The following is a 115,343-nucleotide window of genomic DNA, read 5'->3' on the forward strand; positions in this document are numbered from 1 at the left end:
GATTGATCCCGCTCCCGAGCCCTGCGGAACTCCCGCTCGTTATGGGAGTGGTGGGCCTGCGCCGTACGGGACGTGGGCTGCGGCACGGAGTGAGGAGTGGATGTGGGGGATTTGGCGGTCGGCGCACGGTCCGGACACGACGGCCCGGAGGACCAGCCAGGGCGTCCCGGCCGGCCGGGTGCGGCAGACGGCGTGATCCCCGGGCATGAGACCGGAAGCGGCGGCACTGGTGACGGTGATGGCGGAGACGGTGGCGCCGGCGGGGGCGGCGGTCGTCCCGGCGGCTCGGGCAGGCACGGTGGGCAGCCGAAGAAGCCGCGTTCCTTCTGGAAGGAGCTCCCGCTCCTCATCGGTATCGCGCTGCTCCTCGCGCTGCTGATCAAGACCTTCCTGGTGCAGGCGTTCTCGATCCCCTCGGACTCCATGCAGGACACGCTGCAGCGGGGCGACCGGGTGCTGGTCGACAAGCTGACCCCATGGTTCGGTTCGGAGCCGGAGCGCGGTGAGGTCGTCGTCTTCCATGACCCGGACAACTGGCTGGCGGGCGAGCCGACCCCCACGCCGAACCCGGTGCAGAAGTTCCTCGGCTGGATCGGTCTGATGCCGTCCGCGGAGGAGAAGGACCTCATCAAGCGGGTCGTCGCGGTGGGCGGCGACACCGTCGAGTGCAAGGGCACGGGCCCGCTCAGGGTCAACGGCAAGGTGCTGAACGAGCCCTACATCTACCCCACGAACACCCCGTGCAGCATGGACGACCAGGGCGGCCAGTTCAAGATCACGGTACCCAAGGGCAAAATCTGGGTCATGGGTGACCACCGGCAGAACTCGCTGGATTCCCGGTACCACCAGAACGACTCCAACGGCGGAGCCGTCCCCGTGGACAACGTCGTGGGCCGCGCCGTCGTGGTCGCCTGGCCGCCCACCCGCTGGGCCACGCTGCCGGTTCCCGACACCTTCGACCAGCCGGGTATCAACGCTGCCCTGGGTGCGGCTCCCGGGGCTCTGGGGCTGGCGGGCGCCGTGCCGGTCGTGATGTGGCGGCGGAGGCGGGTTGCCTCCGGTAACTCCGGGGTTTCTGGAGTGGGTACCGCCGGGTAGGGTGCCGTCCCAGATCACCGATCTTCCGCGGCCCGGACGACATGCCGCGAGGTCGAGTCTCCGACGTGGGAGAGCACTGGGATGAGCAGGACAAGTCGTACAGGCGAGGGGCCCGGCCGGCTCGGCAGCGTGCTGTCAGGGCTGGCCGTGGCCCTCGGCTGTGTGCTCTTCCTCGGAGGGTTCGTCTGGGGCGCCATCGTGTACCAGCCGTACACCGTGCCGACCGACTCGATGTCCCCCACGATCAGCGCGGGCGACCGCGTGCTGGCGCAGCGCATCGACGGCAGCCAGGTGCAGCGGGGCGACGTCGTCGTCTTCAGCCAGGCCTCCTGGGGCGACCTGCCCATGGTCAAGCGTGTGGTGGCCGTGGGCGGCGACAAGATCGCCTGCTGCACCGACGGGAAGCTGACGGTCAACGGCAAGGAGATCGACGAGCCGTATCTCGCCAAGGGCACGGAGGCGGAAGCAACCGGCATCCCGGCCACCACGGTGCCCAAGGGGCGGCTCTTCCTGCTGGGCGACGAGCGCAGCGGCTCGCTGGACTCGACCGCCCACCTCCAGGAGGTGGGCAATGGCTCCGTGCCGCGCAGCGCGGTGGCGGCCCGCGTCGACGCTGTGGCCTGGCCGCTCGACGGCATGCTCATCCGGCCCACGGGCTTCGAGGCGCTGCCCGGCGGCATCTCACAGCCGGGACCGCTGCGGCTCATGCTCGCCGCCGTGGCAGCGGGGGCCGTGCTCGTCCTTGGCGGGGCCGCGTACGGTCCGGTGGCCGCCCGCCTGGGGCGCAGCCGTGGCCGCAGTGGCGCCGGGCGGAGGGAGCCTGTGCGTGTCCGCTGAGGTGAGGGCCGGGTCGGGCGGCACTGGGCCAGACGGCAGCGGGGCGTTCGAGCCGGGGCAAGTGAACGGCGTGTTCGAGCCCGGTGCGGTGGCTGGTGGCGGTGTCAGCGAGCCGGGTGCCGAAAGAGGAGCGCCGGGGGAGCCCATGTCGTGGCGGAAAGTGGCGCGCGTCGTGCTGCTCGACCCGCAGGGGCGGATCCTTCTGCTGCACGGTCACGAGCCGGGTGATCCGGCGGACGACTGGTGGTTCACACCCGGCGGCGGGGTGGAGGGCGACGAGACCCGCGAGCAGGCGGCACTGCGCGAGCTCGCGGAGGAGACTGGCATCACGGAGGTCGCGCTGGGGCCGGTGCTGTGGCAGCGGACCTGCTCCTTCCCCTTCGCCGGGCAGCGCTGGAACCAGGACGAGTGGTACTACCTGGGTCGTACGACGCAGACGGCGACCGCGGCGACCGGGCTCACTGAGCTGGAGCGGCGCAGTGTTGCCGGAGCCCGTTGGTGGACGTGCCAGGAACTGACCGAGGCACATGAGACGGTGTATCCGACCAAACTCGCCGAGCTGTTCCGCAGACTGCTCGACGAGGGTCCTCCTGACCGGCCCGAGGTTCTGGACACCGAAATCGTCTAGGGGCCCGCGGGGCTGGTGGACAATAGGGGGACGCACGGCTGAAGGGGAACATGCCATGAGCGCCGAGGACCTCGAGAAGTACGAGACCGAGATGGAGCTGAAGCTCTACCGGGAGTACCGCGATGTCGTCGGTCTGTTCAAATACGTGATCGAGACCGAACGGCGCTTCTACCTCACCAACGACTACGAGATGCAGGTGCACTCGGTCCAGGGCGAGGTGTTCTTCGAGGTGTCCATGGCGGACGCCTGGGTGTGGGACATGTACCGTCCTGCCCGCTTCGTCAAGCAGGTACGGGTACTCACGTTCAAGGACGTGAACATCGAGGAGCTGAACAAGAGCGACCTGGAGCTCCCGGGCGGGTGACGGAGTTATCCACAACCGCCGGGTTGTCCACCAAGATCCAATAGGTGGCGGCGGATGCGTGACGGTTGGCGCCGGAGGTGGTGCCGACATGAACGCACGGAGCGCACTCGGCAAGTACGGCGAGAATCTGGCAGCACGGCGGTTGTCCGAGGCCGGGATGACGGTCCTGGAGCGCAACTGGCGCTGCGGCAGGACGGGCGAGATCGACATCGTGGCCAGGGACGGTGACGTCCTGGTCGTCTGCGAGGTGAAAACCCGCCGAGCAGGGTGTTTCGAGCATCCGATGGCCGCCGTCACACCGGTGAAGGCAGAGCGGCTGCGCGGGCTCGCGGAGCGATGGATCCAGGCGCACGGGGGTGCGCCGCCCGGAGGCGTGCGCATCGATCTCGTGGGCGTGGTGCTGCCCGGCCGCGGTGCGGCCGTGGTCGAGCATGTGCGGGGGGCGGCCTGATGGGATTCGCGCGTACGTGCTCGGTGGCGCTGGTGGGCGTCGAGGGCGTGGTCGTCGAGGTGCAGGCCGATCTGGAACCGGGCGTCGCCGCGTTCACGTTGGTGGGCCTTCCCGACAAGAGTCTCTCGGAGAGCCGGGACAGGGTCAGGGCCGCGGTGGTCAATTCGGGCGCGGAGTGGCCGCAGAAGAAGCTCACGGTCGGCCTGAGCCCGGCGTCGGTCCCCAAGGGCGGCAGCGGCTTCGATCTGGCCGTCGCATGCGCTGTCCTGGGGGCGGCCGAGCGGATCGACCCACGAGTGCTGTCCGACGTCGTCATGATCGGGGAGCTGGGTCTTGACGGACGGGTCCGGCCGGTTCGGGGAGTCCTGCCGGCCGTGCTGGCGGCGGCCGACGCGGGCTACGAACAGGTGGTGGTCCCGGAGTGCACGGCGGCGGAGGCCACGCTGGTCCCCGGCGTGTCCGTGCTGGGCGTCCGGAGCCTGCGGCAGCTGATCGCGGTACTGACGGACGAGCCGGTGCCGGAGGAGGAGCCGGAGGAGGAGGGGCGCCCCGATCCGCTGCTCGCCGGCCTCTGCATGCCCGGGGCGGGCCTGGGCACGGGCCTGAGCAGCATCGGCACCGTTGATCAGGAGCACGGTCACGATCTCGCCGATGTCGTCGGACAGTCGGCGGCGCGTACGGCGATGGAAGTCGCCGCCGCTGGCGGGCACCACGTATTCCTGCAAGGGCCCCCGGGAGCCGGAAAGACGATGCTGGCCGAACGCATGCCGGCCATCCTGCCTCGGCTGACCAGGGAGGAGTCCCTGGAGGTGACGGCGGTCCACTCGGTGGCCGGCATGCTGCCTCCCGGCAAGCCGCTGGTGGACAGCCCGCCTTACTGCTCCCCGCACCACTCGGCGACCATGCAGTCACTCGTCGGCGGCGGCCAGGGAGTGGCGCGGCCGGGGGCCGTGTCGCTCGCTCATCGCGGAGTGCTGTTCCTGGACGAAGCCCCCGAATTCAGCAGCCACGCCCTGGACGCCCTGCGCCAGCCGCTCGAATCGGGCCACGTGGTGATCGCGCGCAGCGCGGGCGTGGTGCGGCTGCCCGCCAGGTTCCTGATGGTGCTGGCCGCCAACCCCTGCCCCTGCGGCAGATACACGGTGGCGGGTGAGGGGTGCGACTGCCCGCCCTCGGTCATCCGCCGCTATCAGGCCAGGCTCTCCGGCCCGCTGCTCGACCGGGTCGATCTCCGGGTGGAGGTCGAGCGCGTCACCCGCTCCGAGCTGACGGCAAGCGGTGCAGGGGGCGAATCGACCCGCACCGTCGCCGAGCGGGTGCGCGTGGCGCGAGAGCGCTCGGCCGCGAGACTGGCGGGCACTCCCTGGCGAACGAACGGCGAGGTGCCCGGGCACGAGTTGCGCAGCAAGTGGCGGGCCCTACCGGGCGCGATGGCCGGGGCCGAGCGCGATCTCGAGCGCGGGCTGCTGACAGCACGCGGCCTGGACCGCGTCCTGCGCGTCGCCTGGACCGTCGCTGACCTGGCTGGGCACGACCGTCCCGATGCCGGCGACGTGGCCCTGGCACTGCAGCTGCGCACAGGGATTCAGCGCGGGGTACCGATGGCGATCGGCACCCCGCGATGAGCGGCGGCGGCGCGACGGACGAGGAGCGGCTGGCGAGAGTCACCCTGAGCCGGATCATCGAGCCGGGGGACGAGGCCGGGGGCAGATGGCTGCGGGAGTTCGGGGCCGTGCACGTGGCGCGGCGCATCGTCGAGGGCGAAGAGCCGTTGCCCGGTGTGTCCCCGAGGCGCTGGGCAGGGCTGCGGGCGAGGGCCGCCCATGCACGGCCCGAGCAGGACCTGGCCGTGGCGCGGGACGTGGGCGCACGGTTCGTATGCCCGGGGGACGTGGAGTGGCCGGCGCAACTGGAGGACCTGGGGGACACGCGACCGGTCGGGCTCTGGGTGCGCGGGCGGCCCTCGCTGCGGATATGGGCACTGCGCTCGGTCGCGGTCGTCGGAGCGCGAGCCTGCACCGAGTACGGCGCGCACATGGCCGCCGCCCTGAGCGCGGGTCTCGCCGAGCGCGGCTGGGTCGTAGTGTCCGGTGGTGCCTACGGGGTGGACGGCGCTGCCCACCGCGGGGCGCTCGGGGCCGGCGGTGCGACCGTCGCGGTGCTGGCGTGCGGCGTTGACCGGCCCTATCCACGGGGGCACACCCAGTTGATCGGGCGCATCGTGGAACAGGGACTGGTCGTGGGCGAGTTGCCACCAGGCGACCATCCGACGCCCAGCAGATTCATCCTCCGCAACAGGGTGATCGCCGCGCTCACCACGGGCACCGTCGTCGTCGAGGCGGCGTATCGCAGCGGTGCGCTCGTCACGGCGCGCAGTGCGCAGCGCATGGGGCGCCCGACGATGGGGGTGCCGGGTCCCGCCACCAGCGGGCTCTCCTCCGGGGTGCATGAACTGCTCCGCGGGGAGGCGGTCCTCGTCACGGACGCCGCGGAAGTGATCGAGCTGGTCGGGGACATCGGTGAGCTCGCTCCGGAGCGGCGTGGACCGGTGTTGCCGCGCGACCTGCTCGACCCTGGCGCCGCGCGGGTGCTGTCCGCGCTCCCTGCCGGTCAGGCCGCCGCAGTGGGCGACGTCGCCCGTGGCGCGGGTACGAGCGTGGATGACGCAGTCGCCAGGTTGTACGAACTCAGGTCACTGGGGTTCGTCGAACGACACGGCGATGGCTGGCAGTTGACACGCCAGGCGCTCGTGTCGGTCCCTCCGAATCACGGTTCCTTGTGACGGAGCGTGCCCTGCTCGCCTGGTGTCGGCCCGACGCCCTTGGCAGTTACCGCAGTTGGAGCTCCCCCACGGTCACGCACGGCGACGGGCGTGACCCGGCGGGGCGTCCGGCGGAACGTATCTTCACACGGGTGATCTGTCGGCCTTCGCGCACCGCGACACCCCAGTCACGCTACGCTCACGAGGATTCCGGCTCAGGACTCCGATTCACGCGGTCACTTGAGAATCGGGCCGGCACAGCCCGGCCCCACCCAGTTCACGGCAGAACGGCACAAGGCGACGAATGCCCCAGCACACCTCCGGGTCTGACCGGGCGGCAGTTCCCACCGCTGCCCGCGGCAGCGTGCGGCCTCCCGCCCCCTCGTCGCTCGACGAGTTGTGGAGGTCGTACAAGGCGACGGGTGACGAGCGGCTGCGTGAGCAGCTGATCCTGCACTACTCGCCGCTGGTCAAGTACGTCGCGGGCCGGGTGAGCGTCGGCCTGCCGCCCAATGTGGAGCAGGCGGACTTCGTCTCGTCCGGGGTCTTCGGCCTGATCGACGCGATCGAGAAGTTCGACATCGACCGCGAGATCAAGTTCGAGACGTATGCGATCACGCGCATCCGCGGCGCCATGATCGACGAGCTGCGGGCGCTGGACTGGATTCCGCGGTCAGTCCGTCAGAAGGCGCGCAATGTCGAGCGGGCCTACGCAACCCTCGAGGCGCAGCTGCGGCGGACGCCGACGGAGAACGAGGTGGCCGCGGAGATGGGCATCGCGGTGGAGGAACTGCACGCGGTTTTCAGTCAATTGTCGCTGGCCAACGTGGTGGCACTGGAGGAATTGCTGCACGTGGGGGGCGAGGGCGGGGACCGTCTGAGCCTCATGGACACGCTCGAGGACACCGCGGCCGACAACCCGGTGGAGGTGGCCGAGGACCGTGAGCTGCGGAGATTCCTCGCGCGGGCCATCAACACACTGCCGGAGCGTGAGAAGACCGTGGTGACCCTCTACTACTACGAGGGCCTCACGCTGGCCGAGATCGGCAACGTGCTCGGCGTGACGGAGAGCCGGGTGAGCCAGATCCACACGAAGTCCGTGCTCCAGCTGAGAGCGAAGCTGGCGAGCTTCGGGCGCTGACGGCACGTCCGAAACGCCGGATCATTCCCGGGTTTGCCGTAGGTGTGTGCGTACCGTTGTCTCCCTCGGCCCGCGCTGCGTCCGTACAGTGGATGCGTGCCAAGGATTCGAGCGGCCTCTGTGGCCGAGCACCGGTCGATGCAGCGCAGCGCCCTGCTGGACGCTGCGCGGTCCCTCCTGTCCGAGGGCGGTACAGAGGCGCTGACCTTCCCTGCTCTGGCCGAGCGCACAGGGTTGGCGAGGTCATCCGTCTACGAGTACTTCCGCTCCCGCGCCGCGGTCGTCGAAGAGCTCTGCGAGGTCGACTTCCCCGTGTGGGCGGCCGAGGTGGAGTCGGCCATGAAGCAGGCCGACGCGCCCGAGGGCAAGGTTGAGGCGTATGTGCGGACGCAGCTCGCACTCGTCGGGGACCGGCGGCACCGGGCCGTCGTCGCCATCTCCGCGAGCGAGCTCGACGCAGGTGCCCGGGAGAAGATCCGTGCCGCACACGGGGGCCTCGTCGCCATGATCGTCGAGGCGCTCGGACACATGGGTCACGCGGAGCCGCGGCTGGCCGCGATGCTGCTTCAGGGCATCGTCGATGCCGCGGTGCGCCGGATCGAGCTCGGCGTGGCCGAGAGCCCCGCTGCGATCACCGAGGCCGCGGTGACGATGGCTCTGCGCGGTGTCCAGGGATGACCTCGACCGGGTGATCCAGCGTCCACGGCCCGCGCTTCCCGTAGATGGCTGGGCCGCTCGGGTGTCGTGGGCGGCTCATTCAGGGCGGCTCACTCACTGCGTCCCTGCGGGCAGCGGAACCCCGGCCACCGGCAGCAGCCGCGAGGGGCCCCTGTTCAGCAGCCACGGCGGCAGGAGCGACAGCGGGTTCAGGTAGGTGTCGCCTCTCCGCAGCCCCCAGTGGAGGCACGCCGTGTCCGGGCAGTGGGAGCCGCCCGCTTCCACGGTGCCGATGATCTGGCCGGCCACCACCTCGTCGCCCTTCTCCACCTCCGCCCGTACGGGTTCGTAGGTGGTCCGCAGGGGCGGGTCGCCGGTGCCGTCCAGTTCCACGGCGATCACCCCGCGGCCCGCCACCCGGCCCGCGAAGGACACCCGGCCAGGCGCTCCAGCCCGCACCGGCGCCCCGGCGGCAGCGGCGAGGTCCACGCCACGGTGACCCGGGCCGTACTCCGTCGCCGGGGGCTCCCAGCCACGCACGACCACGGGCCGCACGCCCACCGGCCACACTTCCGCCACAGCGGGCACCGGCTCGGCGGGCCCAGCCCGCCCACGAACGCCCGGAACACCCCGAACACCCCGAACACCCCGAACGCCCTGAGTACTCTGGACCCGGCGCACCGCTCGGGCCGCCTCCACGGTCCCGCCCGCGGCGGTCGCAGTCGCTGCCTCCGCGAAGCCCGTCCCGGACCCCGTCCCGGACCCCGTCCCGGACCCCGCCCTGGGCGCCGCAACCGCGCCCAGCAGACCCACCACCGCAGTCGCAACCGCCACCGCCATGGCCATCCACAACCTGCTCATCCATCGCATGCGAGAACCGTGTCGCACCCCTGCTGATCCCGGGGATCATGGCCGGGATCTGTGGAGTACCGGCCGGTTGTGGACAGCTGCGTCACCCGGTGCCTCCAGGGTCCCGTACACTTCTGGTGGCGATCCGGGTCACCGGGTCGACTTCGCACGCCCCGATATCAGGCCCCTCCGTCAAAAGAGGAAAGCCGGTGTCAGCGCCTCTCGGTCCTTCGCGGCACGGCGTACAGCGGGCGTCAGGCGCGAGTGCCGTCCGGCACACGCGGCACAACCGAGAAACTCAAGGAGTACGGCCATGGCCGTCGTCACGATGCGGGAGCTGCTGGAGAGCGGCGTCCACTTCGGTCACCAGACCCGCCGTTGGAACCCGAAGATGAAGCGCTTCATCTTCACCGAGCGCAACGGCATCTACATCATCGACCTGCTCCAGTCGCTGTCGTACATCGACCGCGCCTACGAGTTCGTCAAGGAGACCGTCGCCCACGGCGGCACGGTCATGTTCGTCGGCACGAAGAAGCAGGCGCAGGAGGCCATCGCCGAGCAGGCCACCCGCGTCGGCATGCCCTACGTCAACCAGCGCTGGCTGGGCGGCATGCTCACCAACTTCTCGACCGTCTACAAGCGTCTGCAGCGCCTCAAGGAGCTCGAGCAGATCGACTTCGAGGACGTCGCGGCCTCCGGTCTGACGAAGAAGGAGCTCCTGGTCCTCTCCCGCGAGAAGGCCAAGCTGGAGAAGACCCTCGGCGGTATCCGCGAGATGCAGAAGGTGCCCAGCGCCGTCTGGATCGTGGACACCAAGAAGGAGCACATCGCGGTCGGTGAGGCCCGAAAGCTCAACATCCCGGTCGTCGCCATCCTCGACACCAACTGCGACCCCGACGAGGTCGACTACAAGATCCCGGGCAACGACGACGCGATCCGCTCCGTCACCCTGCTCACCCGTGTGATCGCCGACGCCGTCGCCGAGGGCCTCATCGCCCGTTCCGGTGCCGCCGCCGAGGCCAAGGGCGAGAAGGCCGCGGGCGAGCCGCTCGCCGAGTGGGAGCGCGACCTGCTCGAGGGCGAGAAGAAGGCCGACGAGGCTCCGGCCGCTGAGGCTCCTGCCGCCGAGGCTCCGGCCGCTGAGGCTCCGGCCGCCGAGGCCGAGAAGCCGGCCGAGGCCGCTGCCGAGGCTCCGGCCGCGGACGCCGAGCAGGCCTGACCCCAGGTTCGGTTGCTGACGGTGGGAGCGGCGTTACACAGCCCGCTCCCGCCGTTCACCCGTAGATCAGCGGCGAGTCACGGATCTGCACACGCGTGGAGACCGCGGCACCGTAGAAACCCGTAGAACCCGCAGATCTTCGATCTTCCAGACTTCGAGAAAGATTCACAGACTCATGGCGAACTACACCGCCGCCGACGTCAAGAAGCTCCGTGAGCTCACCGGCGCCGGCATGATGGACTGCAAGAAGGCGCTGGACGAGGCCGAGGGCAACGTCGACAAGGCCGTCGAGCTCCTCCGCGTCAAGGGCCAGAAGGGCGTCGCCAAGCGCGAGGGCCGCTCCGCTGAGAACGGCGCCGTCGTCTCCCTCATCGCCGACGACAACACCTCTGGTGTCATCGTCGAGCTGAAGTGCGAGACCGACTTCGTCGCCAAGGGCGAGAAGTTCCAGGCCGCCGCGAACGCCCTGGCCGCCCACGTCGCCAAGACCTCCCCGGCCGACATCGAGGCGCTGCTCGCGTCCGAGATCGAGCCCGGCAAGACCGTTCAGGCGTTCGTCGACGAGGCCAACGCCAACCTGGGCGAGAAGATCGTCCTGGACCGCTTCGCGCAGTTCTCGGGCGGCTACGTCACGGCGTACATGCACCGCACGATGCCGGACCTCCCGCCGCAGATCGGTGTCCTCGTCGAGCTCGACAAGGAGAACGCCGAGGTCGCCAAGGGCGTCGCGCAGCACATCGCCGCCTTCGCGCCGAAGTACCTCTCCCGCGAGGACGTCCCGGCCGAGGTCGTCGAGACCGAGCGCCGCGTCGCCGAGGAGACGACCCGCGCCGAGGGCAAGCCCGAGGCCGCCCTGCCGAAGATCGTCGAGGGTCGTGTGAACGGCTTCTTCAAGGAGGCCACCCTCCTGGGACAGCCGTACGCGCTCGACAACAAGAAGTCGGTCCAGCAGATCCTGAACGAGGCCGGTGTCACCCTGAAGCGCTTCTCGCGCATCAAGGTCGGCATCTGAGTCCGTACCGCGATCGACGGAAGACCCCGCTAGGGTCGACAGCAGTCGTCCGCGTACGCCACGCGCGCGTGCGCGACGGGCGACGGCAGAGCTGACGAGGAGGCCATTGCCGAGCATGGGTTGCGAACCACACCCCACCGGCAATGGCCTTCTTGGTATGTGCACCACGAGGAGATCTCCATGACCACCAGGGCCGACAAGGGCGAGAAGAGCGACGACGGCAAAGTGCCCGGCCGATTTCTGCTGAAGCTTTCCGGTGAGGCGTTCGCCGGCGGCGGGGGACTGGGCGTCGACCCCGACGTGGTGCACAAAATGGCCCGGGAGATCGCGGCCGTCGTCCGTGAGGGCGCGCAGATCGCCGTCGTCATCGGCGGTGGCAACTTCTTCCGTGGCGCCGAACTGCAGCAGCGCGGCATGGACCGGGCCCGTTCGGACTACATGGGCATGCTCGGCACGGTCATGAACTGCCTCGCCCTGCAGGACTTCCTGGAGAAGGAAGGCATCCAGTCCCGCGTCCAGACGGCCATCACCATGGGCCAGGTCGCGGAGCCGTACATCCCCCTGCGGGCCGTGCGCCACCTGGAGAAGGGCCGCGTGGTCATCTTCGGCGCCGGTATGGGCATGCCGTACTTCTCCACCGACACCACCGCAGCCCAGCGCGCCCTCGAGATCGACGCGGAAGCGCTGCTGATGGGTAAGAACGGTGTGGACGGGGTCTACGACTCGGACCCCAAGACCAACCCGGACGCGGTGAAGTTCGACGCCCTCGGCTACGGCGAGGTCATCACCCGCGACCTGAAGGTCGCCGATGCCACCGCCATCACCCTGTGCCGGGACAACAAGCTGCCCATCCTCGTCTTCGAACTCCTCACGGAGGGCAATATCGCGAGGGCCGTCAAGGGTGAGAAGATCGGCACGCTCGTGGGCGACCAGGGTGCCCGGGCCTGATCCACGGGACGCGACCGGGCCTTGATCCCGGGACGACCCCGTGAGGGGATGGACAAAGCCCTGCCGGTCGGACACCGTGCAGGAAAGAGACGCGACGCAGCCGGCCGCCCACTGGATGCCGGGCCCACTCAAGACACGCAGGAGCAAGTGGTGATCGAAGAGACCCTCCTCGAGGCCGAGGAGAAGATGGAGAAGGCCGTCGTGGTCGCCAAGGAGGACTTCGCCGCGATCCGCACGGGCCGTGCGCACCCGGCGATGTTCAACAAGATCGTGGCCGACTACTACGGCGCGATGACGCCGATCAACCAGCTGGCCTCGTTCTCTGTGCCCGAGCCGCGGATGGCCGTGGTGACCCCGTTCGACAAGAGCGCGCTGCGCAACATCGAGCAGGCCATCCGCGACTCCGACCTGGGCGTCAACCCGAGCAACGACGGCAGCATCATCCGAGTGGTCTTCCCGGAGCTCACCGAGGAGCGCCGCAAGGAGTTCATCAAGGTCGCCAAGACCAAGGGCGAGGACGCCAAGGTGTCGATCCGCTCGGTCCGCCGTAAGGCCAAGGACGCCATCGACAAGCTGATCAAGGACGGCGAGGTCGGCGAGGACGAGGGCCGCCGTGCGGAGAAGGAGCTCGACGACACCACCGCGAAGTACGTCGCTCAGGTGGACGAGCTGCTCAAGCACAAGGAATCAGAGCTGCTCGAGGTCTGATGAACGACTCTTCCTGGGGCGCGCCACCACAAGCCGGGTACTGGGGGCCTCCCGGCCAGGGGCCTGTCGCGGGAGCCGCCCCGGCGGGTCCCGCGTACGATGCGTATGGCGCCCAGCCTCCGCTGGAAACCCGCCCCATGCCCATCGTGTCCGACGTACCCGCGAGTGGCGGAGACCAGGATGACGACCGGGGGGCCGCGCGGCTGAGCGGCCCCCTGTTCCGCGACGAGGTGCCGACGCCGACGCCGCAGACGAACACGCAGCAGCCGCAGAAGCCGCAGGAGCCCATGCCCAGCGCCCCACAGCCCGTCCCCGCACCGCAGAAGAAGAGCGCGGGTCGCGATCTGAGTGCGGCCATAGGCGTCGGTGTCGGTCTCGGCGCGGTGATCCTCGCGTCCCTGTTCATCGTCAAGGCCGTCTTCGTCGGCGTCATAGCGATCGCTGTCGTCGTAGGCCTGTGGGAGCTCACCAAGCGGCTCAAGGAGCGCAAGGGCATCAAGGCGCCCCTGGTCCCGCTCGCAGTCGGCGGCGCGGCGATGGTCGTCGCCGGGTATCTCCGTGGTGCCGAGGGCGCCTGGGTCGCGATGGCGCTCACGGCGCTCGCCATCCTGGTCTGGCGGATGACGGAACCGCCCGACGGCTATCTCAGGGATGTCACGGCGGGTGCCTTCGCCGCCTTCTACGTGCCGTTCCTCGCGACCTTCGTCTCGCTGATGCTCACCGCGGACGACGGGCCGTGGCGCGTGCTGACGTTCCTGCTGCTGACGGTGGTCAGCGACACCGGGGCGTACGCGATCGGCTGGCGCTTCGGCAGCCATAAGCTCGCACCGCGCATCAGCCCTGGCAAGACGCGCGAGGGCCTGGTCGGCGCGGTGACGTTCGCGATGGCGGCCGGCGCGCTGTGCATGGAGTTCCTGATCGACGGCGGCACCTGGTGGCAGGGGCTGCTGCTCGGCCTCGCGGTCGCGGCGAGCGCCACGCTCGGCGACCTCGGCGAGTCGATGATCAAGCGGGACCTCGGCATCAAGGACATGGGCACGCTCCTCCCGGGCCACGGGGGGATCATGGACCGGCTGGACTCGCTGCTGCCGACGGCTCCGGTGGTGTGGTTGCTGTTGGTGCTGTTCGTGGGCGCCGGCTGACGTAGACCGCCTCATGGGCGGGCCTATAAGGTCCAGCTCATGGGGAGGGCACGTTTGGGGGACGACGGCAGGTACCACGGCGACCTGCCGTGCCGGTGGTGCGACACGCTCATCGACCAGGCCGGGCGGCGGAAGCCGCGCCTGTACTGCCGCGTTTCCCACCGCTGGAAGAGCTACGGGGCGTGGGTCGTCGGGGTGGTCGGCGGCATCTTCTGAGCGGATGGCCGACGTGGTGCCGGGGCCGGAACCGGGCGGCCCGGGCCACACCATTCGATCTGCGACACTGGTACGGCCATGCCTAAGCCCGGAGAACTCACTTTTGTCGCCCCCCGCGGAGCCAAGAAGCCCCCGCGGCACCTCGCCGACCTCACGCCCGCCGAGCGCAAGGAGGCCGTCGCCGCGATCGGCGAGAAGCCGTTCCGCGCCAAGCAGCTCTCGCAGCACTACTTCGCGCGGTATGCGCACGACCCGGCGGAGTGGACCGACATCCCCGCCGGTTCGCGCGGCAAGCTGCAGGACGCGCTGCTGCCCGAGCTGATGTCGGTTGTGCGGCACATCAGCTGTGACGACGACACGACGCGCAAGACGCTGTGGCGCCTGTTCGACGGCACGCTCGTCGAGTCGGTGCTGATGCGCTACCCGGACCGGGTGACCATGTGTATCTCGTCGCAGGCCGGGTGCGGCATGAACTGCCCGTTCTGCGCCACGGGACAGGCCGGCCTCGACCGGAACCTGTCGACGGCCGAGATCGTGCACCAGATCGTGGACGGCATGCGGGCGCTCAGGGACGGCGAGATACCGGGCGGTCCGGCACGGCTGTCCAACATCGTCTTCATGGGCATGGGCGAGCCCCTCGCCAACTACAACCGCGTGGTCGGCGCCATCCGGCGGCTCACCGATCCCGAGCCGGACGGCCTGGGTCTGTCCCAGCGTGGCATCACCGTCTCGACGGTCGGCCTGGTCCCCGCGATCCACCGCTTCGCGGACGAAGGCTTCAAGTGCCGCCTCGCCGTGTCGCTGCACGCGCCCGACGACGAGCTGCGCGACACCCTCGTACCGGTCAACACGCGCTGGAAGGTGCGCGAGGTCCTGGATGCCGCCTGGGAGTACGCGGCGAAGTCCGGCCGTCGTATCTCGATCGAGTACGCGCTGATCCGGGACATCAACGACCAGGCGTGGCGCGGTGATCTGCTCGGTCGGCTGCTCAAGGGCAAGCGGGTGCATGTGAACCTGATCCCGCTGAACCCGACGCCCGGGTCGAAGTGGACCGCGTCGCGGCCCGAGGACGAGAAGGCCTTCGTGGCCGCCATCGAGGCGCACGGTGTGCCGGTCACCATCCGGGACACCCGCGGTCAGGAGATCGACGGAGCCTGCGGACAGCTGGCTGCGTCCGAACGCTAGACCGGTACTCTGGGCTCCGGCATCCGCATACGGATCCGTTGCCTGGCGAATCCAAGGCCGATGTCTCCACATCGACATCTTCATATTCCGACAGGGGAGCGCCACAGCGCTGAGAGTGCGGCAGCCGGGGAACCGGTGGGCCGCAGACCCTCTGAACCTCGCCCGGGTCATTCCGGGTAGGAAGTTCGGTCTCTACTCAAGCTGTTGCGCCCTGCCCGCGGACCCTGAGGGGCCGTGGGCAGGGCCGCGTCTCTTCCTGGTCATCCCAGGAGGAAAAACTCAGTGAGCTCAGTGAGCACCGGCAAGGTGAGCACCAGCAAGGTCACCGGCAAGGTCACCCGTAAGAAGATCACGGCCGTCAGCCTGGCCACAGGACTCGGCCTCCTCACGCTCTCCGCGTGCGGCGGCTCCGACGGGCAGTCCGCCAAGGCGGAGTCGAAAACCGTGACGCTCGTCAGCCACGACTCCTTCGCCGCGTCCAAGGACGTACTGAAGGAGTTCGAGAAGCAGTCCGGCTACAAGGTCAAGGTGCTGAAGGACGGCGACGCCGGGCAGGCCGTCAACAAGGCGATCCTGACCAAGGACAATCCGCAGGGCGACGTGTTCTTCGGGGTCGACAACACGCTGCTTTCCCGCGCGCTCGACAACGGGCTCTTCCAGCCGTACGAGGCCAAGGGGCTCGAATCCGTCGCCGAGGACGTGCAGCTCGACAAGGACAAGCACCGCGTCACGCCGATCGACTCGGGCGAGATCTGCGTCAACTACGACAAGAAGTACTTCGCCGACCACAAGCTGGACCCGCCGGAGTCCTTCGACGACCTGACCAAGCCCGCGTACAAGAACCTCCTGGTCACCGAGAACGCCTCGACGTCCTCGCCCGGCCTCGGCTTCCTGCTCGGCACCGCCGCGCACTACGGCGACGACGGCTGGCAGGACTACTGGAAGAAGCTCAAGGCCAACGGCGTCAAGGTCGTCGACGGTTGGGAGCAGGCGTACAACGAGGAGTTCTCCGGCTCGGCCGGCGGCAAGCAGGCCGGAGGCGACCGGCCGCTGGTCGTCTCGTACGCCTCGTCGCCGCCCGTCGAGGCCATCTACTCCGACCCGCAGCCGAAGACCGCGCCGACGGGTGTTGCGACCGGCACCTGCTTCCGGCAGATCGAGTTCGCCGGGCTGCTCGGCAACGCGGCCAACGAGGAGGGCGGCAAGGCGCTGCTGGACTTCCTGATCAGCAAGAGGTTCCAGGAGGACATGCCGCTGAACATGTTCGTGGACCCTGTGCGGGAGGACGCCCAGGCGCCCGCGGACTTCGTCAAGTACGCCGTCAAGGTCGACGATCCGGAGACGATGGCGCCGGACACGATCGCCGACAACCGTGACCAGTGGGTCAAGTCGTGGACGTCGCTCGTACTGAAGTAAGGGCCGGTAAGGGCCGACGTCTCGGCCTGAGCCCGGTCCGCGGGAGCCTCGCGCGGCTCGGCCTCATGGCCCTGCCCGTCGCGTTCTTCGCGGCCTTCTTCGCCTACCCGGTGGCGGCGATCGTGGCGCGCGGCCTCAAGGTCGACGGTGCCTGGCAGTTCGGCCGTATCGCCGAGGTCGTGAGCCAGCCGGACATCCGGCACGTGCTGTGGTTCACGACCTGGCAGGCCCTCGCATCGACCGCGCTCACCCTGCTGATCGCGCTCCCGGCGGCGTATGTCTTCGCGCGGTTCGACTTCCCCGGCAAGCAGGTGCTGCGGGCGGTCGTCACCGTGCCGTTCGTGCTGCCCACCGTCGTGGCCGGCACGGCGTTCCTGGCGCTGCTGGGGAGGGGCGGGCTGCTCGACGAGATGTGGGGGGTGCGCCTGGACACGACGGTCTGGGCGATTCTCCTCGCGCACGTGTTCTTCAACTACGCGGTGGTCGTCCGCACAGTCGGCGGGCTGTGGAGCCAGCTGGATCCGCGCCAGGAGGAGGCCGCTCGGGTCCTCGGCGCCTCGCGGTTCGCGGCCTGGCGGAAGGTGACGCTGCCCGCGCTCGCGCCCGCCGTCGCCGCCGCCTCGCTGATGGTCTTCCTCTTCACCTTCACGTCCTTCGGCATCGTCCAGATCCTGGGCGGCCCTGCGTACTCGACCCTGGAGGTGGAGATCTACCGGCAGACGTCGCAGATCTTCGACCTCTCCACGGCCGCGGTGCTGACGCTTGTGCAGTTCGCCGCGGTCGGCGCGATTCTCGCGATCCATGCCTGGGCGGTGCGCCGCCGGGAGGCCGCGCTGCGGTTGGTGGACGCCTCCAGTACCACGCACAGGCCGCGCGGCGCCGGACAGCGAGCACTCCTGGGCGGAGTCCTGCTCACGATCGCCGCGCTGATCCTGCTGCCGCTCGGAGTGCTGGTCCAACGGTCGTTCAAGGGACCCGACGGCTACGGCTTCACGTACTTCCGGGCGCTGACCTCGGCAGACGGCGGCGCCTTCCTCGTGCCGCCCGTCGACGCGGTCGGGAACTCCCTGCAGTACGCGCTCGCGGCGACGGCCATCGCCGTGCTGATCGGCGGTTTGGCCGCGGCCGCCCTCACCCGACGCGCGGGCCGTTTCGTACGCGGGTTCGATGCGCTGCTGATGCTGCCGCTCGGCGTCTCGGCCGTCACCGTCGGCTTCGGTTTCCTCATCGCGTTGGACGAACCACCGCTGGATCTGCGCGCTTCTTGGATCCTGGTGCCGCTCGCCCAGGCGCTGGTCGGCGTGCCCTTCGTCGTACGCACCATGCTGCCCGTCCTACGAGCGGTGGACGAACGGCTGCGGGAGGCGGCGGCCGTGCTCGGGGCCTCGCCCTGGCGGGTGTGGCGCGAGGTCGACCTGCCGATGGTGCGGCGGGCGCTGCTCGTCGCGGCCGGCTTCGCCTTCGCCGTGTCCCTGGGCGAGTTCGGCGCCACGGTCTTCATCGCGCGGCCCGACAACCCGACGCTGCCGGTCGCCGTGGCCCGGCTCCTGGGACGCGCGGGGGAGCTCAACTACGGCCAGGCGATGGCCCTTTCGACGATCCTGATGGTGGTGTGCGCTGTGTCGCTGCTGCTCCTCGAACGTGTCCGGACCGTTTCCACGGCTTCCACGGGGGAGTTCTGATGCCGCCGGTGTCCAAATCCACTGAAACCACTGCCGTGTCATCCGGCGCTGCTCAGGCCCTGCTGCGGCTCGAGGGGGCGACCGTTCGATTCGGCGCGCGCGCCGCGCTCGACTCCGTCGATCTCGATGTCGCCGAGCACGAGATCGTGTGCGTGCTAGGGCCGAGCGGCAGCGGCAAGTCGACGCTGCTGAGGGTGGTCGCCGGGCTGCAGGACCTGGACTCGGGCCGGGTGTTCCTGGACGGCCGCGACCAGTCCGGGGTGGCCGCACACCGGCGGGGCGTCGGACTGATGTTCCAGGACCACCAGCTGTTCCCGCAGCGGGACGTCGGCGGCAACGTAGCCTTCGGGCTCCGGATGCACGGCGCCTCGCGGGCCGAACAGGACGTACGGGTCAAGGAGTTGCTGGAGCTCGTGGGCCTGCCCGGGGCGTCCCCGCGCACTGTGGCCGCGCTGTCCGGAGGCGAACAGCAGCGGGTCGCGCTGGCTCGCGCACTGGCGCCCCGCCCCCGCCTGCTCATGCTCGACGAGCCGCTCGGCCAGCTCGACCGGTCCCTGCGCGAACGCCTCGTCGTCGAACTCCGCGAGCTCTTCACAGAGCTGGGCACCACCGTGCTGGCCGTCACTCACGACCAGGGTGAGGCCTTCGCGCTCTCCGACCGGGTCGTGGTGATGCGCGACGGGCGGATCGCCCAGTCAGGTACGCCGCTCGAGGTGTGGCAGAACCCGGTGGACGAGTTCGTCGCGCGCTTCCTCGGCTTCGACAACGTGGTGGAGGCGACGGTCGGCACCGGGTCCGCGGACACCCCCTGGGGCAAGGTGCCCGTACCCGAAGGGACCCCGCAGGGCGACTGCAAGCTGCTCGTGCGCCCCGCGGGGGTCCGGCTCGTGCCCCCGCGCGAAGGGCTCGTCTGCACGGTGGCAGCACGCACCTTCCGCGGCACCCATGTCGCCGTACATCTCCAGCCGCGGGACGCGCCGCGACTGGAGGCGGCGTGCGCGCTGCGGGACGCGCCGGAGCCCGGAGCCGAGGTCGGCGTCGCGTTCGACGCGCAGGAGATCGTCGTGCTGCGGTGATCCTGCGGTACGTGCGGACGCGAAGCCTCCCCCGAAGCCTGCCGGGCTCCTGCCGCGGCAGGACCACCCTGTGAGCCCTGTCAGCCTTGTCAGCCCTGGACCTGCGACGGATCCATCCACATGACCTCCCACGTGTGACCGTCGAGGTCGTCGAACGCCCGGCCGTACATGGTGCCGTAGTCCTGTGTCTCGCCCGACACCGAACCGCCGGCCGCCACCGCCGTCTCGACCAGCTCGTCGACCTTCTCGCGGCTCTCGGCGCTCAGACAGAGCAGCACCTCGCTGGTCTTCGTCGAGTCGGCGATCTCCTTCTTCGTGAAGTCCTGGTAGCGCGGCTTGCTCAGGAGCATCGCAATGATCGTGTCGCTGATCACCACGCAGGCGCAGTCGTCGGTGGTGAACTGGGGGTTGATCGTGTAGCCGAGCTCCGTGAAGAACTTCTTCGAGGCGTCGACGTCGTTCACTGCCAGGTTCACGAAGATCATCTGCTGGTACATCAGGGTCTCTCCCGTTGTGTGAGGTGCGGTACGGAGGGATAGACCGGGGCCCGGCACAGAACTCATCGGTGCCGGGCACTTTCTTGCTCAGGAAATCAGCGGCCTCGCTCGGGAGACCACAGGGGCCTCGCTCGGGACATCACAGCGGCCTCGCTCGGGAAATGACAGCGGCCTCGCTCAGGACATCAGCGGGACCGCCGACAGCTCCGCAACCGCCCAGGTCAGTGGCCCGAACACGACGAACAGCGTGCCCGCTCGCAGCGACGCCGCCCCGCGCAGCATCTTCGCGGGCGCACCCATCTGTGTCAGGGCCGCCGTCGTGTCCGCGTGGAACTGCCTGGACTCCACCGCGGCCGTCAGTAGCGTCGCGACGGCGCAGACCGCGACCACCAGCGCCCCGAGGAGGGTGAGCGGACCGATTTCCAGCTGATCCCCGCCGTACAGCCGGCCGACGGCGTACAGCCCAGAGGCCACCGCGCACACCAGGCCGAGCGGCCGTCCGATGCGCTGCGCCTCAGTCTGCAGCACACGGCCCGCGAGCATCCGCAGTGCACCGGGCCGCACCGCCTGCAGCATCCGGCCGCACAGATGAGTGAGGCCCGGCCCGGACAGCGCAAGACCGAGTGCGGTGAGGCACCAGCCGACGATCGCTCCTGTGGAGCTGCCGCCGAGACCTCCCGCCCCCGGCAGACCGGCTGCACCGGTGCGGGGACCGGCGTACATCTCCGCGGCGAGGCCGACGGCGAGCAGGGCCACTCCCCAGGACAGCCCGCCCGGGGCGGGCAGCGGCGCCCGCGGCCCGATCGGTTCGGGTGTCTCTGTGGCCTTGCGGGCACCTGGGCGCAGAACGAAGACGGCAGCGACGGACGCGGTCAAGGGGACGAGTGCGAGCAGGGTGATCACGGCGGGTACCGGCAAGGGCTGGTGGGCGGCGAGGAGTTCGGCCGCGGCACCGTCGAACGGCATCCCTGTCAGATCGCCGCGCAGATGCAGGAAGAACAGCAGCGCCAGCAGCGAGCCGAGGGTGCAGGCCAGCGTGGTGGACGTCACCGCCAGCATCATCAGCCGGACCGGGCCGAGCCCGATCGCCGAGAGCCCGGTGCGGGGGCGGGCGCCCGGGTCGCTGCGGGCCACCGAGACGGCGAAGTACACGGTGGCGGCGAGCGGCACCATGCACCAGGCGAGACGGGCGGCGGATTCCGTGGGCGCTTCGGGATGCCCCATCGCGTACCCCAGCGCGCACAGCAGCAGGAAACCGGTGCCGGCGGAGGCGACCGAGACCAGCAGTCTGCTGAGCTGGACGAGGGGCCTGGCGCCGCGGGCTAGACGGAGAGCGAGCACGCGGCAGAGCCTTCCGCGTCGGCGTCAGTGGGCAGGTTGACCGTGTTCACGCGCCGCCCGTCGAGCAGCGACACCGTGCGGTCCGCGACGGATGCGATCCCCGGGTCATGCGTGGCCAGTACGACCGTGATGCCGTGCGAGCGGGCCGCGGCGGTCAGCGTGTGCAGGACCTGGGCGCGGTCGGCGCGGTGCAGCGGCGCGGTGGGCTCGTCGGCGAAGAGCACGGTCGGCGTGGTGATCAGGGCACGGGCGATCGCGATGCGCTGCCGCTCGGCCTGCAGGAGGGCATGCGGCCGCTTGGGGGCGCACTCCTCGATGTCCAGGCGCTCCAGCCACTCCAGGGCGGCGGTCCTGGAGATACGGCGTGAGATGCCGCGCAGCATCAGCGGCAGCGCCGCGTTCTCCCAGGCCTTCAGCTCCGGTACGAGATGGGGGACCGGGTCGATCCAGCCGAACCGTTCGCGCCGCAGCTGCTCCCGGACGATCGGGCTCATGTTGTGCACGGGTGCGCCGTTGAACCAGACCTCGCCCTGCTCGGGCACGAACTGGCCGGACAGGCACCGCAGCAGCGTCGTCTTTCCGCTGCCGCGGGGGCCGACGACGGCGAGGATCTCACGCTCGCGGACGCCGACAGAGACACCGGCCAGCGCGGGGGAACCGTTGTGGGAGAAGTGCAGGGAACGTGCCCAGATCACGTCGTTGTCCGGCGGGGCCACCATGGCGAACACCTCGGTTCAGTTCGGTTGTCGCGTCCCCCGCACGGGGGAACGAAGGCGGGACCGATGGGTTACTGCACCGTAGGGTTCGGAGCCGGGGGTCCTGGGAAGCACACGGCCCGGGTGCGCCCTTCTCACTCGAAAAGGGGCACCCGGGCCATGGGAACCGGGGGACGACCGGATCAGATCTTCGTCCAGGCCTCCGTGAGCACCCGGCGGATGATCGACTCGATCTCGTCGAACGTCGCCTGGTCCGCGGTCAGCGGCGGCGACAGCTGGATGACCGGGTCACCGCGGTCGTCGGCGCGGCAGTACAGGCCGTACTCGAAGAGCTTCTTGGAGACGAAGCCGTAGAGGATGCGCTCCGACTCCTCGTCCGTGAAGGACTCCTTGGTGGCCTTGTCCTTGACGAGCTCGATGCCGTAGAAGAAGCCGTTGCCGCGGACGTCGCCGACGATCGGCAGGTCGTGCAGCTTCTCCAGGGTCGCCCGGAAGGCGTCCTCGTTGTCCAGCACGTGCTGGTTGAGGCCCTCCTGCTCGAAGATGTCGAGGTTGGCGAGCGCCACGGCGGCGGAGACCGGGTGGCCGCCGAACGTGTAGCCGTGCAGGAACGTGTTGTCGCCCTTGTAGAACGGCTCGGCGAGCCGGTCGGAGACGATGCACGCGCCGATGGGGGAGTAGCCGGACGTCATGCCCTTGGCGCAGGTGATCATGTCCGGGACGTAGCCGAACTTGTCGCACGCGAACATCGTGCCGAGGCGGCCGAAGGCGCAGATGACCTCGTCCGACACGAGCAGCACGTCGTACTGGTCGCAGATCTCGCGTACGCGCTGGAAGTAGCCGGGCGGCGGCGGGAAGCAGCCGCCGGCGTTCTGCACCGGCTCCAGGAAGACCGCGGCGACGGTGTCCGGGCCCTCGAAGAGGATCTGCTGCTCGATCTGGTCGGCGCACCAGCGGCCGAAGGCCTCGGGGTCGTCGCCGAAGATCGGGGCGCGGTAGATGTTCGTGTTCGGCACCTTGTGCGCGCCCGGGACGAGCGGCTCGAAGGGGGCCTTCAGGCCGGGCAGGCCGGTGATGGACAGGGCGCCCTGCGGGGTGCCGTGGTAGGCGACGGCCCGCGAGATGACCTTGTACTTGGTCGGCTTGCCCTGCAGCTTGAAGTACTGCTTGGCGAGCTTCCAGGCGGTCTCGACCGCCTCGCCGCCGCCGGTGGTGAAGAAGACCTTGTTGAGGTCACCGGGTGCGTGGCCCGCGAGGCGCTCGGCGAGCTCGACCGCCTTGGGGTGGGCGTACGACCAGATGGGGAAGAAGGCCAGCTCCTGCGCCTGCTTGAAGGCCGTCTCGGCGAGCTCGGTGCGGCCGTGGCCCGCCTGCACCACGAACAGGCCGGCCAGGCCGTCGAGGTAGCGCTTGCCCTTGTCGTCGTAGATGTAGGTTCCCTCGCCCCGCACGATGGTCGGCACGGGCGCGTTCTCGTACGAGGACATGCGGGTGAAGTGCATCCACAGGTGGTCGTACGCGGCTTTGCTGAGGTCCTTGCTCACGGCTATCGGGTTCCCCACATATAGGTCTGCTTCTTGAGCTTGAGGTAGACGAAGCTCTCGGTGGAGCGCACTCCGGGAATGGCCCGGATGCGTTTGTTGATGACGTCCAGAAGGTGGTCGTCGTCCTCACAGACGATCTCCACCAGGAGGTCGAACGAGCCCGCCGTCATCACCACGTACTCGACTTCCGACATGGCAGTCAGTTCTTCCGCCACAGGGTCCAGGTCGCCCTCGACGTTGATCCCGACCATCGCCTGCCGGCGGAAGCCCACGGTGAGCGGGTCCGTGACGGCGACGATCTGCATGACACCCTGGTCGAGCAGCTTCTGCACCCGCTGGCGGACGGCGGCCTCCGAGAGACCGACGGCCTTGCCGATGGCGGCGTACGGCCGGCGGCCGTCCTCCTGGAGCTGTTCGATGATGGCGAGGGAGACGGCGTCGAGCTGAGGCGATCCGTTTCCGCTCCGGGAGTCCCTGGAGCTGCTGGAGTACCTCGAGCTCCCGGAATCCTTCGCGGTCCTGGGGTCACTGGGGTCTGCACTTCGACTGGCCACGAGCTCACTGTGCACGAGGACTCGTCACTTCCGCAAGGCCGAACCGATGAAATCCGTTGTTTACGGGTCTGTGATTCACGGAATCCGTACTTGGCTCTGGTCGGGTGTGTTGAAAACGTCGGTGAACGGACCTAGGGTGGGTGTCTCACCCATTGGACATCTGACAGGAGGGTCCGGCAGTGACCACCGAACTGCGTCGTCTGCGCAACTACATCGACGGAGAGTTCAGGGACGCGGCCGACGGGCGGACCACCGAGGTGGTCAACCCCGCGACGGGCCAGGCGTACGCCACGGCGCCGCTGTCGGGGCAAGCGGACGTCGACGCCGCCATGGCCGCCGCCGCGGCAGCGTTCCCGGCCTGGCGCGACACCACGCCGGCCGAGCGCCAGAAGGCCCTCCTCAAGATCGCGGACGCGTTCGAGGAGCGGGCCGAGGAGCTCATCGCCGCCGAGGTCGAGAACACCGGCAAGCCGGTCGGCCTCACCCGCACCGAAGAGATCCCGCCCATGGTCGACCAGATCCGCTTCTTCGCGGGCGCGGCCCGGATGCTCGAGGGCCGCTCGGCCGGCGAGTACATGGAGGGCATGACGTCGATCATCCGCCGCGAGCCGGTCGGCGTCTGCGCGCAGGTCGCGCCATGGAACTACCCGATGATGATGGCCGTGTGGAAGTTCGCCCCGGCGCTCGCCGCGGGCAACACGGTCGTCCTGAAGCCGTCGGACACCACCCCGGCGTCCACGGTCCTGATCGCCGAGATCATCGGCTCGGTCGTGCCCAAGGGCGTCTTCAACGTCATCTGCGGCGACCGTGAGACCGGCCGCATGATGGTCGAGCACCCGGTCCCGGCGATGGCCTCCATCACCGGTTCCGTACGGGCGGGCATCCAGGTGGCCGAGTCCGCCTCCAAGGATGTCAAGCGTGTCCACCTGGAGCTGGGCGGCAAGGCGCCCGTCGTGGTCTTCGAGGACACCGACATCGCCAAGGCCGTCGAGGACATCTCCGTCGCGGGCTTCTTCAACGCCGGCCAGGACTGTACGGCCGCGACCCGCGTCCTCGTCCACGAGTCGATCCACGACGAGTTCGTGGCCGCGCTGGCCAAGGCGGCCTCCGAGACGAAGACCGGCCAGCCGGACGACGAGGACGTGCTCTTCGGCCCGCTGAACAACCCCAACCAGCTCGCCCAGGTCTCCGGCTTCATCGACCGGCTCCCCGCGCACGCCAAGGTCGAGGCGGGCGGCCACCGGGTCGGCGACAAGGGCTACTTCTACGCTCCGACCGTGGTGTCCGGTGTGAAGCAGGACGACGAGATCATCCAGAAGGAGGTCTTCGGCCCGGTCATCACCGTCCAGTCCTTCACGGAGGAGTCCCAGGCCGTCCAGTACGCGAACGGCGTCGAGTACGCCCTCGCGTCCTCGGTCTGGACGAAGGACCACGCACGCGCGATGCGCATGTCCAAGGCCCTGGACTTCGGCTGCGTCTGGATCAACACGCACATCCCGCTGGTCGCCGAGATGCCCCACGGCGGCTTCAAGCAGTCCGGCTACGGCAAGGACCTGTCGGCGTACGGGTTCGAGGACTACACGCGGATCAAGCACGTGATGACGTCGCTGGACGGCTGACGGCTGTGTCCATCACGCGGCCCCGGACAGGGCTTCTCCTGTCCGGGGCCGCGCAGTTCAGGCGCCGGGCGCGGCGACGTTCAGGCCCGCTGATTCGGCGGCCTTGAGCAACCGCTGGTCGTACGTGACGAAGGTGAGCGGTTCGGCCCCCGGCTGGCCGGCGAGGAGCTGTGCGGTGGCCAGGTGGATGGCGTCGAGTGAGCGCAGATGGGGGTCGCTGTACGCGGCGGCGGTGGCCCGTACGGCTTGATCGATCTCCAGCCGGTACAACCGCGTCAGGGCGCCCGGCACTCCCGCGAGGGCCTGTGGGGAGGCCCGGCGCAGCGCGCGCGGCACCTCCACCTCGACGAGTGAGGAGGCGACCAGCGGTTCGTTCGGCCGCTCGTTCAGCCAGGTGTTGAGTTCGCCGGAGGCGTGCTCTCGGCGGACCAGCTTCACGACCGCCGCCGAGTCCAGATAGATCACCAGCGCTCCTCGTCGCGCATCGCGGCCAGTTCGGCGGCGGCCTCCACCGCGGGGTCGCCCAGAGTCGGTGGCATCGGGACTGGACCGCTTGTGGTCGGCGCGGTTGCACGGCCCTCCGCGACCAGCCGGTCGAGCAGGGACTGCGTCGTCGTGATCGGAACCAACCGGGCCACGGCAGTACCTTTCACGGTCACCTCCAAGGACTCGCCGCGCTGCACCCGGGCGAGCACGGCGCTGGTGTTCTGGTTGAGCTCACGAACAGGGATGCGGTCCATGGTGTCAGCGTAGAACGTCTTGTTCTACGTTGGAAGGGAGCTTTCGCCTGGACGAGTGAGATCGGCCGGGCGGCTGGAGGCGCTGCCCCCCCAGCCCGCTGCGGCCCTCACCGCGTGAACGCGGGGAAAGCGAAGCGCTGCGCGATCGCCAGGCCGGCCTCCTTGGCGTGCGTGCCGTTGACCGAGTAGACGAGCGTCGTGGAGAGATCGCGGGTCGCGGCGATGCCGGTGTTGTAGCCGGGGCGGGCTCCGCTCTTGCCCCACACCTCCCTGCCGTCGATCACGAAGCGCTCCAGAGCCGCGCCCATCGTCGCGCCCGGCACGTCCGGAACCGTGAACATCTCCTCCAACTGCGGCTCCGGCACCACCTGTCCACGGAACAGAGCGACGAGGAACCGCTCCAGATCCGCGGTCGTCGAGATCATGTCGCCCGCCGCCCATCGGTCCGACATGTTCCACTCGGTGACGTCCACCAGCGTCCCGTCCATCTCCTCGTAGCCGCGGTTGTGCGGGCCATGGATACGAGGGTCGGGGCCGGCGGGGAAGGACGTGTGCCGCAGGCCGAGCGGCCGGAAGATCCGGACGGCCGCCTGGTGCTCGTACGAGTCGCCCGTGACCTTCTCGATGAGCATGCCGAGCACCGTGTAGTGGATGTTCCCGTATTCCTGCGTGGTGCCCGGATCGGCCGCCGGGCCCTTGGCGACGGCCGAGGCCACGACTGCCTCGGGCGTCAGCGTCTCGAAGCGGTGCGGATACTCCTCCTCGACGGATCCGCCCAGCGAGGCGCCCGGCTGCAATCCGCTCGTGAAGTTGAGCAGCTGCCGTACGGAGATGGGCTTGAAGTCCGCTGTCAGCAGGCCCGGAAGGTAGGTCTGGACGGGCTCGTCCAGGTCGATCCTCCCCTCGGCGGCCAGTTGCAGCACCACGGCCGCCGTGACCACCTTCGTGGTGGATCCGGCCCGGAAGCGGCCGTTCTCCAGGGCCTTGCGGCCCGTCCGCACGTCGGCCACCCCGGCGCTGCCCCGCCAGATGCCGTCCATACCGCCGACGCGGATCAGTGCGGCGGTCGCGTCGGCGTCCGGAAGGCCGGCCAGGGCCCCACGCAGCCCGTTGGCGCGTGGACGTTCGACCTGCGAGGGTGCGGCTGCTGTGGCTGGGGAGGCGGCGAGCGAGGGGGAGGCGCCGAAGGCGGGGGAGGCGGCGAAGGCGGGCGCGGTCAGCGGGCCGGCCGCGAGGCCGATCGTGAGGACCGCGGAGACGGCGGCCAGGGCGACGGGGGCTCTCCCACTCGTACGGAGGCTGCGTGGCTTCATGGACGACTCCCGATGTGTGGCTGCCCGGCATGTGCGGGCTGCAGGGGCGAGTGGACGGCTCTCATCCTCACGATCTTCGGGGCGGTGGGGATCGTCGCCGAGGAGGGCCCGGCCCCCGCGTTCTGTCCGGGTGAACACCCTTGCGAGTGCGGGTTGTTGGTCGGGGCAGGCCCCTAGGGGAAGCGAAGGCAGGCGAAGGGAAGGAGTCCGGGACCGGCGCAGTGGAGGCGAAAAAAGTGTTATCGCGCGTCCCCCGTACCCGTCTCCTGCACGGGGTCAGGACTGCGGCGTACGAGCGGTCCGCCGCAGTCCTGACCGCACGGGAGCGATAACTGGCACGGGAGTAATGAGGAATGGCCGCGCACACCAGGCATGGCATCAGCCGTCGCAGCGTCCAGCAGAACGCGCCGGGCGCGGAGGACCACGTATCCGGCAGCGGCGGCTTCAGCGAACTCGGGTTCGGGACGTTTCCGTACGCCAAGTAACCTCTGGCGCATACGGGTGAACGGCGTGCCGGAAGGGGCGTATGTGGACGGGCGGCAGTGGCGCGGCACGATCACGGCCGCACAATCCGGTGACCGGCAGGCGCTGGACGAACTCGTGGCCGGCTGGCTGCCGCTGGTCTACAACATCGTCGGCCGGGCGCTGGGCGGCCACGCCGACGTGGACGACGTCGTACAGGAGACCATGCTGCGTGCCGTCGACGGCCTCGGCTCGCTGCGCGACCCGGACAGCTTCCGGTCCTGGCTGGTCGCCATCGCCATGCGGCAGGTGAGGGAGCGGGCACGCCGCCGCTCGGGCACCCAGGAGCTCACCGAAGGCGCCGAATCCGCCGCCGACTTCGCCGAGCTCACGGTGTTGCGGCTCCAGCTCGAGGGACAGCGCCGTGAGGTCGCGGAGGCCGTGCGCTGGCTCGACGACGAGGACCGGCAGCTCCTTTCGCTCTGGTGGCTGGAGGTCGCGGGCGAGCTGACCCGGCGCGAACTCGCGGCGGCCGTCGGCATCAGCAGGCAGCACGCCGCCGTACGCGTCCAGCGCATGAAGGGGCGGCTGGAGACGGCGCGCGGGATAGTCCGCGCCCTGGAGTCCTCGTGCACGGAACTGCGTCAGCTGACCGCGCGCTGGGACGGGCGCACCGACTCCGTCTGGCGTAAACGTTTTGCCAGACATGTCAGGGGCTGCGGGCGGTGCGGCGGGCCGAGCGAGGGGCTCGTGCCCGCCGAACGGCTGCTGGTCGGACTCGCCCTGGTGCCGGTGCCCGCCGGGTTCACCCTCTCCCTGGCACTCGGCGGCAAGACCGCCGTCGCGGCCGCCGTCCCGGTCGCCTGGTCGGCCAAGGTGATCGGCGTGCTCAGCAAGCCCGCCGTGGCGGTGACGGCGGGGGCGACGCTCGCCGCGGGCGGCGCGTACGTCGTCGTCGAGCAGCCGGACGCCCCGCCACCGCAGGCCGCCGCACCCACGGCGGCGAGCACGGCCCGCCCGCCGTTGCGAGCCCCATCACCCACGCCCACACCCACGCCGTCCCGCTCGCCGTCGCCGACGACGAAGGCCGAGCTCTACGGCACGGTCGTCGACACCGTCGACCGGGCTCCGGACCCGAACGCACAGCCCGCGGCCCTCCCGCACCGGCCCGAGTCCGGGATCACCAGCACCTGGGGCGCGAAGGCCGTGATGCAGCACCGCGGAGAGAGCGTGACGCTCAAGGGTCAGGGCTACGTCCTCGTACGCTGGCAGATCTCGCCGAAGTACAGGCCGGGACAGGTGGTCATGCCGTCCTGGACCGGCCTGAAGGGCAAGCTCTTCCACGTGGCCTCGGGCGGTGGCCGACGGATGGACGACCCACTCGAAGGCAGCCCTGACGGCTACGCCACCGGCATGGGCGGGCCGAGCATCGGCTACGCCGTACTGCCGGACAGCACTCAGCAGATGTGGCAGAACGAGTACTTCTACCTCGACGGCACCGTCACCCTCAACCAGAACGAACGCGGCTGCGACTACGGCGTGACCGTCTTCCCGTCGAGCTGGGACGAGGTGACCGAGGACATCATGAGCGGGCCCGACCAGGGGGTGATCCGCTACGGCCTCGTACGCGACAACGGCAAGGACACCGCCCCGGTACCGCAGTACGTCACGCGCGCGACCCCGGCCGATCCGGCGACGGTGCCTCAGCGGTCCCGCGTGTAGGGGGAACCGATCCGGTCACCTCAACTGCCCCGGCGCAGCGCGCAGAGCGCGTCGATGCGGTTCGTCGTGATCGAGTCGACCCCCGCATCGAGGAGCCGGAGCATGGAGCGGCGGGTGTCCGGGGTCCAGACGGACAGCAGATACCCGTCGCGGTGCACCTTGTCGGCCAGCTTCCGGTCGATCAGCCCGAAACGGTAGTTGAGCCACCGCGGCCGTATCGCGTCGAGCAGAGTGGGGCGCGGCGGCGCCAGCGTCGTCCAGGTCAGGGCGATCTCGGCGGACGGATCGGCCGCGCGGACCGCGAGCATGGCCGTCGCGCCCGCGCAGTAGTACGCCCGGTCGGCGGCGCCGCAGTCGCGGACGGTGCCCACGACCGTGCGCACCGCCTCCGGCGTGGCGTCCGGCAGATCGACCATGATCCGGCTGCCGCCGACGTTGCCGCCGACGTTGCCGTTGCCGTTTCCGTTGCGGTTTCCGCTGCCGGGCGCCGCGAGTACCTCCAGGGCCTCCACCAGTGTCGGTACGCCGTTGCCGGTGATCTCGCGCACCTCGGCGGCCGACAGCGCGGAGACCGGCCGGTCGTGCTCCCACAGCCGCTTCAGCGTCCTGTCGTGCAGCAGCACGGGGACACCGTCGCGGGTCAGGCGGACATCGAACTCGACGGCGTCCGCGCCCCGGGCGAGCGCGGAGCGCAGCGACGGAAGCGTGTTCTCGCGGAAGCGGTACGGATCGCCCCGGTGGGCCACGGCTGTCACGGTGCGCATGCGCCCATTGTCCGCATCCGAGGCCTCCGCGACGGCACGGTCGCGGAGGCCGCCGTTACGGAGACGGATCATGCCGCGAGCCACGCCGCCGTGTAGGTGTCGATCTCACCGGCGATGCGGGCCTTGCCGGGTGCGTCGAGGAAGGACGCCTCCACGGCGTTCTTCGCGAGGGCGGCGAGTCCCTGCTCGTCCAGATCGAGGAGGCGGGCCGCGACCGCGTACTCGTTGTTGAGGTCCGTGCCGAACATCGGCGGGTCGTCGGAGTTGATCGTGACCAGGACGCCGGCCGCCACCATCTCCTTGATGGGGTGCTCGTCCAGGGTGAGGACGGCGCGGGTGGCGATGTTGGAGGTCGGGCAGACCTCCAGCGGAATGCGCCGCTCGGCGAGGTGGGCGAGCAGCTTCGGGTCCTTGGTGGCGCTCGTGCCGTGCCCGATGCGCTCCGCGCGCAGCTCGGTCAGCGCGTCCCATATCGTCCCCGGGCCCGTGGTCTCGCCCGCGTGCGGCACGGAGTGCAGGCCGGCGGCGATCGCGCGGTCGAAGTACGGCTTGAACTGGGGCCGCGGTACACCGATCTCGGGTCCGCCGAGCCCGAACGAGACCAGGCCTTCCGGGCGCAGCCCGTCGGTGGTGGCGAGCCGCGCGGTCTCCTCGGCCGACTCGAGCCCCGCCTCGCCCGGGATGTCGAAGCACCACCGCAGTACGACACCGAGCTCGGCCTCGGCCGCCTTGCGGGCGTCCTCGATCGCGTCCATGAAGGCCCGCTCGTCGATGCCGCGGCGGGTCGACGAGTACGGGGTGATGGTGAGCTCGGAGTAACGCACGTTCTGCCGGGCCATGTCCCGGGCCACCTCGTACGTCAGCAGCCGCACGTCCTCGGGGGTGCGGATCAGGTCGACGACGGACAGGTACACGTCGATGAAGTGCGCGAAGTCCGTGAACGTGAAGTAGTCGGCCAGCGCCTCCGGATCGGTCGGCACCTTGGAGTCGGGGTGGCGGGCGGCGAGTTCCGAGACGATCCGGGGGGAGGCGGAGCCGACATGGTGCACGTGCAGTTCGGCCTTGGGCAGTCCGGCGATGAAGGTGTGCAGATCGCGGTGGCGGTCGTGGTCGCGGCGGTCGGTCAAGGTTCCTCCCCGGAACGGCGCCTGTCCGGTTGCGACGGGGCGCTGGTGATCGGCTGATCGGTGGGTCAGGGATCAGAGTAGGCGGCGGCGCGCACCGAGCCGGTGTGGGCCCTAACATGACCAGCACATACGACGAGGGGGGCTCGCCCGGATGACCGAGAACGACCAACACATACCGGGCGATTCCGCACCGCGGGACCCGTGGGCGCCGCCTGCGGAGTCCCACCCCAAGGTCGGGCTGGGCAAGCCCCAGCAGTCCCAGCAACCGCAGCAGCCTCTGATTCCGCCGCAGGGTGGGCAGGCCGCGCCCATTCATGAGCAGGAGACGCTCGTCGACGGCCGGGAGGGCGGTACCTTCGCGCCGGTGGACGGGGGGCCGGGGTGGGGTCCGGTTCCGGGTACGGGTCCTGGTCCGGGCTCGGGTCCGGGCTCGGGTCCTGTTCTGGGTCCAGGTCCGGGGCCGTTTCCGGGTCCGGGCGACGCGGTGCCCCCGGTGCCGCCTGCCCCCGGCGGTCCGGCCTTGGGCTACGGGGGTCTCCCGCCCTATCCCGCAAGCTCGGGCGCGGCGGCGCAGGGATACGGCGGCTACGGCTACCCCGGATACGGGTGGCCCGGTATGCCGGCGCAGCCCCGCAACGGGATGGGCATCGCCGCGCTGGTCCTCGGCATCCTCTCCGTCTGTCTGTTCTGTATGTACGGCGTGGTCAGCGTCGTGCTCGGCGTCCTCGCCCTGATTTTCGGCCTGCAGGGACGCAAGCTGGCGAAGCGCGGTGAGGCCACCAACTCAGGGATGGCCGTCGCGGGGATCGTCACGGGCAGCGTCGGCATCGTGCTGGGAATGGTGATCGTGGGCCTGTTGATCTGGGGCTTCAGCCAGATGGAGCGGTACGAGGAGTCCGGCGAGAGCGACCCGTTCTCCACCTCTCTCATCGTGGGCTCCGGCCGCTGAGCCCTGTGGTCGCCCCCCATCCGAATAGCCGGTGCCTGGGGAGTGGCCTGACGCACGCCCCGCCCTGACGGTTCGCCCGCCGGATCGTCAGGGCAGGTCGGCAGCCAGCCCCTCCCGCGCCTCCATCAGTGCGAAACCCAGCAGATTCTGCCCGCGCCAGCGCTCCGGATCCCCGGCCCGCTCGTCGTCCGCGGTCAGTCCGATGCCCCATATACGGTCCCGGGGACTGGCCTCGACGAGCACACGGCTCCGCGTGGCCAGCAGGAACTCCCGCAGATCGGCGTGCGCCGCGAACTTGTGGACGCTGCCCTCCACTACGATCGCGAACCGCTCGCGCGCCCATATCGCCTCGTCGAAGCCGCGCACCAACCGCCCCGCCTTCTTCGCGGCGGCAGGCGAGGAGGCGGCCAGCGCACGCTCTTCGGCCTCCGCGTCGTCGAACAAGCGCGCCTTGGCCGCCATCATCCAGTGCTCGGCCGTCGCGTACTCCACGCCGTCGACCGTGAACGGGGACGGCCACCACTGGCTCAGGCAGCTCGCGCCGATGGTCCCGTCGGGCCGTGGCCTGTGCCCCCAGAAGTGGAGGTACTTGATCCTCGCCCCCGAGCGGATCTCCCTGGTCAGGGACTCCCAAGAATCGATCATCACCATGCCCCCGAGTCTGGCAGGCAGCACTGACACAGCGCCTGGCTTTCCATTCCTGGCGCCCCTGCCTCTCGACAGATTCCGTCGCGTAACCAAAAGGAAACAACGGAATCACTTGTTGGGGGAGTATGGCTCTGTCAGGATCGGCACTCAAATCGAGCTGGAGCTACGCCCGCCCTCACATAAACGGGAGGTCGGCGGAGGAGAGCGACATGCACACCACGGGGCACGGAAACCGCAACCGCCTGTCGGCTCAGGACCGCTTCGCGGACGGCGCGCAGTACATCGCGGGCCAGCCGGCCAAGGGCACCTCGGGCCGCACCCACGCGGTCGTCGACCCCGCCACGGGCGACGAGGTGTACACGTACGAACTCGGCGGCCCCGAGGACGTCGACGCAGCCGTCGCCGCCGCGCACGAGGCCTTTCCGGGCTGGGCCGGGGCAACGCCGGGGGAGCGCTCCGACGCGATGCACCGTTTCGCGGCCGTACTCGCCGAGCGCGCCGAGGAGTTCGCGCAGGCCGAGTCGCTGCAGTGCGGCAAACCGATCAAGCTGAGCCGTGAGTTCGACGTGCCGGGCACGGTGGACAACACCGCGTTCTTCGCGGGCGCCGCCCGGCATCTCCAGGGCCAGTCCGCGGGCGAGTACAGCGGCGACCACACCTCATATGTCCGGCGCGAGCCGATCGGGGTCGTCGGCTCCATCGCCCCCTGGAACTACCCACTCCAGATGGCCGCCTGGAAGGTCCTGCCGGCCATCGCCGCCGGCAACACCATCGTCCTGAAGCCGTCCGAGCTGACGCCCCTGACGTCTCTGCTCTTCGCACAGGCGGCCACCGAGGCGGGCATCCCCGACGGTGTCGTCAACATCGTCACCGGCCTGGGCCGGGACGCCGGCGAGCACCTCGTCGGGCACCCCGACGTCGCCATGACGTCCTTCACCGGATCGACGGCCGTCGGCAAGCGCGTCGCCGAGATCGCCACCGCCACCGTCAAGCGCCTGCACCTCGAACTCGGCGGCAAGGCGCCCTTCGTGGTGTTCGACGACGCCGACCTCGAGGCCGCCGTCCACGGCGCGGTCGCGGGCGCGCTCATCAACACCGGGCAGGACTGCACGGCCGCCACGCGCGCGTACGTGCAACGTCCGCTCTACGAGGCCTTCGTCCAGGGCGTCGCCGACCTGATGGAGACCGTCCGGCTCGGCGGCCCCTTCGACCCGTCCACCGACCTGGGCCCGCTCATCTCCCACGTCCAGCGCGACCGCGTCGCCGGATTCGTCGAGCGCGCCAGGGGCTACGCCCGCGTCGTCACCGGCGGCGAGGCACCGGGCGGCGCCCTGTGGAACGGCGCCTACTACAAGCCGACGCTGATCGCGGACGCCCCGCAGGACAGTGAGATCGTGCAGTCCGAGATCTTCGGCCCCGTGCTCGCCGTACTGCCCTTCGACAGCGACGACGAGGGCATCCGGCTCGCCAACGACATCCCGTACGGCCTCGCGGCCTCCGCCTGGAGCCGCGACGTGTACCGCGCCAACCGCGCGACCCGCGAGATCAAGGCGGGATGCGTCTGGGTCAACGACCACATCCCGATCATCAGCGAGATGCCGCACGGCGGATACAAGGCGTCCGGCTTCGGCAAAGACATGTCCTCGTACTCATTCGACGAGTACACGCAGCTCAAGCACGTCATGTTCGACAACACCGCGGTGGCCAGGAAGGACTGGCACCGCACGATTTTCGGGGACCGGTAGCAGCCGCCCGGTCAGCGGCACCCACCACCCGCAAGGCACCCCAGGCATCCACCCCCAACAAGGGCACCCACCCCCAGGGAACCGACCCGAAAGGGCACCACGCGCATGCAGCAGTACGAGCCCGACAGCCTCTCCCCAGCCCAACTGGCCGCCATGCGGCGCAGTATGAGGAACGGCCGAGCAGCCCTCACCCGCCGTTCCCTGCTGCGTGCCTCCACCGGCGGCGCACTCGCCGTCGGCGGGCTCGGGGTGCTCAGCGGCTGCGGCATCCCCCCGGCGAGCAAGACCCAGGGCGTCTCGTCCCAGGACCACTCGGCCAAGGAGAAGGAGATCAACTTCTCCAACTGGACCGAGTACATGGACGTCGACGAGAGCGAGAAGCACCACCCCACCCTGGACGCGTTCACCAAACGCACCGGGATCAAGGTCAAGTACACCGAGGACATCAACGACAACGTCGAGTTCTTCGGCAAGATCAAGCCGCAGCTGGCGGCCGGCCAGGACACCGGGCGCGACCTCATCTGCGTCACCGACTGGCTGGCCGCCCGGCTCATCCGCTTCGGGTGGGTCCAGAAGCTGGACCCGTCCAACCTGCCGCACGCCTACGCCAATCTGTCGTCCCAGTTCCGGAGCCCCGACTGGGACCCGGGACGGGCCTACTCGTACCCCTGGACCGGCATCTCGACCGTCATCGCGTTCAACAAGAAGGCCCTGGACGGCGAGAAGGTCTCCTCGGTCTCCGACATGCTCGACAACCCCAGGCTCAAGGGGCGCGTCGGCTTCCTCTCCGAGATGCGCGACAGCATCGGCATGACGATGCTCGACATGGGCAAGGACCCCGGGAAGTTCACGGACGACGACTTCGACGCGACGGCCGCGCGGCTTCAGAAGGCCGTCGACAAGGGCCAGATACGCCGCTTCACCGGCAACGACTACACGTCGGACCTCACCAAGGGCGACCTCGCGGCCTGTCTCGCCTGGGCCGGCGATGTCGTCCAGCTCAAGGCGGACAACCCGGACGTCGACTTCGTCATCCCCGACAGCGGCTATCTCACGTCCACGGACAACCTGCTGGTCCCCAACAAGGCGCGCCACAAGACCAACGCCGAGCGGCTCATCGACTACTACTACGAGCCGGGCCCGGCCGCGCAGCTCGCCGCCTACATCAACTACGTGTGCCCCGTCGACGGGGTGCGCGCGGAGCTCGCGAAGATCGACGAGGACGCGGCGAACAACCCGCTGATCATTCCCGACAAGGCCATGGCCGCCAAGTCCAACGCCTTCCGGTCGCTGACGCCGAAGGAAGAGACGGCGTACGAGGAGAAGTTCGCCAAGCTCACAGGGGCGTAGGCGCTGGCGCCTGCCCACAGCCAGTACCCGTCCCCCTCGAACGCTGGGAATCCCCAAGATGACAGACACCAACGGCGACGTTCGCCTTTCCGGGATCAGTAAGACCTACGGCTCCTTCACCGCCGTCCACCCCCTCGATCTCACCGTGCCGCAGGGCAGTTTCTTTGCGCTGCTCGGCGCGTCCGGCTGCGGCAAGACCACCACGCTGCGCATGATCGCCGGCCTGGAGGAGCCCACCTCCGGCACGGTCGCGCTCGGCGACCAGGACGTGACCGCGCTGCCCCCGTACAAGCGGCCCGTCAACACCGTCTTCCAGTCGTACGCGCTCTTCCCGCACCTCGACGTCTTCGAGAACGTCGCCTTCGGCCTGCGCCGGCGCGGCATCAAGTCCGTGAAGAAGCAGGTCGAGGAGATGCTCGACCTGGTCCAGCTCGGCGAGCAGGTCCGCAAGAAGCCGCACCAGCTCTCCGGCGGCCAGCAGCAGCGCGTCGCCGTCGCCCGCGCGCTGATCAACCACCCGAAGGTGCTGCTGCTCGACGAGCCGCTGGGCGCCCTCGACCTCAAGCTGCGCCGCCAGATGCAGCTCGAACTCAAGCGCATCCAGACCGAGGTGGGCATCACCTTCATCCACGTCACGCACGACCAGGAGGAGGCCATGACCATGGCCGACACGGTCGCGGTGATGAACGCCGGCCGCGTCGAGCAGCTGGGCTCGCCCGCCGAGCTCTACGAGAACCCGCAGTCCACGTTCGTCGCCAACTTCCTCGGCACCTCCAACCTCATCGAGGCCGAGGTCGACGCGAAGAGCGGCGACGAGATCATCGTCAAGGCGGCCGACAGCAAGCTGGTCCTGCCCGCCGCGCGCTGCTCCGCCCCCGCCTCCGCAGGCGGCAAGGTGCTCGTCGGCATACGCCCCGAGAAGATCTCCCTCACTCACGCGGACGACGCCGGCTCCGTCCCCGAGGGCCGCAACCGCATCACGGGCACCATCGCCGACGCCAGCTTCATCGGCGTCTCGACGCAGTACGTCATCGACAGCCCGGTCTGCGACGAGTTCGCGGTGTACGTCCAGAACATCGAGCGCGACTCCCGCCTCGTGCCCGGCGCCGAGGTGGTCCTGCACTGGAGCCCGGCCCACACCTTCGGCCTGGATGCCAACCAGGACATCGATGCGGGTGTCGAGTCGGTCGAGGAAGAGGCCGCCGCATGACGACCGTCACCGAGGCGCCACCGCTCGCGCCCACGCCCGTCGAGGAGCCGCGGGGGCCGCGCAGGCGCGGCCGCCTCGTCCCGTACTGGCTGCTGCTCCCCGGCATCCTGTGGCTGCTGGTCTTCTTCGCGCTGCCGATGGTCTACCAGGCCTCCACGTCCGTGCAGACGGGCTCCCTGGAGGAGGGTTACAAGGTCACCTGGCACTTCGCCACCTACTGGGACGCGCTGTCCGAGTACTGGCCCCAGTTCCTGCGCTCGGTGCTCTACGCGGGCGTGGCGACCGTGCTGTGCCTGCTGCTCGGCTATCCGCTCGCGTATCTGATCGCGTTCCGGGCGGGCCGCTGGCGCAACCTGATCCTGATCCTGGTCATCGCGCCGTTCTTCACGAGCTTCCTGATCCGTACGCTCGCCTGGAAGACGATCCTCGCGGACGGCGGCCCGGTCGTAGGCGCCCTGAGCAGCCTGCACGTCCTGGACGTCACGAGCTGGCTCGGCATCACGGCCGGCGAGCGCGTCCTGGCCACACCGCTCGCGGTGGTCTGCGGCCTGACGTACAACTTCCTGCCGTTCATGATCCTGCCGCTGTACACCTCGCTGGAGCGCATCGACGGTCGGCTGCACGAGGCGGCGGGCGATCTCTACGCGAAGCCGTTCACGACCTTCCGCAAGGTGACCTTCCCGCTCTCCATGCCGGGCGTCGTCTCCGGAACGCTGCTCACGTTCATCCCCGCCAGCGGCGACTACGTGAACGCGGATCTGCTCGGCTCCACCGACACCCGAATGGTCGGCAACGTCATCCAGACACAGTTCCTGCGGATTCTCGACTATCCGACGGCCGCCGCGCTGTCCTTCATTCTCATGGCCGCGATCCTCGTCATGGTCACCCTCTACATCCGCAAGTCCGGAACGGAGGATCTCGTCTGATGTCCCTTGGATCCTTCGGCCGCTGGATTCGCCGGAATCTCGTCGTCATAGCGGGCCTGCTGACGCTCGCTTATCTGCTCCTGCCGAATATCGTCGTGACGGTGTTCTCCTTCAACGATCCGAAGGGGCGCTTCAACTACGAATGGCAGAAGTTCTCCACGGATGCCTGGACCGACCCGTGCGGCGTCGCCGACCTGTGCGGTTCGCTCGCCCTCAGCCTGCAGATCGCCGCCTGGGCCACGCTCGGCGCCACCGTCCTCGGCACGATGATCGCCTTCGCTCTCGTCCGCTACCGGTTCCGGGCACGCGGGGCCGTGAACTCGCTGATCTTCATGCCGATGGCGATGCCCGAGGTCGTCATGGCCGCCTCGCTGCTCACGCTGTTCCTGAACATGGGAACCCCGCTGGGCTTCTGGACGATCCTCATCGCGCACATCATGTTCTGCCTGAGCTTCGTGGTCACGGCCGTGAAAGCGCGCGTGATGTCGATGGACCCGCGCCTCGAGCAGGCGGCACAGGACCTTTATGCGGGCCCCTTCCAGACGTTCATCAGGGTCACGCTGCCGATCGCCGCCCCCGGAATCGCCGCGGGCGCGCTGCTCGCCTTCGCGCTCTCCTTCGACGATTTCATCATCACCAATTTCAATGCCGGCTCGACCGTCACCTTCCCGATGTTCGTCTGGGGATCCGCGCAGCGCGGTACGCCCGTTCAGATCAATGTCATCGGTACGGCGATGTTCCTCGTGGCCGTCCTGTGCGTCCTGGCCGGAATGATGGTCGGCCGCCGCAGCAGGCAGAAGGCATAACCCTCAACACCTTTCCGGAAAACTGTGGGGAGTTGACAGTCATGGCCCCAAGCGCCATGAACCAGTGGACAACATCTCTTTCCGACGCCCAGCCGGTGTCCTACTGGCTGGACGACCCCGGCAGGCCGCGCCCCGAACCCGCCCTCACCGGGGCCGAGCAGTGCGATCTGCTCGTCGTCGGCGGCGGCTACAGCGGACTGTGGACCGCGCTCCTCGCCAAGGAGCGCGATCCGGACCGCGATGTGGTGCTCGTCGAGGGCCGCGAGGTGGGCTGGGCCGCCTCCGGCCGCAACGGCGGCTTCTGCGCCGCGTCGCTCACCCACGGCTTCGCGAACGGCCTGTCCCGCTGGCCGGACGAGATCGGGCAGCTCGATGAGCTCGGCGCCCGCAACCTCGACGCCATCGAGGAGGCCGTCGCCCGCTACTCGCTCGACTGCGACTTCGAGCGCAGCGGCGAGATCGATGTCGCCACCGAGCCGTACCAGGCCGAGGAGCTCCGCGAGACGTACGAGGCGATGAGCCGTCTCGGCCTCGCGGACGACATCGAACTCCTGGACGCGGACGCGGTACGGGAACAAGTCGATTCACCGACATTCACCGGCGGACTCTGGGATCGCCGGGGCGTCGCCCTGCTCCACCCCGCCAAGCTCGCCTGGGGCCTCAAGCGCGCCTGCCTCTCGCTGGGAGTGCGGGTGTACGAGCACACCCCGGCCCTCTCGCTGACGCCGCGCGGCGCCGGCATGGGCGTCCGCACGCCGTACGGCCGGATCCTGGCCCGCCGGGTCGCCCTCGGCACCAACGTCTTCCCGTCCCTGGTCAGGCGCGTGAGGCCGTACACCGTCCCGGTCTACGACTACGCCCTGATGACCGAGCCGCTGAGCGCCACGCAACTGGCCTCGATCGGCTGGAAGAACCGCCAGGGCCTGGGCGACTGCGCCAACCAGTTCCACTACTTCCGGCTGTCGGCGGACAACCGCATCCTGTGGGGCGGCTACGACGCCGTCTACCCGTACGGCGGCCGCGTGCGCGCCGAGTACGACGACCGCCCGGAGACCTACGCGAAGCTCGCCGGCCATTTCTTCCGCTGCTTCCCGCAGCTCGAGGGGCTGCGCTTCACGCACGCGTGGGGCGGCGCCATCGACACCTGCTCCCGCTTCTCGGCCTTCTTCGGCACGGCGCACAAGGGCCGCGTCGCCTACGCCGCCGGCTACACGGGCCTCGGCGTGGGCACCACGCGTTTCGGTGCGGACGTCATGCTCGATCTGCTGGCAGGCGAACGCACCGAACGTACGGCCCTGGAGATGGTCCGCACGAAGCCGCTGCCCTTCCCGCCCGAGCCGTTCGCCTGGACGGGCATCGCGCTCACCAAGTGGTCGCTGGCGCGCGCCGACGCGAACGGCGGCCGGCGTAACGCGTGGCTGAAGGTCATGGACGGGCTGGGCCTGGGCTTCGACAGCTGAACGACCCACGCGCGCGTGCGGCTTCGGCATCCGAACGGGGCCGCCACGCGCGCGTGCGGCCGTTTACGGCGAAGGCTGCGCTGGACTGCCGGACGAAGGAGACGAACTGCCCGGCTCATCGCCGAACCTCTCGAGACATGCGCTCAGCACCACGAGCAGAGCTCCGAAGAGGCACCAGCTGCCCAGCACGTCGAGCGGCCAGTGATAGCCGCGGCGCACCAGGCCGAAGCCCACCGTCGCGTTCAGCAGCAGACAGCCGATCACCACCTCGCGGCGGGTGTAGGCGCTGCCGCGAAGGTACGGAAGCAGCAGCAGCGTTGCCGCCCCGTACGCCACGGCCGCGGTGGCGGTGTGCCCCGAGGGGTAGAAGCCGTGGCCCGCCATGCCGGGCGGGCCGGGGCGGTCGATCAGGAGCTTGAGCGGGACGACCAGCAAGGGGACGACCGCCATCGCCAGCGTGGCGGCCAGGGGTGGCAGCCACCAGCGGGGCGCCCCGGTGCGGCGGGCCTGCCAGGCGACATAGCCGACGACCCCGGCGAGGACCGGTACCGCGATCGTCACGCTCCCCAGGTCGGCGAAGAACTCCGCCACGGTGTCGGGGAGGCGGGTCCCTCTCGCCGCGAGGCCGATGCGTTCGTCCAGCCGGCGCAGCGGGCCCTTGCCGGCCACCTGCCAGGTGAGGAGTCCGAAGAGGAGGAGAAGGGCACAAAGGGCCTGGGTGCGCAGGCCCCAACGCGCGTTCGGCCGCCCCGGAACAGGGGGGGTAGTTCCGGGGCGGCCGTCCTGATCGGTGTGCCGCACGCCCCGGGGGGTTTGGGGCGGGCGGCCATCCGATCGGTGAGGAGTTCCGGAGCCTGAAACTCCGGGTGTGTGCGCGAAGGCACGACCAGGACGAAGCTGGGGAGGCCACGACCTGGCGTCGCCCACAGTCCCCTGTGGGCGGGGTGTCTCTCTCATCTGCTTAGAACCTACGGCAGGGGTGCGGGACCGAACAGGCGGAACGGCATCCTGCCATGGCCCTCGCACACGTTCTTCACATGCTCCGACCGTTACCCCAGGTCACGAGAGTTCTACGGTGTGGCGTCCACACATGTCAGAGCACATACGGAGCCGCGACCGGCCCCCTTTTGGTAGATCGCGGCTCCGGGTGAGTCGCGGGACTCAGATGCGGGCCAGGGCCGACTCGATGATGTCCAGGCCCTCGGTGAGCAGGTCCTCGCCGATGACCAGCGGCGGCAGGAAGCGGAGCACGTTGCCGTAGGTGCCGCAGGTCAGGACCAGCAGGCCCTCCTGGTGGCAGGCCTTGGCGAGCGCGGCGGTGGCCTCCGGGTCGGGCTCCTTGGTGGCCGGGTCCTTGACCAGCTCGATGGCGATCATGGCGCCGCGGCCGCGCACGTCGCCGATGACGTCGTACTTCTCCTGCATCGCGGTGAGGCGGTCCTTCATGACCTCCTCGATGCGCTTGGCCTTGGCGTTGAGGTCGAGCTCCTTCATCGTCTCGATCGCGCCGAGCGCGCCCGCGCAGGCCACCGGGTTGCCGCCGTACGTGCCGCCCAGGCCGCCCGCGTGCGCGGCGTCCATGATCTCGGCGCGGCCGGTGACCGCGGCGAGCGGCAGACCGCCCGCGATGCCCTTCGCCGTGGTGATCAGGTCCGGGACGACGCCCTCGTCCTCACAGGCGAACCACTGGCCGGTGCGGCAGAAGCCGGACTGGATCTCGTCGGCGACGAAGACGATGCCGTTGTCCTTGGCGAACTGGGCGATCGCGGGCAGGAAGCCCCTCGCCGGCTCGATGAAGCCGCCCTCGCCGAGCACCGGCTCGATGATGATCGCGGCGACGTTGTCCGGGCCGACCTGCTTGGTGATCTGGTCGATGGCCTGGGCGGCGGCCTCGGGGCCGCAGTTCTCCGGGCCGGTCGGCCAGCGGTAGCCGTACGCGACGGGGACGCGGTAGACCTCGGGGGCGAACGGGCCGAAGCCGTGCTTGTACGGCATGTTCTTGGCGGTCAGCGCCATCGTGAGGTTGGTGCGGCCGTGGTAGCCGTGGTCGAAGACGACGACCGCCTGGCGCTTGGTGTACGCACGCGCGATCTTGACGGCGTTCTCGACGGCCTCGGCACCCGAGTTGAACAGGGCGGACTTCTTCGCGTGGTCACCCGGGGTCAGCTCGGCGAGCGCCTCGGCGACGGCCACGTAGCCCTCGTACGGCGTGACCATGAAACAGGTGTGGGTGAAGTCCTGCAGCTGGGCGGAGGCCCGGCGTACGACGGCCTCGGCGGAGGCGCCGACGGAGGTCACGGCGATGCCGGACCCGAAGTCGATCAGGCGGTTCCCGTCGACGTCCTCGATGATGCCGCCGCTCGCACGCGCGGTGAAGACGGGCAGCACGGAGCCCACGCCCTGCGCGACCGCGGCGGTACGGCGGGCCTGCAGCTCCTGCGACTTCGGGCCGGGGATGGCGGTGACGACGCGGCGCTCCTGCGGAAGTGCACTCATGCGGGGCTCCTGGGGATTCTCTTCCGGAATGTCCGGATGCCCGGACTTCCGGAGGCTTCTTTTGGACGCTTCCTGTTCCGGACGCTTCGGTTCTCTCTTCGCAGGCTAGGTCCGGGGAACGGGTGCGGGCATGCTCCATGAAGGCGTTGTCGGAGGTGCCGGTTGTCCGTGGTGGACATAGCGGCCCGCCGTGCGCCCCGCGCCGGGCAATGACGCATTCCCGCAGCCCCGGGCGCGTAACCGGTGAACTCCCCATACGAGCGCACTAGATTGACTGCGGATGACGCACGGACCGGCAGGTCAGGGGGCAAGGGTCGATGAACACCGACGGCACGCAGGACGCACACGGCACACAGGCCGATCCGGTGCCGCGCCCGGCGGCCCGGCGACCGGCCGCGGGGCCGCCGGGCGATGCGCCGTCGCGGCCGTCCGCCGGAGGCGGGTCGGCCGATGCGCCGTCGCGGCCCACGCAGTCCCCGGACGCCGTGCGGCGGGCTGATGTGCCGAGGTGGTCGGCAGAGGCCCAGACCTCGGACGCCGGTCCGCCGGATGGCGTGCCGTCGCAGCCGTCCGCCGCCGGGGCGTCGGCGGATGTGCCGTCGGGGTCCCCGCACGCGGGGCCGTCGGCCAGCGTGCCGTCGCCCCCCGAGCAGTCCCCGGCCGCCGCTCCGCGGGTCGGCGTGCCGTCGCCGGATGCGCAGCCGGCGGCCGAAGTGGCCCCGGCTGACGTGCCACCGCAGGCCGGGCGGCGCGCGCAGCCTGAACGGCCCGGGCAGTCTCCTGCCGCCGAGCCGTCGGCCGGCGTGCCGTCGCCCCCCGAGCAGTCCCCGGCCGCCGCTCCGCGGGTCGGCGTGCCGTCGCCGGATGCGCAGCCGGCGGCCGAAGTGGCCCCGGCTGACGTGCCACCGCAGGCCGGGCGGCGCGCGCAGCCTGAACGGCCCGGGCAGCCGCCTGCCGCCGAGCCGTCCGTTGGCATCCCGCCCCGGCCCGCGCAGGCGCCCGGCGCTCCTCCCGTCCCCGACGGGTCCGCCTTTCTGGCCTGGTTGCGGGCGCCGCGGCCCGAGGCCGCGCCCGGTGTGTGGCGGTTCGGGCATCGGCCGCGGCCCGCCGAGGAGCCCGAGGTCGTTCCGGCGCGTCAGCTGCTCAGCGGGGCGTTGATCGCGTTCCTCGTGGGGTGGCTGATCTGGTCGCTGCTGTGGAACGGGTATCTGGGCGGATGGTGGCTGCTGCCGCTCTACGCGATGATTCCCGACTCCTGGGCCGAGCCCCACTCGTTCGCCGCTGTCGTCGCCGTCTACGCGTACTACACCGTCGTCGCGCTTCTGATCATGGTCGGGGTGGGGCGGCTCGGCCGGTGGTCCGAGGTCTGGCGGCGGTACGGGCTCCCCGCGTGGCGCCGTGCCGCGCCGAGGGCCGAACCCCCGCCCGCGCCCGCCGAGGATCCCGCCCAATGGCCCCAGCTCAGGGCCGCCGGCGCCCAGGACGCCGCCGACAGGCTCGCTGCCGAAGCCCGCGCCGGGCTGATGCGCGACGTCGACCACGCGAGGATCACGCGCGCGTGGCAGGGCGTGCGCACCGGGCGGCACAACCTCGCCGCCTTCACCCGCGCCGTCCTCAAGGACGGTGCCGCCGCCTGCCTGCACCCCTCCGGCGAGCGCGACCTCCCCGTCCGCGCAGCCCGGCACGACCTCGCCACCGCGCAGGTGCGAATCGGCACGACCGCCGACGACCCGCGCAACCCCTACCAGTACCGCGGCACCGGACTGGCGCTCGGCCCCGATCTGCTCGGCACCTCCCTGCTCGCCGTCGGCCCGGCCGGATCCGGCAAGACCGGCAGTGTCGTACGGCCGCTCGCCGAGTCGCTGTGCCTGCAGGCGCTGGCCGGGCGGGCCGCCGTGGTCGTGGTGGGCGCCGCGGGCGCCGGTCTCGGGCCTGCCGACGCGTACGACGTCGTCGTCCGCATCGGCAACCCCGAATCCGTCTACGACCTCGATCTGTACGGCGGAACCCACGATCCCGACGAGGCCGCAGCCGTTCTCGCCGAGGCCCTCGTCGGCGACCTCGCGGACCCGCACCCGGGCGGCGACAGCCGTCGCTCCACGACTGTGCTCGCCCAACTGCTCGGGCCGTTCCACGCCGTCCACGGCCGCTTCCCGTCCGTGCCCGAGCTGCGGCAGCTCCTGGACGGTGCGCCCGGTCCGCTCGGTGCGCTGCGCAAGGCGCTCACGGACGCGGGGCAGCAACCGATGCTGCGGGAACTCGACGCGCGGGAGCGGCAGTTGGGTCATCCCGGAGATCTGAGCGGTGTGCTCGCCGACCGGATCGCGCTGCTCGACCGGCCCGTCTTCGCGGCCTTCTTCGACACGTCGGGCCAGGGGCGTCCGTTCTCGCTGCGGGCGCTCGACCACCCCGTCCGGGTCCGTATCGACCTGCCCGAGCGCGGGCACGCCGACGCCTCCCGGATCCTCGCCCGTCTCGTGCTCGCCCAGTTCACGGCGAGTGCCGCCCTCCGCGACGACCGGTCGCTGTTCGCCTGCCTCGTCCTCGACGACGCGACGGGCGTGGTCACCCCCGAGGCGGTACGCGGCATCCAGCGGCTGCGGTCGGCGAACGCCGGCACCGTACTGACGCTGCGCACGCTCGACGACGTCCCGCGGCCGCTGCGCGGGCCCCTGCTGGGCTCGATCGGCTGCCGTATGGCGCTGTCGGGACTCACCCCGTGGGACGGGCAGGACTTCGCGGAGGTGTGGGGCAAGGAGTGGACCGAGGCGCGTGACGTCACCGACCGGCAGATCATCGCCGAGACCCCGCTCGGCAAGACCGTGCACGTCCTGCGGCGCGTGATCACCGGCCACGCCCCCACCGCCCGCGCGGTGACCGTCCGACAGGTCGAGCGCGAGCGCTGGTCCGCCTCCGAGCTGGCCCACGGCGTACCGCCCGGGCATGCGGTGCTGTCCCTCACGGACGTACGCGGTGAACACGCGCCGCCGCTGCTCGTGGATCTCAGAAGCTGAGGCAGAGGCCGGCGGAGTGTGCCGGGATGGGCAGGACGTCCGGACATTCGATCACTTGGGCACCGTACGGTGAGGCAGAATCGACAGTGGTCGTTCATACGTGGCGGCCAAGGAAGTGCCCCGGCGTCACCACGGCATGAACGCCGATGACACGTCGCCACCACCTCGACCGACGACCTGTGAAGAAGATCTGAAGACCCATGCGCCCCACGCTCGCCTCGCTCGTCCAGCACTCCGCGCTCAAGCTCAGGGTGCGCGCGGGCGAGGACCACCTGGACACCCCTGTCCGATGGGCGCACGTGAGCGAGCTGGCCGACCCCGTGCCCTACATGGAGGGCGGCGAGCTGCTGCTGATCACCGCGCTCAAGCTGGACGCCGAGGACCCGGAGGCGATGCGCCGCTATGTGAAGCGGCTGGTGGGCGCTGGTGTCGTCGGGCTGGGCTTCGCCGTCGGCGTCAACTACGAGGACATCCCCGACGCGCTCGTCGAGGCGGCCGAGGCGGAGGGCCTGCCGCTGCTCGAGGTGCCGCGACGGACGCCGTTCCTGGCCATCAGCAAGGCCGTCTCGGCTGCCATCGCGGCCGATCAGTACCGGGCGGTGACCGCCGGGTTCGCGGCCCAGCGCGAGCTGACCAAGCAGGCGCTGAGCGGGGGCCCCGAGGGGCTGCTCGCCGCTCTTGCCGCGCAGGTCGACGGCTGGGCGGCGATGTACGACGCGTCCGGCGCCGTCGTCGCCGCCGCGCCCGAGTGGGCCGCTCGCCGGGCTGCCCGGCTCACCCCTGATGTCGAGCGGCTGCACCGGCGGACCGCTCCCGCGAGCGCCGTCGTGGGCGGCTCCCCGGGCGACGGGAGCGGCGAGGACCGTGTGGAGCTGCACTCGCTCGGCACCGGCCGTCGCCCCCGCGCCGCGCTCGCCGTCGGCACGGCGTCGACGCTGGGCACCGCCGAGCGGTACGCCGTGCACTCGGCGATCGCCCTGCTGACGCTCACCACGGAACGGTCCCGTTCCCTGCAGGCCGCCGAGCAACGCATCGGCGCCGCCGTGCTGCGGATGCTGCTCGCCGGGCAGCCCGACCACGCCCGGGCCGTCGCAGGGGACCTGTACGGAGGGCTGCTGGATGCGCCCTTCCGCGTGATCATCGCGGAGACGGCACCGGCCTCGGCGGCGCGAGCCCACGCCAAAGGCGCGGCCACGGCCGGAGGGGCAGGGGCCGGCGAGACAGGGACACACGCGGAGGACGTGTCCGCGCGGGCGAAGGACAACAGCCACGCGCGCGTGCCGGCCGCCCAGCCCTCGGCCGCCCCCGTGGCCGACGTGGCGGCCGACGACCCGACCGCGCTCGCGGAGCTCGTCGAGGCCGCTGCCGCACGCGCCGGTGAAGCACTTCTCGTCGTCCCGGACGGGGAACGGCTCGTCCTGCTCGCCGCCGACGGCGGCGCGGCCGTGCGGGCCTGCACCGAGCACGCCGCGGCGCTGGAGAGCGCCCGTACCGTGATCCGGGAGGAGCCCGTGGAGGCCCACGACGAACTCGTCGTGGGCCTGTCCGCGCCGACCGGCCCGATCGCCGCCGCCACCGCCTTCAAGCAGGCCGAACAGGCCCTGTCCGTGGCCCGCCGGCGCGGACGCTGCCTCGTCGAACACGAGGAGCTTGCCGCCGGTTCCGTGCTGCCGCTGCTCGCCGACGACGCGGTACGCGCCTTCGCGGACGGGCTCCTGCGGGCCCTGCACGAGCACGACGCGCGGGGCCGCGGCGACCTCGTCGCCTCGCTGCGGGCGTGGCTCTCGCGGCACGGCCAGTGGGACGCGGCGGCCGCGGACCTCGGCGTCCACCGGCACACACTGCGCTACCGGATGCGCCGGGTCGAGGAGATCCTCGGCCGCTCCCTCGACGACCCGGACGTACGCATGGAGCTGTGGCTGGCGCTGAAGGCGACGGCGAGCGAGTGACGAGCCGGGCGCCCGGCCGCGATCACCGCGAAGGCGCCCGCCCGACGCCAGGCCCGCGACACTGCCAAAGCGGTGTACCAGGAGCCTCTTTCACTCCGTACCGGACAAGCGACCCCGGCTGCCCCCGGCCCTACGGTGGGACTCGGACCAATCCGGGTCGGCGGGCCACGCGCCACCGGCCCACGAACCACCCAAGACTCCGACAGCGGAAGGGCCGGGACTCACATGCCACAGGGAAACGAGGCAGCCACCCACGCCTTCTGGCTCGCCGGCCGCCAGGCCACCGGCGAGGCCACCTTCGACGTCACGTCCCCCTGGGACGGACGGCTCGTCGGGAAGGCCGCCGTCCCGACCGACGCTCAGGTCGAGGAGGCCGTGGCCGCCGCGTATGCGGTCCGTGACGAGTTCGCGGCGACCCCCGCGCACGTACGGGCCGCCGCCCTGGACCACGTCTCGAAGCGGCTCGTCGAGCGCACCGAGGAGATCGCCCAGCTGATCTCCGCCGAGAACGGCAAGCCCATCAAGTGGGCCCGCGGCGAGGTCGGCCGCGCCGTCTCGGTGTTCCGCTTCGCGGCCGAGGAGGCCCGCCGCTTCAACGGCGGCGAGGCCCAGCGCCTCGACACCGACGCGGGCGGCGCCGGGCGCCTCGCCCTGACCCGCCGCTTCCCCAAGGGCGTCGTCCTCGGTATCGCGCCGTTCAACTTCCCGCTGAACCTGTGCGCCCACAAGGTCGCCCCGGCGATCGCCGCCGGTGCGCCGATCATCCTCAAGCCCGCACCCGCGACCCCGCTCTCCGGCCTCATCCTGGGCGAACTGCTCGCCGAGACCGACCTCCCCGCCGGCTCCTGGTCGATCCTGACGGTCCCCAACGACCGCATGCCCGCCCTCGTCCAGGACGAGCGGCTGCCGGTGATCTCCTTCACCGGCTCCGACAAGGTCGGCTACGCGATCATGGACTCGGTGCCGCGCAAGCACTGCACCCTCGAGCTCGGCGGCAACGGCGCGGCCGTCGTCCTCGCCGACTACGCATCCGACGAGGACCTGGACTGGGCCGCGACCCGTATCGCGACCTTCTCCAACTACCAGGGCGGCCAGTCCTGCATCTCGGTGCAGCGCGTCATCGCGGACGCCTCGCTCTACGAGCGCCTGGTGCCGCGGATCGTGGCGGCCGTCGAGGCGCAGGTCACCGGCGACCCGTCGGACGAAGCCACCGAGGTCGGCCCGCTGGTCAGCGAGGACGCCGCGAAGCGCGTGGAGTCCTGGGTCGACGAGGCCGCGGGGGCCGGCGCCCAGGTGCTCACCGGCGGCAAGCGCGACGGCGCCTCCTACGCGCCGACCGTGCTCGCCGACGTACCGGCGGACGTGACGATCTCCTGCGAGGAGGTCTTCGGGCCTGTCCTCACCCTCCAGAAGGTGGACGGCGAGGCCGAGGCGTTCGCCGCCGTCAACGACTCCAAGTTCGGCCTTCAGGCAGGCGTCTTCACGCACGACCTGCAGACCGCCTTCCGCGCCCACCGCACCCTGGAGGTCGGCGGCGTCGTCGTCGGCGACGTCCCGTCCTACCGCGCCGACCAGATGCCGTACGGCGGCGTCAAGCAGTCCGGCGTGGGCCGCGAGGGCGTGCGCTTCGCGATGGACGACTACACGTACGAGCGGGTCATGGTCCTGACCGGTCTCGCCCTCTAGCGGACAGGCCACCGCGAAAGCCGACCGGCCTCCACGAAACAGCCGACCGGCCGCCGCGACAACCGTCGCGAAGGGGCCCGGCACCGAAGCATCCCACTGCCTTCGGTGCCGGGCCCCTTCCCCCGTGCGCCGGCTTCTTCCGGACCCTCAACCAGAGAAGCCGACGTGCGCGAGCCGCAGTGGGCCGCGCAGCCTGATGTGCAGGTCCTGCACGCCGTCCGCCGCGAAGGCGGCGCTGACGGTGGCGTACTCGTAGGGGCCGCCGGTCGCCGGGATGCCGACCGTGGCACGGACCTCGCCGTCCGGCAGGGAGAGCTCGACCGTGCCCTCGCCCGCCGCCTCCACCGTCACTTCGGTGACACCGTCACCGAAGTCGCAGCGGCGGAAGACCAGTTCACCCGTCTCGCCGTCCGCCGGCGTCACCGCGTCGCCCGACGTCTTGCTGCGGTCGACGATCGCGGTGCCGGTCTGCTCGTCGTAGCCGGCGGCGTCCAGGCCGTGCGCCAGGACCGGACGCGGGCCCGCCCCCTCGCCGTCGATCAGGACGGTCTCCCGCAGCCGGATGTCCTCGCTGGACGCGCCCGCCAGCAGCTCGTACCGACCCGGCTCCACCCACCAGCGGCCGTGGGCGACGTCCCAGAACCCGAGCCCACTGACTGGGAGTTCGAAGGACAGCTCGGCCGAGGTGCCGGGCGCCAGGTGGACGCGGCGGTACGCGGCCAGTTCGCGGCGCGGGCGCGGGACCGACGGGTCGACGGCCCGGGTGTAGATCTGGGCGACGTCGTCGGCAGCGACATCGCCCGTGTTGGTGACGGTGAAGGAGACCCCGAGTACGTCCCCGTCCCTCCGCACCGACAGGTTCTCGTAGGCGAACGACGCGTACGACAGGCCGTGGCCGAACGGGAAGAGCGGGGTGCCCTCGAAGTACAGGTACGTCTGGCGGCCGCTGATGACGTCGTAGTCCAGCAGGTCCGGCAGGTCGTCGTCCGACGCGTACCAGGTCTGCGGCAGCCGGCCGGCGGGGGAGACGTCGCCGGCCAGGACGCGGGCGAGCGCGGTGCCCGCCGCCTGGCCGCCGTGCGCGGTCCAGAGCACGGCGGGCAGGTCCTCGTGGTCGACCGCGTACGGGTACGCGGAGACGAGGGCCAGAACCGTGCGCGGGTTCGCGGCGCGCGCGGCGCGCAGCAGGCGCTCCTGGTGGGCGGGCAGGCGGAGGGTGGTGCGGTCCTCGGTCTCGCGGCCGTTGATGTGCGGATCGTTGCCCGCCGCCACGATCACCACGTCCGCCGCGGCGGCGGCGCGGGCCACCGCTTCGTCACCTCGCTCGGTGACGACCACCTCGAAGATCTCCGCCTCGGACGGGTCTTCCGCGGCAACCTTCACGCCGCCGGCGACGACAGAGACGTACCGGCCCGTTCCCAGGTGCTTCAGGAGGTGACCGTTCTCGTGGGCCCCGGACGCTTCGAGGCGGAATGTCTCCTGGACGACCCAGCCGCCCGGCTGGTCCGCGGAAGCCCGTACGAAGCCGTCGTCCGCGACCGACAGATAGCGGCCGTCGGGGGCGCGGAACGTGAGCACGTCGTCGCCCCAGTCGATCAGCGCGAGGTCGGTCCCGGTGGCGTCGGCGGTCAGCGGCGGCAGGTCCGTGCGTCCCGCGAGGAGCGCGGGGTCGAGCGCGCCCTCGGCGCCGCGCACCTGGTCGTCCGCCTCTTCGGCCTCGGGCACCACGAGATACGTACCGGACGAGGTCTTCAGCCGTACGCGGTCCACGCCCTCCGCGAACTCGATGCTGTCGGCGCCGAACCGCTCGTACAGGCCCTCGAGCGGAGTCGAGCGGTGGATCAGCGTGCCGCTGTACCAGTCGAGCTTGCACTCGTCGGCGAGCAGGCCGACCACGGCGATACGGGTGTCCGCGGCCAGCGGCAGCAGGCCGCCGTCGTTCTTGAGCAGGACGATCGCCTGCTCGGCGGCCTCCTGGGCGAGTGCGCGGTGCGCCGGGGTGTCGAAGTCCTTGGTGCCGGCGTACGGGTCGAGCTCGGGGTCGAACTCGCCGAGGCTGAGACGGACGGCCAGCTGGCGGCGTACCGCCGTGTCGATGTCCGACTCGGTGATCAGACCCTGTTCGAGAGCGCCACGCACGCGTGCCACGATCTGCGAGCTGTCCGTGCCGTGGTCGGTGAAGCTGTCGACGCCGGCGATCAGCGCTGCCGCCGTCGCCTCCTCGTGCGTGTCGAAGTAGTGCTCCGAGTCGACGAGGTTCGACGGCGCGCCCGCGTCCGAGCAGACCAGCAGCTCCTGGTCCGTCCAGGCGCGCAGGTGCTCGCCCAGATACGGCGAGACGTGGTTGGGGCGGCCGTTGACCAGGTTGTACGCGGGCATGACGCCCGCGACGGCGCCCGCCTCGACGGCCTCGCGGAAGGCACGCAGGTCGTACTCGTGCAGCACGCGTGGGCGCACCGAGGAGGACGAAGTGTCCCGGTTCGTCTCGTTGTTGTGGGCCAGCCAGTGCTTGAGGACGGGCGCCGTGCGCCAGTAGTCGGGGTGGTCACCGCGCAGACCGCGGGTGTACGCGGTCGCGATGGCCGAGGTCAGCTTCGGGTCCTCCGAGTAGCCCTCCTCGTTGCGGCCCCACAGCGGGTGGCGCAGCAGGTTCACCGTGGGGGACCAGACGTTGAGGCCGACGCGGTCGTCGCCGGCGCGCATCGCCCGAACCTCTGTCGAGACCGCCTCGCCGACCCTGCGCACGAGGTCGTCGTTCCAGGTCGCGCCCAACCCGACCGCCTGTGGGAACACGGTCGCCGGGCCCATCCAGGCCACGCCGTGCAGCGCCTCCTGGCCGGTGCGGAACGCCGCGACGCCCAGCCGCTCCACGGCGGGCGCGAACTGGTGCAGCATCGCGATCCGCTCGTCGAGCGTGAGCCGCGCGAGCAGATCGTCGACCCGTTCGCCGGACGGGAGCTGCGGATCGCGGAAGGGCAGCGGGTGTGCGGTCACGTGGGAATCCCCTTGTGGTGGAGCGAGGTCTGCGAGGTGTGCGCTGTGTGTGTTCGGGCGAGCCGGTGTGGTCGAACGAGTTGCGCGCTTTCGAAGCGCTTCGATGCTGTTGCCGTGGAGCGGTGAGTGTCAAGACACGTCATGGCAACAACTCTGGGCGCGAAGTCTCGCATGGACCCTCTCCCCGCCCGTGTAGAGGTCAGAGGAATGTTGGAATCGGCTCTTGTGCGCCTCGGAGTGTTCACTTAACCTCGCAGCAACATCGAAGCGCTTCGACAACGGACCGGGCACCAACGTTCTGTGCACCGCACCAATGTCCGCTTCAGCTCAGCCAGTTCCACTCACGACACCGCAGCCGACCGGTGGCACGCCGCCCCGGGTGTCCTGGTGCGCCATGAAGGGTTGACGCAATGACGCCGAACTCCTCCTCTGCGAGCTCCGCCCCGAGCCGGAGAAGCTTCCTCGCCTCCACGGCGGTCGCCGCGGCGGCCGTGGCGGGCGGGATGCCGCTGCTGACCGCCTGCGGCGGTTCGGACGGCGGCTCCAAGGACGGCACGACCTCGGGCAAGGATGCGCAGAAGATCCTTCCCACCTTTGTGGCGCAGAACGTGGTGACGCCCGACATCCCGTCGAAGAACGGCTCCGCGATCGGCTTCACCAGCAAGCTCTCCCTGGCCGACCTGAAGACCTCGGTGCCCGAGAAGCTCGGCAAGGGCTCCACCGTCAAGATCATGTCGCCGTTCTGGGGCTCGCCGCCGAAGAGCAGCAACCCCTACTACACGGCGATGAACGAGCTGATCGGCGCCGACATCGTCTGGCAGAACCAGGACGGCAACACCTACGACGAGAAGCTGGGCGCGGTCCTCGCCTCCAGCGACATGCCGGACGTCGTGGTCATCCCCAGCTGGAACATGGGCGGCAAGATACCCAGCGCCATCATCAGCAAGATGGCCGACCTGGGCCCGTACCTCTCCGGCGACAAGGTCAAGGAGTACCCGAACCTCGCGGCCCTCCCCACGGACGCCTGGCGGTATTCCATCTTCGGCGGCAAGCTGCGCGGTCTGCCGCAGCCCTCTCCCACCGGCCCGGGCATCGTCCCCTTCTACCGCAAGGACATCTTCGACAAGGAGGGGTACGAAATCCCCACCTCGGCCGACGAGTTCCTGGCTCTTGCGAAGGACATCACCAACGCCAAGGCGAAGGTGTGGGCCTGTGACGACATGAAGTGGACCGCCTTCAACAGCTTCGGCGCCCTTTCCGGCAGCGAGAAGGCGCTCGGCTGGAACCTCGTCGACGGCAAGCTGATCTACCGCGTCGAGACCGACGAGTACCTCGAAGCCCTGGAGTGGACGCGGAAGCTGTACGCGGCGGGCGTCGTCCACCCCGACGCCAAGGCGCAGAACCAGGGCGACGTGGGCCTGCGCTTCACCTCGGGCGAGGTGCTGATGTACAACGGGAACATCGCGGACTGGTGGGGCAAGATGGCCGAACAGGCCACCCAGAACAAGAAGTTCCGCATCGCCGGCATGGACATCTTCGGCCACGACGGCGGCGACCCCCAGCTCTGGGCCGCATCACCCGCGGGCATCTTCGCCTTCATCAACAAGAAGGCCTCGAAGGCCGTGATCCATGACGTGCTGGCCGCCGCGAACGTCGCCGCCGCCCCGTACGGCACCAAGGAGTACATGCTCACCCAGTACGGGGTCGAAGGCACGCACTACACCGTCAAGGACGGCACGCCGGTCAAGACCGACAAGGGCAACCAGGAAGTCGTGAACGCCTACGTCATGCTCTCCCTGCCGGCCCCGACCATCGCGCACCCGGACTTCCCGGACATCGCGAAGGAACAGGTGGAGTGGCAGCAGCGGATGGGCGCCTTCACCAAGAAGTCCTCCTTCTTCGGGATGCAGATCGTCGAGCCCGCCCGCTACACCAACCTGTCCAACGACTTCGAGCAGCTCGAGGACGACGTCGTCCGCGGCCGCAAGAAGATCAGCGACATGCAGCAGGCCATCTCCGACTGGAAGAGCCAGGGCGGCGACAAGCTGCGCGACTGGTACAAGAAGCTGCTCGACGACAACGGCTCGCAGGGGTGACGTAAGTGTCGTCGCACAGCACCGCACCGGGCGCCCCCGCCCGGACCGCCGCGTCCGTGGTGACGGACGGCACCGAGCCGTCCGTCGCCCCGGCGACGCGCGCGAGCAAGTCCAAGGCCGCCAAAGCCTCGAAGGGCGGTACCTTCAGGAACCGCCTGAGGCGGGACCGCGCCCTGATCCTGATGACCCTGCCGGCCGTGCTGCTGGTCCTGGTCTTCAACTACGTACCTATCCTCGGCAACGTCGTCGCCTTCCAGGAGTACGACCCGTACGTCAGCGACAACGGCTTCATCGCCACCCTGGAGAGCCCCTGGGTGGGCTTCGAGCAGTTCCAGCGGATCTTCGAGGACTCGGCGTTCTGGGACGCCGTGCAGAACACCCTGGTGCTGTTCTTCCTGCAGCTGGTGCTCTTCTTTCCCATCCCGATCCTGCTCGCGCTGCTCATCAACAGCGTGATCAGGCCCCGCGTACGGGCCGTTTCCCAGGCGATCCTCTACCTGCCGCACTTCTTCTCCTGGGTGCTGGTCATCACCGTCTTCCAGCAGATCTTCGGCGGCGCCGGCATCATCGCGCAGACCCTGCGGCAGCACGGCTACGAGGGCTTCGACCTCATGACCGACCCGGGGATCTTCAAGTTCCTGGTGACGGCGGAGGGCGTCTGGAAGGACGCGGGCTGGGGCATCATCGTCTTCCTCGCCGCGCTCGCCTCCGTCAGTCCCGACCTGTACGAGGCCGCGGCGATGGACGGGGCCTCGCGGTGGCGCCGGATGTGGCACGTCACGCTGCCCGCGCTGCGACCGGTGATCGCCCTGCTCCTGGTGCTGCGCGTCGGCGACGCCCTCACCGTCGGCTTCGAACAGATCTTGCTGCAACGCGACGCGGTCGGGCCGGGCGCGGCAGAAGTCCTCGACACCTATGTGTGGTGGAACGGCGTCCGCAACCAGGACTTCAGCTATGCGGCCGCCGCCGGCCTCATCAAGGGCGTCGTGAGCCTGGGACTGGTGCTGGCGGCGAACAAGGTGGCCCATCTCATGGGCGAGCAGGGGGTGTACAAGAAGTGAGCGCCGTGACCGAGGAACGGCCGGTGGTCCAGGCCGACTCCCGCAGCCGCTGGGCAGGACCGCCGAGGCCCAGCTGGGAGGAGACGCCCAGCAAGGCCGGGCTCGCGAGCAAGGGCCTCGTCCTGGGACTCGCCTGCCTCGGGGTCCTCTTCCCGCTGTGGATCGTCATCGTCACCAGCCTGTCCTCGAAGCAGACGATCACCGAGGCCGGCGGCCTGGTGGTGATCCCCAAGGAGATCACCTTCATCGCGTACCAGGAGCTGCTGAGCGGCGGGCAGGTCACGCGTGCGACCATCATCAGTCTCTGTGTGACCGTGGTCGGCACGCTGTTCTCGATGACGGTGTCCATACTGTGCGCGTACGGGCTTTCCCGTACTGGGTCGGTGGGACACCGCTGGATGCTGATGACGCTACTCGCCACGATGTTCTTCGGCGCAGGCCTCATCCCCACATATCTGCTGGTGCAGACCCTGGGGCTGACGGACACCTACCTCGCGCTGATCCTGCCGAGCGCGGTGAGCGTCTTCAACATCCTGGTGCTGCGCGGGTTCTTCATGGGGATCTCCCCGGAACTCATCGACAGCGCACGGATCGACGGCGCCGGTGACTGGCGGATCCTGTGGAAGATCGTGATGCCGCTCTCACGTGCCGTCATCGCCGTGATCACACTCTTCTACGCCGTCGGCTACTGGAGCGCGTGGTTCAACGCGTCGATCTATCTGAGCGACCAGGACATGATGCCGCTGCAGAACGTCATGATCCAGTTGGTCCAGAAGCAGGAGGCGCCGGTCGGCCTGGGGCAGGCCATCAAGACGGGCCAGCTGTCCGGACTCGCCGTCCAGATGGCGGTCATGGTCCTCGCCCTCCTCCCCGTCGCCTTCCTCTCGCCCTTCGTCCAGAAGCACTTCAAGAAGGGCATGCTCACCGGCGCGATCAAGGGCTGACGCCCGCGCCGCCCCTCGTACGCCGCCGTGTCCGGCCGCGCCTGTCACCGGCCGGCCACGGCGGGCACCAACTCCGCGCCGCGGCGGGCCCCTATCCCCGCAACGGCGTGGCCCCCTCCCACCATGACGCCCGGCTCCCCGGCCGGCTGTCTGTCGCCGCGATCTCGGAACTCCCCGTTCCAGATCCACCCTCCCCCCAGGTTCAGGTTCATCAGGCTCCTCCGCTCCTCCCCGCACAGAACGAGGTATGTCATGAGCACGCACCGCCTGAGCAGACGCACCGTCCTTGCCGGGACAGCCGCCTCGGCTGCACTCACCGCCGTTCCCGCCTTCCAGGGCAGCGCGTATGCGGCCACCAAGGCCCCCGCTGCCGCCGCATCGACGGATGACACCGGGAACCCGTACCGCTGGCGCAACGCCGTCATCGGCGGCACCGGCTTCATCAGCGGCGTGCTGTTCCACCCCTCCGTGCGCGGCCTCGCCTACGCCCGTACGGACATCGGCGGTGCCTACCGCTGGGACGACGCCACGAGCCAGTGGGTGCCGCTCACCGACCACATCGGCTGGGACGACTGGAACCTGCTTGGCGTCGAGGCGATCGCCGTCGACCGGGCCCACCCGGACCGTGTGTACCTAGCCGTCGGCACGTACGCCCAGTCGTGGGCGGGCAACGGCGCCGTACTGCGCTCCGACGACCGCGGGGCCACCTGGACGCGCACCGATCTGACCGTGAAGCTCGGCGCCAATGAGGACGGACGCGGCGCCGGTGAGCGACTCCTCGTCGACCCGCGCGACAGCGGCACCCTGTGGCTCGGCACCCGCCACGACGGTCTGCTCAAGTCCACCGACCGCGGCGCGACCTGGGCCTCCGCCGACTTCCCGGCGCAGGCGAACGCCTCGGGCCAGGGCGTCATGTTCCTCGCAGCGGCGGGGCGCACTCTGTATGCCGGCTGGGGAGACGGCGACGGCAGCGCGACCGCCACGGCCCTGTACCGCACGACCTCGTCCGGCGGCTGGGAGGCCGTGCCCGGCCAGCCCACCGGGATCGCCGCCAAGGTGCCGATCCGCGCCGCGTACGACTCCACCACGCGAGAGCTGTACGTCACCTACGCCGACACCCCCGGCCCGAACGGCCACTCCACCGGCTCGGTCCACAAGCTGAACACCGCGACCGGCAAGTGGACCGAGGTCACGCCAGTGAAGCCCGGCGGCACCACGGCCGACGGCTCCAAGGACACCTTCGGCTACGGCGGGGTGGCCGTGGACGTCTGCCGCCCCGGCACCGTCGTCGTCTCCACCAACAACCGCTGGGCGGCCGTCGACACCCTGTTCCGGTCCACCGACCGCGGCCGTACCTGGACGTCCCTCAAGGACGCTGCTGTCTTCGACGTGTCCGAGACTCCTTATCTGAAGTGGGGCGAGGAAAAGCCCAAGTTCGGCTGGTGGATCCAGGCCGTGGGCATCGACCCGTACGACTCGAAGCACATCGTGTTCGGGACAGGCGCGACGCTCTATGCGACCCGGGACCTGAAGAACTGGGCACCGCAGATCCGCGGCCTGGAGGAGACCTCCGTGCGCCAGCTGATCTCGCCCCCGGCCGGGGATGCGCACCTGCTCAGCGGGCTCGGGGACATCGGCGTGATGTACCACGAGCTGCTCGCGGCGTCTCCGTCGCGCGGCATGGCGGCGAACCCCGTGTTCGGGACGGCGACGGGACTCGCGCTGGCCGCGGCCAAGCCGTCGTACGTCGTGCGGACGGGCTGGGGCGACAAGGGCAACGGCGCGTACTCGAACGACGGCGGGCAGACCTGGGCGCCCTTCGCGGCCCAGCCCGACATCGCCAAGAGCGCTCCGGGACCGATCGCCACCAGCGCCGACGGCTCGACGCTGCTGTGGACGTTCGTGCACTGGGACGGCACCAAGTACGCCGCGCACCGCTCCACGGACAACGGCGCGACCTGGACCGAGGTCTCCTCCTTCCCGAAGGGCGCCACGCCGGTCGCCGACCCGGCCGACCCGACGCGCTTCTACGCGTACGACACCGACACAGGAACGCTATACGCGAGCACTGACAGCGGCGCCTCGTTCACCGCCCGTGCGACCGGACTGCCCTCCGGCGACAGCCAGTTCAAGATTGCCGCGGCTCCCGGCCGCAGCGGCGACCTGTGGCTCTCGGCCAAGTGGAACGGCCTCTACCGCTCCACCGACGGCGGCGCCTCCTTCACGAAGGTGACCAGTTGCTGGGCCTCGTACGCGCTCGGCTTCGGCAAGGCGGCCGACGGCGCCGACTACCCGGCGATCTACCAGGTCGGCGCCACGGAGGCGATCACCGCCGTCTACCGCTCCGACGACGAGGCCAAGACCTGGATCCGCATCAACGACGACGCCCACCAGTGGGGCTGGATCGGTGAGGTCATCGCCGGCGACCCCCGCATCCACGGCCGGGTCTACCTCGGCACCAACGGCCGCGGCATCCAGTACGGAGACCCGGCCTGACACCCCGCCCGGCGGCGTGACCCCAGACGCCCAGCGTGACCCCCGACGCCCAGCGTGTACGGAGAACCTTCCTTATGACCCGCCCGACGCCCCCCTCAACGCCCGCCGCCGGATCCGGTACACCGGACCGGCCCACCCTCGCCGACACCACGCGCGGACGCGTCCTCTTCGGAGGCGACTACAACCCCGAGCAGTGGCCCGAGGAGACCTGGCACGAGGACGTGCGCCTCATGCGCGAGGCCGGCGTCAACTCCGTCACGCTGGGTGTCTTCTCCTGGGCGAAGCTCGAACCACGCCCGGGTGCACGGGAGTTCGGCTGGCTCGACCGCCTGATGGACCTCATGCACGAGAACGGCATCGGGGTCGTCCTGGCGACCCCGACCTCCTCGCCCCCGCCGTGGATGGGCCGCCTCCACCCCGAGACGCTGCCCCGCGACGAGAACGGCCAGACCGAGTGGTGGGGCTCCCGCCAGCACTTCTCGCACTCCAGCGCCACCTACCGCCGGTACGCCGCCGCCATCACCGAGGACCTGGCCGCCCGCTACGGCAGCCACCCCGCCCTCACGATGTGGCACATCAACAACGAGTACTGCACCTACGACTGGGGCGACGAGGCGGCCACCACCTTCCGCCGCTGGCTGCAGGACAAGTACGGCACGCTCGACGCCCTCAACACCGCCTGGGGCACCGCCTTCTGGAGCCAGGGCTACGGCAGCTGGGACGAGATCCTCCCGCCCCGCCGCGCCCACTACATGAAGAACCCCACCCATGTGCTCGACTTCAAGCGCTACACCTCCGACATGCTCCTGGAGTGCTACGTCGCCGAGCGCGACATCGTCCGCCGGCACACCCCGCACATCCCGGTCACCGCCAACTTCATGCCGTTCTGGATGGGCCAGGACGCCTGGAAGTGGGCCGAGGAAGAGGACGCCGTCTCGGTCGACATCTACCCGGACCCGCGTGACCCCTTCGGCGGCCAGAACGGTGCGCTGATCCAGGACATGACGCGCTCACAGGCGCGCGGCGGTCCGTGGATGGTCATGGAGCAGGCTGCCGGACCCGTCAACTGGCGGGGCGTCAACCACCCGAAGCCGCGCGGCCTCAACCGCCTGTGGTCGCTCCAGGCCGTCGCCCGCGGCGCCGACGCCGTCTGCTACTTCCAGTGGCGCCAGTCCCGGCAGGGCTCGGAGAAGTTCCACTCCGGGATGGTCAGCCACGCGGGGGAGCAGGGCCGTACCTTCCAGGAGGTCAAGCAGATCGGTGCCGAACTGGCCCGTATCAGCGGCGAGGTGACCGGCACGCGCGTGCCCGCCGATGTCGCGATCCTGCACGACTGGAACGCCTGGTGGGCGGGCCAGCAGGACGGCCGGCTCTCCTCCCGGGTCGACTACCAGGACGTCGTACGCGCCTGGCACCGCGCCCTGTGGGAGGCCAACACGACGGCCGCCTTCGCCCACCCCGAGCACGACCTCTCCGCGTACAAGCTGGTCGTCGTGCCGCAGCTGTATCTGCTCACCGACGCGGCGATCGACAACCTGGTGGAGTACGTGCAGCGGGGCGGCACCCTCGTCTGCGGCTTCCAGACCGGTGTCGCCGACGAGGACGACCGGGTGCGCACGGGTGGCATGGACGCGCGGCTGCGGGAGCTCTTCGGCATCCGGATCCTGCACGAGTGGTGGCCCCTGGACGCGGGCGAGACCGTGGAGGCCGAGGGCTTCCGCGGCACGCTCTGGTCCGAGGAGCTGGAGGCCGGGGACGCCGACGCCGTCACTCCGTACAAGGGCGGTGAGCTCGACGGCCTCCCGGCCGTGCTGCGCAAGGGCCGCGCCTGGTACGTCTCCACGCTCCCGGAGCCCGAGGCGCTGCGCGATCTGCTGGCGCGGGTGGCCGCCGAGGCAGGCGTACGGCCGGTGCTCGAGGGCCTCCCGGCCGGGGTGGAGGCGGTCCGCCGGGGCGAGTTGCTCTTCGTCCTCAACCACGGGCGCGAGCCGGTCACGGTCGAGGTGCCCGCCGGCACGCACCGCGATCTCCTCACCGGCGAGGCCGTCGAGGGGTCGCTGGAGCTGGAGCGGTACGGGGTGGCGGTGTTGGCGCCGTGAACGGACCGCAGGAGACGCGCGACACGCGCGCGCCGCAGACCGGGGACGGCACGCGCGCGTGGGAGGTCACGGACGGCACGCACGCGTGGCAGGTCGCACACGGCACGCACGCGTGGCGCGCCGGAACCTGGGAGCCGATGCCCGCCGACCGCTGGGAGGACGCCTTCCTGAGCGGGAACGGGCGGCACGGCGCCATGGTGTTCGGTGATCCGGACGATGACCGGGTCATCGTCAATCACCACACGCTCGTCCGCCCCAACGGCAGTGAGCACGGCCGCCCTCCGCAGCTCGCCGCCGAACTCGCCGCTCTCCAGGACCGGCTGCTCGCCGGCGACACGACGGCCGCCGAGCGCTTCACCGACGGCCGCGGCCTGATGTGGGTGCAGCCCTTCCACCCGGCCTTCCAGGTACGGCTGCGCCGACCGGCCGGTGAGCGGCCGGTCGGCGAACGGCGCCGCTACCGGCGCTCCGTCGACTTCACCACCGGGGTCGCCGATGCCGCCTGCGCGGACTGGCGCAGCCGCGTCTTCGTCTCCCGCGCGGACGACGTCATCGTCCAGTACGTCACGGGACCGGGCCCCACCCTGGACATCTCCCTCGACCACCGTCTCCCCGGCGCCCCGGCCGGTCTGTCGGTCGGTCATGGGGCTGCGCTCACCCGCGAGGGTGCCCTGCTGACCCTCCGCGCCCGCTACCCCGACAGCGACCGCGCGTACACCGGCGTGACCCTCGTCGTGCCCGCAGGCGGGCGCCCGACCGTGGAGCCGCCGGGTGTGCGCGTCGAGGACGCGGAAGCCGTACTGCTCCTCACGCGCGTGCACCGCCACACCGGTGAACTCGACGTCCTCGCAGAGGCCGAGGCCCTACGCGCCCTGCTGCTCGACCCCGGCCCCGAGCCCGGCCCCGAGCCCGGCCCCGGCCTGCCGCCGGACGGCAGCCTCGCCGACGCCGCCGAGGCCCACCTCCTCGGTCTGGACAGCACCTACACCCACCTTCTCGCCCGCCACACCGCCCTCCACCGCCCCGCCTACGAACGCGTCTCCCTCCGCCTCGGCACCCCCGAGGACGACCCCGACCACGGCATCGCCGGCTCCGAGCTGATCCGCCGCCCCAAGAGCCCGGCCCTCCTGGAGCGGCTCTTCGCGGCGGGCCGCTACCACCTGCTGTCGGCGAGCGGCATGCTGCCGCCACGCCTGACCGGCCTGTGGACGGGTGACTGGAACACCGGGTGGTCCGGGGCGTTCACCAACGACGCCAACCTCAACCTGCAGACCGCATCCGCGGCGGCCGGGGCCCTGCCCGAGGTCACGGAGGCGCAGGCCACCCTGGTATACGCCCAGCTGCCGGACTGGCGGGACAACGCCCGCGCGATCTTCGGCACACGAGGCGTCGTCGCGCCCGCGCACACCGACGGCGAGTCGGGGCACACGTACCACTTCAGCCGCGAGTACCCCCTCCACCTGTGGACGGCGGGCGCCGACTGGCTGCTGAAGCCTCTCGTCGACCACGACGAGACCCGCGGCGAACAGGACCCGCGCCTGGCCGCGGCGCTCGCCGAAGTGGCGTACTTCTACGAGGACTTCCTCACGCGCACCGCCCCGGACGGGCACCTCGTCATCGTCCCCTCCTACTCCCCGGAGAACCGGCCCGCGAACGCGAGCTGGGGCACCCTCAACGCCGCCATGGACCTCTCCGCGGCCCGCCACGCCCTGCTCACCGCAGCCGCTTACCACCCCGGCACCCCCGACGCCGACCGCTGGCGCGCCCTCGCCGACCGGCTCCCACCACACCGCGTCAACGGTGACGGCGCGATCGCCGAATGGGCGTGGCCGGGCCTGGACGACTCCTACGACCACCGGCACCTCAGCCACCTCTACGGCGTCTGGCCGCTGGACGAGATCAACCCCTACGACACCCCCGACCTCGCCGCGGCCGCCCACCGAGCCCTCGAACTCCGCGGCGCCGAGAACGACTCCGCACACGGCCACCTCCACCACGCCCTGATCGCGGCCCGACTGCGGGACGGCGAGCGTGCCGAAGCCGCCCTGGGCCAGGTCCTGGCCGGCGACTTCTTCCACGCCTCGCTGATGACCGCGCACTACCCGGCCCGCGACGTCTACAACGCGGACGCCGCCCACACGCTCCCCGCGCTGGTCATCGAGATGCTGGTCCAGTCGACACCGGACCGGCTCGTCCTCCTGCCCGCGCTTCCCGACGCGTACGAGAGCGGCCAACTCCTCGGCGTACGGACCCGCTTCGGCGCCGAAGTCGACCTCACCTGGGGCCCGGACGGCGCCACCGCCGTGATCCGCCCCACCCGCAGCGTCCGCGTCGACCTGCGGACGCCCTCCCGGACTTCCACCGGCGCGCGCCCGCTCTCGCTGCGCGCCGGGGAAGACCGCGTCCTCACTCTGGAGGCGCGGTAGATCGAAGAACTCAGCAAATCCCCCCACCCATGGAAAGGGACACCATGGCACGACGCACACTGAGCAAGATCAGCAAGGCCCTGCTGGCCCCCGCGCTCGCGCTCGGCGCCACGATCGGCCTCGCCGCCGCCCCCGCCCAGGCCGCCGTCTGGAACTCCTGCGACCAGTGGGGCAACACCACGCTGAACGGCTACACGCTCTACAACAACATCTGGGGCTCCGGCGCCGGCAGCCAGTGCATCTGGGCCAACTCCGGTACCAATTGGGGCGTCTGGGCCGACCACCCCAACACCGGCGGCATCAAGTCCTACCCCAACTCCAAGAAGGTGATCAACAAGTCGATCACCTCGCTCGGCTCGCTCAGCAGCAGCTACAACGTCACGGTCCCGTCCTCCGGCGCGTACAACACCTCGTACGACATCTGGGACACCGACTACGACTACGAGATCATGCTCTGGGTGAACTACAACGGCGCCGTCGGCCCGCTCGGCACCTCGCAGGGCAACGTCACCCTCGGCGGCCACACCTGGACCGTCTACAAGGGCAACAACGGCGCCAACGAGGTGTTCTCGTTCCTGCGCACCTCGGACTCCAACTCCGGAACCGTCAACATCCTTCCGATCCTGAAGTGGATCAAGGACACCAAGGGCTGGATGGGCAACGAGACCATCGGCGACGTCCAGTTCGGCTACGAGATCACTTCGTCGTCGGGCGGGCTGGACTTCCAGACCAACAACCTGACCGTCTCCAGTAGCTGAGCCGATTCGACGGCCTCACGCCCTGACGGCCGGAAAATTCAGCGGCACGGCACCACAGCACCACGGCACCATGGAGCACCGCGAAAGGGAGCCGGTCCCGCCCGGGGCCGGCTCCACCCCCACCGGAACCCGCGAGGTGACTCTGCTGACCGGCCCACTGCCGCGGCGCATCATGCTGCTCCGCCCGCTCCGCACCGTCCCCCGCCCCCTGCTGGCGGGGCTTTCGCTGCTCCTGCTCGCCCAGGCCCTGCTGCCCGCGGCCACCGCCCTCGCCATGGGGCAGCTCATCGGCCGCGCCGAGCGGCTGACCGGCGACGGAGTCCTCGGCGGTCTCCTCTGGCCACTGGCCGCCTTCACCGTCCTCCTCCTCGCCGCGCATCTCCTCGAGTCGTTCATCGAGCCCCTGGACTGGCTGCTCAAGGCACGGATCGTCGGCGCACACCGGGCCGCGCTGCTGCGCCGGGCCGTCTCCGTCCCCACCATCGGCGGTCTGGAGCAGCCAAGGACCCAGCAGCTCGTCCAGGCCGCGTCAGCGGACCCCGAGAACTGGACCGAGCGGACCCCGGCCGACGGCGCGGCCGCTCAGCTGCGATTCATCACGGCCGCGTGCGGCTTCGTCGCCTCGTCCGCCGTGCTGGCCGCCTTCGCGTGGTGGGCGGTGCCCGTGATCCTGCTGCCCGTCGTCGCGCTGCGCATCCGCTTCGTACGCCGTTTCGCGGAGCTGATCCGGCAGTGGCTGACCCGCGCCGACCGCGCCCAGCAGGGCGGGGTGTGGGCCGAGGCGCTGACGTCGCCGAGCGCTGGGAAGGACGTGCGCACCTTCGGCCTGGCCGGGTGGATGCTCGCCGAGCAGCGGCGTCATCTGATGGGCATGTTCGAGCCGTTGTGGCGCAGGACCGTCCACACGTCGTGGGAGAACATCGGGCACGGTCTCGTCGTCCTCGTCTGCCTGCTCGCGGTGTTCGTACCGGCAGCGGCGGGCGGTGCGGACGGCACACAGTCGGTGGCCGTCGCCACAGCCGTGCTGAGCGCGGGCTGGGCGCTGGTGAGCCTCGTCGACTACGCCGACGGGCGCGATGTCGCCGGGGCGGAGGCCGCGCTGGAAGCCACCGCGGAGCTGGAGAAGCTCCTGCCGGTGCCCGTGCCGCGCCAGGGAGACCAACCCGTCCACGAAGGCCCCCTCCACGTCCGCTTCGAGGGCGTCTCCTTCCGTTACCCCGGCACCGAGCGCACCGTCCTCGACGCCCTCGACCTGGACATCCGCCCCGGCGAACTCCTCGCCGTCGTCGGCCTCAACGGCGCAGGGAAATCCACGCTCATCAAGCTGCTCTCCGGCCTGTACGAGCCGACCGGCGGGCGCCTCACCGCGAACGGCACCGACCTGGCCGACCTCGCGCCCGACGCCTGGCGCCGCCGCATCTCGGTCGTCTTCCAGGACTCCGTACGCTACGAACTCTCCGCCGCCGACAACGTGACGCTCGGCCAGGCCGCCGTCCCCCGCGACGACACCGCCCTGGCAGCGGCCGCCCGCGACGCGGGTCTGACCGCCGTCCTGGAGCGGCTGCCGCATGGCTGGGACACCCCGCTCGCCCGCTCCCGCACCGACGGCGTCGACCTCTCCGGCGGACAGTGGCAGCAGGTCGTCCTGGCCCGCGCGCTCTACGCCGTGCACACCGGCGCCCGCATCCTCGTGCTCGACGAGCCGACCGCCCACCTCGACGTACGCACCGAGTTCGACGTCTTCGACCGGCTCGCCCGCGCCCGCGGCGACGACACCTCCGTCGTCCTCATCTCGCACCGCCTGTCCACCGTCCGCCAGGCTGACCGGATCGTGCTGCTCGACGGCGGCCGCATCACCGAGTCCGGCAGCCACGACGAACTGATCGCACGGCAGGGCGCGTACGCCGAGATGTTCGCAATCCAGGCCGAACGCTTCCGGCGCGGCCACGAGGACCGCATCGAGGAAGGCGAGTACGGCATTGAGTGAGGACGAGAACGGCAAGAAGGGGGCAGTACCGGTGAGGCGCACACTCGTGCTGTGGCGTGAGCTCTTCGCGCTCTCCTGGCGCCGCATCCCCGCCGCTACCGCGGCGACCCTCTCCGTACTGCTACTCGGCGTGCCCGCCACCACCGGCATCGCGCTCTCCCTGCGCACCGCCGTGGACGGCATCACGACCGGCGACCACGATGCGGCGGTCCTCGGCGCGGTCTGGGCGGCATGCGCATACGCCGCGACCCGCACCCTGAACCACACCGGCCGCTCCCTGATGATCATGTCGACCGAGAAGATCGGGCTGACGGACGTCCACGAGGGCATCCTCCGCGACATCGCGACGCTGGAGGGCCTGGAGCACCTGGAGCGCACGGACTATCTGGACCGGGTCACCACGGTCCGCACCTCCGCCTGGGCCATCGTGGCGAGCATGTGGAGCGCGATCGCGATCTTCACGGACGTGCTCCAACTCGTCGTCCTTCTCCTGCTGCTGGGCACGGTCAGCCCCTGGCTGCTGCTCCTGCTGCCCGCCGCCGCACTCCCGCTGTGGGCCAACGCCCGCGGCCAGCGGCTGGTCAACGCCGCCGAGACCGACACAGCCGAGTCCCACCGCCTCCAGCGCCATCTGTTCAAGCTGGGCACGCGCGCCGCGACCGGCAAGGAGCTCAGGGTGGCGGGCGCGGGGGAGGAGATCGTACGGCGCCAGAACGCGGCCTTCCGTGAGGTGGTGGACGGCCGCTACCGGGCCCGTATGCGTGCGGCATGGCTGCGGGCGGCCGGCTGGACGGTGTTCACGCTCGGCTTCGGCGGGGGCCTCGCGCTCGTCGGCCACCGCACGGCACAGGGCCTTGGCACCCCCGGCGACCTGGTGCTGACCATCACGGTCGCGGCGGCGCTGCGCCAGTCCGTGCAGCAGGCGGTGATGCGCGCGGCCGGGGCGATCGACGCGATGCGGCTGATCGGCCCGTACCTGTGGCTGCGCTCGTACGCCGCCGGGCAGCGGGCCCGTACGACTGGCACCACCCCCACCCCGGACGCGCTGCGCGAGGGCATCACCCTGACCGACGTGTCGTACGTCTATCCGGGCACGGAACGCCGCGCGCTGGACGGGATCAGCGTCACGCTGCCCGCCGGTGCCGTGGTCGCGGTGGTCGGCGAGTTCGGCTCCGGCAAGACGACGCTGGTGAAGCTGCTGTCGAAGTTCTACCGGCCCGACGAGGGCCGGATCACCGTGGACGGTACCGATCTCGCCGATCTCGACACGGACGCATGGCGGGCCCGGACCAGCGCCGCGTACCAGGACTTCGGGCGCTTCCACACCGTGTTCGCCCAGACGGTCGGACTCGGCGACCTCCCGCACATCGACGACCGCGAGCGCATCGCGGAGGCGGTCCGCGCGGCCGACGCGGAGAGCCTGGTCGCCCGCCTCCCGGACGGCCTGGACACCCAGCTCGGCCGCGAACTGGGCGGCGTCGACCTGTCCGAGGGCCAGTGGCAGAAGACCGCGCTCGCCCGCGCCTCCATGCGCCCCGACCCGCTCCTCTTCGTCCTCGACGAACCCACGGCCTCCCTCGACTCCCCGAGCGAACAGGCCATCTTCCAGCGCTACATGGACCGCGCCCGCACCCTTGCCGACCGCACCGGCGCCGTGACGGTCATCGTCTCCCACCGCTTCTCGACCGTGAGCGGCGCCGACCTGATCCTCGTCCTCGACAAGGGCATCCTGGCGGAGTACGGCACGCACGAGGAACTGCTGGCGTTCGGCGGCCGATACGCGGATCTGTACGGCATCCAGGCGACGGCGTATGCGGCGTCCTGAGCCGCGGAACGCTCGAATCGCCCGCGCACCAGGCGGCGTCCGCGCGCTGCCGGTACGGCACAACCCAGGGGGGCGAGACTCGCATCCACTACAGTGCGCCGTGGGCCGTGACTGGCGCTGAGGTGGAGCACCACCGTGGAGCGGTCTGACGAGAGCGTCGATGCCGTGCGCCTGGGCGAGTGGTCGATCACGCCTGGGAGGCGAAGATGTCCCCGACTCAGACGGCCCAGCTCATGGACGGCACCGGACTCGCCCGGCGCATCGTCGAAGAGACCACCACCAAGGCGGCGGAGGTCGCACAACGCACGGGATTCGCGCCGTGCCTGGCGACGGTGCTGGTGGGCGACGACCCCGCGTCGGTCACGTACGTCCGCATGAAGCGGGCCCGCTGCGCGAAGGCCGGCATCCAGTCCCGCCACATCGGGTTGCCCGCCACCACCACGACCGCCGAACTGGTCGACACGCTGGCCGCCCTCTCTCGCGACCCCCAAGTCCACGGCATCCTGCTGCAGCACCCGGTCGGGCCGGGCATCGACGAGCGGGCGGCGTTCGAGGCCATCGCTCCGGAGAAGGACGTCGACGGCGTCACCATGCACTCCTTCGGCACGATGAGTTTCGGACTGCCCGGCTTCGTGTCGTGCACCCCCGGCGGGATCATGCGGCTGCTGGACGAGTACGGCGTCGAACTCGCTGGCAACCACGCCGTCGTGGTCGGCCGCAGCGCGATCCTCGGCAAACCGGTCGGGATGCTCCTGCTCGCACAGGATGCCACGGTGACGTACTGCCATTCCCGCACCGCGGACCTGCCCGCGATCGTCCGCGAAGCGGACATCGTGGTGGCGGCGGTGGGTCGCCCCCGGCTGATCCGCGGCGAGGACATCAAGCCCGGCGCGGTGGTGATCGACGCGGGATACAACCCGGGCAACATCGGCGACGTCGACTTCGACACCGCCCGCACTCGCGCAGGTCTGATCACTCCGGTCCCCGGCGGAGTAGGACCGATGACCATCGCCGTCCTGCTGGAGCAGACCGTGGAAGCCGCCGAGCAGCAGCTCGGAATCCGGTGACGCCGACGTCATCCTGAGCAGCGGCCCAGCCGGATGGTTGGGCCCAGGGTGGAGCCCCCTTGCCCGGATTCGAACCGGTTCTCCAGGACGTTCACGCAAGGGCCCCACGGCCTGGTGGGATGGCGGCATGACAACGCTGCCGCACCGAGCGCTGCAAGCCCTCCACCGGTTCAATGCCGCTCACCCATGGGACCACAACGCCCACTACCACCGATGGATACTGAGACAGCTCCCGAAACACTGCGACCGGGCCCTCGACGTCGGCTCCGGTACTGGCGACCTGGCCAGGCTCCTGGCCACACGCGCCAAGGAGGTGCACGGAATCGACGCCGATCCGGTCATCGTCGGCCGGGCACGGGAGCTGACTCCTCCGGCCGCCCCGGTGACGTTCTCCGTCGCAGACGCGCTGACCGGGATCCCCGCCGGTTCCTACGACGTCATCACGTGTGTCGCCGTCATCCACCACCTGCAGTTCACCGACGCGCTCACCCACTTCCGTCGGCACCTGGCACCCGGAGGAACGCTGGTGGTCGTCGGACTGGCTCGCGCCGAGACCCTTGGCGACCACCTGCTCGGTGTCGCCGCCATCCCGATGAACGTCGCCATGGGCTGGTTCAAGAACAGGGGCCGCACGGCACCACGGCCGGCCTCGATGACCGCCCGTACCCGACCTGCGGACATGAGCTTCCCCGACGTCGTCCGCGAAGCGCGCCACGTCCTGCCGGGCGCACGGCTGCGTCGCCGGCTGTTCTGGCGCTACACGTTGGTGTGGCACCAGCGTTGAGCGGTCAGGCCGCGAAGCTGCGCCCTGCGGCCGGCCGGACAAGGGATCGGGAAGGCGCGCACGCTTGGAGTGAGGGCGGCCGCTCCCCGAAGTGACGACCGCCCTCCTACGCGGCTACTCCGCCACCGGAAGCCGCGCCCCGTCCCGCAGGAACAGCGGGATCCGGTCCAGTGGGGCGTCGACCGTGACGGTCGCGCCGCCCTCGTACTCCTCGCCCGTCCAGGCGTCCGTCCAGCGGGCGCCCGCTGGGAGGTACACCGTCCACTCCGTCGCGCCCGCCGTCAGTACCGGTGCCACCAGCAGATCCGGGCCGAAGAGGTACGCGTCGGCCACCGACCAGGCCTTCTCGTCCTCGGGGAACTCGAGGAACAGCGGGCGCATCACCGGCAGGCCCTCCTCGTGGGCGGCGCGCATGGCATCCAGGACGTACGGCTTGAGGCGTTCGCGCAGGTGCAGGTACTTCTCGAGGATCGCGGCGGCCTCCTCGCCGTACGACCACACCTCGTTCGGGCCGCCCGTCATGTCCGGGCCGAGCGGCATGCCCGGGTCGCGGAAGCCGTGCAGGCGCATCAGCGGCGACAGGGCGCCGAACTGGAACCAGCGGACCATCACCTCCTGGTACGCGGGGTCGTTCGGGTCGCCGCCGTGGAAGCCGCCGATGTCGGTGTTCCACCACGGGATGCCGGACAGCGCGGTGTTGAGGCCTGCCGCGATCTGGCGGCGCAGGGTCGCGAAGTCGGTGCCGATGTCGCCGGACCACAGGGCGGCGCCGTAGCGCTGGCTGCCCGCCCACGCGGAGCGGTTGAGGGTGACCACCTCGGTCTCGCCCGCGGTGTGCATGCCCTCGTAGAAGGTGCGGGCGTTCTCGCGCGGGTAGAGGTTGCCGACCTCCAGGCCCGGGCCCGCGTGGTAGCGCAGGTTCTCGGCGTAGTGCGGCTTGAGTTCCGGCTCGCAGGCGTCCAGCCAGAAGGCGCGGATGCCGTACGGCTCGAGGTAGTTGTCGCGCACCCGCGACCACACGAACTCGCGGGCCTCCGGGTTGGTGGCGTCGTAGAAGGCCACCTGGACCGTGGACGCGACCTCCTTGTCGGGCCAGTCGGCATGTGCCATCGGGCTGTACTGGGTGCCGATGAAGTAGCCCTTCTGCTCCATCAGCTGGTGGTTCTCGCTGAGGGGCGACACCGACGGCCAGACCGACACGACCAGCTTGATGCCGAGCGTCTCCAGCTCCCGCACCATCGCCGCCGGGTCCGGCCACTCCGCCGGGTCGAACTTCCACTCGCCCAGATGCGTCCAGTGGAAGAAGTCGCAGACGATCGCGGAGATCGGCAGGCCGCGCCGCTTGTACTCCCGCGCCACGGCGAGCAGTTCGTCCTGCGTGCGGTAGCGCAGCTTGCACTGCCAGAAGCCGGCGGCCCACTCGGGCAGCATCGGCGTACGGCCGGTGGCGGCGCTGTAGCGGCGCTGGGCGTCGGCCGGGGTGCCCGCCGTGATCCAGTAGTCGATCTGGCGGGCTGAGTCGGCGACCCAGCGCGTGCCGTTGCCGGCCAGCTCGACGCGGCCGATCGCCGGGCTGTTCCACAGCAGCGTGTAGCCGCGGCTCGAGGTGAGCACCGGGATGGTCACCTCGGCGTTGCGCTGCACCAGATCCAGGACGGTGCCCTTCTGGTCGAACCGCCCGTGCTGGTGCTGCCCGAGGCCGTACAGCTTCTCGCCCTCGTACGCGCTGAAGCGCTGCTCGAGGCGGTGGTGGCCGTTGCCGGTCGGGGTGTAGAGGCGCGGGCCGGGCCACCAGAAGTGGGCGCGCTCCTCGGCGAGCAGTTCGGTGCCGTCGTCGGTACGGGCGAAGCGGATCTGCCCCTCGGCGCTGACGTGCGCGGTGATCGCGCCGACGGTCAGCTCCCCCTCGTCGTCGCCGATCTTGACCGCCACCGCCTGGGCGGGCTCAGGGTCGTCGATGAGTGCGCCGGGCAGCCCTTCGAGGACGGGGCCGCCGAGCCGGGCGCGGACGCGGATCGCGTCCGGGCCCCAGGGCTCGAGGCGTACGGTCTCCTGGCGTCCGCTCCACTCCAGGGCACCGTCACGCTCGCGGAACGTGCCGATGGTGGGGGACGACTGGGCCAGGCTGGGGGAGCCCTCTCCGGGCTGGGGCACGGCAGGCTGGTTCACGGCGGGTGCTCCTGAGGGAGTGGTGTGACGGCTGGTGTGCTGTGACGGCTCGTGCGATGTGACGGCTGGTGTGGTGACAGGCCGGCCTGGCGGGAGCCATGCCGGGGAGTGGCGGGGGCAGCGGGGACAAGGCGCTCGGGCCCTCGCTGATAGGGCGCAGGTCGCTTGTTCGGGCCGCGCTCCGGGGGCCCAAGGTGCTGCGGGGGCTGTTCCGGGGTCCTGCCGGTGCTCCGGGGAAGGCTGGGCCCCGAGGCTCAGCTCGTGGCCGGGGCCGGGCCCGAGCTGGCCCGTACGGTCAGTTCCGGCGGGAGCAGCACGACCTCGTCCGTGCCATGCCCCTCGAGCTTGGCGACCAGGAGTTCCACGGCGCGCCGCCCCATCTCCTGCGCGGGGATGGCGACCGAGGTGAGGCGCACCGAGGCCTGCATGGCGAGCTGGTCCGGGCAGATCGCGACCACCGACACGTCCTCGGGAACGGCGCGGCCGCTCTGGCGCAGCAGCGCGAGCAGCGGTTCGACCGCGGACTCGTTCTGCACGACGAACCCGGTGGTGGACGGACGCTCGTCGAAGATCCGGGCCAGGGTCACCGACATCGCGTCGTAGCCGCCCTCGCAGGGCCGGTGCAGCAGCCGCACGCCGAGCTCGCGGGAGCGGCTGCGCAGGCCGTCGAGGGTCCGCTCGGCGAATCCGGTGTGCCGCTCGTACACTCCGGGCGCCTCACCGATGACAGCGATATCGCGGTGGCCGAGCTTGGCCAGATGTTCGAGGCACAGGGCGCCCGTCGCCCCGAAATCGAGGTCGACGCAGGTGAGGCCGGTCGTGTCGGCGGGCAGGCCGATGAGCACGGACGGCCGGTCCGTACCGCGCAGCAACGGCAGCCGCTCGTCGTCGAGCTCGACGTCCATGGGGATCATCGCGTCCGCGAGCCCGCTGCCGGTGACGCGGCGTACGGCGTCGGGCCCCTCCTCGCCGGTCAGCAGCAGTACGTCGTACCCGTGCGCACGGGCCGTTGTGGCGACGGCGATGGCGATCTCCATCATCACCGGCATATACATGTCGGTACGCAGCGGAATCATCAGCGCAATGATGTTCGAGCGGCTGCTTGCCAGGGCCCGGGCCCCCGCGTTGGGGTGGTAGCCGAGCTCCTGGATGCTCCGCTCGACGCGCTGCCGCGTGCCGGCGGAGATGGACCGCTTGCCGCTGAGGACATAGCTCACCGTGCTCGCCGACACTCCGGCGTGCTGGGCGACCTCGGCGAGGGTGACCATCCAGCTCTCCAAGCGTTGGTTTGAAGCGCTTCGACAACGGGCGCTGCGGACAGGACTGCGGGATGAGGGTGATCCGACAGTAGCCCGACGGCCAGGGGGTGTCCATAGGTTGTCGAAGCGCTTCGACAAGGAGTTTGAACCCCGTAACCGAGTCCGACATGCGGGCCCACACCTTCTGATCGTGCGGGTCTCCGACACCACCACGGCGACGTTGAACCTCGACGACTTCGCGCAGGCCCTGGCCCGCCGGAAGCTGCTCGGCAAGGACAAGTATCTCTCCGGTGTCGAGGCCGGCACGGAGGTGTTCAAGGGGGCCGGGCGGCTGGACACGAAGGCGTACTCGGTGGACGTCGGCTGACCGCCGCGGGGCGCCGCGCGCGGCGCCCCGTTCCCCGGACGCGAGTCGCCCCGTTCCCCGGACGCGAGGCGCCCCGTTCCCCCGAACGGTGCGCGAGGGCTGGTGGGGGCCCGGCATATCGGGTACATACGAACGAGTAGCACTGGTCGGTAACCGACCGGACAATCGATCTCAATCGACCCCACTGCGCGGCGAGGTGAGCCTCATGTCCGCACCAACCAAGAAGCCGACCGTCACCACGAAGCCGACCGTCACCGAACGCGAAGCCCGCCAGGTGGCCGAGGCGGCGCGTGAGCAGGACTGGCGCAAGCCCAGCTTCGCCAAGGAACTCTTCCTCGGCCGCTTTCGGCTGGATCTCATCCACCCCCATCCGACGCCCCCCGACGAGGACGCCCAGCGCGGTGAGGAGTTCCTGGCCAAGCTGCGCGACTTCTGCGAGACGAAGATCGACTCCACCCGTATCGAGCGGGAGTCCCAGATCCCCGACGAGGTGATCCAGGGGCTCAAGGAGCTCGGCGCGCTCGGCATGAAGATCGACACCAAGTACGGCGGCCTCGGTCTCACCCAGGTGTACTACAACAAGGCGCTCGCCCTGGCCGGCTCCGCGAGCCCGGCGATCGGCGCGCTGCTGTCCGCGCACCAGTCGATCGGCGTACCGCAGCCGCTGAAACTGTTCGGCACCCAGGAGCAGAAGGACACCTTCCTGCCGCGCTGCGCCCGCACGGACATCTCGGCCTTCCTGCTGACGGAACCCGACGTCGGCTCGGACCCCGCCCGCCTGGCCACCACCGCGGTGCCCGACGGCGACGACTACGTCCTGGACGGCGTGAAGCTGTGGACGACCAACGGCGTCGTCGCCGACCTGCTGGTCGTCATGGCGCGCGTACCGAAGTCCGATGGCCACAAGGGAGGCATCACGGCTTTCGTCGTGGAGGCCGGATCCGAGGGCATCACGGTCGAGAACCGCAACGCGTTCATGGGCCTGCGCGGCATCGAGAACGGCGTCACCCGCTTCCATCAGGTCCGGGTTCCCGCGGCCAACCGCATCGGCCCCGAGGGCGCCGGACTGAAGATCGCGCTCACCACACTGAACACCGGCCGCCTCTCCCTGCCCGCCATGTGTGCGGGCGCCGGCAAGTGGTGCCTGAAGATAGCCCGCGAGTGGTCGGCCGCCCGCGAGCAGTGGGGCAAGCCCATCGCCCACCACGAGGCCGTCGGCTCGAAGATCTCCTTCATCGCGGCGACGACCTTCGCCCTGGAGGCCGTACTGGACCTGTCGAGCCAGATGGCCGACGAAAACCGCAACGACATCCGCATCGAAGCGGCACTGGCCAAGCTCTACGGTTCCGAGATGGCCTGGCTGATGGCCGACGAGCTCGTCCAGATCCGCGGCGGCCGCGGCTTCGAGACGGCCGCGTCCCTCGCGGCCCGCGGCGAGCGGGCAGTCCCTGCCGAGCAGATCCTCCGCGACCTGCGCATCAACCGGATCTTCGAGGGCTCCACGGAGATCATGCACCTGCTGATCGCCCGTGAGGCGGTCGACGCCCACCTGTCGGTCGCCGGAGATCTGATCGACCCCGAGAAGTCCCTCTCCGACAAGGCGAAGGCGGGCGCGAAGGCCGGCGGATTCTACGCACGCTGGCTGCCGAAACTCGTCGCCGGACCGGGCCAGCTCCCGCGCGCATACGCGGACTTCCACCCGGCGGGCCACGTGGACCTCTCGACGCATCTGCGCTACGTCGAGCGGTCGGCCCGCAAGCTCGCCCGCTCCACGTTCTACGCCATGTCCCGCTGGCAGGGCCGCATGGAGACCAAGCAGGGCTTCCTCAGCCGGATCGTCGACATCGGCGCCGAACTGTTCGCGATGAGCGCGGCCTGCGTACGGGCGGAGATGCTGCGGAACACCGAGGGGTACGGCCGCGAGGCCTACCAGCTCGCCGACGCCTTCTGCCGCCAGTCCCGCATCCGCGTCGACGAACTCTTCGCACGCCTGTGGAACAACACCGACGACCTGGACCGCAAGGTGGTCAAGGGCGTCATGAGCGGCATGTACACCTGGCTGGAGTCCGGCATCGTCGACCCCTCGGGCGAGGGCCCGTGGATCGCGGACGCCACGCCTGGGCCGGCGCGACGGGAGAACGTGCACCGGCCGATCCGCTGACGGGATCCCCGTCAACGGATCGTCGGCGTCCGGTTCAGGGCCCGGTGGGCGAGGCGGTGCGCAACGCTGCCGCCTCGCCCGGCGGCCCGTACGGTGAGCCGGTACTTCTGGCGCGGGCCACGCGCGCGTGCCGTCGCCCTCGTGGGACTCGTCGGCGCCGTCTCCGTGGCCCAGGCCGCCCCCGAGATGCTGCGCCACGAGATCGACAAGGCATACGCCCTGCGCTACCCGGCCGACCACCCCGCAACGCCCCCGCGCTGGAACGGGTCCTCGGCGCCCACCTGCCCGGACTCGCCGCCGCCATCGAGGAACTCACGCACAAACCCCGCAGGACCTAGTCGTGCTCGCCGACGACCACCGCCTCACGGCCTGCTTCCCCTACTGGACCTTCACCACCGCCGAACCCGTCTACGCCAATCCGCTCGCCGACGGAGCGGGCCGCACCGCCGCGGTGGAGCGCTGGTCCCGGCTCACCGACCAGGACGCCTTCACACGCGCCCTCGACACCTCGCCGTACCGCGCCCCCGACGTCTTCGTCATGCACCGGCTCAAGGACGGGTACGGGAACGAGCTCGGCCGGGACGGCAGGACCGCGGCACGTCCGAGGTCGGCCTGCTCACAGCACAACTATGGCGTCACAACCGCCGCTCAAGCCGCAGACGACCCCTCTCGTGGGCGGTCTGTGGAGGTGGCCGGTGCGAAGCCCTTGATGTCGATCCGATACGGCGGCAGGTTCAGCTCCTGGCGCAGAACGGCCCCTGCAGCGTCGCGGTTGAGCGCACTTACGATCTCCTGCCAGGTGCCGTCCTCGAACCAGCGGAGTTGGCGCGCCTTGAGCTTGCTGGGCGTGCCGTACTTCTCTGGAAGGTCTCGCCAAAGGATGTCGCGCCGCAGCCGGTGCAGCATGCCGCACAGAGCCTGGCGGAGATCAAGCGCCGAGCGGAAGTGGTGGGCGCCGTAGCGTCGGCGCAGCAGGGCCTCGATCCGATCCCACTGGGCATCCGTCGGGTCATCCGGCACCGGCGTCCCTGTCTCCTGGTGCCAAGCCCTCATACGACACTGCCAGCCTTCGCGGTATCGGAAGGTACCGTCCACCACAGACACCATGACAGCCATCGCCTCCAGCAGCTTCCTCTGGTCACTGCTGGGCAAGGAACCGATGTCCGCCGCAGAGGTGGTCAGCGTCCGCCAGATACGGCTCCGCACACCGGCCTCCACCCGTCGGCGCTCAAGTTCCTGCTCCCACTCGCCCGCTTACCGCCGGATATCAAGCAGTACCTCTAGATTGCGCCTCAACTGGGCGGACCCCAGCTGAGACACCTCGAAGGCCGATCCGAATCGCGATTCCAGGAGGACCACCGCTTCCTCGCACTGCCCGATCAGCGAGTCCAGCCGCTCGATCTGCCTCCGGTGCGCAGTCGGCGGAGGCGGTACCTCGAGATCCACAAACGTCCGCAGATGATCCGCGGCCACCGGCGTCTGTGCAAGGTAACGATTGACGGCCTCCCACACCGCCACTTCCACTGCCTCCGCCGCCAGGAAGACGCAGCCGCATGATGGCCTTCCATGGATGCCACGGCAGACGTACGTCCGCTGCTGATTCTTGGACCGGCGGAAGCCGACATAACGCTGGCCGCACCAGCCACGGATGTACCCGCTCAGCGGGTACTCCGACGTGGCATTGCGACGCGGCCGCCGGAACGCGTCGAGGGCGTCCTTAACCTGCACGATGCGATCACGGTCGAGAATGGTCGGTACGACGATGCTCACCGTCCGGCCGTGTTCCGGCGCACCATGCTCGTCGAGACGGGTCCCGTGCCGGCCCCACTGACGATCGACCCGCCGGAACACCGACTCGCCCGTGAAGGCCGCACTCTGAAGGCGCCGCGCAAGGTTGGCCCGGCTCCACGGCACTCCACTTCGTGTCGGAACACCCCGGGCGTTCAGTTCGTTCGCCGCATCACCAAGGCTGAGACCACGATTCGCAATCAGCTCGGCGATGACGTGAACACCAGCGGCCTCGCTCGGTTCGATCTCCAGCCCCGTCACGGCCGTGTCGTACTTCACGACGCGATAGCCATACGGAGCAGGCCCGCCGGGCCAGTTACCCGATTCAGCCGCCAGTTGCCTACCGCTCTGCGTGCGGTCGCGAATACCGTAGAAGTCACGCTCCACGGCCTCCGCCTGTTCCGCCACAGCCAGCAGTTCGGGAAGGGAATCCCCCGAAACTCGCCCAGCGCACGTCAGCACGTCTGCTCCGGCATCCTCCAGCTGCCACAGGCAGCGCCAGATGGCGGAGCGCGTCCGGCCCAACCGATCCAGGCGGTGCACCATCACCGTGTCCGCCCGTCCGTCCTTGACGTCACGGAGGAGTCGTGTCAGACCGGGACGGTCCTCCAGTGATCCGGAAGCAGCGATGTCACGGTAGGAGCCGACGAGGCTCCAGCCAGGCTGATGGCCGACGTACTCGCGCACCGCATGCTCTTGCGCCGTGAGGCCGTGCCGCTGTCTTTTGGTGGAGACCCTGACGTAACAAGCAACCTTGCGGCAGGTCTGGATCTCGACGCGCATGGACGCGCCAGTATCGTGCTGCATGTCAGTCCCTTCACGACTGGCCAGACCCCGGGGTGTTGGCGCACCGCCGGGGTCGTCTACGAGCAGGGGGACCGTACAGCCACTCGACAACGAGGCACACGACAGAGGTGGGTTCGTTCACCACAAAGGGTGGTGAACGAACCCACCTCTTCGATGCTGGCCTGGCGGCTCAGCCGCTCAAGCGCACTGGGTTAACAACATCTGCAACTAGGACCAACAGGGTAAAGCAGACAAACACCCCAGCCACCACGTAGGCAACGGGCATCAGCTTCGCGACGTCGAACGGGCCCGGGTCGGGCCGCCGCAGCAGCTTCGCCGTGTTGCGGCGCAGGGACTCCCACAGGGCGCCCGCGATGTGACCGCCGTCGAGCGGCAACAGCGGCAGCATGTTGAACAGGAACAACGACAGGTTGAACCCCGCGACGAGGAACAGCATCATCGCGATCTGGTTCTCCGGCGGGATGTCCAGCGTGAACACCTCGCCGCCGACCCGTGCCGCGCCGACGACCCCCATCGGGGAGTCGGGCTCGCGCGGGCCGTCGCCGAACGCCGCGTCCCACAGGGCGGGGATCTTGGAGGGCAGCGAGATCAGCGACTCGACGCCGTTCTCCATCATGTCGCCCATGCGGTCCACGGACTGGCCGAAGGACTGCTGGACGATGCCGGACGCGGGCGTGAAGCCGAGGAAGCCCGCGTACACGTACTTGCCCTCGACGTAGCCGCCCTCGCCGTCGGTCTTGCTGACCTGGTTCTTGATCAGGTGCGTCTCGAGGTCCTGCCGCTTGCCGTCGCGCTCGACGGTGATCGTGACGTCCTTGCCGGGGTTGGCACGGATGTCGGCCTGCAGCGCGGACCAGTCCTCCACGGGCCTGCCGTCGAAGGCGACGATCTTGTCGCCCGCCTTGAGGCCCGCCGCCTTCGCGGGCGCCGCCTTGTCGCCCTTCTCACAGGTCGTGCGGTTCTCGCTCTGCTCGATGACGCAGTCGGAGACCTTGCCGACCGTGGTGGTCTGGGTCTGGACGCCGAAGGTCATCATCACGCCGAGGAAGATCGCCACGGCCAGGACGAGGTTCATGAAGGGGCCCGCGAACATGACGATGACCCTCTTCCACGGCTTGCGCGTGTAGAAGAGGCGGGTCTCGTCGCCGGGCCTGAGCTCCTCGAACGCCGCCGACCTGGCGTCCTCGATCATGCCGCGCCAGGGCGAGGTCGAGCGGGCCTCCAGGCGGCCGTCCTTGCCGGGCGGGAACATCCCGATCATGCGGATGTAGCCGCCGAGCGGGATGGCCTTGATGCCGTACTCGGTCTCGCCCTTCTTGCGGGACCAGATGGTGGGGCCGAAGCCCACCATGTACTGCGGCACACGGATCCCGAAGAGCTTCGCGGTCGACAGATGTCCCAGCTCGTGCCAGGCGATCGAGATCAGCAGCCCGATCGCGAAGACGACTATGCCGAGGATCATCATCAGGGTCGTCATGCACGAGCCTCCGCGGTCGTCCGTGTCGCTTGGGTAGCCTTCGCCGTCAGTTCACGGGCCCGGGCGCGCGCCCAGGTCTCCGCATCGAGGACGTCCGCGACGGTGAGCGAAGTTCCCGTACGCGGCGTGGCGTGCTCGGCGACGACCTGCGTAACGGTCTCCATGATCCCGAGGTACGGCAGGGCGCCGTTCAGGAACGCGTCCACGCACTCCTCGTTTGCCGCATTGAACACCGCCGGAGCCGTGCCCGCGAGCTCGCCGACATGCCGGGCGAGCCCCACCGCGGGGAACGCCTCCTCGTCGAGGGGGAAGAACTCCCAGCTCGACGCCTTCGTCCAGTCGAACGCTGGTGCTGCGTCCGGCACCCGCTCGGGCCAGCCGAGGCCGATCGCGATGGGCCCGCGCATGTCGGGCGGGGTTGCCTGGGCCAGCGTCGATCCGTCCGTGAACTCCACCATCGAGTGGACATACGACTGCGGGTGCACGACCACCTCAATGCGATCGAAGGGAATGTCGTACAGCAGATGCGCCTCGATGACCTCGAGCCCCTTGTTGACCAGGGTCGAGGAGTTGATGGTGATCACCGGGCCCATGGCCCAGGTGGGGTGCGCCAGGGCGTCCTCGGGCGTGACCTTCGCGAGCTCCGCCTTCGTACGCCCCCGGAAGGGGCCGCCCGACGCGGTGACGACGAGCTTGCGTACATCCGCGCGCGTGCCGGCCGCCAGCGCCTGGAAGAGCGCGGCGTGCTCGGAGTCGACGGGGATGATCTGCCCCGGCTTGGCGAGCGCCTTGACCAGCGGGCCGCCGACGATCAGTGACTCCTTGTTGGCGAGCGCGAGGGTGCGGCCGGCTTCGAGAGCGGCGAGGGTCGGGGCCAGCCCGATGGATCCGGTGATCCCGTTCAGCACGGTGTGGCAGTCGGACGCGGCGAGCTGGGTGGCCGCGTCGGGTCCGGCCAGGATCTCCGGGAGCGGCTCCCCTGCCCCGTACTGGTTGCTCAGGGCCTCCCGCAGCGCGGGGACGACGTCCTCGCGCGCGACCGCGACCGTGCGCACCCGCAGCTGCCTGGCCTGCTCGGCCAGCAGCCCGACCCGTCCGCCTGCGGCGGAGAGTCCGGTGACCCGGAAGCGGTCGGGATTGCGCAGCACGAGGTCGATGGCCTGGGTGCCGATCGAACCCGTGGAGCCGAGGATGACGATGTCCCGGGGGCCGTCTGCGACGACGGGGTCGAAGACGAGATGCGGGTCGGCAAGGGGGGCTGGGCTGTCGCTCATGCCCCCATTGTGTCCGCAAGGGCCCTGGGGTGGGACAGGGCGCCTGTCGTTCCGCTCGTGCCGGGGCGGGGACGAGCGGATCAACGTCCCGGTCATTCCGCCTGATGTCCCGGTCGTTCCGCCGGAAGCGCCACTGGGCCCGTGGGACCGGCCGTGGGAACGGTTGTGCATGCCTTTTCCCGATGAGTCGGCCGCAGTGGCCGTGCTGGACTACCAGCCGCAGTGGGCGGTGGACTTCGAGCAGTTGGCCGGGACACTGCATTCGTGTCCTCGGGGACCATGCTCGTGCCATCGACCACGTCGGTTCCACCGCGGTGCCGGGTCTGGCCGCCAAGGACTGTGTGGACATCCAGGTCCGCGTCGACGCGATTGACGAGCTCCAGCAGATCGGGCTGTTTGCCGCGATCGGCTACCGCTGCCGACCGGAACCGTGGAACCGTGCGGAGTTCTCGGGTGGGCATGAGTGCCACAAGCTGGTGTTCGCGCCGCCGATCGGTGCGCGACGGTGCAATGCGCATGTGCGAGAGGAGGGCGGTCCGAACGTTCGCTTCGCTCTTCTGTTCCGTGATTACCTGCGCGCAGATGAAGCTGCCCGGCGGGCGTGGGGAGCGTTCAAGAAGCGAACAGCCCTTGGCGTGCCGGACCTGCTGGACTATGGGCAGATCAAGGGCCCGGCCACGGAGTTATTGATCATGGCAGCCGAACGCTGGGCAGCCGAAGCCGGCTGGCAGCCGTGTCCGGCCCACATCGCCCGCGCCGTATGAAGAGAGCCACGTCACGTTGGACGGAGTTGGCCTTGTCGGCGACGACGAAGTCCGAGCGGCGGGCGCGGCGCCGACCGCCGACCGTGGCCGCAAGGGCCACCGATATGTCAGCCGGCTCAGAGGGCCAAGGTAGTCTCGTTGGTTGGAGCCCGGCCGACAACGGGACCTTGATCCATACCTTGGGGTTGCACAGCAGATGACTGCGATTTCTCTCGGCATGCCGTCCGTTCCGACCAAGCTCGCCGAGCGCCGGAAGAGCCGGCAGATCCAGGTCGGGTCGGTGGCCGTGGGTGGGGACGCGCCCGTGTCGGTGCAGTCGATGACCACGACGCGGACCTCGGACATCGGTGCGACGCTGCAGCAGATCGCGGAGCTGACGGCGTCGGGCTGCCAGATCGTGCGGGTCGCGTGTCCCACGCAGGACGACGCCGATGCGCTCGCCACCATCGCGCGCAAGTCTCAGATCCCGGTCATCGCGGACATCCACTTCCAGCCGAAGTACGTCTTCGCGGCGATCGAGGCCGGCTGCGCGGCCGTCCGCGTCAACCCGGGCAACATCAAGCAGTTCGACGACAAGGTCAAGGAGATCGCCAGGGCGGCCAAGGACGCGGGTACGCCGATCCGTATCGGCGTGAACGCCGGCTCCCTCGACAGGCGGCTGCTGCAGAAGTACGGCAAGGCCACCCCTGAGGCCCTCGTCGAGTCCGCACTCTGGGAGGCGTCCCTCTTCGAGGAGCACGACTTCCGGGACATCAAGATCTCCGTCAAGCACAACGACCCGGTCGTGATGATCGAGGCGTACCGGCAGCTCGCCGCGCAGTGCGACTACCCGCTGCACCTGGGTGTGACGGAGGCCGGTCCGGCGTTCCAGGGCACGATCAAGTCGGCCGTGGCCTTCGGTGCGCTGCTGTCGCAGGGCATCGGCGACACCATCCGCGTCTCGCTGTCGGCTCCTCCCGTGGAGGAGGTGAAGGTCGGCATCCAGATCCTGGAGTCGCTGAACCTGCGTCAGCGCGGCCTGGAGATCGTCTCCTGCCCGTCCTGCGGCCGCGCCCAGGTCGACGTCTACACGCTCGCCGAGGAGGTCACCGCAGGCCTGACCGGCATGGAGGTTCCGCTGCGCGTGGCCGTCATGGGGTGCGTCGTCAACGGTCCCGGTGAGGCCCGTGAGGCCGACCTCGGCGTCGCCTCCGGCAACGGCAAGGGTCAGATCTTCGTGAAGGGCGAGGTCATCAAGACGGTGCCCGAGTCGAAGATCGTGGAGACCCTCATCGAGGAGGCCATGAAGCTGGCCGAGCAGATGGAGAAGGACGGGGTCATGTCGGGCGAGCCCGAGGTCTCGGTCGCCGGCTGATCTCCGGCATTCCCGCAGGCCCCACCGCTCTCCGGCGTTCTCGCACGCCCCACCGCCGTCTCCGGTGGTGGGGCGTCTCCATGGGCCTTTCCCATGGGGCGGCGCCACACAACCTCGCCAGGTACAGTGCGGAAATCAGCAGACTGCATGGTGAGGCCCTCGAATTTGTTGACGCAGACCACCACCCGGGTCCTCGAACCGAGTGACCTCGACGCCGCGCTGGCCGTGCTCGACCGCGAGCCGGTCGCCAACGCGTTCGTGGCGTCGCGGGTGTACACCGCGGGCCTGGACCCGTGGCGGCTCGGCGGCGAGATGTGGGGCTGGTACGCGGACGGCATGCTGCAGTCCCTCTGCTACGCGGGCGCCAATCTGGTGCCGATCTGCGCCACCCCCCAGGCCGTACGCGCCTTCGCCGACCGTGCCCGCCGGGCCGGCCGCCGCTGCTCCTCGATCGTCGGCCCCGCAGGACCCACCGCCCAGCTGTGGCGGCTGCTCGAACCCAGCTGGGGCCCGGCCCGCGAGGTCCGCGCCCACCAGCCGCTGATGGTCACCGACCGGCTCCCCGGGAACATCGCGCCCGATCCCCACGTCCGCCGCATCCGCAAGCACGAGATGGAGACGATCATGCCGGCGTGCGTGGCGATGTTCACCGAGGAGGTCGGCATCTCCCCGCTCGCGGGCGACGGCGGACTGCTCTACCAGGCCCGGATCGCGGAACTCGTCGGATCCGGGCGCTCGTTCGCCCGCCTCGACGAGTACGGCAAGGTCGTCTTCAAGGCGGAGATCGGTGCCGCGACGCCGGGGGCCTGCCAGATCCAGGGCGTCTGGGTGGCGCCCGAGTACCGGGGGCAAGGTCTCGCGGCGCCTGGCATGGCGGCGGTCCTGCGCTACGCGCTCACGGATGTCGCGCCGATCGCCAGCCTCTACGTCAACGACTTCAACACGGCGGCACGTGCCGCATATCGGAGGGTCGGCTTCCAGGAGGTCGGCGCCTTCATGAGCGTGCTGTTCTGATGCTCTGGCCCCGGGGGCCCAGGGCTGTGACCCCGAGGTAGTCTCGCCGACATGCTGCGCATTCCCGGGCCCGGCTCCCGTACCCCCGACGACGTCGTGATCGGCCCGCTGGATCTGGCCGCGCGGGTGGACGAAGCGCTGGCCGTGCAGGCGGCGGCCTTCGGGCTCAGCGCCGACGAGGTCACGGTGCGCCGGCAGATCGTGCTCCGGCACATCGCCTACCCCGGGGCACGCGCGCTCGGAGCCTTCACGCGCGACGACCGGCTCGTCGGATTCGTCTACGGCATGCCGAACGACCGCACCCACTGGTGGTCCACCGTCGTCCAGCCGTATCTGCGCGCCAGGGGCCACGACGACTGGCTCGACGACTCCTTCGTCATCACCGAGCTGCACGTCCTGCCCGCGTACCAGAACCGCGGCATCGGCCGTGCGCTGATCACGCGGATCACCGACGAGGCCGACCAGCCCCGCTCCATCCTCTCGGCGATCGACGTCGACAGCCCGGCCCGCGGCCTGTACTTCTCGCTGGGATACGAGGACCTGGCCAGGCAGGTCCTCTTCCCCAGCGCACCGAAGCCGTACGCGGTGATGGGGGCGCCTCTCCCACTGAGGCGGTAACGGATTTCCACCGGCACCGACCGCAGGGCTAACCTCCTAGCCATCACCCTTACGTAGCAGGAGTTAAGAATCATGGCCCAGGTCCAGCGCATGTCCCGGTTGATGGTCAAGACACTGCGCGACGACCCGGCGGACGCCGAGACGCTCAGCCACAAGCTGCTGGTCCGCGCCGGGTACGTGCGCCGCAACTCGGCGGGCATCTGGACCTGGCTCCCGCTCGGCAAGAAGGTCCTGGACAACATCTCGCGCGTCGTGCGCGAGGAGATGGACGCGATCGGCGCCCAGGAGGTCCTGCTCCCCGCTCTCCTGCCCAAGGAGCCCTACGAGGCGTCCGCCCGCTGGGAGGAATACGGCGACCTGCTGTTCCGGCTGAAGGACCGCAAGGGCGGCGAGTACCTGCTCGGGCCGACCCACGAGGAGATCTTCACGCTCGTCGTGAAGGACCAGGTGGCGTCGTACAAGGACCTGCCGGTGATGCTGTACCAGATCCAGACGAAGTACCGCGACGAGGCCCGTCCGCGGTCGGGCATCCTGCGCGGCCGCGAGTTCCAGATGAAGGACTCGTACTCCTTCGACACCACGGACGAGGGTCTGGCGGAGTCGTACCGCCTGCACCGCGAGGCCTACCAGCGCATCTTCGAGCGTCTGGGCCTGGACTACCGCATCGTGTCCGCGGTCTCCGGGGCCATGGGCGGCTCGGCGTCGGAGGAGTTCCTGGCCCCGGCGGCCGCGGGCGAGGACACCTTCGTGGACTGCCCGGCCTGCGACTACGCGGCGAACACGGAGGCCGTGACCTTCGCGCTCATGCCGGTCGAGGGCGGCGAGCACCCGGCGATCGAGGAGCTGGACACCCCCGACACCCCGACCATCGAGACGCTCGCCGAGCACCTGGGTGTCCCGGCATCGGCGACCCTCAAGAACCTGCTGGTCAAGGTGGACGGCGAGATCGTGGCGGTCGGCGTGCCCGGCGACCGCGAGGTCGACCTCGGCAAGCTCGGCGAGCACCTGGCTCCGGCGGTCGTCGAGCTGGTCACGGCGGAGGACTTCGAGGGCCGCGACGATCTCGTACGCGGTTACGTCGGCCCGCAGGGCCTCGGCAAGGTCCGCTACATCGCCGACCCGCGCGTCGCCCCCGGCACGTCGTGGATCACCGGTGCCAACAAGCAGGACAAGCACGCGAAGAACGTCGTCTGCGGCCGCGACTTCGAGGTGGACGACTACCTGGACGTGGTCGTCGTCGAGGAGGGCGACCCCTGCCCGAAGTGCGGCACCGGCCTGAAGCTGGACCGCGCGATCGAGATCGGCCACATCTTCCAGCTCGGCCGCAAGTACGCGGACACCTTCCAGCTCGATGTGCTCGGCCAGAACGGCAAGCCGGTCCGCGTCACCATGGGCTCGTACGGCATCGGCGTCTCCCGGGCCGTGGCGGCGCTCGCCGAGCAGACCGCGGACGATCAGGGCCTGTGCTGGTCGCGCGAGGTCGCGCCCGCCGACGTCCATGTGGTGGCCGCGGGCAAGGCGCTCCAGACGGAGCTGGCTCTCGACGTCTCCGAGAAGCTGGGCGCCGCGGGCGTCCGCGTGCTGGTGGACGACCGGGCCGGCGTCTCGCCCGGCGTGAAGTTCACCGACGCGGAGCTCATCGGCGTACCGCACATCCTGGTGGCCGGACGGCGCTCGGCCGAGGGCGTCCTCGAGCTGAAGGACCGGCGTACCGGTGAGCGCGAGGAGCTGACCGTCGACGAGGCGATCGCCCGGCTGACGGCGTAGCCGTTCTGCCGCCCTCCCGGGATGAGCGGATGAGCCACAGCGTGTTCATCCCGGGGGCCGGCGCGGCGCACGGCGTCGTCGTCGGTTAATTCGGTCGCCTCAGGTGGCCTGGCCCTGCAGAATCCGGGCTGTGGACCGCCTGGTGGAGATCACGGATCGTTTGACCGACGTCGGCGGCGTTGTCGGGGTGTGTCTGGGAGGCAGCCGGGCGAGGGGCGCGCATCGTCCTGACTCCGACTACGACCTGGGCCTGTACTACCGGCCGCCGCTGGACACCGATGCCCTGCGCGTGATCGCGGCCGAGCTGACCGGCGAATCGGTCGACGTGACCGAGCCCGGCGGCTGGGGACCGTGGGTGGACGGCGGGGCCTGGCTGACCGTCGACGGCCACCACGTCGACTGGATCTACCGCGATCTGGACCGGGTGCACCGGATCTGGCAGCAGTGCCAGGCCGGGCAGTTCGAGATAGGCGTCCAGCCCGGCCACCCGTTGGGCGTGTATTCCCACGCCTACGTCGGTGAGGTGGCCCTGGGACGCATCCTCGCCGATCCCAGCGGTGAGCTGGAGGCCCTGCACCGGCAGACGCGCAGCTATCCGCAGCCCCTGCGCGAAGCGCTCATCGCCAACGCGCAATGGGAGGCGCCGTTCATCCTGGCCGGCGCCCGCAAGGGTGCGGCTCGCGGCGACGCCTTCTATGTCGCCGGCTGCCTGTTCCGTGCGGTCGGGGTCCTCGTGCAGGCCCTCCATGCTCACGACATGTGTTGGGTGCTCAACGAGAAGGGGGCGGTGCAGGCCGCGGGAGAACTCGCCGTCGCCCCGGCGGATTTCGCCCAGCGGGCCCATGCACTGTTCTCCGCGCTCGGCACCACGCCGGACACGCTCGCCGCCGCGCTCGACGACGCCGAGAGTCTGGCCACCGAGGTATGTGCACGGCTCGCGCCTGGTCATCGCTGAGCCGTGTGGGACACCCGGCGCCGCCGGGGCTGTGGCCCCGGCGGCTGAGCGGTCTCGGGGAAGTGAGGCACGCCCCCACTTCCCCGAGACCGCTTACAGCCAGCCCGCGAACTCCAGCAGCAGCTCCGAGTCCTGCACGCGTCCCACGCGCCGGGCCCGTACGCCCGACTCCACCGCGCGGAACAGCGTCCAGCCGCGCAGCCGCTCCATGTCCACGTCCAGCGAGTCGGCCAGGCGCTTCACGCGGCGGCGGGTCGTCGCCGCGCCCGACGGTGACGCGATGAGGTCCTCGACCCGGTCCCGCACAAGCCGCGCCAGATCGAAGGCGCACTCGCCCAGCACCGGATCCGGTCCGACGGCGAGCCACGGCATGCGGTCGCCCGCCAGTACCTTGCTCTGCCGGAACGTCCCGTGCAGCAACTTGTGTTCGGGCGCCGTTGCCAGCAGATCGTCGCGCGCCGCCAGGGCCGCGTCGACCAGGGGCGCCACGTCGGGATCGGCGTCCGCGCCGGCCCGCATCGCCACGGCCTGCCGACCGGTCCGCTCGGCCACCGTCTCGAATCGGTGACCCGGGGGCGGCTCCACCCACAGCCGCCGCAACGTCCCTGAGGCCTCCAGCAGCGACTTCGCCTCGGGCAGGGACCGCAGCGACACATCGGGGTGCAGCCGCTCCAGCAGCAGCACCCCGTCACCGCCGTTTCCCCTGCCGTTCTCCCCGCCGGCGTCCCAGCCGCCGGTCCGCACGCCCTCGCCCGGCGCGTCCAGCAACTGCACTGCGCCCCGCCCGCCCCAGCAGGCCAGCGCGGCGCGCTCACTCCCGGGCCGCGCACGCCGCGGCGCCAGCTTGAGTACGGCGGGCAGGCCGTCCGGCAGACGCACCAGGACGACGAGGCTGCTGCGCCCACCGGGCACGAGCACCCGCTCGACGGTCAACTTCCGCCGGGACACGGCCGCCTCGGCCAGCTCCGGCAGCTTCTCCAGCCAGGCGCGGGCTCCGTCGTCCCCGTCGTGCAGCGTCTCGCCGAGTGCTCTCACGAGGCGCTGGGGCGGTTCGAAAGCCATGCGCGGATGATTCCTTCCCAGTCGGGCCGTTCGGGCCGGTACGTCTGCGGTGACGTGGCGCTTCTGCGGTTGTGCCGCCGTACGCGTACGGCGCTCCGGAACGCGTACGGCGCGTCGGAACGCGTACGGCGCGTCGGACGCACTCGGCCGGCGACGCCTTACGGGCTCGGCGTCGCCGAAGCGGACGGCGTACCGGACCGCTCGGCGAGACCAGGGAAGGCTACGCTGCCGCCCCGCCACCGCACCGCCCGCACCGCCGCTTCCCGCAGTGCGTCCGCGCCCATCCGCCGCCGACTGCCCTCGGCTGCCCGTACGAGATCGGAATACACCCCGGCGACCCGATCCTCCAGTTCGGCAGCGAGCCGCGCGGCCGCCGCCGCGTCCCGCACCGCGAAGGGCAGCGCGTAGGCCGCGGCCGAGGGCTCCGGTTCTCCGCCCAAGTCCCGTACCGTGCGGACGAGTTCGTCGCGTCGGGCGCGATGGGCGTCGTACGCCGCCCGGGCCTCGTCCTGCCGGCCCTCGCCGATTCTGCCGCCGACGACCCCGTAGGCGTACACGGCGGCATGCTCCGCGCCGAGCGCCGCCTGCAAGGCCTTCAGCACGGCGCTGTCGTCGTCACTCTTCGACTTCCGGCCCTCGCCGTCGTCGGACCCGCTCATCAGTCACCCTCCGTCAGCAGATACGCGTGCGCGGCACCCGCCGCCGCGACAGAGGCGAGCAGCCGGGCCAGCTCGCCGGGCACTTCGAGCAGTGCTGCGCCGCGCCGGTCCGCCAGGGAACGCTCGGCGGAGGCGAGAAAGGCAAGCGCGCCCTTCTTGTCCGATGGCACGTCGAACCCACCACTCCCACCGGCCGAAGCAGAGGCAGAACCCGATGCCGAAGGGGCAGCCGGGGCCGAAGGGGCGGCAGACGGCGCAGCCGACGCCGCCGCCCCGGATCCCGAAGCGGCACCCGAAGCCCCGGCAGCCGCCACCTCGCCCCCGAACGCCTCCACATGCCGCACCACCTCCTCCCGCAACGCGCCCACCCGCTCCGCCAGCGCGGGATGCGCCGCGATCACGGCGTCGTACCGCGCGACAAGCCCGGCGCTGTCGCTCGCCGCACGCGCGCGTGCCAGCTCCACGGCGGACGGCCGCCTCGCGGGGGTGCCGACGGATCCGCTGCCCGAACCACCATCGGAGCAGCCCGCGAGCAGCCCGGCACCGGCGACGGCCGCACCGGCGAGAACACTCCTTCGACGAGGCCTCGACGGCCCGTCAGGGGTACGCCGCGCACGCGACGGCAGGGGGAACGACACGACAGACGTCCTCGCGGGTTTCGTACGAGCGGACAGCTGAGCGACCCCAGGGAAGTGCAGGTACTTCCCCGGTGCCGCTTAGGGGAACAAGCGGCCGAGAGGCCTTGATCACCGTACCGTCGGACCGCCCCGGCCGGCGCCAGCGGCCCGTCACCTGTGGGCCGGTTCGCCTCCGGGGGCGTCCCTTCGGGTGGCGCACGGACGGCCGGACCGGTGGACGGCAACACCCTCCGGGACCGGATACCCTTTGACCTGTCACACGACCCACCCACAACAGCACACGCGGCCGAGGAGTCACCCGGATGAGCACCACCCAGAGCGAGAGGCTGCGAGAACTACTGGAACCGCTCGTCAGCTCCAAGGACCTGGATCTCGAAGAGATCGAAGTGGCCTCGGTCGGGCGCAAGCGGGTGCTGAGGGTCGTCGTCGACTCCGACGAGGGTGTCGATCTGGACGAGATCGCCGAGGTGAGCCGGGCGCTCTCGGAGAAGCTCGACGAGACGGACGCGATGGGCGAGGGCGAGTACACCCTCGAGGTCGGTTCCCCGGGCGCCGAGCGCCCGCTGAAGGAGCACCGCCACTTCGTCCGTGCCACCGACCGCCTGGCGAGATTCTGGCTGACGCCGGACGCCGGCGGCGGCGAACTGGTCGCCCGGATCCTGAAGGTGGACGACGAGGGCCTGGACCTCGAGGTACCCGGAGTGAAGGGCCGCAAGACCACCTCCCGCAGGCTCGCCTTCACGGACATCGCCAAGGCGCGCGTGGAGATCGAGTTCAGCCGCAAGAGCAAGTCCGCCGAGGACATCGAGAACGCAGAGGAGGCGTAGCCGTGGACATCGACATGAGTGCCCTGCGGGGTCTGGTGAGGGAGAAGGAGATCTCCTTCTCCCTGCTGGTCGAGGCGATCGAGGCGGCCCTCCTCATCGCCTACCACCGCACCGAGGGAAGCCGCCGCCACGCGCGCGTGGAGCTCAACCGGGAGACCGGCCATGTGACGGTGTGGGCGAAGGAAGACCCCGAGGACCTCGAGGAGGGCCAGGAGCCCCGCGAGTTCGACGACACCCCGTCCGGCTTCGGCCGGATCGCCGCGACGACGGCCAAGCAGGTGATCCTGCAGCGGCTGCGCGACGCCCAGGACGACGCCACGCTCGGCGAGTACGCGGGCCGCGAGGGCGACATCGTCACCGGTGTGGTCCAGCAGGGCCGCGACCCGAAGAACGTCCTGGTGGACATCGGCAAGCTCGAGGCGATCCTGCCCGTGCAGGAGCAGGTGCCGGGCGAGGAGTACCAGCACGGCACGCGCCTGCGCTCGTACGTCGTACGGGTGGCCAAGGGCGTCCGCGGCCCCTCGGTGACCCTCTCGCGTACGCACCCGAACCTGGTGAAGAAGCTCTTCGCGCTGGAGGTACCGGAGATCGCCGACGGCTCCGTCGAGATCGCCGCGATCGCCCGCGAGGCCGGCCACCGCACCAAGATCGCCGTGCGGTCCACCCGCTCGGGGCTGAACGCCAAGGGCGCCTGCATCGGCCCCATGGGCGGCCGCGTTCGCAGTGTCATGGCCGAGCTGAACGGCGAGAAGATCGACATCGTCGACTGGTCGGACGACCCGGCGGAGATGGTCGCCAACGCGCTCTCCCCGGCCCGGGTCTCCAAGGTCGAGGTCGTCGACCTCGCGGCCCGCTCCGCGCGCGTCACCGTTCCGGACTACCAGCTGTCGCTGGCGATCGGCAAGGAGGGGCAGAATGCCCGTCTCGCGGCGCGGCTGACCGGGTGGCGGATCGACATCCGTCCGGACACCGAACAGGCCCCCCAGCAGGACTGACAGCAACCGACAGCGGCCTTCGACGGGATCACGCCGAAGGCCGCTGAGATCAAGACGACAGCCGTTCGATTTCTGCCCCAAAGGGGTGAGGTCAGTACGGGGAGGTAGACTTAACCGTGTCTGGCCGGACGCAAGCCCGCGCATGCCCTGAGCGCACCTGTGTGGGGTGCCGGGAGCGAGCGGCCAAGAGCGATCTGCTGCGCATCGTGGTGATCGAGGGCGAGTGCGTCCCCGATCTTCGCGGTACGCTGCCCGGCCGGGGTGCGTACGTGCACCCCGCCCTGGTCTGTCTCGATCTGGCGGTCCGCCGCCGGGCGTTCGTCCGGGCCTTCCGTGCCCGGGGACCGCTCGACACGGCGGGCTTGCGCCAGGCCGTCGAAGACAGTTGCTGAGCAGGCAACACCGTAAGAAGCGCCGTACGGAACCCCCGTGCGGCCCAGGTACCCCGCGAGTTGGAAGTAGGTCGAGATTGCGATGAGCACTCGATGAGCACGCGATGAGTACGCCCATGAAGTAGCGACGGTCCGGCGTAACCCGGACCTAAAAGGAGCGAAGTGGCTAAGGTCCGGGTATACGAGCTCGCCAAGGAGTTCGGGGTTGAGAGCAAGGTCGTCATGGCCAAGCTCCAGGAACTCGGTGAATTCGTCCGTTCGGCGTCCTCGACGATCGAGGCGCCCGTAGTACGCAAACTGACTGACGCTTTCCAGCAGGGCAACGGCTCCGGCAAGTCCGCCGCGAAGCCCGGTGCCCCCCGTAAGCAGGCGCCCGCCAGGCCCGCCGCGCCCTCTCCGGCGCAGGCGGCTCGTCCGGCTGCCCCCAAGCCGCCGGCGCCCAAGCCCGCCGCGGCCGAGAAGCCCGCGGCGCCCGCGCCGGCCCCGGGCCCCCGTCCGGTGCCGGGTCCCAAGCCGGCCCCCAAGCCCGCACCCGCGGCCCCGGCCACGCCGGAGTTCACCGCGCCGCCGTCCGTTCCTGCCGCCCCGTCGGCGGGTCCGCGTCCCGGCGCCCGTCCCGGTGCCCCGAAGCCGGGTGGCCGTCCGGCCGCTCCGGGTCAGGGCCGTGGCGACCGTGGTGAGCGCCCCGGCGCGCCGCGTCCGGGTGGTCAGGCGCCGCGTCCCGGCGCCCGTCCGGCCGGTCCGCGTCCGGGTAACAACCCCTTCACCTCTGGTGGCTCCACCGGCATGGCGCGCCCGCAGACGCCCCGTCCCGGCGGCGCTCCGCGTCCCGGCGGTGCCGGTGCGCCCGGTGGCCCGCGTCCGCAGGGCGCAGGTCAGGGCGGTCCCCGTCCGCAGGGCCAGGGCGGTTCCCGCCCGACCCCGGGCGGCATGCCGCGTCCGCAGGCGCCCCGCCCTGGCGGCGGTCCCGGCGGTCCCGGTGGTAACCGTCCGAACCCCGGCATGATGCCGCAGCGTCCCGCTGCGGGCCCGCGTCCCGGCGGCGGCCCTGGTGGCGGCGGCCGTGGTCCCGGTGGCGCCGGTCGTCCTGGTGGCGGTGCCGGTCGTCCCGGCGGCGGCTTCGCGGGTCGTCCCGCGGGTCCCGGCGGCGGCGGTCGTCCCGGTGGCGGCGGCGGTTTCGCCGGTCGTCCCGGTGGCGGTGCCCCCGGCGGCGGTGGCGGCTTCGGTGGCGGCGGTGGCCGTCCCGGATTCGGTGGTCGTCCCGGCGGTCCGGGTGGCCGTGGTGGCACGCAGGGTGCGTTCGGCCGTCCCGGCGGTCCGGCGCGTCGTGGCCGCAAGTCGAAGCGGCAGAGGCGCCAGGAGTACGAGGCCATGCAGGCCCCGTCGGTCGGCGGCGTGATGCTGCCTCGCGGCAACGGCGAGACCGTTCGCCTGTCGCGCGGTGCGTCCCTCACCGACTTCGCGGAGAAGATCAACGCCAACCCGGCGTCGCTCGTCGCGGTCATGATGAACCTCGGCGAGATGGTCACCGCGACCCAGTCGGTCTCGGACGACACGCTGCAGCTGCTCGCCGACGAGATGAACTACACCGTTCAGATCGTCAGCCCCGAGGAGGAGGACCGCGAGCTGCTCGAGTCCTTCGACCTGGAGTTCGGCGAGGACGAGGGCGGCGAGGAGAACCTCGTCTCGCGTCCGCCGGTGGTGACCGTCATGGGTCACGTCGACCACGGTAAGACCCGACTGCTCGACGCCATCCGCAAGACGAACGTCATCGCGGGCGAGGCCGGCGGCATCACGCAGCACATCGGTGCCTACCAGGTCGCGACCGAGGTCAACGGCGAAGAGCGGAAGATCACCTTCATCGACACCCCGGGTCACGAGGCGTTCACCGCCATGCGTGCCCGTGGTGCCAAGTCGACCGACATCGCGATCCTCGTGGTGGCGGCCAACGACGGTGTGATGCCCCAGACGATCGAGGCGCTGAACCACGCCAAGGCGGCCGACGTGCCGATCGTGGTCGCGGTCAACAAGATCGACGTCGAGGGCGCGGACCCGACCAAGGTGCGCGGTCAGCTGACCGAGTTCGGCCTGGTGGCCGAGGAGTACGGCGGCGACACCATGTTCGTCGACATCTCCGCCAAGCAGGGTCTGCACATCGACAGCCTCCTGGAGGCCGTCGTCCTCACCGCGGACGCCTCGCTCGACCTGCGGGCCAACCCCGAGCAGGACGCACAGGGCATCGCGATCGAGGCCCGCCTCGACCGCGGCCGCGGCGCCACCGCGACCGTCCTCGTCCAGCGAGGCACCCTGCGGGTCGGCGAGACGATGGTGGTCGGCGACGCGTACGGCCGCGTGCGTGCCATGTACGACGACCAGGGCAACACGCTCGACGAGGCCGGTCCGTCCACCCCGGTCCAGGTCCTGGGTCTGACCAACGTCCCGGGCGCCGGCGACAACTTCATCGTCGTCGACGAGGACCGCACGGCCCGCCAGATCGCCGAGAAGCGTGCCGCCCGCGAGCGCAACGCCGCGTTCGCCAAGCGGGTGCGCCGCGTCTCCCTCGAGGACCTGGACAAGGTGCTCAAGGCCGGCGAGGTCCAGCAGCTCAACCTCATCATCAAGGGCGATGCGTCCGGTTCGGTGGAGGCTCTCGAGTCCTCGCTGCTCCAGCTCGACGTCGGCGAAGAGGTCGACATCCGCGTCCTGCACCGCGGCGTCGGTGCGGTCACGGAGTCGGACATCGACCTGGCGATGGGCTCGGACGCCATCGTGATCGGCTTCAACGTGCGCGCCGCCGGGCGTGCACAGCAGATGGCCGAGCGCGAGGGCGTGGACGTCCGCTACTACTCGGTCATCTACCAGGCGATCGAGGAGATCGAGGCGGCCCTCAAGGGCATGCTCAAGCCGGAGTACGAAGAGGTCGAGCTCGGTACGGCGGAGATCCGCGAGGTCTTCCGCTCGTCCAAGCTGGGCAACATCGCGGGTGTGCTCATCCGCTCCGGCGAGGTCAAGCGGAACACCAAGGCCCGGCTGCTGCGCGATGGCAAGGTCATCGCGGAGAACCTCACCATCGAGGGCCTGCGTCGCTTCAAGGACGACGTCACCGAGATCCGCGAAGGCTTCGAGGGTGGTATCAACCTCGGAAACTTCAACGACATCAAGGTCGACGACGTCATCGCGACGTACGAGATGCGCGAGAAGCCGCGCGGCTGAGCACGGCTCGGCCGACGGCACCTCCCACGCCTCTGAGGCAGTGGGGAGGCCGGGGCCGGTCGGCGGGTGGAATTCCCGTCGATCGGCCCCGGCCGTTGCGTGTACCGTTCTGATCGTCCCGCCAAGCGGTTGGCGGGACCGTCGAACCCGTACCGGCGGGACATCCGGATACACATGTATGTGGGGACTCTGTCCTTCGACCTGCTCCTCGGCGACGTACGGTCGCTCAAGGAGAAGCGCTCCATCGTCCGCCCGATCGTCGCCGATCTCCAGCGGAAGTACCCGGTGAGCGCGGCGGAGGTCGAGCACATGGACCTGTATCGCAGGGCCGGAATCGGCCTGGCGATGGTGTCCGGGGACGCGGGGCACCTGAGCGACGTACTGGACCGCTGCGAGCGTCTCGTCGCGGGCCGGCCCGAGGTGGAGCTGCTCTCGGTGCGGCGCAGGCTCCACGGCGACGACGACTGAACGCGGCCGACGGCCTGACACGGCCGGCGACGACGGCGGACAGCGGTCGTGGGCCACCGAACATGGTCGACTACGACCGACCGAACATGGCAAGACAATCCCAGGGAAAAAGGGGAGACGGACCAGTGGCCGACAACGCGCGGGCGAAAAGGCTGGCGGACCTCATCCGAGAGGTGGTGGCCCAGAAGCTGCAGCGCGGGATCAAGGACCCGCGGCTCGGTTCGCATGTGACCATCACGGACACCCGGGTCACCGGTGATCTGCGGGAGGCGACCGTCTTCTACACCGTGTACGGGGACGATGAGGAGCGCGCGGCGGCCGCGGCGGGCCTGGAGAGCGCCAAGGGCGTTCTCCGCTCCGAGGTGGGCCGGGCGGCGGGCGTGAAGTTCACGCCCACCCTGACCTTCGTGGCGGACGCCCTGCCCGAAACCGCCAAGACCATCGACGACCTGCTCGACAAGGCACGAGCATCGGACGCCGCGGTGCGCGAGGCCTCGGCCGGAGCCGCCTACGCCGGTGAGGCGGACCCGTACCGCAAGCCGGGCGAGGACGAGACGGACGGCGACGCCGCGGAATGACCCAGAAGAACACCCCGCCCGACGGCCTTGTCATCGTCGACAAGCCGTCGGGCTTCACTTCGCACGACGTCGTGGCCAAGATGCGCGGGATCGCCAGGACCCGCCGCGTCGGCCACGCGGGCACGCTCGACCCCATGGCGACCGGTGTGCTCGTCCTCGGTGTCGAGAAGGCGACAAAGCTCCTCGGTCATCTGGCGCTGACGGAGAAGGAGTACCTCGGCACGATCCGGCTCGGCCAGAACACGGTCACCGACGACGCCGAGGGCGAGATCACCTCGTCCACCGACGCGTCCCGAGTAACCCGTGACGCCATCGACGCCGGGATCGCCAAGCTCACCGGCGACATCATGCAGGTGCCGTCGAAGGTCAGCGCCATCAAGATCGACGGCAAGCGGTCCTACAAGCGGGCCCGCGAGGGCGAGGACTTCGAGATCCCGGCCCGCCCGGTGACCGTGTCGTCCTTCGCGGTCTACGACGTCCGGGAAGCGGTCGCCGATGACGGTACGCCGGTCCTGGACCTGGTCGTCTCGGTGGTGTGCTCCTCGGGCACGTACATCCGCGCGCTCGCCCGGGACCTGGGCGCCGACCTGGGCGTCGGCGGCCATCTGACGGCGCTGCGCCGCACCCGCGTGGGCCCGTACAAGCTGGATGCGGCCAGGACCCTCGACCAGCTCCAGCAGGAGCTGACCGTCATGCCGATCGCGGAGGCCGCAGCGGCCGCGTTCCCGCGCTGGGACGTGGACGCCAAGCGGGCACGGCTGCTGACGAACGGTGTACGACTGGAGATGCCCGACGAGTACGCGGGCTCCGGCACGGTCGCCGTCTTCGATCCCGAGGGGCGGTTCCTGGCCCTGGTGGAGGAGTCGAAGGGCAAGGCGAAGAGCCTGGCGGTCTTCGGCTGAGGCCGGGCCCCGGCGGGCCTCGGCCGAGCCTTCGCCGGTGCCTGATGCCGTGGTCGGACGCCCTGCCCGGGGCTGCTCCCCATACCGCTGCGACTCGCGGGGAAGGGGCATGGCAGTCTTAGACCTGCGTATCTGCGTATCAGGCAATTACGGAAACACGGAATCACGGACACACGTTCGAGGAGCGGTCACAGTGCAGCGCTGGCGTGGCTTGGAGGACATCCCCCAGGACTGGGGGCGCAGCGTCGTCACCATCGGCTCCTACGACGGTGTGCACCGCGGGCACCAGCTGATCATCGGGCGCGCGGTGGACCGCGCGAGGGAGCTCGGTATCCCGTCTGTCGTGGTGACGTTCGACCCGCACCCCAGCGAGGTCGTACGCCCCGGCAGCCACCCCCCGCTGCTCGCCCCGCACCACCGGCGTGCCGAACTCATGGCCGAGCTCGGCGTGGACGCGCTGCTCATCCTCCCGTTCACCACCGAGTTCTCGAAGCTGTCGCCCGCGGACTTCGTCGTGAAGGTCCTCGTCGACAAGCTGCACGCGAAGGCCGTCGTCGAGGGCCCCAACTTCCGCTTCGGGCACAAGGCCGCAGGCAACGTCGAGTTCCTCGCCGAGCTCGGCACCACATACGACTACGAGGTCGAGGTCGTCGACCTGTTCGTGAGCGGTGAGGCAGGCGGCGGCGAGCCCTTCTCCTCCACCCTGACCCGCCGGCTCGTCGCCGAGGGGGACGTCGAGGGCGCCGCCGAGATCCTCGGCCGCCCGCACCGCGTCGAGGGCGTCGTCGTCCGCGGCGCCCAGCGAGGCCGCGATCTCGGTTTCCCGACCGCCAACGTCGAGACGCTGCCGCACACCGCCATCCCGGCGGACGGCGTCTACGCGGGCTGGCTGCACGCCCAGGGCGAGGCGATGCCCGCCGCGATCTCCGTCGGCACGAACCCGCAGTTCGACGGCACGGAACGCACTGTCGAGGCGTACGCCATCGACCGCGTCGGCCTCGACCTCTACGGTCTGCACGTCGCCGTCGACTTCCTCGCCTTCGTCCGCGGGCAGGCGAAGTTCGACTCGATCGAGGCCCTCCTCGAGGCCATCTCGGACGACGTGAAGCGGTCGCGGGAGCTCATCGAGGCGTATGAGGCGGTTTCGGGGCGGCCGAAGTAGCCCACGGGGGCTGCCTCGGTCCTCTTCCCTCAGCCTGCCTGCGTCAGCGCGCCATTGTCGCTTGTACGGGCCGCCGCCCAATGGCAGGCCACCTGGGCCCCTCCGGCACCGTCGAGCACCGGCAGGTCCTGCGTCCGGCAGGCGTCCGCGACCCCTGCCTCCGCCGCCTCACCGCTCGCGAGGATCTGGCAGCGGGCGTGGAAGCGGCAGCCGGACGGAATGCGGGACGGGTCCGGGGGCTCGCCGGTGAGCACCACCGGGTCGCCTCCCGCCTCGGGCAGTACGGACAGCAGCGCCTGCGTGTACGGATGACGAGGTGCCGTCAGGACCTGTTCGACGTCGCCCGTCTCGACGATCCTCCCCAGGTACATGACCGCGACCCGGTCGCCGATGTTCCAGGCCAGACCCAGATCGTGGGTCACGACGAGGGCGGACAGACCCAGCTCGGTGCGCAGGCGCAGCAGGAGCGCCAGGATCTCGCCGCGCACCGAGGCGTCCAGCGAAGCCACCGGCTCGTCGGCGACGATCAGTTCGGGCTCCAGCACCAGCGCGCCCGCGATGACGACACGCTGCCGCTGGCCACCCGACAGCTCGTGCGGATAACGGAGGAAGAAGCGCTCAGGAGGCCTGAGGCCGGCCCGCGAAAGGGCCTCCGCCACCGCCGCCCGCTCGTCCCCGGCGTAGCCGTGGATACGCAGGCCCTCCGCCACCGCGTCGTACACCGTGTGCCGCGGGTTGAGCGACCCGCTGGGGTCCTGCAGCACCAGCTGGACGCGCTTGCGGTACGCCTTCAGCGCGCGCGACCCGTAGTCGAGTGGTGCGCCGCCGAACGTGACCCGGCCGGACGTCGGCCGCACCAGCCCCAGCAACGAGCGGGCCAGCGTCGTCTTGCCGCACCCCGACTCACCGACCAGCGCGACGATCTCGCCGGGCCTGATGTCGAGGTCCACGCCGTCGACGGCCCTGGCGTCGGGCGCCCCGTGCCGGCCCGGGAACGTGACCCGAAGGTCGACGGCGCTGAGGAGGGGTTCTGAGGGCGCCGGAGTCTCTGAGGACGTCGGTGACGTGGACGGGGAGGTGGTCATGACGTGCTGCTCCTCGTTTCTCCTGCGTCTCCTGCGGGCTCCGGCGACCGGCTGGACGCGGCGGGCTGTGACATCCCGGTCATTTCCGCCACATGCACACACGCGGCCCTCCGCGCCGCCCCCGTTTCCCGCAGCGCCTGGTCCTCGCTCGCGCAGGAGTCCAGCGCCACCGCGCAGCGCGGATGGAACGTACAGCCCGAGGGCAGGGCCGACGGGTCCGGCGGGTCACCGGGCAGGCCGCGCGGGGCGAAGCGGGACGCCGGGTCGCCGATGCGCGGGAACGCCGCCGACAGGGCCTTGCCGTACGGGTGCCGGGCATCCTCGTACACCTGCAGTGCGGGCCCCTCCTCGACCACACGCCCCGCGTACATCACCGCGAGCCGGTCGCACGTGTCGGCCAGTACCGCCAGATCGTGGCTGATCATGATCAGACCGAGGTCCTGCTCGGCCACGAGTTGCTCGATGAGGCGGAGGATCTGCGCCTGGATCATCACGTCGAGCGCCGTCGTCGGCTCGTCGGCGATGATCAGGCGCGGATCGCAGGCCAGCGCCATCGCGATCATCACGCGCTGCCGCTGACCCCCCGACAGCTCGTGCGGATACGCGTCCGCGCGCGACGCGGGAAGCCCCACGTGCTCGAGGAGCTCGCCCGTCTTCCGCCTCGCGCCTGCCGGGGTCTCCTTCCTGTGCAGGAGGATCGGCTCGGCGATCTGGTCCCCTACGCGGTGCACGGCGTTCAACGAGTGCATCGCGCCCTGGAAGACGATCGAGGCGCCCGCCCAGCGCACCGCCCGGACCCGCCCCCACTTCATGGTGAGCACGTCCTCGCCGTCCAGCAGGATCTCCCCGGACACCTTCGTCCCGGCGGGGAGCAGCCTCAGCAGCGCGAGCGCCAGCGTCGACTTGCCACAGCCCGACTCGCCCGCGATGCCGAGCTTCTGCCCGGCCTCCACGGTGAGGTTCACGCCGCGCACGGCGGCGGCCCCGCCCGCGTACGTGACCTCCAGGTCGCGTACGTCCAACAGGGGCGCCTGCCCTGTACTCGCAGCCTTCGTACTCGCAGCCTTCGTCGTCTTCGACGTCTCCTGGATGCTCAACGGGACACCCCCAGCCTGGGGTTGAGAACGGACTCGATGGCGCGGCCGCACAGCGTGAACGCCAGTGCCACCACGGCGACGGCGATGCCGGGAGGCGCCAGATACCACCAGTCGCCCGCGCTGACCGCCCCCGCCTCGCGCGCGTCCTGCAGCATGCCACCCCAGGAGGTGATCGTCGGATCGCCGAGGCCCAGGAAGGCGAGCGTGGCCTCGGTGAGGATCGCGCTGGAGATCACGAGCGTGGTCTGCGCGAGCACGAGCGGCATGACGTTCGGCAGAACATGGCGGAGCATGATGTGCCCGTGTCCGCCGCCGAGGGCGCGGGAGCGCTCGATGTACGGGCGGGACTCCACGGCGAGCGTCTGGGCGCGGACCAGACGGGCCGTGGTCGGCCACGTCGTGACGCCGATCGCCAGGATGACGGTCCAGATGGAGCGGTCCATGACCGTGGCGAGCGCGATGGCGAGGACGAGGGTCGGCATCACCAGGAACCAGTCGGTGACACGCATCAGGACCGTCGAGTACCAGCCGCGGAAATGACCCGCGACGATGCCCACGACCGTGCCGATCGCCACGCACAGCACCGCCGCGAGCAGGCCCACCGTGAGCGAGACACGTGCGCCCCACACCAGCAGCGCCAGAACGCTGCGGCCGAACTGGTCGGTGCCAAGGGGGAATTCACCGCTCGGCGACTCGAGGGGACCGCCCGGCGCGTCGGTGACGCTCTGCGCGTCCGCACCGGCCAGCAGCGGCGCGGCAAGGGCGATCAGCGCGATCAGGACCAGCGCGGCCAGGCCCCACAGGCCGCTCCTGTGGGAGCGGTACGCGCGCCAGAAGCGGGCCAGGGACTGGCGCTTGCGGGCGCGGGCCAGAGCGCGGGGGCTCTTGAGGGTCCCGGTCGAAGGGGAGTCCCCCGGAGCCGTGGAGTCTGCGTCCGTGGGCTGCGAGGAGGCCGCCGATTCCGCGGCCGTCGATTCTGTCGTCATCGGCCCACCCTGGGATCGAGCAGTGGATAGAGCAGGTCGGCAAGGGTGTTCGCCAGGATCACCGCGGTGGCGAAGACGAAGAACAGGCCCTGGACGAGCGGGAGATCCGGCACGCTGAGCGCCTGGTAGAACAGTCCGCCCAGGCCCGGCCAGGAGAACACCGTCTCGACCAGGATCTGTCCCGCCACCACATGCCCCAGGTTCACGAACATCAGCGTGAACGTCGGCAGCATCGCGTTCGGGACGGCATGCCGACGCCGTACGAGATCGTCCCGCAGCCCCTTCGCGCGAGCCGTCGTCAGATAGTCGCTGCCCATCTCGTCGAGCAGCGAGGAACGCATGACGAGAAGCGTCTGCGCATAGCCGACCGCGACCAGCGTGATCACCGGGAGGACCAGGTGGTGCGCGACATCGATGACATACGCGAATCCGGTCTCGCCGCCCGACTCGAGACCACCCGTCGGGAACAGGCCAGGGATCGGCCCGAGCCCCACCGAGAACACGATGATGAGCAGCAGGCCGAGCCAGAACGACGGCACCGAGTAGAGCGTGAGCGCGAACGCGGTGTGGAAGCGGTCGCTCCTGGAGCCGTTGCGCCAGGCGGTGCGGGTGCCCAGCCAGATGCCCAGCGCGGTGTAGAGGGCGTACGCAGTGCCGGTGAGCAGCAGCGTCGCCGGGACCGCCTCTGCGATCTTGCCCATGACAGGGGAGTGGAACTGGTACGACATCCCGAAGTCACCGGTGAGCGCGTCACCGACGTAGTCCGTGAACTGCTGCCACAGTGGCAGATCAAGGCCGAACTGGCGTCTGAGCGACTCGAGTTGCTCGGCGGAGACCGGGCGTCCGCCCGTCATCTGCTTCACCGGGTCGCTGGGGATCAGCCGGAAGAGGAAGAAGCTGGTGACCAGGACGGCGAAGAGCGAGACGACCGCGCCGGCGATCTTCCCCGCCGTGTACCGGAGATAGGCCCTGGTGTTGCGTGCCCGTGGACCGCGGGCGGCCGGCGGCCCGGGCTGTGCCGGGCCGCCGTCGGTGTCCGCACTCTGCACGAGCGCCGGAGTGCTCTCTGCTGTCATGGGGGAACTCTCGCTACTCGTGCCGAGTGTTGTGCTGAGGTCGTCCTTCGCGTGTTGCGTGTGCCGTTGAACGTGTTGCGTGCGCCGTTGAAACGGTGGCGCCGTGCCGCTATTCGCGGTCGTCGGCCGTGGTGCGGCGGCGCATCGCGATCAGGATCCCGCCGGCGGCAAGGACCACCACGGCGACGACGATGCCGATGACGGCGCCCGTCGATCCGCTGTCCCCGCCGGCGCTCGCCTCGCTCGTGTCACCGGCCGGAACAGCCGACCACCAGCTCCAGTACCCGTCCTGGCCGTAGATGTTTCCGGCCGCGGTGGGCATCGTCTGGATCGACTTGATCTGGTCGGTGCGGTAGGCCTCGACCGCGTTCGGGTACGCGAGGATGTTCATGTACCCGGAGTCGTACAGCCACGACTGCATCTGCTTGACGATGTCCGCACGCTTCGCCGGGTCGTACTCGGCAAGCTGCTTCTGGTACAGCTCGTCGTACGTCTTGTCGCAGATGAAGTTGTCGGTCGCGGCGCTCTCCTTGGCCTTCGCGGGGAGGGCGGCGCAGGTGTGGATGCCGAGGACGAAGTCGGGGTCCGGGTTGACGGACCAGCCATCGAACGCGAGGTCGTACTCACCGGCGTACCAGGGCACGGAGACGTCGTCGAGGCAGTTGACCGTCAGGCCGATGCCGAGCTCGCCCCACCACTCCTTCAGGTACTTGCCGACCGCCTTGTCGTTCGGGTCCGTGGCGTGGCACAGGATGCGCAGGTTGAGCGGCTTGCCGTCCTTGCCGACGCGCTGGTCGCCCTTGAGCTTGTAGCCCGCCTCGTCGAGGAGCTCGGCCGCCTTCTCCGGGTCGTACGCGAGCTTCTGGCTGTCGGACGGCTTCCAGAAGTACGTCGAGAAGCGCGGCGGGATGTAGCCCTCGCCCTCGACGGCGTGGCCCTGGAAGACCTTGTCGATGATCGTCTTGCGGTCGACAGACAGGAAGAGCGCCTGCCGGACCCTCTGGTCGAGGAGGGCCTTGTTGCCGTCGCCGAACTTCTCGCCGTCCTTGGTCTGCGCACCCGGGTTGGTGGCCAGCGCGAAGAAGCGGCGGCCCGGACCCTCGTTGACCTTGATGTTCTTCTCGCCCTTGAGCGAGGCCGCCTGAGCGGGCGTCAGCGCGGGCGCGCCGGCGACGAACGACACCTCGCCCTTGCGCAGGGCGGCGACGGCGGCGTCCTGGTCCTTGTACGTCTTGAAGACCAGCTCGTCGAACTTGGGCGCGCCGCGCCAGAAGTCCTTGTTGGCCTTCAGCCGCACGTACTGGTCGACCTTGTAGTCGGTCAGGACGAAGGGGCCGTTGCCGACGACCGGGAACGTCTCGTCGTTGTTGAACTTCGCGTAGTCGTCGACGTCCTTCCAGATGTGCTCGGGCACGATCGGGACGTCGAGGGCCGCCATGGTCGCCTGCGGCTTCTTCAGTTCTATGACCAGCTTGGTGGGGCTGGGGGCGGTCACCTTCTTGAAGTTGCCGACGAAGTTGCCGTTCGCGGTGGCGGCGCCCTCGTCGGTCATCATCTTGTTGAAGGTGAAGGCGGCGTCGGCCGCGGTGGCCTGCTCGCCGTCCGACCACTTGGAGTCGGAGCGGATGGTGTAGGTCCAGGTCAGCTTGTCCGCGGACGGCTCCCACTTGGTGGCGAAGCCCGGGATCGCGTGGTTGTCCTTCGGGTCGTAATTGGTCAGGTAGTCGTACATGAGCCGGAGGATGCTCGTACTGAGCAGACGCTGGGCGAGGAACGGGCTCAGTGAGTCGACGCTCTGCGCCACCGCGACGGTCAGGACCTTCTTGCCGTCGTCGGCCGCCTTGGCCTGCTCGGGCGCAGGGTTGAGCGGTGTCGCAAGACCGGCCGTCAGAGTGAACGCCGCGGCACCGGCGGCCAGGAGGAGACGCAGCGGGCGGCGGTGATGGGTACGCCCTCTGCCGTGCCGGTCTTGCTGAGCTGGTGTGTCCATGGTCGGTGACCTCGCGTCATCGCTCGTGCAGGGGTGGCTTGCCGATCGTTGCCGATCGTGTCGATCAAGGGTCGCCAGCTGGTAGATCTGAGTGTCTATCAGCGCTCGTCTGCACCAGTCAACGGCACAAGAACCCCATGTGGCCTGCGGAAATAACGAGTTGACGGCAATGTCACGCCCATTGGTAGAGACCGGTGACGACGCCCAGGCCAGCGCCTGACGCCTACCGTTGTGGGCAATCGTTCCGCAGGGCGATGGGGGTACCTCCCATGCCCTTTAGGCAATGGGGGAGGGTGGGCACAACCCACGACGGCGGGTGCGCTTCAGATAACGGGCACGGCCCGTACCGGGAAACGGTACGGGCCGTGCGGTGCGAAGCGGCTGCTACTGCTGAGGCGGCGGAGCCTGCCCCTGCTGGAAGGGCGGCGCGGGCTGCTGCCCCTGCTGCGGATACGGCTGCCCGGGCTGCCCCGGGTACGGCTGACCAGGAGCGGGCTGCCCCGGGTACGGCTGACCAGGAGCGGGCTGCCCCGGGTACGGCTGCTGCCCAGGCACCCCCTGCCCCGGCAGCGGCGGAGCCATGGTGGGCGGCGGATTCCCGTCGGACGTCCACAGCCCTTGCTGCTGCTGCGCCCGTATGAAGTCCTCGGCCACCATCGCCGACAGATTGAAGTAAGCCTCGCGCACCTTCGGCCGCATCATGTCGAGGTCGACCTCGGCGCCCGCCGCCAGATGCTCGTCGAACGGCACGACGACCACCCCGCGGCACCGCTGCTCGAAGTGGCTGACGATGTCCTCGACCTTGATCATCTTGCCTGTCTCGCGCACCCCCGAGATCACGGTGATGGACCGCGAGACCAGATCGGCGTACCCGTGCGCGGACAGCCAGTCGAGCGTCGTGGACGCGCTGCTCGCACCGTCCACCGACGGCGTGGAGATGATGATCAACTGGTGCGCGAGATCGAGCACTCCGCGCATGGCGCTGTAGAGCAGCCCCGTACCCGAGTCGGTGAGGATGATCGGGTACTGCTTGCCAAGGACCTCGATCGCGCGCCGGTAGTCCTCGTCGTTGAAGGTCGTGGACACGGCCGGGTCGACGTCGTTGGCGATGATCTCGAGCCCGGAGGGCGCCTGGGACGTGAACCGGCGGATGTCCATGTACGAGTTGAGGTACGGGATCGCCTGGACCAGGTCGCGAATGGTTGCCCCGGTCTCACGCCGCACGCGGCGGCCGAGCGTGCCCGCGTCCGGGTTGGCGTCGATGGCGAGGATCTTGTCCTGCCGCTCGCTGGCGAGCGTCGCACCGAGCGCGGTGGTCGTGGTCGTCTTGCCGACGCCGCCCTTGAGGCTGATGACGGCGATCCGGTAGCACGACAGCACAGGCGTCCGGATGAGGTCGAGCTTCCGCTGTCGCTCGAGCTCCTCCTTCTTGCCGCCGATCTTGAACCGGGACGCGGCCGCCGCGGGACGCCCGCTCTTCGCCTTCTGCCTCTTGTTGTTCACCAGCCGGTCGGCGGACAGCTCGACGGCGGCGTTGTAGCCGAGCGGCGCACCCGGCGCGGTGCGCTCCCGCTGGTCGTGCTGCACGGGCTGCGGCCAGGCACCACCGGTACGGGGGTCGACCTGGGGCTGACCGGGCGCCTGCTCATAGGGCTGCTGGGTCGCCGGCTGCTGCCCCGGGAAGGGAAACTGTCCCGGCTGCGGCTGCGGCTGGGCGGCCGGGGCCTGAGGCGGCGTCGGCTGACCGGACTGGGCCGGGGCCTGAGGCGGCATCGGCTGACCCGGCTGGGCCTGGGACGGCTGCTGGGGCTGTCCGGAGGCGGGCGGCTGCGGGTAGCCGTAACCGCCCGGCTGGGGCGACGGTACGGCCGCTCCCGGTGTGCCGGGCTGCGGGAAACCGTAACCGTCCTGCTGGGGTCCGGCGTTGGGCGTCTCGGGAGCGGCAGCGGGTGCCGTGGGCGTTGCCGCGGTCGAGGGCTGGGCGGGAGCCGGAGGGAATCCGTAGGCCCCCTGGCCCTCCTGCGGAGCCGGCGCAGCCGGAGCGGCGCCGGGCGGCTGGGGGTAGCCGTAGGCGCCTTGCGGGTTCTGGGCCCCGGGCTGGGGGTAGCCGTAAGCGCCTTGCGGGTTCTGGGCCGCGGGTTGCGGGTAGCCGTAGGCGCCTTGCGGGTCCTGAGCCGCGGGCTGGGGGTAGCCGTAGGCGCCTTGCGGGTTCTGGGCCGCGGGTTGCGGGAAGCCGTAACCGCCCTGGGGGTCCTGGGCTGCCGGCTGCGCGTAGCCGCTGTGACCGGCGTGTGGAGCCGGGGCAGGAGCCGCGCCCGGAGCAGGCGACGGTTGCGCCGGTGTGTGCGGGGTTGCGGCCCCCGGCGGCTGCCCGGCGGCCGCGGGCCACTGGGCCGCGGCCGGGGGCGCAGCGGCAGGTGCCGCCGGCTGGAACGAGGGCGGCAGTGGCGGAAGTCCTCCCGGGGGCACCGGGGTCGGCGTCTGGGCGGCAGGCGCCCCCTGCGCCGCGTTCTCAGCCGGGTGCTGCGTGGCGTCCGACGAGGCGTCGGGCGTGGCGTCCGGCCTGGCCGGGTCATCTACCGAGGGGGCATCCCCCGGCTCGGGACGACCGGCCTCCTCGCTCCCGTCCGGGAGAGAGACCGGAGTCCCGGTGCCCTCTGCGCCGTCCGAGGCTATGTCCTCCGCAGCGCGCGGCGCGTTCGGGGAGTCTGCCGCACCGGCACCGCCGTCCTCGGCTGCCTCGACCCTGTCCGCTCCGGCGGTGCCGTCCGCCGCCGCACCGCCCGCCGTGGCCGCCTGCTCATCGAAGCCGGACGACACGGTCGGGCCGGACGGCACGGTCGGCCCGGACGGCATGGTCGAGCCGGACGACGCAGCCGGCCCGTCGGAGCCGGAGAAGCCCGTGGATCCCGCCGAATCAGTGGTCGCTGAGGGGCCGGACGTTGCCGGAGGCTCGGAGGACGGGGAAGGGAAAGCGTTGGCCTCGGACAGGCTGGGCGCCGCGATGGGACTGCCGACCGGCGGAGGCGGCGTCACACCGGCCGCACCCCCGTACGAGTACGTCGGAACGGGACCCGGCCCAGGAGCCGGTGCGGCGGGAGCCGCCGGCTGAGGACCGGAGGGCTGTGCGGGAGCGGGGGAGTGCGCCGGGGCGGGAGCGGAGGGCACCTCCTCCACGTCGGCCGAGGCATTCCCCGTGTACCAGGCAGGCGCGGCATAGTCGATGATGAACTCGCCCGTCGTCTCGACGGCGGACTCCGCGTCGGACTGGTCATCGCCGGGCGTGGCCCAGCCCCCGGGCATCCCGTCCCGATCGCTCTGCACAAATCCTCCTGGTGTGGTCGAGCACCCTCGTGCCGTATGAGCACTCATGTGCCGGGCTGGGGGCGACCGTTCCTGTTGTCCGATCCGCCTGGCTTCCCCTGGACGCGAACAACTCACCCGTGGGTTCTGACGCCGCACCCGTACCAAGCCTAATCGTCGGGGACCCCACATGGCGGGGCCGCCCGCCTCCGTATCGACCGTTCCTCAGTGCCTCAAGGGCCTGGGAGGTGCCCCCAGGTCGCTGCCTCTTCCTGTTCGCCCTGTCTTGGCCAATGCGTCTGCTTTTGGTATCGGGCCGGTCAACTTGCTGGCGGGTGACGTCGGGTGGGACGGCTTGACTCGGGTGACGTCGTGTGGGACGGCTTGACTCGGGTGACGTCGGCGGCACGGCTTGACGTCGGGTGATGCCGGCCGGACGGCTCGATGGAGGGGCTACTCGCCCGCGAGCCCTCCGTTGTGAGGAGCGGGCTCGAGGTCGAACTCGCCGTCCCGCGCGCCGAGCACGAAAGCCCGCCACTCCGCCTCCGTGTAACGCAGTACGGTGTCGGGATCCAGGGAGGACCGCATGGCCACCGCTCCGCCCGGCAGATAGGCGATCTCCACCCGCTCCTCGTGCTCTTCGGCGCCAGGCGCGCTCTGCCACTCGACGTCCGAGATGTCCAGGGCGTACAGCTCGTCCCGCTCCCGTTCCTTCCGTGCCCTGACGTCCTCGTCCTGCGTCCCCGTGGCGCTGTCGTGTGCCTCAGCCATGGTGAAGGGGCCCTTTCCGATGAGCGAACCGCGTGCCCGATCACCCTACTTGGCCTCGGGAGCCCCACTCGGTGATTCCGCCTGGTCACCAAACCTCTGCGAGGCTTTCACGTTCGTTCACCCGTGAAAGCCTCGCAGGCGGCAACTCATCGCATCCGGAGCAGCGGATGGCTTCTCAGTCCATACGGCGCGCGGGCCCGAGGAGGTGGCTCTCCGCGTCGGTGGGCTGGGTCATCACGTACTGGCGGTCCTTGCGGGTGCACCACAGGGCCACGTTGTCGGAGAGGGACGGCAGGTTCGCCACGTCGTCCCGGCCCAGCCGCATCATCTTGCCGAGCACTGCGGCCTCCTGCGGGGAGATCCGCTGCACCCCGACGATGTCGGCGTTGGACAGCAGGCGCGGTGCCGTGGGGCCGAGATAGGGAACCAGGGTCAGCACCGACTGCCAGGGCGCCGCGGTGATGCGGCCGCGCGGCGGGCGGGCGCCGAGGTCGCGGATGATGAGGACCGGGCTGGACGAGGACGGGCCCTGCGGGGCCATCCGCCCCACCGGGTGCACCGTCACACACTGCTGGCCGCCGCCGGCCGCCTGCGCCATCGGCGACCACAGCTGGGGGCGCGCGGTCTCCACGGCCACGCGCGCGCCGGTGGCCGCGGCGCGCAGAGCGATCACCTGGGCCATCCAGGTGCCGCCGACCAGCACGACGTCCAGCCGCGTGGGCCGGCACAGCCCCAGCACCGCCGTCTGGTTGCCGCCGTCGATACCGAGGATCAGGCCGTCGTCGCCGACGGGCAGCGTCAGCCGCGACAGTGCCTCGGCGTCCACGAGGTGGCGCTCACGCCGGGGGCCGAGCAGACCGAAGGCCGCCCGCAGGCGTCGCTGCGGTTCCACCGGGGCCGGTTCGGGGTTGCGGGGCAGGTGGCCGGGGCGCTGGCCGGGGAAGCCGGGTGCCGCGGATCCGAAGCCGGCGCGGCCGGTGGCGGGAGCGGTGGGGGCGGACATCAGCGAGTACCTCCCAGCGGCAGGGTGGCCAGAACTCCGGGCAGCTGCTCACGGTCGAGCCGCACCAGGCCGACCTTGAATTGGGATGCGGCCCCCTCCAAGTGACGGCGGGCCTCAGTCAGTTCGTTCTCACTGCGGCCGGTGAGACGCACGTGCCCGGACAGGGCCAGGGCCTTGCCGCTCGCCTTGCTGATGCTGAGCGAGAAGGTGCTCGCGAGCGCGGGGGAGGAGGTCAGCGCGCCGACCAGCCAGGGCAGCCCCAGCGCACCGTCGCCGAGCTGCGGCCAGCGGGAGATCCAGTACGTGGTGTGCCAGCGGCCGTCGCAGCGCCAGGCACGGGTGCTCTCGGCGGTACGGCGGTTGGAGCGGCTGCCGTCGAGGGCGGCACCGCTCGTGGTGGCCATGGGGTTGACGCAGCTGGAGGTGGAGATGGCCGAGACGATCTCCGACTCGCTCAGCACCTTGGCCTTCAGACCTGCTCCCATGAGGCGGCTGGCCAGCTGGTCGGCGACCCGCAGCAGCGCCCGCCGGGCACCCTGCATCCCGCCGCCGCGGGCCTCCACGGCCTCCGGGCACAGCTCCGGGTCGAGCTTCAGCGCGACCCAGGTGAGCCGCAGACCCGGCGTCATGCTCTGCGCCTGCAGCTGCGCGTAGGAGCGGGCCGCCATGGCCTGCGAAGGCAGGTGCGGTGCCGGCGCCGGCTGGGTGTGCTGGACGACCTGCACGGAGGCGAGCCGGATGTCGTCCACTTCGAGCAGGCCCTGCAGCAGATCGAGGGGGATCTCTCGGGTGCCGCGGGCCGGACGCAGGGGCGTGTCCATGGCCTGCACCTGCACCAGAGCGGTGACGAACGTGCCGTCACCGACCATGCCGATCTCGCGCTGCTCGCGGTCGCGGAAGGAGTAGGTGCGCAGGGCGGGGTCGCACTCGACGGCCGGAGCGAAGCCGGGGTCCGTGCCGGGCGGTACGGGCTCGGCGTTGCGCTTCTGGCGGTCCCGGAACGCACGGGCGATGGTGAACCACTCGGGCAGCGGACGGCCGCGCCGGCGCAGCAACCCGGACAGGACCAGCGGTACGGCCAGCACGATACCGACCACGATGCCGATGGGGCGCAGCAGCCAGCCGACCAGGAGCGCCGCCGCGGCCAACTCCAGGCCGACCAGCGACTGGACGCGGATCGGGCCGATGCTGCCGGGGCGCCTGGAGAGCGACGGCGCGGCCGGGCTCACGCGACCGGGGGTTGCGGGCTGCTGTGCGGGTTCCGTCCCTTGGTTTCCTTGCGCGCGACGGCTGCCGTTCCGGCGCCGGGACCTGGTCGCAGTGCTCATCCCCCGGTACAACCCCTTTGCGTTATCTGGCTGCTTTGTCCTGCCGCGACTTGAGCTGGCGGCGCACCACGCTACCCCGTACCGTACGGTGCGATCGTCACACGGCATAGTAGGGGTCCCTGCAGGCGCAGCCGTCACACAGCACCGGGCGGCCCTGGGGAGTTCCGCGACACAGCAACAAAGCGACAAAAACGGGGAGTTGACCCATCCATGGCGACACGTCGGGACGAGCTGAACGCCTACTCCTTCGCGCGCAGGCGCACGGTGGCGGCGTTTCTGCAGCCGTCTCCACACGGCTCGGAAGAGGCCGCGCCGCGCCCCCTCAAGACCGTCCTGCCGAGCCTCGGCGTGGCGATGCTGGTGCTCGCCGGATTCGGGGCATGGGGAATGCTCAGCCCGACCGCGCCGAAGGGGTGGGACAAGGAGGGCGCGAACATCCTCGTCGGCAGCGAATCCACGACGCGCTACGTCCTGGTGCGCACCAAGGGTGAGAAGAAGCCCAGCCTTCACCCGGTCCTCAACCTGGCCTCCGCCAAGCTTCTGTTGAAGGGCGAGAGTCCCAAGGTCATCAAGATCAAGGAATCGGTGCTCGACGAGAGCAAGTACCCGATGGGCGCCACCGTCGGAATTCCCTTCGCTCCGGACCGGCTGCCCTCTTCGGAGGACGCGGAGACGGTCAAGGTCTGGGCGCTGTGCGAGGCCCCGGGCCAGGGATCGGACAACCAGCTGCGCCGGGCCACGTACGTGCTGGACCAGGCCGACTACAACGACATGCTGCACAAGGGCAACAAGGAGCTGAACCAGCGCGAGGCCCTGTACATCGAGGGGCCGGGCGCAGCCGGGGCGGCCGGGCCGCGGTACATGGTCACCGCGGACGGACGGGCCTACCTGATGGGCGGCAAGGACTGGAGGCTCCGGTCCCAGTCGGCGCTGAACACGCTCGAGCGCGCCGTGTTCGGCGACGGCGCGGAGCCGCAGAAGGTCAGTGCGGATTTCATCAAGACGCTGAACGTGGCGGGAACCGTCGACTTCCCCACCCTGGACGGGCTCGGAGGAGCGACGGCGTTCGTCGACGGGCTCGACCCCAAGCTGGCCAAGGTGGGTCTCGTTCTCGAGGCTCCTTCGGGCAACCGGATGCAGAAGTACGTCGTCCTGAAGGACCGGGTGCAGCCGGTGTCCGACTTCACGGCCCAGCTGCTGCTCGCAAAAGTGGGGGCGGAGAGCCTGTACGAAAACGGGATCCCGAAGCCGGTGAGGGTCGGCTTCAACGACATCCAGCCGGCGGACGGCCAGTACATGTCCGAGATGAACTGGCCCACGTCCCCGGTGGAACAGGCCAACACGCACTGGGAGACCGGCGGCAACAAGGTCTCCTGCAGCATCTGGCACGGCAAGGACGACCAGTACAGCAAGATGCCGAAGATGACCGTCTGGACCTCCCAGGAATACCCGAAGGACGTCTCCCAGAGCGGCTCCAGCACGTACGTCTCGCCCGGCAGCGGCCTGCTGTTCACGAAGGTGACGGGGACCAGCGCCGGTGGCGGCAACGTCTACCTGGTGACAGACACCGGCCTGCGCTACTCGGTCCCGGCCAGGAACGACAGCCAGGTGACCGGCGGTGAGAAGGCCGACGGCCAGCAGACCAACAGCGCGCAGGTCAGGCTCGGGTACGACAAGATCCGCCCGGTCACGGTGCCGGAGTCCTGGGCGGACCTGCTCGCCGCGGGCCCGGAACTCAGCAGCGGCAACGCGGAGCAGGCGCAGGGCTCGTAAGGCCCGTACGGACGCGTCGGCTTGTATGGCCCGTACGGCCGCTTCGGCTCGTATGGCCCGTACGGCCGCTTCGGCTCGTATCGCCCGTAAGGCCCCGTATGGCTCGTAGACAAAGCCATCACCTCGTCAACTCGGCCAACTCGTCAAGCCGTCAACGAAGTCGCCTGTGAAAAAGGTGAGTTGGGTTCATTGTGATCCTGCTACAGAACCCATCTGATGTTCGTTCTGTCGGTGAATGCGACTAGAGTTGAGACGACACGACTGGACAACGCTCCGTCGCCACGGCAGCGTCCGGTACGTGGATCGACCCACAACTCCTACGTCTCATGGGGGACACAGAGCATGGCTGGACAGCAGTTCACCATGACCGAGGAGGAGATGATCGCGTTCAGCGGTCGTATCTCCTCGGTCAACTCCTCGATCCAGGGCGAGATCCGCCGGCTGCAGACCGTGATCGACACGATCACGGGCGGCTGGAAGGGCTCGGCGGCCACCGCGTACAACAACCTGCAGACGCAGGTCAACCAGGATGCGAACAAGATCAACCAGATCCTGAACGACATCAAGGAAGCGGTCGACCAGAGCACCAAGAGCTACGCGGCCTCGGAAGAGGAGCAGCGCTCGTCCATCCAGAACATCGCCGCTCAGTCCCCGTTCGGATGATCGGCCCCGTGCGTCGCGCCGCATGTCCTCCGCGCGCCGCACGTCCGTGACCGACCATCGACACATCTGAGGAGACACAAGACATGTCCGGGCAGATCCTCGTCAATTTCGCCACGATCTCCCAGGCTTCACAGGACGTCCGCTCGACGGCGAACAACATCCGCCGTCAGCTGGACGAACTCGAGGCCGGTGTGAAGAAGATCGCCACCACCTGGGAAGGCTCGGCGCAGGAGGCCTACCGCGCCAAGCAGGCCGAGTGGGACCAGCGCGCGAACTCCATGCAGCAGACGCTGGAGGCCATCGCCAGGGCCCTCGACAGCGCCGCTCAGAACTACCAGGCCACCGAGTCGAAGAACGCCCAGATCTGGGGCGGCTGACGTGACCACACGATGGGGGCGGGTGCGCGACGGCGCGCTCGCCCTCATCGGCGGTTGACGGAACGTGCGGATCGGACTGCTGTGGCTTCTTCGGGCCGCGGCCGGTCGCCGGTCCGCACGCTCCGTACGGGAACGGACGTACCGGAACTGAAGTCCAGGTACGGCTAACGGGAGGACGTAAGACAGTGGGATCCGGGGCATCGCGCGCCGCGCGTCGGAGCGCCGCAGCCACCGCCGCCCTGGCGGTCGCCGCCTGCGGGCTGCCCTTCGCCGGTGCCGCGCCGGCCGCCGCCGCGGAGGGCGTGCGGACCACCTTGGCCGATGACGACGTGCGAACCACCTTGGCCGATGACGACGTGCGAACCACCTTGGCCGATGACGACGTGCGGTTCCAGATCGACGACACCAGCTGCTCGTTCCCGTCCGACCCCATCAAGGGAACACCCTGGTCCCTGCAGCGCATCGTCCTCGACCAGCTGTGGCAGGACACCAAGGGCAAGGGCGTCAAGGTCGCCGTCATCGACACGGGCGTCGACGCAGTCAACAAGCAGCTCGCACCGGCCGTGGTCAACGGCAAGGACTTCTTGGCGAAGAGTGGCACCGGCAAGCTCGACGACGTCGGCCACGGCACCAAGGTGGCGGGCATCATCGCCGCC

96 protein-coding genes, 2 pseudogenes and 1 riboswitch (2 of these 99 only partly in view) are annotated in these 115,343 nt (G+C 70.3%); of the genes and pseudogenes, 65 read left to right on the top strand and 33 right to left on the bottom strand.

Annotated elements, in window-relative coordinates; translation table 11 throughout:
* From lepB (ACSMXV_RS29775) to ACSMXV_RS29820, 10 genes are all read left to right on the top strand, one after another.
* On the top strand, nucleotides 1-209 hold the final stretch of the coding sequence (gene lepB / locus ACSMXV_RS29775) for a signal peptidase I (protein ID WP_473174246.1). 865 nt of this gene lie to the left of the window's left edge; 209 of the gene's 1,074 nt are visible here — the last part of the coding sequence; its start codon lies off the left edge, out of view; the stop codon is at nucleotides 207-209.
* Complete coding sequence (lepB, locus tag ACSMXV_RS29780) at nucleotides 103-1,098, top strand: signal peptidase I (protein WP_473174247.1); 996 nt, start codon at nucleotides 103-105, stop codon at nucleotides 1,096-1,098. The genes lepB (ACSMXV_RS29775) and lepB (ACSMXV_RS29780) overlap by 107 nt, the downstream gene beginning before the upstream one ends.
* A gap of 81 nt (nucleotides 1,099-1,179) precedes the next feature.
* Nucleotides 1,180-1,935, top strand: coding sequence for a signal peptidase I (gene lepB, locus ACSMXV_RS29785; RefSeq protein WP_473174248.1), 756 nt, complete (start codon nucleotides 1,180-1,182; stop codon nucleotides 1,933-1,935).
* A 145-nt stretch (nucleotides 1,936-2,080) separates the two neighbouring features.
* Nucleotides 2,081-2,563, top strand: coding sequence for an NUDIX hydrolase (locus tag ACSMXV_RS29790; RefSeq protein ID WP_473174249.1), 483 nt, complete (start codon nucleotides 2,081-2,083; stop codon nucleotides 2,561-2,563).
* Nucleotides 2,564-2,618: 55 nt separating this feature from the next.
* Nucleotides 2,619-2,927 (top strand): DUF2469 domain-containing protein, encoded by a 309-nt coding sequence (locus tag ACSMXV_RS29795; RefSeq protein WP_003965949.1) that lies wholly within the window; start codon nucleotides 2,619-2,621, stop codon nucleotides 2,925-2,927.
* An 88-nt stretch (nucleotides 2,928-3,015) separates the two neighbouring features.
* A complete protein-coding gene (locus tag ACSMXV_RS29800) occupies nucleotides 3,016-3,378 on the top strand; it encodes a YraN family protein (RefSeq protein ID WP_473174250.1) in 363 nt (120 codons plus the stop codon).
* Nucleotides 3,378-5,003, top strand: a complete 1,626-nt coding sequence (locus tag ACSMXV_RS29805) for a YifB family Mg chelatase-like AAA ATPase (protein WP_473174251.1) — start codon at nucleotides 3,378-3,380, stop codon at nucleotides 5,001-5,003. The genes ACSMXV_RS29800 and ACSMXV_RS29805 overlap by 1 nt, the downstream gene beginning before the upstream one ends.
* Entirely contained in the window at nucleotides 5,000-6,160 is a 1,161-nt protein-coding gene (gene dprA / locus ACSMXV_RS29810) for a DNA-processing protein DprA (RefSeq protein ID WP_473174252.1), read from the top strand. The genes ACSMXV_RS29805 and dprA overlap by 4 nt, the downstream gene beginning before the upstream one ends.
* Nucleotides 6,161-6,443: 283 nt before the next feature.
* Nucleotides 6,444-7,280: an RNA polymerase sigma factor WhiG gene (gene whiG, locus ACSMXV_RS29815; protein ID WP_181655717.1), complete on the top strand. Its 837-nt coding sequence runs from the start codon at nucleotides 6,444-6,446 to the stop codon at nucleotides 7,278-7,280.
* A gap of 120 nt (nucleotides 7,281-7,400) precedes the next feature.
* Nucleotides 7,401-7,958 carry a TetR/AcrR family transcriptional regulator gene (locus ACSMXV_RS29820; protein WP_473179102.1) on the top strand — a complete coding sequence of 186 codons (558 nt, stop codon included), beginning with the start codon at nucleotides 7,401-7,403 and terminating at the stop codon, nucleotides 7,956-7,958.
* A gap of 93 nt (nucleotides 7,959-8,051) precedes the next feature.
* On the opposite strand, the gene ACSMXV_RS29825 is transcribed toward ACSMXV_RS29820, so the two are convergent.
* Nucleotides 8,052-8,525: a M23 family metallopeptidase gene (locus tag ACSMXV_RS29825; protein WP_473174253.1), complete on the bottom strand. Its 474-nt coding sequence runs from the start codon at nucleotides 8,523-8,525 to the stop codon at nucleotides 8,052-8,054.
* Nucleotides 8,526-9,099: 574 nt separating this feature from the next.
* Between ACSMXV_RS29825 and rpsB the strand changes: the two genes are divergently transcribed.
* From rpsB to ACSMXV_RS29875, 10 genes are all read left to right on the top strand, one after another.
* Nucleotides 9,100-10,005, top strand: a complete 906-nt coding sequence (gene rpsB, locus ACSMXV_RS29830; protein ID WP_181655718.1) for a 30S ribosomal protein S2 — start codon at nucleotides 9,100-9,102, stop codon at nucleotides 10,003-10,005.
* 175 nt (nucleotides 10,006-10,180) lie between these two features.
* The gene (gene tsf, locus ACSMXV_RS29835; RefSeq protein ID WP_181655719.1) at nucleotides 10,181-11,017 is read left to right on the top strand and encodes a translation elongation factor Ts; all 837 of its coding nucleotides are present in this window, start codon (nucleotides 10,181-10,183) and stop codon (nucleotides 11,015-11,017) included.
* Between the two features lie 180 nt (nucleotides 11,018-11,197).
* Nucleotides 11,198-11,965, top strand: coding sequence for a UMP kinase (gene pyrH / locus ACSMXV_RS29840; protein ID WP_181655720.1), 768 nt, complete (start codon nucleotides 11,198-11,200; stop codon nucleotides 11,963-11,965).
* Between the two features lie 150 nt (nucleotides 11,966-12,115).
* Nucleotides 12,116-12,673, top strand: coding sequence for a ribosome recycling factor (gene frr / locus ACSMXV_RS29845; protein ID WP_181866548.1), 558 nt, complete (start codon nucleotides 12,116-12,118; stop codon nucleotides 12,671-12,673).
* Nucleotides 12,673-13,815: a phosphatidate cytidylyltransferase gene (locus ACSMXV_RS29850; RefSeq protein WP_473174254.1), complete on the top strand. Its 1,143-nt coding sequence runs from the start codon at nucleotides 12,673-12,675 to the stop codon at nucleotides 13,813-13,815. The genes frr and ACSMXV_RS29850 overlap by 1 nt, the downstream gene beginning before the upstream one ends.
* Nucleotides 13,816-13,854: 39 nt before the next feature.
* Entirely contained in the window at nucleotides 13,855-14,031 is a 177-nt protein-coding gene (locus ACSMXV_RS29855; RefSeq protein WP_473174255.1) for a hypothetical protein, read from the top strand.
* A 78-nt stretch (nucleotides 14,032-14,109) separates the two neighbouring features.
* The gene (rlmN, locus tag ACSMXV_RS29860; protein WP_473174256.1) at nucleotides 14,110-15,216 is read left to right on the top strand and encodes a dual-specificity RNA methyltransferase RlmN; all 1,107 of its coding nucleotides are present in this window, start codon (nucleotides 14,110-14,112) and stop codon (nucleotides 15,214-15,216) included.
* 348 nt (nucleotides 15,217-15,564) lie between these two features.
* Entirely contained in the window at nucleotides 15,565-16,632 is a 1,068-nt protein-coding gene (locus tag ACSMXV_RS29865) for a thiamine ABC transporter substrate-binding protein (protein ID WP_473179103.1), read from the top strand.
* The gene (locus ACSMXV_RS29870; protein ID WP_473174257.1) at nucleotides 16,608-18,314 is read left to right on the top strand and encodes an ABC transporter permease; all 1,707 of its coding nucleotides are present in this window, start codon (nucleotides 16,608-16,610) and stop codon (nucleotides 18,312-18,314) included. Before ACSMXV_RS29865 ends, ACSMXV_RS29870 begins: the two co-directional genes overlap by 25 nt.
* An 8-nt stretch (nucleotides 18,315-18,322) precedes the next feature.
* A complete protein-coding gene (locus tag ACSMXV_RS29875; RefSeq protein WP_473174258.1) occupies nucleotides 18,323-19,390 on the top strand; it encodes an ABC transporter ATP-binding protein in 1,068 nt (355 codons plus the stop codon).
* An 89-nt stretch (nucleotides 19,391-19,479) separates the two neighbouring features.
* On the opposite strand, the gene ACSMXV_RS29880 is transcribed toward ACSMXV_RS29875, so the two are convergent.
* From ACSMXV_RS29880 to ACSMXV_RS29900, 5 genes are all read right to left on the bottom strand, one after another.
* The gene (locus tag ACSMXV_RS29880; protein ID WP_473174259.1) at nucleotides 19,480-19,887 is read right to left on the bottom strand and encodes a VOC family protein; all 408 of its coding nucleotides are present in this window, start codon (nucleotides 19,885-19,887) and stop codon (nucleotides 19,480-19,482) included.
* A 177-nt stretch (nucleotides 19,888-20,064) separates the two neighbouring features.
* Complete coding sequence (locus ACSMXV_RS29885; protein WP_473174260.1) at nucleotides 20,065-21,228, bottom strand: hypothetical protein; 1,164 nt, start codon at nucleotides 21,226-21,228, stop codon at nucleotides 20,065-20,067.
* Nucleotides 21,210-21,947 carry an ABC transporter ATP-binding protein gene (locus tag ACSMXV_RS29890; protein WP_473174261.1) on the bottom strand — a complete coding sequence of 246 codons (738 nt, stop codon included), beginning with the start codon at nucleotides 21,945-21,947 and terminating at the stop codon, nucleotides 21,210-21,212. Before ACSMXV_RS29890 ends, ACSMXV_RS29885 begins: the two co-directional genes overlap by 19 nt.
* A gap of 179 nt (nucleotides 21,948-22,126) precedes the next feature.
* Complete coding sequence (locus ACSMXV_RS29895; RefSeq protein WP_473174262.1) at nucleotides 22,127-23,506, bottom strand: aspartate aminotransferase family protein; 1,380 nt, start codon at nucleotides 23,504-23,506, stop codon at nucleotides 22,127-22,129.
* Nucleotides 23,491-24,057: an Lrp/AsnC family transcriptional regulator gene (locus ACSMXV_RS29900; RefSeq protein ID WP_473174263.1), complete on the bottom strand. Its 567-nt coding sequence runs from the start codon at nucleotides 24,055-24,057 to the stop codon at nucleotides 23,491-23,493. The genes ACSMXV_RS29895 and ACSMXV_RS29900 overlap by 16 nt, the downstream gene beginning before the upstream one ends.
* Nucleotides 24,058-24,221: 164 nt before the next feature.
* On the opposite strand from ACSMXV_RS29900, the gene ACSMXV_RS29905 reads away from it, so the two are divergent.
* A complete protein-coding gene (locus ACSMXV_RS29905; RefSeq protein ID WP_473174264.1) occupies nucleotides 24,222-25,661 on the top strand; it encodes a gamma-aminobutyraldehyde dehydrogenase in 1,440 nt (479 codons plus the stop codon).
* Nucleotides 25,662-25,718: 57 nt separating this feature from the next.
* Here the strand turns inward: ACSMXV_RS29905 and ACSMXV_RS29910 are convergent, their stop codons facing one another.
* The 3 genes from ACSMXV_RS29910 to ACSMXV_RS29920 form a co-directional block, all read right to left on the bottom strand.
* Nucleotides 25,719-26,126 (bottom strand): type II toxin-antitoxin system VapC family toxin, encoded by a 408-nt coding sequence (locus ACSMXV_RS29910; RefSeq protein ID WP_473174265.1) that lies wholly within the window; start codon nucleotides 26,124-26,126, stop codon nucleotides 25,719-25,721.
* On the bottom strand, nucleotides 26,123-26,401 hold the full coding sequence (locus ACSMXV_RS29915; protein WP_181655733.1) for a type II toxin-antitoxin system Phd/YefM family antitoxin: 279 nt from the start codon (nucleotides 26,399-26,401) through the stop codon (nucleotides 26,123-26,125). Before ACSMXV_RS29915 ends, ACSMXV_RS29910 begins: the two co-directional genes overlap by 4 nt.
* A gap of 107 nt (nucleotides 26,402-26,508) precedes the next feature.
* Nucleotides 26,509-27,714: a serine hydrolase domain-containing protein gene (locus ACSMXV_RS29920; RefSeq protein ID WP_473174266.1), complete on the bottom strand. Its 1,206-nt coding sequence runs from the start codon at nucleotides 27,712-27,714 to the stop codon at nucleotides 26,509-26,511.
* A 353-nt stretch (nucleotides 27,715-28,067) separates the two neighbouring features.
* Between ACSMXV_RS29920 and ACSMXV_RS29925 the strand changes: the two genes are divergently transcribed.
* Together ACSMXV_RS29925 and ACSMXV_RS29930 are read left to right on the top strand one after the other, a co-directional pair.
* Nucleotides 28,068-28,199: a hypothetical protein gene (locus tag ACSMXV_RS29925; protein WP_473174267.1), complete on the top strand. Its 132-nt coding sequence runs from the start codon at nucleotides 28,068-28,070 to the stop codon at nucleotides 28,197-28,199.
* A 43-nt stretch (nucleotides 28,200-28,242) separates the two neighbouring features.
* The gene (locus ACSMXV_RS29930) at nucleotides 28,243-29,898 is read left to right on the top strand and encodes an RNA polymerase sigma factor (RefSeq protein ID WP_473179104.1); all 1,656 of its coding nucleotides are present in this window, start codon (nucleotides 28,243-28,245) and stop codon (nucleotides 29,896-29,898) included.
* Nucleotides 29,899-29,918: 20 nt separating this feature from the next.
* Here the strand turns inward: ACSMXV_RS29930 and ACSMXV_RS29935 are convergent, their stop codons facing one another.
* Nucleotides 29,919-30,662, bottom strand: a complete 744-nt coding sequence (locus ACSMXV_RS29935; protein WP_473174268.1) for a glycerophosphodiester phosphodiesterase — start codon at nucleotides 30,660-30,662, stop codon at nucleotides 29,919-29,921.
* A gap of 68 nt (nucleotides 30,663-30,730) precedes the next feature.
* A pseudogene (locus tag ACSMXV_RS29940) lies at nucleotides 30,731-31,839 on the bottom strand (adenosine deaminase).
* A gap of 443 nt (nucleotides 31,840-32,282) precedes the next feature.
* Here ACSMXV_RS29940 and ACSMXV_RS29945 point away from each other — a divergent pair.
* Nucleotides 32,283-32,738, top strand: coding sequence for a DUF4190 domain-containing protein (locus tag ACSMXV_RS29945; protein ID WP_473174269.1), 456 nt, complete (start codon nucleotides 32,283-32,285; stop codon nucleotides 32,736-32,738).
* Nucleotides 32,739-32,825: 87 nt separating this feature from the next.
* On the opposite strand, the gene ACSMXV_RS29950 is transcribed toward ACSMXV_RS29945, so the two are convergent.
* Nucleotides 32,826-33,389, bottom strand: a complete 564-nt coding sequence (locus tag ACSMXV_RS29950) for an NADAR family protein (protein ID WP_473174270.1) — start codon at nucleotides 33,387-33,389, stop codon at nucleotides 32,826-32,828.
* A 206-nt stretch (nucleotides 33,390-33,595) separates the two neighbouring features.
* Here ACSMXV_RS29950 and ACSMXV_RS29955 point away from each other — a divergent pair, with 206 nt between their 5' ends.
* The 6 genes from ACSMXV_RS29955 to ACSMXV_RS29980 all read left to right on the top strand — a co-directional run bounded on the left by ACSMXV_RS29955 (nucleotide 33,596) and on the right by ACSMXV_RS29980 (nucleotide 40,883).
* Entirely contained in the window at nucleotides 33,596-35,131 is a 1,536-nt protein-coding gene (locus ACSMXV_RS29955) for a gamma-aminobutyraldehyde dehydrogenase (RefSeq protein ID WP_473174271.1), read from the top strand.
* Between the two features lie 105 nt (nucleotides 35,132-35,236).
* Entirely contained in the window at nucleotides 35,237-36,481 is a 1,245-nt protein-coding gene (locus ACSMXV_RS29960) for a polyamine ABC transporter substrate-binding protein (protein WP_473174272.1), read from the top strand.
* A gap of 58 nt (nucleotides 36,482-36,539) precedes the next feature.
* Nucleotides 36,540-37,691: an ABC transporter ATP-binding protein gene (locus tag ACSMXV_RS29965; protein ID WP_473174273.1), complete on the top strand. Its 1,152-nt coding sequence runs from the start codon at nucleotides 36,540-36,542 to the stop codon at nucleotides 37,689-37,691.
* Complete coding sequence (locus ACSMXV_RS29970) at nucleotides 37,688-38,617, top strand: ABC transporter permease (RefSeq protein WP_473174274.1); 930 nt, start codon at nucleotides 37,688-37,690, stop codon at nucleotides 38,615-38,617. The genes ACSMXV_RS29965 and ACSMXV_RS29970 overlap by 4 nt, the downstream gene beginning before the upstream one ends.
* Nucleotides 38,617-39,423, top strand: coding sequence for an ABC transporter permease (locus ACSMXV_RS29975; protein WP_473174275.1), 807 nt, complete (start codon nucleotides 38,617-38,619; stop codon nucleotides 39,421-39,423). Before ACSMXV_RS29970 ends, ACSMXV_RS29975 begins: the two co-directional genes overlap by 1 nt.
* A gap of 41 nt (nucleotides 39,424-39,464) precedes the next feature.
* Nucleotides 39,465-40,883 carry an NAD(P)/FAD-dependent oxidoreductase gene (locus ACSMXV_RS29980; protein WP_473174276.1) on the top strand — a complete coding sequence of 473 codons (1,419 nt, stop codon included), beginning with the start codon at nucleotides 39,465-39,467 and terminating at the stop codon, nucleotides 40,881-40,883.
* A gap of 63 nt (nucleotides 40,884-40,946) precedes the next feature.
* On the opposite strand, the gene ACSMXV_RS29985 is transcribed toward ACSMXV_RS29980, so the two are convergent.
* Together ACSMXV_RS29985 and gabT are read right to left on the bottom strand one after the other, a co-directional pair.
* Nucleotides 40,947-41,684, bottom strand: coding sequence for a phosphatase PAP2 family protein (locus ACSMXV_RS29985; RefSeq protein WP_473174277.1), 738 nt, complete (start codon nucleotides 41,682-41,684; stop codon nucleotides 40,947-40,949).
* Nucleotides 41,685-42,044: 360 nt separating this feature from the next.
* A complete protein-coding gene (gabT, locus tag ACSMXV_RS29990; protein ID WP_473174278.1) occupies nucleotides 42,045-43,379 on the bottom strand; it encodes a 4-aminobutyrate--2-oxoglutarate transaminase in 1,335 nt (444 codons plus the stop codon).
* A 974-nt stretch (nucleotides 43,380-44,353) separates the two neighbouring features.
* On the opposite strand from gabT, the gene ACSMXV_RS29995 reads away from it, so the two are divergent.
* The 3 genes from ACSMXV_RS29995 to ACSMXV_RS30005 all read left to right on the top strand — a co-directional run bounded on the left by ACSMXV_RS29995 (nucleotide 44,354) and on the right by ACSMXV_RS30005 (nucleotide 50,028).
* Complete coding sequence (locus ACSMXV_RS29995) at nucleotides 44,354-46,393, top strand: ATP-binding protein (RefSeq protein ID WP_473179105.1); 2,040 nt, start codon at nucleotides 44,354-44,356, stop codon at nucleotides 46,391-46,393.
* A 200-nt stretch (nucleotides 46,394-46,593) separates the two neighbouring features.
* Nucleotides 46,594-48,342: a PucR family transcriptional regulator ligand-binding domain-containing protein gene (locus tag ACSMXV_RS30000; RefSeq protein WP_473174279.1), complete on the top strand. Its 1,749-nt coding sequence runs from the start codon at nucleotides 46,594-46,596 to the stop codon at nucleotides 48,340-48,342.
* 225 nt (nucleotides 48,343-48,567) lie between these two features.
* Nucleotides 48,568-50,028, top strand: coding sequence for an aldehyde dehydrogenase family protein (locus ACSMXV_RS30005; protein ID WP_473174280.1), 1,461 nt, complete (start codon nucleotides 48,568-48,570; stop codon nucleotides 50,026-50,028).
* A gap of 147 nt (nucleotides 50,029-50,175) precedes the next feature.
* On the opposite strand, the gene ACSMXV_RS30010 is transcribed toward ACSMXV_RS30005, so the two are convergent.
* Nucleotides 50,176-53,022, bottom strand: coding sequence for a glycoside hydrolase family 3 C-terminal domain-containing protein (locus tag ACSMXV_RS30010; RefSeq protein WP_473174281.1), 2,847 nt, complete (start codon nucleotides 53,020-53,022; stop codon nucleotides 50,176-50,178).
* Nucleotides 53,023-53,432: 410 nt separating this feature from the next.
* Here ACSMXV_RS30010 and ACSMXV_RS30015 point away from each other — a divergent pair, with 410 nt between their 5' ends.
* The 11 genes from ACSMXV_RS30015 (at nucleotide 53,433) to ACSMXV_RS30065 (ending at nucleotide 70,565) form a co-directional block, all read left to right on the top strand.
* Entirely contained in the window at nucleotides 53,433-55,118 is a 1,686-nt protein-coding gene (locus ACSMXV_RS30015; protein ID WP_473174282.1) for a type 2 periplasmic-binding domain-containing protein, read from the top strand.
* 5 nt (nucleotides 55,119-55,123) lie between these two features.
* Complete coding sequence (locus ACSMXV_RS30020; RefSeq protein ID WP_473174283.1) at nucleotides 55,124-56,179, top strand: ABC transporter permease; 1,056 nt, start codon at nucleotides 55,124-55,126, stop codon at nucleotides 56,177-56,179.
* Entirely contained in the window at nucleotides 56,176-57,123 is a 948-nt protein-coding gene (locus ACSMXV_RS30025; RefSeq protein ID WP_473174284.1) for a carbohydrate ABC transporter permease, read from the top strand. Before ACSMXV_RS30020 ends, ACSMXV_RS30025 begins: the two co-directional genes overlap by 4 nt.
* A gap of 252 nt (nucleotides 57,124-57,375) precedes the next feature.
* The gene (locus ACSMXV_RS30030; protein ID WP_473174285.1) at nucleotides 57,376-59,619 is read left to right on the top strand and encodes a WD40/YVTN/BNR-like repeat-containing protein; all 2,244 of its coding nucleotides are present in this window, start codon (nucleotides 57,376-57,378) and stop codon (nucleotides 59,617-59,619) included.
* A gap of 74 nt (nucleotides 59,620-59,693) precedes the next feature.
* Nucleotides 59,694-61,718, top strand: a complete 2,025-nt coding sequence (locus ACSMXV_RS30035; RefSeq protein WP_473174286.1) for a beta-galactosidase — start codon at nucleotides 59,694-59,696, stop codon at nucleotides 61,716-61,718.
* Between the two features lie 137 nt (nucleotides 61,719-61,855).
* Nucleotides 61,856-64,144, top strand: a complete 2,289-nt coding sequence (locus ACSMXV_RS30040) for a glycosyl hydrolase family 95 catalytic domain-containing protein (protein WP_473179106.1) — start codon at nucleotides 61,856-61,858, stop codon at nucleotides 64,142-64,144.
* Between the two features lie 44 nt (nucleotides 64,145-64,188).
* Nucleotides 64,189-64,902 (top strand): glycoside hydrolase family 12 protein, encoded by a 714-nt coding sequence (locus tag ACSMXV_RS30045; protein ID WP_473174287.1) that lies wholly within the window; start codon nucleotides 64,189-64,191, stop codon nucleotides 64,900-64,902.
* Between the two features lie 70 nt (nucleotides 64,903-64,972).
* Entirely contained in the window at nucleotides 64,973-66,889 is a 1,917-nt protein-coding gene (locus tag ACSMXV_RS30050; RefSeq protein WP_473174288.1) for an ABC transporter ATP-binding protein, read from the top strand.
* 31 nt (nucleotides 66,890-66,920) lie between these two features.
* Nucleotides 66,921-68,714, top strand: a complete 1,794-nt coding sequence (locus tag ACSMXV_RS30055; protein WP_473174289.1) for an ABC transporter ATP-binding protein — start codon at nucleotides 66,921-66,923, stop codon at nucleotides 68,712-68,714.
* Between the two features lie 97 nt (nucleotides 68,715-68,811).
* Nucleotides 68,812-68,898, top strand: a riboswitch (ZMP/ZTP riboswitch).
* 22 nt (nucleotides 68,899-68,920) lie between these two features.
* Nucleotides 68,921-69,781 (top strand): bifunctional 5,10-methylenetetrahydrofolate dehydrogenase/5,10-methenyltetrahydrofolate cyclohydrolase, encoded by an 861-nt coding sequence (locus ACSMXV_RS30060; RefSeq protein ID WP_473174290.1) that lies wholly within the window; start codon nucleotides 68,921-68,923, stop codon nucleotides 69,779-69,781.
* A 127-nt stretch (nucleotides 69,782-69,908) separates the two neighbouring features.
* Nucleotides 69,909-70,565 carry a class I SAM-dependent methyltransferase gene (locus ACSMXV_RS30065; protein WP_473174291.1) on the top strand — a complete coding sequence of 219 codons (657 nt, stop codon included), beginning with the start codon at nucleotides 69,909-69,911 and terminating at the stop codon, nucleotides 70,563-70,565.
* Between the two features lie 114 nt (nucleotides 70,566-70,679).
* Here the strand turns inward: ACSMXV_RS30065 and ACSMXV_RS30070 are convergent, their stop codons facing one another.
* Both ACSMXV_RS30070 and ACSMXV_RS30075 read right to left on the bottom strand, forming a co-directional pair.
* Nucleotides 70,680-72,734, bottom strand: a complete 2,055-nt coding sequence (locus tag ACSMXV_RS30070; RefSeq protein WP_473174292.1) for a glycoside hydrolase family 31 protein — start codon at nucleotides 72,732-72,734, stop codon at nucleotides 70,680-70,682.
* Nucleotides 72,735-72,988: 254 nt separating this feature from the next.
* Complete coding sequence (locus ACSMXV_RS30075; protein WP_473174293.1) at nucleotides 72,989-74,002, bottom strand: LacI family DNA-binding transcriptional regulator; 1,014 nt, start codon at nucleotides 74,000-74,002, stop codon at nucleotides 72,989-72,991.
* 181 nt (nucleotides 74,003-74,183) lie between these two features.
* Here ACSMXV_RS30075 and ACSMXV_RS30080 point away from each other — a divergent pair, with 181 nt between their 5' ends.
* From ACSMXV_RS30080 to ACSMXV_RS30090, 3 genes and pseudogenes are all read left to right on the top strand, one after another.
* The gene (locus ACSMXV_RS30080) at nucleotides 74,184-74,360 is read left to right on the top strand and encodes a hypothetical protein (RefSeq protein WP_473174294.1); all 177 of its coding nucleotides are present in this window, start codon (nucleotides 74,184-74,186) and stop codon (nucleotides 74,358-74,360) included.
* A gap of 205 nt (nucleotides 74,361-74,565) precedes the next feature.
* The gene (locus ACSMXV_RS30085; RefSeq protein WP_473174295.1) at nucleotides 74,566-76,521 is read left to right on the top strand and encodes an acyl-CoA dehydrogenase family protein; all 1,956 of its coding nucleotides are present in this window, start codon (nucleotides 74,566-74,568) and stop codon (nucleotides 76,519-76,521) included.
* Between the two features lie 340 nt (nucleotides 76,522-76,861).
* Nucleotides 76,862-77,014, top strand: a pseudogene (locus ACSMXV_RS30090) (arabinofuranosyltransferase); the annotation flags it as partial.
* Nucleotides 77,015-77,169: 155 nt separating this feature from the next.
* On the opposite strand, the gene ACSMXV_RS30095 reads toward ACSMXV_RS30090, so the two are convergent.
* The 4 genes from ACSMXV_RS30095 to dxr all read right to left on the bottom strand — a co-directional run bounded on the left by ACSMXV_RS30095 (nucleotide 77,170) and on the right by dxr (nucleotide 81,867).
* Nucleotides 77,170-77,727, bottom strand: a complete 558-nt coding sequence (locus tag ACSMXV_RS30095) for a transposase (RefSeq protein WP_473174296.1) — start codon at nucleotides 77,725-77,727, stop codon at nucleotides 77,170-77,172.
* Nucleotides 77,728-77,775: 48 nt separating this feature from the next.
* Nucleotides 77,776-79,092, bottom strand: coding sequence for a recombinase family protein (locus ACSMXV_RS30100; RefSeq protein ID WP_473174297.1), 1,317 nt, complete (start codon nucleotides 79,090-79,092; stop codon nucleotides 77,776-77,778).
* A 193-nt stretch (nucleotides 79,093-79,285) separates the two neighbouring features.
* Nucleotides 79,286-80,593 carry a M50 family metallopeptidase gene (locus ACSMXV_RS30105; protein WP_473174298.1) on the bottom strand — a complete coding sequence of 436 codons (1,308 nt, stop codon included), beginning with the start codon at nucleotides 80,591-80,593 and terminating at the stop codon, nucleotides 79,286-79,288.
* Nucleotides 80,590-81,867 (bottom strand): 1-deoxy-D-xylulose-5-phosphate reductoisomerase, encoded by a 1,278-nt coding sequence (gene dxr, locus ACSMXV_RS30110; RefSeq protein WP_473174299.1) that lies wholly within the window; start codon nucleotides 81,865-81,867, stop codon nucleotides 80,590-80,592. The genes ACSMXV_RS30105 and dxr overlap by 4 nt, the downstream gene beginning before the upstream one ends.
* Nucleotides 81,868-82,049: 182 nt before the next feature.
* Between dxr and ACSMXV_RS30115 the strand changes: the two genes are divergently transcribed.
* The 6 genes from ACSMXV_RS30115 (at nucleotide 82,050) to ACSMXV_RS30140 (ending at nucleotide 88,339) form a co-directional block, all read left to right on the top strand.
* Nucleotides 82,050-82,631 (top strand): GrpB family protein, encoded by a 582-nt coding sequence (locus ACSMXV_RS30115; protein ID WP_473174300.1) that lies wholly within the window; start codon nucleotides 82,050-82,052, stop codon nucleotides 82,629-82,631.
* 196 nt (nucleotides 82,632-82,827) lie between these two features.
* Nucleotides 82,828-83,985: a flavodoxin-dependent (E)-4-hydroxy-3-methylbut-2-enyl-diphosphate synthase gene (ispG, locus tag ACSMXV_RS30120; RefSeq protein ID WP_181866027.1), complete on the top strand. Its 1,158-nt coding sequence runs from the start codon at nucleotides 82,828-82,830 to the stop codon at nucleotides 83,983-83,985.
* A gap of 165 nt (nucleotides 83,986-84,150) precedes the next feature.
* The gene (locus ACSMXV_RS30125) at nucleotides 84,151-84,999 is read left to right on the top strand and encodes a GNAT family N-acetyltransferase (protein WP_473174301.1); all 849 of its coding nucleotides are present in this window, start codon (nucleotides 84,151-84,153) and stop codon (nucleotides 84,997-84,999) included.
* A 51-nt stretch (nucleotides 85,000-85,050) separates the two neighbouring features.
* The gene (locus ACSMXV_RS30130) at nucleotides 85,051-85,617 is read left to right on the top strand and encodes a GNAT family N-acetyltransferase (protein WP_181655774.1); all 567 of its coding nucleotides are present in this window, start codon (nucleotides 85,051-85,053) and stop codon (nucleotides 85,615-85,617) included.
* A gap of 72 nt (nucleotides 85,618-85,689) precedes the next feature.
* Nucleotides 85,690-87,384 (top strand): proline--tRNA ligase, encoded by a 1,695-nt coding sequence (locus tag ACSMXV_RS30135; protein ID WP_473174302.1) that lies wholly within the window; start codon nucleotides 85,690-85,692, stop codon nucleotides 87,382-87,384.
* Between the two features lie 130 nt (nucleotides 87,385-87,514).
* Nucleotides 87,515-88,339 (top strand): nucleotidyltransferase domain-containing protein, encoded by an 825-nt coding sequence (locus ACSMXV_RS30140; RefSeq protein ID WP_473174303.1) that lies wholly within the window; start codon nucleotides 87,515-87,517, stop codon nucleotides 88,337-88,339.
* A gap of 93 nt (nucleotides 88,340-88,432) precedes the next feature.
* Here the strand turns inward: ACSMXV_RS30140 and ACSMXV_RS30145 are convergent, their stop codons facing one another.
* The 3 genes from ACSMXV_RS30145 to ACSMXV_RS30155 form a co-directional block, all read right to left on the bottom strand.
* Entirely contained in the window at nucleotides 88,433-89,401 is a 969-nt protein-coding gene (locus ACSMXV_RS30145; protein ID WP_473174304.1) for an aminoglycoside phosphotransferase family protein, read from the bottom strand.
* Between the two features lie 158 nt (nucleotides 89,402-89,559).
* A complete protein-coding gene (locus ACSMXV_RS30150; RefSeq protein WP_473174305.1) occupies nucleotides 89,560-90,060 on the bottom strand; it encodes a ferritin-like domain-containing protein in 501 nt (166 codons plus the stop codon).
* The gene (locus tag ACSMXV_RS30155) at nucleotides 90,060-90,698 is read right to left on the bottom strand and encodes a hypothetical protein (protein WP_473174306.1); all 639 of its coding nucleotides are present in this window, start codon (nucleotides 90,696-90,698) and stop codon (nucleotides 90,060-90,062) included. Before ACSMXV_RS30155 ends, ACSMXV_RS30150 begins: the two co-directional genes overlap by 1 nt.
* Nucleotides 90,699-91,000: 302 nt before the next feature.
* On the opposite strand from ACSMXV_RS30155, the gene rimP reads away from it, so the two are divergent.
* The 8 genes from rimP (at nucleotide 91,001) to ACSMXV_RS30195 (ending at nucleotide 99,235) form a co-directional block, all read left to right on the top strand.
* Entirely contained in the window at nucleotides 91,001-91,525 is a 525-nt protein-coding gene (gene rimP, locus ACSMXV_RS30160) for a ribosome maturation factor RimP (RefSeq protein ID WP_473174307.1), read from the top strand.
* Nucleotides 91,526-91,527: 2 nt separating this feature from the next.
* Nucleotides 91,528-92,520 (top strand): transcription termination factor NusA, encoded by a 993-nt coding sequence (nusA, locus tag ACSMXV_RS30165; RefSeq protein ID WP_181655780.1) that lies wholly within the window; start codon nucleotides 91,528-91,530, stop codon nucleotides 92,518-92,520.
* Between the two features lie 116 nt (nucleotides 92,521-92,636).
* Nucleotides 92,637-92,912, top strand: coding sequence for a YlxR family protein (locus tag ACSMXV_RS30170; RefSeq protein ID WP_181655781.1), 276 nt, complete (start codon nucleotides 92,637-92,639; stop codon nucleotides 92,910-92,912).
* Between the two features lie 162 nt (nucleotides 92,913-93,074).
* Nucleotides 93,075-96,125 carry a translation initiation factor IF-2 gene (gene infB, locus ACSMXV_RS30175; protein ID WP_473174308.1) on the top strand — a complete coding sequence of 1,017 codons (3,051 nt, stop codon included), beginning with the start codon at nucleotides 93,075-93,077 and terminating at the stop codon, nucleotides 96,123-96,125.
* Nucleotides 96,126-96,299: 174 nt separating this feature from the next.
* Nucleotides 96,300-96,593 carry a DUF503 domain-containing protein gene (locus ACSMXV_RS30180; protein WP_181866033.1) on the top strand — a complete coding sequence of 98 codons (294 nt, stop codon included), beginning with the start codon at nucleotides 96,300-96,302 and terminating at the stop codon, nucleotides 96,591-96,593.
* 125 nt (nucleotides 96,594-96,718) lie between these two features.
* On the top strand, nucleotides 96,719-97,171 hold the full coding sequence (gene rbfA, locus ACSMXV_RS30185; protein WP_181655784.1) for a 30S ribosome-binding factor RbfA: 453 nt from the start codon (nucleotides 96,719-96,721) through the stop codon (nucleotides 97,169-97,171).
* The gene (gene truB / locus ACSMXV_RS30190) at nucleotides 97,168-98,073 is read left to right on the top strand and encodes a tRNA pseudouridine(55) synthase TruB (protein ID WP_473174309.1); all 906 of its coding nucleotides are present in this window, start codon (nucleotides 97,168-97,170) and stop codon (nucleotides 98,071-98,073) included. The genes rbfA and truB overlap by 4 nt, the downstream gene beginning before the upstream one ends.
* Nucleotides 98,074-98,266: 193 nt before the next feature.
* Nucleotides 98,267-99,235 carry a bifunctional riboflavin kinase/FAD synthetase gene (locus ACSMXV_RS30195; protein ID WP_181866035.1) on the top strand — a complete coding sequence of 323 codons (969 nt, stop codon included), beginning with the start codon at nucleotides 98,267-98,269 and terminating at the stop codon, nucleotides 99,233-99,235.
* A gap of 29 nt (nucleotides 99,236-99,264) precedes the next feature.
* On the opposite strand, the gene ACSMXV_RS30200 is transcribed toward ACSMXV_RS30195, so the two are convergent.
* The 9 genes from ACSMXV_RS30200 to eccE all read right to left on the bottom strand — a co-directional run bounded on the left by ACSMXV_RS30200 (nucleotide 99,265) and on the right by eccE (nucleotide 111,874).
* On the bottom strand, nucleotides 99,265-100,320 hold the full coding sequence (locus ACSMXV_RS30200; protein WP_473174310.1) for an oligopeptide/dipeptide ABC transporter ATP-binding protein: 1,056 nt from the start codon (nucleotides 100,318-100,320) through the stop codon (nucleotides 99,265-99,267).
* Nucleotides 100,317-101,345, bottom strand: coding sequence for an ABC transporter ATP-binding protein (locus ACSMXV_RS30205; RefSeq protein ID WP_473179107.1), 1,029 nt, complete (start codon nucleotides 101,343-101,345; stop codon nucleotides 100,317-100,319). The genes ACSMXV_RS30200 and ACSMXV_RS30205 overlap by 4 nt, the downstream gene beginning before the upstream one ends.
* A gap of 68 nt (nucleotides 101,346-101,413) precedes the next feature.
* The gene (locus tag ACSMXV_RS30210) at nucleotides 101,414-102,403 is read right to left on the bottom strand and encodes an ABC transporter permease (protein WP_473174311.1); all 990 of its coding nucleotides are present in this window, start codon (nucleotides 102,401-102,403) and stop codon (nucleotides 101,414-101,416) included.
* Nucleotides 102,400-103,479, bottom strand: coding sequence for an ABC transporter permease (locus ACSMXV_RS30215; protein WP_473174312.1), 1,080 nt, complete (start codon nucleotides 103,477-103,479; stop codon nucleotides 102,400-102,402). The genes ACSMXV_RS30210 and ACSMXV_RS30215 overlap by 4 nt, the downstream gene beginning before the upstream one ends.
* Nucleotides 103,480-103,588: 109 nt before the next feature.
* Nucleotides 103,589-105,469, bottom strand: a complete 1,881-nt coding sequence (locus ACSMXV_RS30220) for an ABC transporter substrate-binding protein (RefSeq protein ID WP_473174313.1) — start codon at nucleotides 105,467-105,469, stop codon at nucleotides 103,589-103,591.
* A gap of 384 nt (nucleotides 105,470-105,853) precedes the next feature.
* Nucleotides 105,854-108,793: an SCO5717 family growth-regulating ATPase gene (locus ACSMXV_RS30225; protein ID WP_473174314.1), complete on the bottom strand. Its 2,940-nt coding sequence runs from the start codon at nucleotides 108,791-108,793 to the stop codon at nucleotides 105,854-105,856.
* Nucleotides 108,794-109,225: 432 nt separating this feature from the next.
* The gene (locus ACSMXV_RS30230; RefSeq protein WP_181655793.1) at nucleotides 109,226-109,543 is read right to left on the bottom strand and encodes a DUF397 domain-containing protein; all 318 of its coding nucleotides are present in this window, start codon (nucleotides 109,541-109,543) and stop codon (nucleotides 109,226-109,228) included.
* A 175-nt stretch (nucleotides 109,544-109,718) separates the two neighbouring features.
* The gene (locus ACSMXV_RS30235) at nucleotides 109,719-110,546 is read right to left on the bottom strand and encodes a hypothetical protein (protein ID WP_181655794.1); all 828 of its coding nucleotides are present in this window, start codon (nucleotides 110,544-110,546) and stop codon (nucleotides 109,719-109,721) included.
* Nucleotides 110,546-111,874: a type VII secretion protein EccE gene (gene eccE / locus ACSMXV_RS30240; protein WP_473174315.1), complete on the bottom strand. Its 1,329-nt coding sequence runs from the start codon at nucleotides 111,872-111,874 to the stop codon at nucleotides 110,546-110,548. The genes ACSMXV_RS30235 and eccE overlap by 1 nt, the downstream gene beginning before the upstream one ends.
* 210 nt (nucleotides 111,875-112,084) lie before the next feature.
* Between eccE and eccB the strand changes: the two genes are divergently transcribed.
* From eccB to mycP, 4 genes are all read left to right on the top strand, one after another.
* The gene (eccB, locus tag ACSMXV_RS30245; RefSeq protein ID WP_473174316.1) at nucleotides 112,085-113,647 is read left to right on the top strand and encodes a type VII secretion protein EccB; all 1,563 of its coding nucleotides are present in this window, start codon (nucleotides 112,085-112,087) and stop codon (nucleotides 113,645-113,647) included.
* Nucleotides 113,648-113,989: 342 nt separating this feature from the next.
* On the top strand, nucleotides 113,990-114,310 hold the full coding sequence (locus ACSMXV_RS30250; protein ID WP_181655797.1) for a WXG100 family type VII secretion target: 321 nt from the start codon (nucleotides 113,990-113,992) through the stop codon (nucleotides 114,308-114,310).
* Between the two features lie 83 nt (nucleotides 114,311-114,393).
* A complete protein-coding gene (locus tag ACSMXV_RS30255) occupies nucleotides 114,394-114,687 on the top strand; it encodes a WXG100 family type VII secretion target (RefSeq protein ID WP_181655798.1) in 294 nt (97 codons plus the stop codon).
* A gap of 185 nt (nucleotides 114,688-114,872) precedes the next feature.
* Nucleotides 114,873-115,343, top strand: the beginning of a protein-coding gene (mycP, locus tag ACSMXV_RS30260; protein WP_473174317.1) for a type VII secretion-associated serine protease mycosin. It continues 885 nt past the right edge of the window; 471 of the gene's 1,356 nt are visible here — the first part of the coding sequence; the start codon lies at nucleotides 114,873-114,875; its stop codon lies beyond the right edge, outside the window.

This window comes from Streptomyces sp. DSM 42067, assembly GCF_055792885.1.

What these genes read in the sequence shown, in the direction of transcription:
- lepB (WP_473174248.1), top strand. Translation starts at nt 1,180, where the DNA reads ATGAGCAGGACAAGTCGTACAGGCGAGGGGCCCGGCCGGCTCGGCAGC.
- ACSMXV_RS29790 (WP_473174249.1), top strand. Translation starts at nt 2,081, where the DNA reads ATGTCGTGGCGGAAAGTGGCGCGCGTCGTGCTGCTCGACCCGCAGGGG.
- ACSMXV_RS29795 (WP_003965949.1), top strand. Translation starts at nt 2,619, where the DNA reads ATGAGCGCCGAGGACCTCGAGAAGTACGAGACCGAGATGGAGCTGAAG.
- ACSMXV_RS29800 (WP_473174250.1), top strand. Translation starts at nt 3,016, where the DNA reads ATGAACGCACGGAGCGCACTCGGCAAGTACGGCGAGAATCTGGCAGCA.
- ACSMXV_RS29805 (WP_473174251.1), top strand. Translation starts at nt 3,378, where the DNA reads ATGGGATTCGCGCGTACGTGCTCGGTGGCGCTGGTGGGCGTCGAGGGC.
- dprA (WP_473174252.1), top strand. Translation starts at nt 5,000, where the DNA reads ATGAGCGGCGGCGGCGCGACGGACGAGGAGCGGCTGGCGAGAGTCACC.
- whiG (WP_181655717.1), top strand. Translation starts at nt 6,444, where the DNA reads ATGCCCCAGCACACCTCCGGGTCTGACCGGGCGGCAGTTCCCACCGCT.
- rpsB (WP_181655718.1), top strand. Translation starts at nt 9,100, where the DNA reads ATGGCCGTCGTCACGATGCGGGAGCTGCTGGAGAGCGGCGTCCACTTC.
- tsf (WP_181655719.1), top strand. Translation starts at nt 10,181, where the DNA reads ATGGCGAACTACACCGCCGCCGACGTCAAGAAGCTCCGTGAGCTCACC.
- pyrH (WP_181655720.1), top strand. Translation starts at nt 11,198, where the DNA reads ATGACCACCAGGGCCGACAAGGGCGAGAAGAGCGACGACGGCAAAGTG.
- ACSMXV_RS29850 (WP_473174254.1), top strand. Translation starts at nt 12,673, where the DNA reads ATGAACGACTCTTCCTGGGGCGCGCCACCACAAGCCGGGTACTGGGGG.
- ACSMXV_RS29855 (WP_473174255.1), top strand. Translation starts at nt 13,855, where the DNA reads ATGGGGAGGGCACGTTTGGGGGACGACGGCAGGTACCACGGCGACCTG.
- rlmN (WP_473174256.1), top strand. Translation starts at nt 14,110, where the DNA reads ATGCCTAAGCCCGGAGAACTCACTTTTGTCGCCCCCCGCGGAGCCAAG.
- ACSMXV_RS29880 (WP_473174259.1), bottom strand. Translation starts at nt 19,887, where the DNA reads ATGTACCAGCAGATGATCTTCGTGAACCTGGCAGTGAACGACGTCGAC.
- ACSMXV_RS29890 (WP_473174261.1), bottom strand. Translation starts at nt 21,947, where the DNA reads ATGGTGGCCCCGCCGGACAACGACGTGATCTGGGCACGTTCCCTGCAC.
- ACSMXV_RS29915 (WP_181655733.1), bottom strand. Translation starts at nt 26,401, where the DNA reads ATGGACCGCATCCCTGTTCGTGAGCTCAACCAGAACACCAGCGCCGTG.
- ACSMXV_RS29920 (WP_473174266.1), bottom strand. Translation starts at nt 27,714, where the DNA reads ATGAAGCCACGCAGCCTCCGTACGAGTGGGAGAGCCCCCGTCGCCCTG.
- ACSMXV_RS29925 (WP_473174267.1), top strand. Translation starts at nt 28,068, where the DNA reads ATGGCCGCGCACACCAGGCATGGCATCAGCCGTCGCAGCGTCCAGCAG.
- ACSMXV_RS29935 (WP_473174268.1), bottom strand. Translation starts at nt 30,662, where the DNA reads ATGCGCACCGTGACAGCCGTGGCCCACCGGGGCGATCCGTACCGCTTC.
- ACSMXV_RS29950 (WP_473174270.1), bottom strand. Translation starts at nt 33,389, where the DNA reads ATGGTGATGATCGATTCTTGGGAGTCCCTGACCAGGGAGATCCGCTCG.
- ACSMXV_RS29955 (WP_473174271.1), top strand. Translation starts at nt 33,596, where the DNA reads ATGCACACCACGGGGCACGGAAACCGCAACCGCCTGTCGGCTCAGGAC.
- ACSMXV_RS29960 (WP_473174272.1), top strand. Translation starts at nt 35,237, where the DNA reads ATGCAGCAGTACGAGCCCGACAGCCTCTCCCCAGCCCAACTGGCCGCC.
- ACSMXV_RS29965 (WP_473174273.1), top strand. Translation starts at nt 36,540, where the DNA reads ATGACAGACACCAACGGCGACGTTCGCCTTTCCGGGATCAGTAAGACC.
- ACSMXV_RS29970 (WP_473174274.1), top strand. Translation starts at nt 37,688, where the DNA reads ATGACGACCGTCACCGAGGCGCCACCGCTCGCGCCCACGCCCGTCGAG.
- ACSMXV_RS29975 (WP_473174275.1), top strand. Translation starts at nt 38,617, where the DNA reads ATGTCCCTTGGATCCTTCGGCCGCTGGATTCGCCGGAATCTCGTCGTC.
- ACSMXV_RS29980 (WP_473174276.1), top strand. Translation starts at nt 39,465, where the DNA reads ATGGCCCCAAGCGCCATGAACCAGTGGACAACATCTCTTTCCGACGCC.
- gabT (WP_473174278.1), bottom strand. Translation starts at nt 43,379, where the DNA reads ATGAGTGCACTTCCGCAGGAGCGCCGCGTCGTCACCGCCATCCCCGGC.
- ACSMXV_RS30000 (WP_473174279.1), top strand. Translation starts at nt 46,594, where the DNA reads ATGCGCCCCACGCTCGCCTCGCTCGTCCAGCACTCCGCGCTCAAGCTC.
- ACSMXV_RS30005 (WP_473174280.1), top strand. Translation starts at nt 48,568, where the DNA reads ATGCCACAGGGAAACGAGGCAGCCACCCACGCCTTCTGGCTCGCCGGC.
- ACSMXV_RS30015 (WP_473174282.1), top strand. Translation starts at nt 53,433, where the DNA reads ATGACGCCGAACTCCTCCTCTGCGAGCTCCGCCCCGAGCCGGAGAAGC.
- ACSMXV_RS30030 (WP_473174285.1), top strand. Translation starts at nt 57,376, where the DNA reads ATGAGCACGCACCGCCTGAGCAGACGCACCGTCCTTGCCGGGACAGCC.
- ACSMXV_RS30035 (WP_473174286.1), top strand. Translation starts at nt 59,694, where the DNA reads ATGACCCGCCCGACGCCCCCCTCAACGCCCGCCGCCGGATCCGGTACA.
- ACSMXV_RS30040 (WP_473179106.1), top strand. Translation starts at nt 61,856, where the DNA reads ATGCCCGCCGACCGCTGGGAGGACGCCTTCCTGAGCGGGAACGGGCGG.
- ACSMXV_RS30045 (WP_473174287.1), top strand. Translation starts at nt 64,189, where the DNA reads ATGGCACGACGCACACTGAGCAAGATCAGCAAGGCCCTGCTGGCCCCC.
- ACSMXV_RS30050 (WP_473174288.1), top strand. Translation starts at nt 64,973, where the DNA reads ATGGAGCACCGCGAAAGGGAGCCGGTCCCGCCCGGGGCCGGCTCCACC.
- ACSMXV_RS30060 (WP_473174290.1), top strand. Translation starts at nt 68,921, where the DNA reads ATGTCCCCGACTCAGACGGCCCAGCTCATGGACGGCACCGGACTCGCC.
- ACSMXV_RS30065 (WP_473174291.1), top strand. Translation starts at nt 69,909, where the DNA reads ATGACAACGCTGCCGCACCGAGCGCTGCAAGCCCTCCACCGGTTCAAT.
- ACSMXV_RS30075 (WP_473174293.1), bottom strand. Translation starts at nt 74,002, where the DNA reads ATGGTCACCCTCGCCGAGGTCGCCCAGCACGCCGGAGTGTCGGCGAGC.
- ACSMXV_RS30085 (WP_473174295.1), top strand. Translation starts at nt 74,566, where the DNA reads ATGTCCGCACCAACCAAGAAGCCGACCGTCACCACGAAGCCGACCGTC.
- ACSMXV_RS30100 (WP_473174297.1), bottom strand. Translation starts at nt 79,092, where the DNA reads ATGCGCGTCGAGATCCAGACCTGCCGCAAGGTTGCTTGTTACGTCAGG.
- ACSMXV_RS30105 (WP_473174298.1), bottom strand. Translation starts at nt 80,593, where the DNA reads ATGACGACCCTGATGATGATCCTCGGCATAGTCGTCTTCGCGATCGGG.
- dxr (WP_473174299.1), bottom strand. Translation starts at nt 81,867, where the DNA reads ATGAGCGACAGCCCAGCCCCCCTTGCCGACCCGCATCTCGTCTTCGAC.
- ACSMXV_RS30115 (WP_473174300.1), top strand. Translation starts at nt 82,050, where the DNA reads ATGAGTCGGCCGCAGTGGCCGTGCTGGACTACCAGCCGCAGTGGGCGG.
- ispG (WP_181866027.1), top strand. Translation starts at nt 82,828, where the DNA reads ATGACTGCGATTTCTCTCGGCATGCCGTCCGTTCCGACCAAGCTCGCC.
- ACSMXV_RS30130 (WP_181655774.1), top strand. Translation starts at nt 85,051, where the DNA reads ATGCTGCGCATTCCCGGGCCCGGCTCCCGTACCCCCGACGACGTCGTG.
- ACSMXV_RS30135 (WP_473174302.1), top strand. Translation starts at nt 85,690, where the DNA reads ATGGCCCAGGTCCAGCGCATGTCCCGGTTGATGGTCAAGACACTGCGC.
- ACSMXV_RS30145 (WP_473174304.1), bottom strand. Translation starts at nt 89,401, where the DNA reads ATGGCTTTCGAACCGCCCCAGCGCCTCGTGAGAGCACTCGGCGAGACG.
- ACSMXV_RS30150 (WP_473174305.1), bottom strand. Translation starts at nt 90,060, where the DNA reads ATGAGCGGGTCCGACGACGGCGAGGGCCGGAAGTCGAAGAGTGACGAC.
- rimP (WP_473174307.1), top strand. Translation starts at nt 91,001, where the DNA reads ATGAGCACCACCCAGAGCGAGAGGCTGCGAGAACTACTGGAACCGCTC.
- ACSMXV_RS30180 (WP_181866033.1), top strand. Translation starts at nt 96,300, where the DNA reads ATGTATGTGGGGACTCTGTCCTTCGACCTGCTCCTCGGCGACGTACGG.
- truB (WP_473174309.1), top strand. Translation starts at nt 97,168, where the DNA reads ATGACCCAGAAGAACACCCCGCCCGACGGCCTTGTCATCGTCGACAAG.
- ACSMXV_RS30200 (WP_473174310.1), bottom strand. Translation starts at nt 100,320, where the DNA reads ATGACCACCTCCCCGTCCACGTCACCGACGTCCTCAGAGACTCCGGCG.
- ACSMXV_RS30210 (WP_473174311.1), bottom strand. Translation starts at nt 102,403, where the DNA reads ATGACGACAGAATCGACGGCCGCGGAATCGGCGGCCTCCTCGCAGCCC.
- ACSMXV_RS30215 (WP_473174312.1), bottom strand. Translation starts at nt 103,479, where the DNA reads ATGACAGCAGAGAGCACTCCGGCGCTCGTGCAGAGTGCGGACACCGAC.
- ACSMXV_RS30220 (WP_473174313.1), bottom strand. Translation starts at nt 105,469, where the DNA reads ATGGACACACCAGCTCAGCAAGACCGGCACGGCAGAGGGCGTACCCAT.
- ACSMXV_RS30230 (WP_181655793.1), bottom strand. Translation starts at nt 109,543, where the DNA reads ATGGCTGAGGCACACGACAGCGCCACGGGGACGCAGGACGAGGACGTC.
- ACSMXV_RS30235 (WP_181655794.1), bottom strand. Translation starts at nt 110,546, where the DNA reads ATGTCCGCCCCCACCGCTCCCGCCACCGGCCGCGCCGGCTTCGGATCC.
- eccE (WP_473174315.1), bottom strand. Translation starts at nt 111,874, where the DNA reads ATGAGCACTGCGACCAGGTCCCGGCGCCGGAACGGCAGCCGTCGCGCG.
- eccB (WP_473174316.1), top strand. Translation starts at nt 112,085, where the DNA reads ATGGCGACACGTCGGGACGAGCTGAACGCCTACTCCTTCGCGCGCAGG.
- ACSMXV_RS30250 (WP_181655797.1), top strand. Translation starts at nt 113,990, where the DNA reads ATGGCTGGACAGCAGTTCACCATGACCGAGGAGGAGATGATCGCGTTC.
- ACSMXV_RS30255 (WP_181655798.1), top strand. Translation starts at nt 114,394, where the DNA reads ATGTCCGGGCAGATCCTCGTCAATTTCGCCACGATCTCCCAGGCTTCA.